Source organism: Clostridium sp. AM49-4BH (assembly GCF_003478335.1).
In the GTDB taxonomy this organism is placed as follows: Bacteria; Bacillota; Clostridia; order Lachnospirales; family Lachnospiraceae; genus Butyribacter.
On the sequence record NZ_QUFB01000001.1, the window covers coordinates 57,672 to 171,096 of the forward strand.

At 41.1% G+C, this 113,425-nt stretch carries 108 protein-coding genes, 1 other RNA gene and 5 pseudogenes (1 of these 114 running past the window's edge); 41 read left to right on the top strand and 73 right to left on the bottom strand.

From position 1 onward, the window contains the following. A protein-coding gene (locus tag DW981_RS00295; protein WP_118506362.1) for an InlB B-repeat-containing protein crosses the window boundary here: on the top strand, nt 1-1,495 show its final stretch. It extends 2,846 nt beyond the left edge of the window; the window shows 1,495 of its 4,341 coding nt (coding positions 2,847-4,341); the start codon falls outside the window, past its left edge; it ends in the stop codon at nt 1,493-1,495. Nucleotides 1,496-1,703: 208 nt separating this feature from the next. Here the strand turns inward: DW981_RS00295 and rpsT are convergent, their stop codons facing one another. After that, complete coding sequence (rpsT, locus tag DW981_RS00300; protein WP_022026205.1) at nt 1,704-1,967, bottom strand: 30S ribosomal protein S20; 264 nt, start codon at nt 1,965-1,967, stop codon at nt 1,704-1,706. A gap of 822 nt (nt 1,968-2,789) precedes the next feature. Between rpsT and DW981_RS14865 the strand changes: the two genes are divergently transcribed. The 23 genes from DW981_RS14865 (at nt 2,790) to DW981_RS00410 (ending at nt 27,640) form a co-directional block, all read left to right on the top strand. Further along, nucleotides 2,790-3,050, top strand: coding sequence for a hypothetical protein (locus tag DW981_RS14865; protein ID WP_147352573.1), 261 nt, complete (start codon nt 2,790-2,792; stop codon nt 3,048-3,050). Beyond that, nucleotides 3,005-3,667, top strand: a complete 663-nt coding sequence (gene gpr / locus DW981_RS00305; protein ID WP_243034620.1) for a GPR endopeptidase — start codon at nt 3,005-3,007, stop codon at nt 3,665-3,667. Before DW981_RS14865 ends, gpr begins: the two co-directional genes overlap by 46 nt. Nucleotides 3,668-3,731: 64 nt before the next feature. Continuing rightward, nucleotides 3,732-5,066: a stage II sporulation protein P gene (gene spoIIP / locus DW981_RS00310; protein WP_118506364.1), complete on the top strand. Its 1,335-nt coding sequence runs from the start codon at nt 3,732-3,734 to the stop codon at nt 5,064-5,066. A 180-nt stretch (nt 5,067-5,246) separates the two neighbouring features. Further along, on the top strand, nt 5,247-7,061 hold the full coding sequence (gene lepA / locus DW981_RS00315; protein ID WP_022025261.1) for a translation elongation factor 4: 1,815 nt from the start codon (nt 5,247-5,249) through the stop codon (nt 7,059-7,061). A 52-nt stretch (nt 7,062-7,113) separates the two neighbouring features. Then, a complete protein-coding gene (gene hemW / locus DW981_RS00320) occupies nt 7,114-8,271 on the top strand; it encodes a radical SAM family heme chaperone HemW (RefSeq protein ID WP_118506365.1) in 1,158 nt (385 codons plus the stop codon). A 35-nt stretch (nt 8,272-8,306) separates the two neighbouring features. Then, the gene (gene purE, locus DW981_RS00325) at nt 8,307-8,819 is read left to right on the top strand and encodes a 5-(carboxyamino)imidazole ribonucleotide mutase (protein ID WP_118506423.1); all 513 of its coding nucleotides are present in this window, start codon (nt 8,307-8,309) and stop codon (nt 8,817-8,819) included. Between the two features lie 3 nt (nt 8,820-8,822). After that, nucleotides 8,823-9,092: a DUF1294 domain-containing protein gene (locus DW981_RS00330; protein ID WP_022025264.1), complete on the top strand. Its 270-nt coding sequence runs from the start codon at nt 8,823-8,825 to the stop codon at nt 9,090-9,092. Nucleotides 9,093-9,204: 112 nt separating this feature from the next. Next, an RNA gene (gene rnpB, locus DW981_RS00335) (RNase P RNA component class A) lies at nt 9,205-9,548 on the top strand. A gap of 99 nt (nt 9,549-9,647) precedes the next feature. After that, a complete protein-coding gene (gene mutS / locus DW981_RS00340) occupies nt 9,648-12,335 on the top strand; it encodes a DNA mismatch repair protein MutS (RefSeq protein ID WP_347474467.1) in 2,688 nt (895 codons plus the stop codon). 7 nt (nt 12,336-12,342) lie between these two features. Further along, nucleotides 12,343-14,394: a DNA mismatch repair endonuclease MutL gene (gene mutL, locus DW981_RS00345; protein ID WP_118506366.1), complete on the top strand. Its 2,052-nt coding sequence runs from the start codon at nt 12,343-12,345 to the stop codon at nt 14,392-14,394. Between the two features lie 31 nt (nt 14,395-14,425). Then, entirely contained in the window at nt 14,426-15,403 is a 978-nt protein-coding gene (gene miaA / locus DW981_RS00350; RefSeq protein ID WP_118506367.1) for a tRNA (adenosine(37)-N6)-dimethylallyltransferase MiaA, read from the top strand. Nucleotides 15,404-15,460: 57 nt separating this feature from the next. Continuing rightward, nucleotides 15,461-16,762 carry a methionine gamma-lyase family protein gene (locus DW981_RS00355; protein ID WP_347474468.1) on the top strand — a complete coding sequence of 434 codons (1,302 nt, stop codon included), beginning with the start codon at nt 15,461-15,463 and terminating at the stop codon, nt 16,760-16,762. 153 nt (nt 16,763-16,915) lie between these two features. Beyond that, nucleotides 16,916-17,623 carry a DNA repair protein RadC gene (gene radC, locus DW981_RS00360; protein ID WP_022024182.1) on the top strand — a complete coding sequence of 236 codons (708 nt, stop codon included), beginning with the start codon at nt 16,916-16,918 and terminating at the stop codon, nt 17,621-17,623. Between the two features lie 22 nt (nt 17,624-17,645). Further along, nucleotides 17,646-18,653, top strand: coding sequence for a rod shape-determining protein (locus tag DW981_RS00365; protein WP_182434054.1), 1,008 nt, complete (start codon nt 17,646-17,648; stop codon nt 18,651-18,653). A gap of 27 nt (nt 18,654-18,680) precedes the next feature. Continuing rightward, entirely contained in the window at nt 18,681-19,547 is an 867-nt protein-coding gene (mreC, locus tag DW981_RS00370; RefSeq protein WP_118506369.1) for a rod shape-determining protein MreC, read from the top strand. Next, nucleotides 19,544-20,074 (top strand): rod shape-determining protein MreD, encoded by a 531-nt coding sequence (mreD, locus tag DW981_RS00375; protein WP_182434055.1) that lies wholly within the window; start codon nt 19,544-19,546, stop codon nt 20,072-20,074. The genes mreC and mreD overlap by 4 nt, the downstream gene beginning before the upstream one ends. Before the next feature lie 16 nt (nt 20,075-20,090). Continuing rightward, on the top strand, nt 20,091-22,946 hold the full coding sequence (locus DW981_RS00380; protein ID WP_118506371.1) for a penicillin-binding transpeptidase domain-containing protein: 2,856 nt from the start codon (nt 20,091-20,093) through the stop codon (nt 22,944-22,946). Nucleotides 22,947-22,974: 28 nt separating this feature from the next. Further along, nucleotides 22,975-23,640 carry a septum site-determining protein MinC gene (minC, locus tag DW981_RS00385; protein ID WP_022024680.1) on the top strand — a complete coding sequence of 222 codons (666 nt, stop codon included), beginning with the start codon at nt 22,975-22,977 and terminating at the stop codon, nt 23,638-23,640. Nucleotides 23,641-23,792: 152 nt separating this feature from the next. Next, nucleotides 23,793-24,581: a septum site-determining protein MinD gene (minD, locus tag DW981_RS00390; RefSeq protein WP_022024681.1), complete on the top strand. Its 789-nt coding sequence runs from the start codon at nt 23,793-23,795 to the stop codon at nt 24,579-24,581. Nucleotides 24,582-24,615: 34 nt separating this feature from the next. Next, nucleotides 24,616-24,891, top strand: coding sequence for a cell division topological specificity factor MinE (gene minE / locus DW981_RS00395; protein ID WP_022024682.1), 276 nt, complete (start codon nt 24,616-24,618; stop codon nt 24,889-24,891). Nucleotides 24,892-24,970: 79 nt separating this feature from the next. Next, on the top strand, nt 24,971-26,191 hold the full coding sequence (locus DW981_RS00400; protein ID WP_022024683.1) for an FtsW/RodA/SpoVE family cell cycle protein: 1,221 nt from the start codon (nt 24,971-24,973) through the stop codon (nt 26,189-26,191). A 52-nt stretch (nt 26,192-26,243) separates the two neighbouring features. Further along, nucleotides 26,244-26,657, top strand: coding sequence for a methylglyoxal synthase (mgsA, locus tag DW981_RS00405; RefSeq protein WP_022024684.1), 414 nt, complete (start codon nt 26,244-26,246; stop codon nt 26,655-26,657). After that, complete coding sequence (locus DW981_RS00410; RefSeq protein WP_022024685.1) at nt 26,654-27,640, top strand: D-alanyl-D-alanine carboxypeptidase; 987 nt, start codon at nt 26,654-26,656, stop codon at nt 27,638-27,640. The genes mgsA and DW981_RS00410 overlap by 4 nt, the downstream gene beginning before the upstream one ends. A gap of 137 nt (nt 27,641-27,777) precedes the next feature. On the opposite strand, the gene DW981_RS00415 is transcribed toward DW981_RS00410, so the two are convergent. Further along, nucleotides 27,778-27,978: a DUF378 domain-containing protein gene (locus tag DW981_RS00415; protein WP_022024686.1), complete on the bottom strand. Its 201-nt coding sequence runs from the start codon at nt 27,976-27,978 to the stop codon at nt 27,778-27,780. Nucleotides 27,979-28,185: 207 nt separating this feature from the next. Between DW981_RS00415 and DW981_RS00420 the strand changes: the two genes are divergently transcribed. From DW981_RS00420 to DW981_RS00470, 11 genes and pseudogenes are all read left to right on the top strand, one after another. Beyond that, entirely contained in the window at nt 28,186-29,574 is a 1,389-nt protein-coding gene (locus DW981_RS00420) for an HlyD family efflux transporter periplasmic adaptor subunit (protein WP_022024687.1), read from the top strand. Between the two features lie 16 nt (nt 29,575-29,590). Beyond that, entirely contained in the window at nt 29,591-30,328 is a 738-nt protein-coding gene (locus DW981_RS00425; RefSeq protein ID WP_118506372.1) for a YggS family pyridoxal phosphate-dependent enzyme, read from the top strand. Between the two features lie 48 nt (nt 30,329-30,376). Further along, a complete protein-coding gene (locus DW981_RS00430) occupies nt 30,377-30,916 on the top strand; it encodes a cell division protein SepF (protein WP_022024690.1) in 540 nt (179 codons plus the stop codon). Nucleotides 30,917-30,918: 2 nt separating this feature from the next. Then, nucleotides 30,919-31,728 (top strand): YlmH/Sll1252 family protein, encoded by an 810-nt coding sequence (locus DW981_RS00435; RefSeq protein WP_118506373.1) that lies wholly within the window; start codon nt 30,919-30,921, stop codon nt 31,726-31,728. 12 nt (nt 31,729-31,740) lie between these two features. Further along, nucleotides 31,741-32,646 carry a DivIVA domain-containing protein gene (locus DW981_RS00440; RefSeq protein WP_182434056.1) on the top strand — a complete coding sequence of 302 codons (906 nt, stop codon included), beginning with the start codon at nt 31,741-31,743 and terminating at the stop codon, nt 32,644-32,646. A 2-nt stretch (nt 32,647-32,648) separates the two neighbouring features. After that, a complete protein-coding gene (locus DW981_RS00445) occupies nt 32,649-33,464 on the top strand; it encodes a hypothetical protein (RefSeq protein ID WP_118506375.1) in 816 nt (271 codons plus the stop codon). A 92-nt stretch (nt 33,465-33,556) separates the two neighbouring features. Then, nucleotides 33,557-34,651, top strand: coding sequence for a 3-dehydroquinate synthase (gene aroB, locus DW981_RS00450; protein ID WP_118506376.1), 1,095 nt, complete (start codon nt 33,557-33,559; stop codon nt 34,649-34,651). A gap of 163 nt (nt 34,652-34,814) precedes the next feature. Beyond that, nucleotides 34,815-35,294, top strand: a complete 480-nt coding sequence (gene lspA / locus DW981_RS00455) for a signal peptidase II (protein ID WP_022026160.1) — start codon at nt 34,815-34,817, stop codon at nt 35,292-35,294. Between the two features lie 3 nt (nt 35,295-35,297). After that, complete coding sequence (locus DW981_RS00460; RefSeq protein ID WP_022026161.1) at nt 35,298-36,233, top strand: RluA family pseudouridine synthase; 936 nt, start codon at nt 35,298-35,300, stop codon at nt 36,231-36,233. A 249-nt stretch (nt 36,234-36,482) separates the two neighbouring features. After that, nucleotides 36,483-36,811, top strand: a pseudogene (locus tag DW981_RS00465) (BlaI/MecI/CopY family transcriptional regulator). Nucleotides 36,812-37,362: 551 nt separating this feature from the next. After that, nucleotides 37,363-38,364, top strand: coding sequence for a tyrosine-type recombinase/integrase (locus tag DW981_RS00470; RefSeq protein ID WP_118506377.1), 1,002 nt, complete (start codon nt 37,363-37,365; stop codon nt 38,362-38,364). Nucleotides 38,365-38,455: 91 nt separating this feature from the next. Here DW981_RS00470 and DW981_RS00475 read toward each other — a convergent pair whose 3' ends face one another. Together DW981_RS00475 and DW981_RS00480 are read right to left on the bottom strand one after the other, a co-directional pair. Further along, nucleotides 38,456-40,168 carry a M56 family metallopeptidase gene (locus tag DW981_RS00475; protein ID WP_022026164.1) on the bottom strand — a complete coding sequence of 571 codons (1,713 nt, stop codon included), beginning with the start codon at nt 40,166-40,168 and terminating at the stop codon, nt 38,456-38,458. Nucleotides 40,169-40,174: 6 nt separating this feature from the next. Further along, nucleotides 40,175-40,573 (bottom strand): BlaI/MecI/CopY family transcriptional regulator, encoded by a 399-nt coding sequence (locus DW981_RS00480; RefSeq protein ID WP_022026165.1) that lies wholly within the window; start codon nt 40,571-40,573, stop codon nt 40,175-40,177. Nucleotides 40,574-40,975: 402 nt separating this feature from the next. On the opposite strand from DW981_RS00480, the gene DW981_RS00485 reads away from it, so the two are divergent. Beyond that, on the top strand, nt 40,976-42,040 hold the full coding sequence (locus DW981_RS00485; protein WP_182434057.1) for an acyltransferase: 1,065 nt from the start codon (nt 40,976-40,978) through the stop codon (nt 42,038-42,040). A 28-nt stretch (nt 42,041-42,068) separates the two neighbouring features. Further along, complete coding sequence (locus DW981_RS00490; protein WP_022026167.1) at nt 42,069-42,824, top strand: hypothetical protein; 756 nt, start codon at nt 42,069-42,071, stop codon at nt 42,822-42,824. Here DW981_RS00490 and DW981_RS00495 read toward each other — a convergent pair. From DW981_RS00495 to argC, 21 genes and pseudogenes are all read right to left on the bottom strand, one after another. Next, nucleotides 42,821-43,132: a LysM peptidoglycan-binding domain-containing protein gene (locus tag DW981_RS00495; protein WP_022026168.1), complete on the bottom strand. Its 312-nt coding sequence runs from the start codon at nt 43,130-43,132 to the stop codon at nt 42,821-42,823. The two genes, DW981_RS00490 and DW981_RS00495, sit on opposite strands and share 4 nt — an antisense overlap. Before the next feature lie 228 nt (nt 43,133-43,360). Continuing rightward, on the bottom strand, nt 43,361-43,891 hold the full coding sequence (locus DW981_RS00500) for a DUF3877 family protein (RefSeq protein ID WP_118506379.1): 531 nt from the start codon (nt 43,889-43,891) through the stop codon (nt 43,361-43,363). Between the two features lie 133 nt (nt 43,892-44,024). After that, complete coding sequence (locus DW981_RS00505; RefSeq protein WP_118506380.1) at nt 44,025-45,053, bottom strand: GGGtGRT protein; 1,029 nt, start codon at nt 45,051-45,053, stop codon at nt 44,025-44,027. A gap of 21 nt (nt 45,054-45,074) precedes the next feature. Next, nucleotides 45,075-45,782, bottom strand: a complete 708-nt coding sequence (locus DW981_RS00510) for a hypothetical protein (protein WP_118506381.1) — start codon at nt 45,780-45,782, stop codon at nt 45,075-45,077. A 163-nt stretch (nt 45,783-45,945) separates the two neighbouring features. Next, nucleotides 45,946-46,617 (bottom strand): hypothetical protein, encoded by a 672-nt coding sequence (locus DW981_RS00515; protein ID WP_022026172.1) that lies wholly within the window; start codon nt 46,615-46,617, stop codon nt 45,946-45,948. Nucleotides 46,618-46,627: 10 nt separating this feature from the next. Further along, complete coding sequence (locus DW981_RS00520) at nt 46,628-48,652, bottom strand: DNA topoisomerase (protein ID WP_022026173.1); 2,025 nt, start codon at nt 48,650-48,652, stop codon at nt 46,628-46,630. A 26-nt stretch (nt 48,653-48,678) separates the two neighbouring features. Beyond that, nucleotides 48,679-48,810, bottom strand: coding sequence for a hypothetical protein (locus DW981_RS15845; protein WP_022026174.1), 132 nt, complete (start codon nt 48,808-48,810; stop codon nt 48,679-48,681). A 51-nt stretch (nt 48,811-48,861) separates the two neighbouring features. After that, nucleotides 48,862-50,292 (bottom strand): SHOCT domain-containing protein, encoded by a 1,431-nt coding sequence (locus DW981_RS00525; protein WP_118506382.1) that lies wholly within the window; start codon nt 50,290-50,292, stop codon nt 48,862-48,864. Between the two features lie 41 nt (nt 50,293-50,333). Further along, entirely contained in the window at nt 50,334-51,575 is a 1,242-nt protein-coding gene (gene glyA / locus DW981_RS00530) for a serine hydroxymethyltransferase (protein WP_022025385.1), read from the bottom strand. Between the two features lie 15 nt (nt 51,576-51,590). Then, a pseudogene (purD, locus tag DW981_RS00535) lies at nt 51,591-52,861 on the bottom strand (phosphoribosylamine--glycine ligase). A gap of 58 nt (nt 52,862-52,919) precedes the next feature. After that, the gene (purN, locus tag DW981_RS00540) at nt 52,920-53,546 is read right to left on the bottom strand and encodes a phosphoribosylglycinamide formyltransferase (RefSeq protein ID WP_022025383.1); all 627 of its coding nucleotides are present in this window, start codon (nt 53,544-53,546) and stop codon (nt 52,920-52,922) included. 26 nt (nt 53,547-53,572) lie between these two features. Then, nucleotides 53,573-54,604 (bottom strand): phosphoribosylformylglycinamidine cyclo-ligase, encoded by a 1,032-nt coding sequence (gene purM / locus DW981_RS00545; protein WP_118506383.1) that lies wholly within the window; start codon nt 54,602-54,604, stop codon nt 53,573-53,575. A gap of 183 nt (nt 54,605-54,787) precedes the next feature. Further along, entirely contained in the window at nt 54,788-57,166 is a 2,379-nt protein-coding gene (locus tag DW981_RS00550) for a DNA internalization-related competence protein ComEC/Rec2 (protein WP_118506384.1), read from the bottom strand. Beyond that, a complete protein-coding gene (locus DW981_RS00555) occupies nt 57,132-58,103 on the bottom strand; it encodes a GerMN domain-containing protein (RefSeq protein WP_022025379.1) in 972 nt (323 codons plus the stop codon). Before DW981_RS00555 ends, DW981_RS00550 begins: the two co-directional genes overlap by 35 nt. A 29-nt stretch (nt 58,104-58,132) precedes the next feature. Next, nucleotides 58,133-59,284, bottom strand: a complete 1,152-nt coding sequence (locus DW981_RS00560; RefSeq protein ID WP_118506385.1) for a HAMP domain-containing sensor histidine kinase — start codon at nt 59,282-59,284, stop codon at nt 58,133-58,135. Between the two features lie 340 nt (nt 59,285-59,624). Then, a complete protein-coding gene (locus DW981_RS00565) occupies nt 59,625-60,311 on the bottom strand; it encodes a response regulator transcription factor (protein WP_118506427.1) in 687 nt (228 codons plus the stop codon). 44 nt (nt 60,312-60,355) lie between these two features. Further along, on the bottom strand, nt 60,356-60,970 hold the full coding sequence (locus tag DW981_RS00570; protein ID WP_118506386.1) for a helix-hairpin-helix domain-containing protein: 615 nt from the start codon (nt 60,968-60,970) through the stop codon (nt 60,356-60,358). A gap of 238 nt (nt 60,971-61,208) precedes the next feature. Beyond that, nucleotides 61,209-61,658, bottom strand: coding sequence for a DMT family transporter (locus DW981_RS00575; RefSeq protein WP_022025375.1), 450 nt, complete (start codon nt 61,656-61,658; stop codon nt 61,209-61,211). A 102-nt stretch (nt 61,659-61,760) separates the two neighbouring features. Beyond that, nucleotides 61,761-62,936: an aspartate aminotransferase family protein gene (locus DW981_RS00580; protein ID WP_022025374.1), complete on the bottom strand. Its 1,176-nt coding sequence runs from the start codon at nt 62,934-62,936 to the stop codon at nt 61,761-61,763. Nucleotides 62,937-62,983: 47 nt separating this feature from the next. Continuing rightward, nucleotides 62,984-63,898 carry an acetylglutamate kinase gene (gene argB, locus DW981_RS00585; protein ID WP_022025373.1) on the bottom strand — a complete coding sequence of 305 codons (915 nt, stop codon included), beginning with the start codon at nt 63,896-63,898 and terminating at the stop codon, nt 62,984-62,986. Between the two features lie 96 nt (nt 63,899-63,994). Then, nucleotides 63,995-65,035 carry an N-acetyl-gamma-glutamyl-phosphate reductase gene (gene argC / locus DW981_RS00590; protein WP_022025372.1) on the bottom strand — a complete coding sequence of 347 codons (1,041 nt, stop codon included), beginning with the start codon at nt 65,033-65,035 and terminating at the stop codon, nt 63,995-63,997. Between the two features lie 407 nt (nt 65,036-65,442). On the opposite strand from argC, the gene DW981_RS00595 reads away from it, so the two are divergent. Further along, nucleotides 65,443-66,669, top strand: coding sequence for an argininosuccinate synthase (locus tag DW981_RS00595; protein WP_118506388.1), 1,227 nt, complete (start codon nt 65,443-65,445; stop codon nt 66,667-66,669). Nucleotides 66,670-66,870: 201 nt separating this feature from the next. On the opposite strand, the gene DW981_RS00600 is transcribed toward DW981_RS00595, so the two are convergent. The 19 genes and pseudogenes from DW981_RS00600 to DW981_RS00680 form a co-directional block, all read right to left on the bottom strand. Next, nucleotides 66,871-67,365: a Maf family protein gene (locus DW981_RS00600; RefSeq protein WP_347474469.1), complete on the bottom strand. Its 495-nt coding sequence runs from the start codon at nt 67,363-67,365 to the stop codon at nt 66,871-66,873. Then, nucleotides 67,364-67,453: pseudogene (locus tag DW981_RS15990) on the bottom strand (Maf family protein); the annotation flags it as partial. The pseudogene DW981_RS15990 and the gene DW981_RS00600, both read right to left, overlap by 2 nt. Nucleotides 67,454-67,512: 59 nt before the next feature. Continuing rightward, nucleotides 67,513-68,232 carry a histidine phosphatase family protein gene (locus DW981_RS00605; protein WP_118506389.1) on the bottom strand — a complete coding sequence of 240 codons (720 nt, stop codon included), beginning with the start codon at nt 68,230-68,232 and terminating at the stop codon, nt 67,513-67,515. Continuing rightward, nucleotides 68,229-69,092, bottom strand: coding sequence for a DUF1266 domain-containing protein (locus DW981_RS00610; RefSeq protein ID WP_022025367.1), 864 nt, complete (start codon nt 69,090-69,092; stop codon nt 68,229-68,231). The genes DW981_RS00605 and DW981_RS00610 overlap by 4 nt, the downstream gene beginning before the upstream one ends. A gap of 40 nt (nt 69,093-69,132) precedes the next feature. Next, nucleotides 69,133-69,825 (bottom strand): LrgB family protein, encoded by a 693-nt coding sequence (locus DW981_RS00615; protein ID WP_022025366.1) that lies wholly within the window; start codon nt 69,823-69,825, stop codon nt 69,133-69,135. A gap of 39 nt (nt 69,826-69,864) precedes the next feature. After that, nucleotides 69,865-70,233, bottom strand: coding sequence for a CidA/LrgA family protein (locus DW981_RS00620; protein WP_022025365.1), 369 nt, complete (start codon nt 70,231-70,233; stop codon nt 69,865-69,867). A gap of 48 nt (nt 70,234-70,281) precedes the next feature. Then, a complete protein-coding gene (locus DW981_RS00625) occupies nt 70,282-72,507 on the bottom strand; it encodes an LTA synthase family protein (protein ID WP_118506390.1) in 2,226 nt (741 codons plus the stop codon). After that, entirely contained in the window at nt 72,450-72,920 is a 471-nt protein-coding gene (locus DW981_RS00630) for a hypothetical protein (RefSeq protein ID WP_118506391.1), read from the bottom strand. The genes DW981_RS00625 and DW981_RS00630 overlap by 58 nt, the downstream gene beginning before the upstream one ends. Nucleotides 72,921-73,048: 128 nt before the next feature. After that, the gene (locus DW981_RS00635) at nt 73,049-73,933 is read right to left on the bottom strand and encodes a YhfC family glutamic-type intramembrane protease (protein ID WP_022025363.1); all 885 of its coding nucleotides are present in this window, start codon (nt 73,931-73,933) and stop codon (nt 73,049-73,051) included. A gap of 44 nt (nt 73,934-73,977) precedes the next feature. Next, nucleotides 73,978-75,033: an ABC transporter permease gene (locus DW981_RS00640; RefSeq protein ID WP_118506392.1), complete on the bottom strand. Its 1,056-nt coding sequence runs from the start codon at nt 75,031-75,033 to the stop codon at nt 73,978-73,980. Then, nucleotides 75,030-75,164, bottom strand: a complete 135-nt coding sequence (locus tag DW981_RS15850) for a hypothetical protein (RefSeq protein WP_279220167.1) — start codon at nt 75,162-75,164, stop codon at nt 75,030-75,032. Before DW981_RS15850 ends, DW981_RS00640 begins: the two co-directional genes overlap by 4 nt. After that, complete coding sequence (locus DW981_RS00645) at nt 75,164-75,970, bottom strand: ABC transporter ATP-binding protein (protein ID WP_118506393.1); 807 nt, start codon at nt 75,968-75,970, stop codon at nt 75,164-75,166. Before DW981_RS00645 ends, DW981_RS15850 begins: the two co-directional genes overlap by 1 nt. A 288-nt stretch (nt 75,971-76,258) precedes the next feature. Next, a complete protein-coding gene (locus tag DW981_RS00650; RefSeq protein ID WP_022025361.1) occupies nt 76,259-76,621 on the bottom strand; it encodes a zinc ribbon domain-containing protein in 363 nt (120 codons plus the stop codon). 152 nt (nt 76,622-76,773) lie between these two features. Further along, a complete protein-coding gene (locus DW981_RS00655; protein WP_118506394.1) occupies nt 76,774-79,551 on the bottom strand; it encodes an ABC transporter permease in 2,778 nt (925 codons plus the stop codon). Then, on the bottom strand, nt 79,548-80,231 hold the full coding sequence (locus DW981_RS00660; protein ID WP_118506395.1) for an ABC transporter ATP-binding protein: 684 nt from the start codon (nt 80,229-80,231) through the stop codon (nt 79,548-79,550). The genes DW981_RS00655 and DW981_RS00660 overlap by 4 nt, the downstream gene beginning before the upstream one ends. A 118-nt stretch (nt 80,232-80,349) precedes the next feature. Beyond that, complete coding sequence (locus DW981_RS00665; protein WP_118506396.1) at nt 80,350-81,363, bottom strand: HAMP domain-containing sensor histidine kinase; 1,014 nt, start codon at nt 81,361-81,363, stop codon at nt 80,350-80,352. Between the two features lie 14 nt (nt 81,364-81,377). Further along, on the bottom strand, nt 81,378-82,055 hold the full coding sequence (locus tag DW981_RS00670) for a response regulator transcription factor (RefSeq protein ID WP_243034621.1): 678 nt from the start codon (nt 82,053-82,055) through the stop codon (nt 81,378-81,380). A 55-nt stretch (nt 82,056-82,110) separates the two neighbouring features. After that, nucleotides 82,111-82,992, bottom strand: a complete 882-nt coding sequence (locus DW981_RS00675) for a deoxyribonuclease IV (protein WP_347474470.1) — start codon at nt 82,990-82,992, stop codon at nt 82,111-82,113. Between the two features lie 38 nt (nt 82,993-83,030). Next, on the bottom strand, nt 83,031-83,324 hold the full coding sequence (locus DW981_RS00680) for a thiamine-binding protein (RefSeq protein ID WP_118506398.1): 294 nt from the start codon (nt 83,322-83,324) through the stop codon (nt 83,031-83,033). A 266-nt stretch (nt 83,325-83,590) separates the two neighbouring features. On the opposite strand from DW981_RS00680, the gene DW981_RS00685 reads away from it, so the two are divergent. Beyond that, nucleotides 83,591-84,475, top strand: coding sequence for a LysR family transcriptional regulator (locus DW981_RS00685; protein WP_118506399.1), 885 nt, complete (start codon nt 83,591-83,593; stop codon nt 84,473-84,475). A gap of 28 nt (nt 84,476-84,503) precedes the next feature. Here the strand turns inward: DW981_RS00685 and atpC are convergent, their stop codons facing one another. The 14 genes from atpC to DW981_RS00755 all read right to left on the bottom strand — a co-directional run bounded on the left by atpC (nt 84,504) and on the right by DW981_RS00755 (nt 98,766). Then, nucleotides 84,504-84,920 (bottom strand): ATP synthase F1 subunit epsilon, encoded by a 417-nt coding sequence (atpC, locus tag DW981_RS00690; protein ID WP_118506400.1) that lies wholly within the window; start codon nt 84,918-84,920, stop codon nt 84,504-84,506. 30 nt (nt 84,921-84,950) lie between these two features. Beyond that, nucleotides 84,951-86,342, bottom strand: a complete 1,392-nt coding sequence (gene atpD / locus DW981_RS00695; RefSeq protein ID WP_118506401.1) for a F0F1 ATP synthase subunit beta — start codon at nt 86,340-86,342, stop codon at nt 84,951-84,953. A gap of 81 nt (nt 86,343-86,423) precedes the next feature. Continuing rightward, the gene (gene atpG / locus DW981_RS00700) at nt 86,424-87,314 is read right to left on the bottom strand and encodes an ATP synthase F1 subunit gamma (RefSeq protein ID WP_118506402.1); all 891 of its coding nucleotides are present in this window, start codon (nt 87,312-87,314) and stop codon (nt 86,424-86,426) included. A 40-nt stretch (nt 87,315-87,354) separates the two neighbouring features. Next, nucleotides 87,355-88,860 carry a F0F1 ATP synthase subunit alpha gene (gene atpA / locus DW981_RS00705; RefSeq protein WP_022024968.1) on the bottom strand — a complete coding sequence of 502 codons (1,506 nt, stop codon included), beginning with the start codon at nt 88,858-88,860 and terminating at the stop codon, nt 87,355-87,357. Between the two features lie 4 nt (nt 88,861-88,864). Further along, nucleotides 88,865-89,368, bottom strand: a complete 504-nt coding sequence (gene atpH, locus DW981_RS00710; RefSeq protein ID WP_118506403.1) for an ATP synthase F1 subunit delta — start codon at nt 89,366-89,368, stop codon at nt 88,865-88,867. Next, nucleotides 89,349-89,846: a F0F1 ATP synthase subunit B gene (gene atpF / locus DW981_RS00715; protein WP_118506404.1), complete on the bottom strand. Its 498-nt coding sequence runs from the start codon at nt 89,844-89,846 to the stop codon at nt 89,349-89,351. Before atpF ends, atpH begins: the two co-directional genes overlap by 20 nt. Before the next feature lie 27 nt (nt 89,847-89,873). Beyond that, on the bottom strand, nt 89,874-90,098 hold the full coding sequence (gene atpE / locus DW981_RS00720; RefSeq protein WP_022024965.1) for an ATP synthase F0 subunit C: 225 nt from the start codon (nt 90,096-90,098) through the stop codon (nt 89,874-89,876). Between the two features lie 104 nt (nt 90,099-90,202). Continuing rightward, complete coding sequence (locus DW981_RS00725) at nt 90,203-90,928, bottom strand: F0F1 ATP synthase subunit A (RefSeq protein WP_243034624.1); 726 nt, start codon at nt 90,926-90,928, stop codon at nt 90,203-90,205. Between the two features lie 173 nt (nt 90,929-91,101). Next, nucleotides 91,102-91,650: a histidine phosphatase family protein gene (locus tag DW981_RS00730; protein WP_118506405.1), complete on the bottom strand. Its 549-nt coding sequence runs from the start codon at nt 91,648-91,650 to the stop codon at nt 91,102-91,104. A 3-nt stretch (nt 91,651-91,653) separates the two neighbouring features. Continuing rightward, nucleotides 91,654-93,099, bottom strand: a complete 1,446-nt coding sequence (locus DW981_RS00735) for a hypothetical protein (protein WP_118506406.1) — start codon at nt 93,097-93,099, stop codon at nt 91,654-91,656. A 12-nt stretch (nt 93,100-93,111) separates the two neighbouring features. Further along, nucleotides 93,112-93,639, bottom strand: coding sequence for a nitroreductase (locus DW981_RS00740; RefSeq protein ID WP_118506407.1), 528 nt, complete (start codon nt 93,637-93,639; stop codon nt 93,112-93,114). Nucleotides 93,640-93,910: 271 nt separating this feature from the next. Beyond that, nucleotides 93,911-96,181 (bottom strand): 5-methyltetrahydropteroyltriglutamate--homocysteine S-methyltransferase, encoded by a 2,271-nt coding sequence (gene metE / locus DW981_RS00745; RefSeq protein WP_118506408.1) that lies wholly within the window; start codon nt 96,179-96,181, stop codon nt 93,911-93,913. Nucleotides 96,182-96,971: 790 nt separating this feature from the next. Then, a complete protein-coding gene (locus DW981_RS00750; RefSeq protein WP_118506409.1) occupies nt 96,972-97,871 on the bottom strand; it encodes a LysR family transcriptional regulator in 900 nt (299 codons plus the stop codon). Between the two features lies 1 nt (nt 97,872). After that, nucleotides 97,873-98,766, bottom strand: a complete 894-nt coding sequence (locus DW981_RS00755) for a LysR family transcriptional regulator (RefSeq protein WP_118506410.1) — start codon at nt 98,764-98,766, stop codon at nt 97,873-97,875. 155 nt (nt 98,767-98,921) lie between these two features. On the opposite strand from DW981_RS00755, the pseudogene DW981_RS00760 reads away from it, so the two are divergent. Together DW981_RS00760 and DW981_RS00765 are read left to right on the top strand one after the other, a co-directional pair. Then, a pseudogene (locus DW981_RS00760) lies at nt 98,922-99,718 on the top strand (DUF4866 domain-containing protein). A 69-nt stretch (nt 99,719-99,787) separates the two neighbouring features. Then, nucleotides 99,788-101,128, top strand: a complete 1,341-nt coding sequence (locus DW981_RS00765) for a threonine/serine exporter family protein (protein WP_182434059.1) — start codon at nt 99,788-99,790, stop codon at nt 101,126-101,128. Nucleotides 101,129-101,221: 93 nt separating this feature from the next. Here the strand turns inward: DW981_RS00765 and DW981_RS00770 are convergent, their stop codons facing one another. The 15 genes and pseudogenes from DW981_RS00770 to DW981_RS00835 all read right to left on the bottom strand — a co-directional run. Next, complete coding sequence (locus tag DW981_RS00770; RefSeq protein ID WP_022024954.1) at nt 101,222-101,512, bottom strand: antibiotic biosynthesis monooxygenase; 291 nt, start codon at nt 101,510-101,512, stop codon at nt 101,222-101,224. Between the two features lie 54 nt (nt 101,513-101,566). Then, a complete protein-coding gene (locus DW981_RS00775) occupies nt 101,567-103,252 on the bottom strand; it encodes an AAA family ATPase (protein ID WP_118506430.1) in 1,686 nt (561 codons plus the stop codon). Between the two features lie 275 nt (nt 103,253-103,527). Further along, nucleotides 103,528-105,252 (bottom strand): ABC transporter ATP-binding protein, encoded by a 1,725-nt coding sequence (locus tag DW981_RS00780; RefSeq protein ID WP_118506412.1) that lies wholly within the window; start codon nt 105,250-105,252, stop codon nt 103,528-103,530. Between the two features lie 45 nt (nt 105,253-105,297). Beyond that, nucleotides 105,298-105,804: a GNAT family N-acetyltransferase gene (locus DW981_RS00785; protein WP_118506413.1), complete on the bottom strand. Its 507-nt coding sequence runs from the start codon at nt 105,802-105,804 to the stop codon at nt 105,298-105,300. Next, the gene (locus DW981_RS00790; RefSeq protein WP_118506414.1) at nt 105,795-106,100 is read right to left on the bottom strand and encodes a hypothetical protein; all 306 of its coding nucleotides are present in this window, start codon (nt 106,098-106,100) and stop codon (nt 105,795-105,797) included. The genes DW981_RS00785 and DW981_RS00790 overlap by 10 nt, the downstream gene beginning before the upstream one ends. A gap of 50 nt (nt 106,101-106,150) precedes the next feature. Beyond that, complete coding sequence (locus tag DW981_RS00795) at nt 106,151-106,570, bottom strand: hypothetical protein (protein ID WP_118506415.1); 420 nt, start codon at nt 106,568-106,570, stop codon at nt 106,151-106,153. Nucleotides 106,571-106,627: 57 nt separating this feature from the next. Further along, on the bottom strand, nt 106,628-107,395 hold the full coding sequence (locus tag DW981_RS00800) for a GNAT family N-acetyltransferase (RefSeq protein WP_118506431.1): 768 nt from the start codon (nt 107,393-107,395) through the stop codon (nt 106,628-106,630). A gap of 190 nt (nt 107,396-107,585) precedes the next feature. Next, a complete protein-coding gene (locus DW981_RS00805) occupies nt 107,586-107,810 on the bottom strand; it encodes a Lar family restriction alleviation protein (RefSeq protein ID WP_022025045.1) in 225 nt (74 codons plus the stop codon). 96 nt (nt 107,811-107,906) lie between these two features. Further along, on the bottom strand, nt 107,907-108,554 hold the full coding sequence (locus DW981_RS00810) for an esterase (protein ID WP_118506416.1): 648 nt from the start codon (nt 108,552-108,554) through the stop codon (nt 107,907-107,909). A 34-nt stretch (nt 108,555-108,588) separates the two neighbouring features. Next, complete coding sequence (locus DW981_RS00815) at nt 108,589-108,822, bottom strand: hypothetical protein (RefSeq protein WP_118506417.1); 234 nt, start codon at nt 108,820-108,822, stop codon at nt 108,589-108,591. Between the two features lie 22 nt (nt 108,823-108,844). Continuing rightward, nucleotides 108,845-109,444: an HD domain-containing phosphohydrolase gene (locus tag DW981_RS15995; RefSeq protein WP_347474471.1), complete on the bottom strand. Its 600-nt coding sequence runs from the start codon at nt 109,442-109,444 to the stop codon at nt 108,845-108,847. Further along, nucleotides 109,422-110,057: an HD domain-containing phosphohydrolase gene (locus tag DW981_RS16000; RefSeq protein WP_347474472.1), complete on the bottom strand. Its 636-nt coding sequence runs from the start codon at nt 110,055-110,057 to the stop codon at nt 109,422-109,424. Before DW981_RS16000 ends, DW981_RS15995 begins: the two co-directional genes overlap by 23 nt. A gap of 509 nt (nt 110,058-110,566) precedes the next feature. After that, entirely contained in the window at nt 110,567-111,829 is a 1,263-nt protein-coding gene (locus DW981_RS00825) for a hypothetical protein (protein ID WP_118506418.1), read from the bottom strand. A 17-nt stretch (nt 111,830-111,846) separates the two neighbouring features. Beyond that, nucleotides 111,847-112,344, bottom strand: coding sequence for a sigma-70 family RNA polymerase sigma factor (locus tag DW981_RS00830; protein WP_118506419.1), 498 nt, complete (start codon nt 112,342-112,344; stop codon nt 111,847-111,849). 214 nt (nt 112,345-112,558) lie between these two features. Then, nucleotides 112,559-113,308 (bottom strand): annotated as a pseudogene (locus DW981_RS00835) (nucleotidyl transferase AbiEii/AbiGii toxin family protein); the annotation flags it as partial. Nucleotides 113,309-113,425 lie beyond the last annotated feature (117 nt).

Genomic DNA, 113,425 nt, shown 5'->3' on the forward strand with positions numbered 1-113,425 from the left:
GGATTCACTGGAGAAAGTATTTCATGGATTTAAGGTGGTTGATAGTAATGCTCTTAATACAACAATTCGACGGGATGGTTCCACAGAGGTGACCATTCATCTCCAAAGAAAAACATATCGTGTTATTGTTATGTCTGAAACTGAGAAACCATATTATGAGAAAGAGTGTATTTATGAAGAGGAGATCACTCTTCCTACGGAACTGGAAGGTGTAGGAAATGTTGCCAGATATTCCAGTGAAAACGGTATGAATTATTCTGGTGACCTCCCTTTTTCAGTGATGGATGATATGACACTAGTTCCTCAACATAGTGTATGTTATTGGTTAGATGGTCAGATTGAAGAACAATTTGTAACTCACGGCAAAGAAACAGAAGCGTTCACTCCGGAAGAAAAAGGATATTGCTTTGATGGCTGGTATACATCAAAAGAACTGGATGCGAGATTCTGTGATGCTGGAGAACGAATTTCTGTATCTGAAAATATGACGTTGTATGGAAAATGGACCACCAATAAAAAGAGTTATACGATCACATATGATTTTGGAGATTACGATGATGTTATTGCATTGGAAGAGTTGACGCCATGTTATACGTATGGCGGGACAGTTCTGCTGCCGACAGCAGTGCAATTAGATATACCGGATCGTTATGAGTTTGTCGGATGGTACGAAAAGGGAGATGAGACACATAAAATAATCCGCCGTATAATCGGTTCTATGTACGGAGACAAAACATTTTGTCTATATTTACGTGAACGGACAGTTTTGCCAACGCCAACACTTCCATCAGCTTCTGAGATTCCGTCACCAAGTGTAGAGCCGATGGATCCTTCGACAACAGACGATCCGTCATCAAGTGATACACCGTTAGACCCATCTGTATCTGCTGCACCAATGCCAAGTAATGTTCCAAACAATTCAGCATCGAATCTGCCTCAGACACCGAATAAAACAATTATTCAGAATCCTCTTCAAGGATCGGATAAGAAGTTAGGAAAGGCGCAAAATGATACCTTTACCGTACGTAAGATCACGTATCGGGTTTTATCGGTGAAGAAGAAGACAGTAACGGTTACCGGAGCAGATAAATCTATATCGGTGTTGCGTATTCCGGCTAGTGTCACAAAGAATCGTGTGAAGTACCGTGTTGTGAAAGTCTCTTCCAAAGCTTTTTATAAACACAATAATCTTCGAAAAGTGATCATTGGTAAACATGTTACAGCTATCGGAAATAAAGCATTTGCTTATAACCGAAAGCTAAAATTTGCCTCATTGGGCAGATCGGTGACGAAGATCGGTACAAAATCTTTTTATGGAAATAAAAAGTTAAAGAAACTGGTGATTTCCGGTAAAAAATTACGCACAGTTGGAACAAAAGCCTTTTCATCTGGTCAATCCGGAAAGATTATTGTTAAAGCGGTGAAAGGAAAACAGAAAAAATATTGTCGTTTATTGCGGAAAGCGGGCATGAAAAGTAAGATTCGAGTCTCGTGATCAAAGACAAAAAGTGAGATTCGGTTTTAAGGATTAAAAGTGTTGCAGATTAAAATTTAAGTTTGATAAGCCGGATTGGTCTTGATACATGGAGTAGTATAGTGAGAAAATAGGAACGAAAAAATAGTAGTAAGAAAACTGCAACGAAAAACGGAGAAAAACCATCCACACCATTGATGGTTTTTCTCCGTAATATTTCTAAAAAGAATTATGCAATTTTATTTACTGCAATTGTTAAGCGAGAGATTTTTCTGGAAGCATTCTTCTGATGATAAACACCTTTGCTTGCAGCTTTATTAATCTCAGAAATTGCAGCCGTTAAAGCTGTTGTTGCTGCAGCCTTATCGTTAGCAGCGATTGCAGCATCTACCTTTTTGATAGCAGTCTTAACTTTGGAGCGGATTGCTTTGTTACGCTCAGCATTTCTGCGCTCAACTAATATTCTCTTCTTTGCTGATTTAATGTTAGCCATTTCTTTTACACCTCCCAATCGTGAAATCTTTGTGTTTCATCAAACCGGACACGGTCGGCTTTGAGTAAACATACTCATATATAATAAAGAATATAGCAAGGAATGTCAATACATAAATTTCAAAAAAGTGGAAAAATTAAGAATAACTCAAACTTCCCATACCGGAAGTTATTGCTCAAACCACATATTGCTTATTATGTCAATGACTATATTGCATTTTGCAGCCACTAAAAAGTGGTTTCTGCCATCCGAGAACTATAGTAATTGCCTTGCCGCATTTTGTTTTTATCGTGATTTCTAAATTTTGTTGTCTCTGATGTATGATTTACATGCCTTACGGAGAACTCGAAGTCCCGGAAGCGAGGTATTCATCATTTTTGAAAGGGACTTTGCGCTCGTCGTTACTTATGTCTCGTATCTTAGAGACATTAAGTAACGTGACGTAGCGCATCGTAGCGAAAGCGTCCCGTCCAAAAATCGATGATACCTTGCTAAACCGGGACATCTCAAGCATTCCTTCAGGCATGTATTCATCAGAGACTTAACAAAATAAGAAATCACTATAAAAACATTGCGTTCTGCGGCAATTATCTTAGTTCTCGGCTGACAGAACAATTTAGTTTATCGGCTGCAAAATATTCTATTTATTGCCGACATAATGAGCCCACAGTGCTCATCTTTGGAGTTTCTTTGAAACTCCATTATGCGCAGAAATCATGCGCAAGTATTATGACATAATAAGCAATATGTGGTTGTGGGGAATTTGAGGTGTGGGAAGTTTGAGTAAGAATAATTATAGCATTGTTGTGAGGAGGAATGGGGATGGATAACAGGGCAATGGAGAAACATACGGATCTGGCGATTGAAGTTCGAGAAAGTTTTCCGGAAGATTCCGTGGAAATTGATGGGGTATGCTTGGAGAAGCATACTTTGGCAGGTGGAGAACTTTTGGTGACACGTGTCATTATTAAGGATCAGCATGGGGCAGAACAAATGGGAAACCGGTTGGAGATTATTTTACGCTGGAGTTTCAATCCTTGGAAGCACAGGAGACGATCCAAAAAGAAATATATAAAATTTTAGATTGTCTGCTGCCGGTGAAAGATCATTTATCAGTGTTAGTGACCGGTTTAGGAAATCGTTTCGCAACTCCGGATGCACTCGGCCCTTATGTTGTAGAACACATTCAAGTAAATCGTCATCTGGAAACAGACCCTGCTGTTATGTTCAGTGCAGTGATTCCAGGGGTTATGGCACAGACCGGAATTGAGAGTGGTGAAATATTAGGTGGTATTATTAACACGGTCAAACCCGATGTGCTGCTTGTCGTTGATGCTCTGGCCACCAGCAGTGTGCGTAGATTATGCCATACGATACAGATTACGGACACCGGAATTTCGCCGGGAGCAGGTATTGGAAATCATCGTTTTCCGGTAAATCAGGAGACAATGGGAATACCTGTAATCGCAATTGGTGTACCTACGGTGGTTGATGCTAATACTATTGTTATTAACACAATGGAAGAATTTCTCCAAAAAGAAGGTCTGGCTGAGCAGGATATAGATACGTTTCTAAGGGATGTTAGTAAACAGTCCATTCAAGATCTTTTTGTTACACCTAAAGATATTGAAATGCAGATCCGTGAGATCGGAAAGCTGATCGCCGGAGGGATCGATCAATTCCAGTCGGGGATGGAATAGTTTCTTATGTTGCATCATAAGCTAGGATAGAAACCCTTGGAAACTTGCATAGAAAAGAGGAAACATGGATCGGACGAGTTGGCAGACCATTAAATGCGGGATTAAACTTACCATACTTTTGTCGATTTTGCTTTGGAGCGGGATTTTGGTCGTTGGACTGCATAGACAGTATCAATTGCTTGCCAAAGCTAAGGATCAGGTGGAAAAGGATTTGGTTGGATTTGGCTTTTCCAGCAGTAAGATGGCCGAAAAACAGTCCGGTAGTTCGCTGCTTACAGGACAGACAGCGCTATTACACTATCTGCAGGATCAAAGGAATGGAGAGGATAATGCGGCAACAGTGGCAGCATGGAAACAGCAAAAAGCGGGGAAAAGCTCATTAGTTAAGATGAAAAATACGAAGACATCATCACAGAAAACATCTGCGTCCAAAGCCGGTGCCACAGGGAAAGTATTATATGTATTTAATAATAAAAGCAATGATATTACTAAGTATAACAGAGCAGTCTCACCGTCAAGGCAGACTGCCGTCAATAGTACATCAAAAGCACCAAAACGCAGGGAAGTACAAAAGAAAGAGTTGTTCACTGCTTATAAGGGAAACAAAACGTTAGAACAAAAAAAGATTTCTAAACTATACCAAAATATGGACACGAAGTATCTGTTGAAGAATTTTTATATTATTGATTCTTCGACTTCCGTAGATAAGAAGATATTTCAACCAAAAACACTATTAAAGATGTCGATGCAAATAAAGAAAAAAAAGACACCACAAATATTGATCTATCATACGCATGCGGCATCGGAACGATTTGCAAATAGCCGTGCAAATAAAGATGAAGACAGCATTGTGGGAGTGGGGGAAGAGCTGGCACAGATATTAACGCGTAAATACGGATATCATGTGATTCATGATGAAACAAAATATGATATGGTGAAAGGAAGTATTGATCGCAATAAGGCGTATAATCAGTCGGGCGATGGAGTGAAGAGATTGCTTCAAAAATACCCGGATATACAGGTGATCATTGATCTTCACCGGGATGGTGTGGGCAATAAAGTGCACAGATTAACGTCTATTAAAGGAAAACGTACCGCACAGGTCATGTTTTTTAATGGATTGTCCCGTAATCAAAAGGGAAACATCGCATATTTACATAATGATAATCTACAGGCAAATCTAGCCTTTAGTCTTCAAATGAAGATTGCCTGCATGAAAACATACCCGGGTTTTGCAAAGCCGATCTATCTGAAAAATTATCGCTACAATCTACATATGAAGCAGCGCTCTCTATTGATAGAGCTTGGTAATGAAAATAATACCGTGGAAGAAGCCAAAAATGCAATGACACCGTTAGCAGATGTGCTGCATCAGGTGCTTTCCGGAAAAAACAAATAACGGTTCCCATTTTTTGAAAGAGAAAACGGTATTTTCACTAATTTATGGGTACAAAAGGAAATGGCAGCCGCTTTTTGCAATTTTGTTTGCGGGAAACAGGGTAACTGTGCTATACTTTATGCGCAAAAGAAAATACAGAAAGCACATGTTACAAAGCTTTCCGGTAGAATGGAGATAATAATGGAGAGAACGAATCAATCACATATTAGAAATTTTTGTATCGTTGCGCATATCGATCATGGGAAAAGCACATTGGCAGACCGGATTATTGAGCGTACAGGACTTTTGACCAGCCGAGAGATGCAGGCTCAGGTGTTAGACAATATGGATCTGGAGCGGGAGCGTGGAATTACGATCAAGGCGCAGACGGTTCGCATTGTTTATAAGGCGAAAAATGGCGAGGAGTATATTTTTAACTTGATCGATACACCGGGACATGTAGATTTTAATTACGAAGTTTCACGTAGTCTTGCGGCATGCGAAGGTGCGATCTTAATCGTGGATGCAGCGCAGGGAATTGAGGCGCAGACGCTTGCTAACTGTTATTTGGCACTGGATCACGACCTGGAGATCATGCCGGTCATTAATAAAATTGATCTGCCGAGTGCAGAACCGGAGCGGGTAAAAGAAGAAATTGAAGATATTATTGGTTTGGATGCATCAGATGCACCATTGATCTCAGCAAAAATGGGAACGAATATCGATGAAGTGCTGGAGCAGATCATTTCAAAGATTCCTGCACCGAATGGTGATCCGGACGCCCCATTACAAGCTTTGATCTTTGACTCTATTTATGATGCATATAAAGGTGTTATTATTTTTTGCCGCATTTTTGATGGAACCGTTCGAAAAGGGCAGCAGATATTAATGATGGCAACAGGTGCCAAGGCAGAAGTGGTAGAAGTTGGTATTTTTGGTGCCGGTCAGTTTATACCAACAGACGAATTGTCGGCGGGAATGGTTGGATACATTACAGCCAGTCTGAAAAATGTACAGGATACAAGAGTGGGCGATACGGTTACGCTTGCCAGTGACCCTTGCAAAGAGGCGCTTCCGGGATATAAAAAGGTTCAGCCAATGGTTTATTGCGGACTTTACCCATCCGATGGAGCAAAATATCCGGATCTTCGGGATGCTCTAGAGAAACTTCAGCTTAACGATGCTGCATTGCAATTTGAAGCAGAGACTTCCGTGGCATTGGGATTTGGATTCCGCTGTGGATTTTTAGGACTGTTACATTTGGAAATTGTACAGGAACGTTTGGAACGTGAATATAATCTGGACCTTGTGACGACAGCACCGGGTGTTATCTATCACGTATATAAAACCAATGGCGAGATGATCGAAGTGACCAATCCGTCTAATCTCCCGGATCCTTCTGAGATTGAACATATGGAGGAACCGGTTGTGACAGCAGAGATCATGGTTACGACAGAATATGTTGGAGCGATCATGAATCTTTGTCAGGAACGTCGAGGTGTTTATCTTGGAATGGAATATTTGGAGGAGACTCGTGCGGTCTTAAAATATGAGCTGCCGTTAAACGAGATTATTTATGATTTCTTTGACGCACTGAAATCCCGTTCCAGAGGCTATGCATCGTTAGATTATGAAATGAAGGGATATGTTCCGTCGAACCTAGTGAAGTTAGATATTTTGATCAATCGCGAGGAAATTGATGCGCTATCCTTTATTTTGCATGCAGATACGGCATATGAACGCGGCCGTAAAATGTGCGAAAAACTCAAAAAAGAGATTCCGAGACAGTTGTTTGAAATCCCAATTCAGGCGGCGATCGGCAGCAAGATCATTGCCAGAGAGACGGTAAAGGCGATGCGTAAGGACGTATTGGCAAAATGTTATGGTGGTGATATTTCCCGTAAGAGAAAGCTGTTAGAGAAACAGAAAGAGGGAAAGAAGAGAATGCGTCAGTTTGGCAATGTAGAAATTCCGCAGCAGGCATTTATGAGTGTTTTGAAATTGGATGAAGAATAAATTCGAACCGGCATATTTTGTTGTGTGTACTGTGAGAGCATAGGAGAACATTATGACAAAGAAAAAAGTAGCGATATATCTACATATACCGTTTTGTGTACAGAAATGCTACTATTGTGATTTTTTGTCGGCACCGGCAGAGGAACGGATCAAAACGCTATATGTAGAGGCGTTGCTTCGTGAATGCGAATACTGGAAAGAGCGGATATCTGATTATGAAGTAACGAGTTTGTTTGTGGGTGGAGGAACACCGACAAGCCTTTCTGTCGGGCAATTACAGACGCTGCAAAAGGCGGTTATGAGCTTGTATCAGCCGGATAAGACTCGCCATGTTGAATTTACGGTGGAGATGAATCCGGGAACAGTGGATGCAGACAAACTTAGTGTACTAAAGGAGATGGGAGTAAACCGGGTAAGTGTGGGCTTACAGTCTGCGGATGACGCAGAATTGCAGCGGCTAGGCAGGATACATTCGTTTGCAGATTTTTTGCGGACCGTAGATCTGCTGCACAAGGCTTCCTTAACAAATTTTAATGTTGATATCATGGCTGCGCTTCCGGGGCAGAATATAGCAAGTTACCGCAGGACACTGCAGGCGGTCACGGCCGTTTCTCCGGCACATATATCAGCATATAGTTTGATCTTGGAAGAGGGGACAGCCTTTTTTGCACAGGCTAAAAAAGGTCTTTTGGACTTGCCGGATGAAGATACCGAGCGCAAAATGGACGAAATAACGGAGGAATATCTGGCTGATTGCGGTTATCACAGATATGAAATCTCGAATTATGCGAAGAACGGCCAAGAATGTGTACACAACACAACCTATTGGCGTATGGGGGATTATTTAGGTTTAGGGCTTGGAGCATCGTCTTATTTTGAAGGGGCAAGATTTCAAAATGAAACAGAGTTGTCCGTCTATCTGCAGGAATTGCCGCAAGATCATTCCGGTTTACGACATGTTGTGACGAAAAAAGAGCAAATGGAAGAGTTTGTATTTTTGGGACTTCGAATGACTTCCGGAATTTCGTTGACAGAATACAATAAGTGGTTTAGCACTGATTTTCGGAAACAATACCAAACGGTTTTGCCGATGCTTTTGGAAAATAACCTATTGGCAGAAAATGAGAATCGTGATAGAATCTATCTGACAAAGCGGGGACGGGATGTCAGCAATGCAGTGCTGGCGGAGTTTTTGCTAGAGGAAGAATAACAGTTATGACTGAACGAGAAAGGCATGGTGTAGAAATGGCAAAAGTAGGAATTTTAATGGGTAGTGATTCAGATCTTGAGATTATGAGCAAAGCTGCAAAAATGTTGGAAGATTTCGGGATTGATTATGAGATGAATGTTATCTCAGCACATCGAGAGCCGGATGTTTTTGTAGAATATGCAAAAACTGCAAAAGATAGAGGCATTGATGTTATTATTGCAGGTGCTGGTGGAGCAGCGCATCTTCCGGGAATGTGTGCAGCGATCTTCCCACTTCCGGTTATCGGCGTTCCGATTCATACAAAATCACTCGGTGGAGTAGATTCTCTGTACTCTATTGTACAGATGCCTTCTGGAATACCGGTTGCAACGGTTGCTATCAATGGAGCAGCAAATGCAGCGATTTTGGCAGCAAAGATGTTATCAATCTCAGATACTGCGTTGCAGGATAAACTGGCTGCTTATAAAGAAGGCTTAAAGGATCAGGTGGTTGCCAAAGATGAAAAATTAAATAAACTTGGTTATGCAGCTTATTTGGAGCAGATGTAAGCGATGGAACCAATTGTGGTTGGCGGCTATCTGCTGCTTATGAACATAGTCGGATTATATGTGATGTATTCTGACAAGAGGCGAGCGATCAAGCATCGTTTCCGTATACCGGAACGCATGTTATTCATTGTGAGTCTGCTTGGAGGGAGTATCGGAACATGGGCAGGAATGTATTTGTTTCGCCACAAGACAAAACATTGGTATTTTGTTGTAGGAATGCCTTTGATCTTGTTGTGTCAGTGCGCGGGGGCAGTATATTATCTGTTCCTCTAATAGGATCTTGAAGTCTCTTGTCAAAAGGATGGCAAATAAGAAATTTTGCTTGTTTATCCGGATGGCAGGAGACTTTACTTTTTAGGAGCTACGTGCTAAAATATGCTCTGAATGAGTAGCACAGACAATCGCGGCTGCAAGTGCCGAAAGGCCGCAGGTGAGGAAAGTCCGGGCTTCATAGGGCAGGATGCCGGATAACGTCCGGTGGAGGCGACTCCCAGGCAAGTGCAACAGAAAATAACCGCCTTTATAGGTAAGGGTGAAACGGCGAGGTAAGAGCTCACCGCATTTTTGGTAACAAAAATGGCAGATGTAAACCCCATCCGAAGCAAGACCGAACAGGGATGATACGGCGGCCCGTCGTGTTCCGGGTAGGTTGCTTGAACCTGTTGGCAACAGCAGGTCTAGATAGATGATTGTCAAATACAGAACTCGGCTTATCGTGCTGCTCATTATTTCAAATAAGGTCGAACGGGGAAGATGCCTGTAAGCTGCAGGATTCGTGCTGCGGACTTTGAAGCGCAGACCATAATAGACAGATAAACGGAGGATATCATGCCACTTACACCAATGATGCAGAAATATATGGAAACCAAAGAAGAATACAAAGATTGTATTCTCTTTTATCGTTTAGGGGATTTTTACGAGATGTTTTTTGAAGATGCCAAGACCTGTTCGCAAGAATTAGATCTGACATTAACCGGCAAAAGCTGTGGCTTAGAGGAACGCGCTCCTATGTGTGGTGTTCCTTTTCATTCTGCAGATATTTATATTGACAAATTGGTGGGCAAGGGCTATAAAGTGGCGATTTGTGAACAGGTGGAGGATCCGAAGTTAGCCAAAGGTTTGGTCAAACGTGAGGTGATCCGCGTGGCAACGCCAGGAACGAATTTGAATACTAATACACTGGATGAGTCGAGAAATAATTATCTGATGTGTATTGTATATACGACCAATGCGTATGGTGTTTCGTATGTAGATGTTACAACCGGAGATTATTACGTAACAGAGTTTGATACAGAAAATAAACTGTTGGATGAGATTGGTAAGACGATGCCGTCGGAGATCATCTGCAACGATAGTTTTGTGGTATCCGGTATTGATCTTGAAGATCTGCGGGGGCGACTCGGAATAACCGTGTCAGCGATCGATCACTGGTATTTTGATGAGGACGGCTGCCGCAGAGCGCTGCAGGAACATTTTGGTGTCAGTACTTTAAGTGGATTGGGATTAGATGATTATTCAATTGGAATCGTTGCCGCAGGCGCAGTTATGCAGTATCTGACGGAGACGCAGAAAATTTCTTTGGATCATATTCGAACGATCAAACCATATGCAGCCAACCAGTTTATGTTACTGGACCGTGCCACCAGAAGAAACCTCGAACTTTGTGAAACAATGCGCGAGAAAGCGAAGCGCGGATCTTTGTTTTGGGTATTGGATAAGACGAAAACGGCTATGGGTGCACGTTTGTTAAGAAATTCGATCGAACAGCCATTGGTCGATCCGGAGGAGATTGACCGTCGGTTAGACATGGTAGAAGAATTAAATGAAAATATTATCAACCGCGAAGAATTGCGGGAGTATCTGGCACCAATCTATGATCTGGAGCGTTTGATCAGTAAGATAAGTTACCGTAGTGCAAATCCAAGAGATCTTGTTGCATTTCGGCAGTCGCTTTCCATGCTTCCGTCGATTAAATATATTTTAATGACGTTTGAGCATTCACACCTAAAACAGTACGGTGAGGAGTTGGACGATCTTAAAGATATCTGTAATCTGATACAGGCGGCTATAGAGGATGAACCTCCGCTTGCTATGCGGGAGGGAGGTATCATTCGTGAGGGTTACAACGAGGAAATTGATAAGTTACGGGCAGCTAAACGAGATGGCAAGGAGTGGCTCAGTGAACTGCAAGAGACAGAAAAAGAGCGCACAGGTATCAAAAACTTGCGGATCAAATTCAATAAAGTGTTTGGATATTATTTAGAGGTAACTAATTCTTATAAGGAGCTGGTTCCGGAGGAATGGACCAGAAAGCAGACGCTTGCTAATGCCGAGCGTTACACGATGCCCAAGTTAAAAGAACTGGAAGATATGATCTTAGGCGCAGAAGATAAATTAAATAATCTGGAATATGATGTATTTAATGAGGTGAGAGAACGTATTTATGCGGAAATCGGAAGAGTGCAGTTCGCTGCTAAGATTGTTGCGGCTGTCGATATGTTTACTTCATTAGCTCTTGTTGCAGAGCAAAATCAATATGTCCGTCCGGTGATCAGCCGCTCAGGGGCAATATCTATTAAGAATGGAAGACATCCGGTGGTGGAAAAAATGATTCCAAATGACATGTTTGTGGCCAATGATACGGAACTGGACGAGAAAAAGCACCGCATTGCCATAATTACCGGCCCGAACATGGCGGGTAAATCAACTTATATGCGGCAGACAGCGCTTATTGTTTTAATGGCACAGATTGGATCTTTCGTACCGGCAAGTTCTGCAGAAATAGGTGTAGTAGACCGTATATTTACCCGTGTCGGGGCTTCGGACGATCTGGCGAGTGGTCAGAGTACCTTTATGGTAGAGATGACAGAGGTAGCCAATATACTGCGTAATGCGACGAAAGAGAGTTTGATCATTTTGGATGAAATTGGCCGCGGAACAAGCACGTTTGACGGCTTAAGCATAGCGTGGGCAGTGATCGAACATATTGCCAATACCAAACTTCTCGGTGCTAAAACATTATTTGCAACGCATTATCATGAATTGACAGAATTAGAGGGAAAACTGGCGAGTGTAGATAATTATTGCATTGCCGTTAAGGAACAGGGAGAGGATATTGTATTCTTACGTAAAATTGTAAAAGGGGGCGCAGATCGCAGTTATGGTATTCAGGTAGCAAAACTTGCGGGGGTGCCGGAGACGGTGCTTCGCCGTGCCAGGGAACTGGTGAAGCAGTTGTCGGATAATGATATTACAGCAAAGGCAAAAGAGATCGAGGTAGAGACGGAGGAGCTGCCGGAGTATCCATATGGCGTGGAACAGCAGACAGCCCATAAACATAAACGCAAAAAGAAAGAAAACATGGAACAGATTTCTTTGTTTGATGCCTCTAATACTAATATCAAAATGGATGATATTATTTTGGAGCTGCATGATCTGGATCTGTCCGAGATAACGCCGATCGATGCGATGAACATATTGTATCGTATGCAAATGAAGTTGAAGGAAAGAATGTGAGGTACTTATGCCGAAAATTCATGTATTAGATCAAAATACGATCAATCAGATCGCTGCCGGGGAAGTGATAGAACGGCCGATGGCAGTGGTAAAAGAATTGGTTGAAAATGCGATTGATGCGCAGGCAAATGCGATTACGGTCGAGGTGAAGGATGGCGGAAAAGAGTTGATCCGTATCACTGATAATGGAACCGGAATTGCCAAAGAGGATATTGTGCTTGCCTTTACGCCGCATGCGACCAGTAAGATCAAGGGAGTTGAAGATCTTTTGGGAGTTTCCAGTCTGGGATTTCGCGGTGAAGCGTTGGCCAGCGTGGCAGCAGTCTCGCAGTTAGAGATGGTGACTAAGACAAAAGAAGCATTAATGGGAAATCGATATGTGATACAGGGTGGTGAAGAGAAAACGCTAGAAGCAGTTGGCTGTCCGGAAGGGACAACGTTTTTGATCCACAATTTATTTTATAATACGCCGGCCAGACTGAAATTTTTGAAATCATCGCCGACAGAGACCAGTTATATCAGCACGGTATTAGAGCGCCTTGCTTTGTCTCATCCGGAAGTGGCGTTTCGTTTTATTGCACAGAATCAGACCAAACTCAGCACGCCGGGTAATGGCAAATTAAAAGATGTGATCTACCATATTTATGGGCGGGATATCGCATCAAATCTCTTGGAAGTGCATAGGGAAGAAGTGTTTTGTGAAGTTGAAGGATTCCTTGGCAAGCCTGTTATTTCCAGAGGAAACCGTAATTATATGAATTACTTTATCAATGGACGATTTATTCAGAGCAAAGTGATACATCGCGCGATTGAGGAGGCGTATGCACCGTATTCAATGCAGCATCGCTATCCATTTACAGCTCTGCATTTTACAATAGATCCGGCTTATATTGATGTGAATGTGCATCCGCAGAAGATGGAGATTCGTTTTACCAGAGAAAAAGAAATTTTTCAGAGCGTGTTTCATGCAGTTTCAGAGGGGCTTAAGCAAAGGGAATTTATTCCGGAGGTTTCCTTAGTTACTGAAAAAAGTAAAGTATCAAATAGCGAACGTGGCGCAGAATTTTTTGAAAAAAAACGCAGGCAGGAAGAAAAAGTGCAGGTTGGCGTAATTGCTTCCGACGAACGGGGATCCAAACAAAACGCAATAGGTGCGGATCTGGCAGAAAGAGAAAAGAAAGAAGCGGAACAGTTAGGAATCATGCATGCTCAAAAAATTGTGAGCGAACCGATATCGCAGCAATCTGTTGAAAAATCCGAGAGTGTGCCGAATCTTCAGGCGGTTCTTCGTGAGGAAGCACCGGTCTATTCTGCGGAGCAACGATCCAAAGACGCTCCACAGGTCTCTGTGACAGCAACGGAATCTGAAAAACAGACCGACGAAAAGCCACAGGCCCCTGCGGTGGAAGCGGCGGCAACGATCGAAAATGTCAAGCAGGCAAGCATGTTTGAAGAGCAGGGAGCATTAGAAGATCAAGCACTGCGGGAACTTCGCATTGTTGGACAGGTATTTCAGACCTACTGGATATTACAGTATGAAGATGCGATGTATTTAGTAGATCAGCATGCGGCGCATGAAAAAGTGTTGTACGAACGCTTTATGAAACAACTCCAAGAGAAACAGCCGATGATCCAAATGGTGCAGCCACCGATGATCTTAAGCTTGTCGATGCAGGAAGAGCAGGCATTAAAGGAGCATCAGGAATTGTTCCGTGAGCTTGGTTTTGAAATCGAATCTTTTGGTGGAAGAGAGTATGCAATCAGCGGTATACCGGCACATTTGCCATCAATAGAAGTTCAGGCATTGTTTGTAGAAGCTTTGGCGCTTTGTGGAAGGCAGCGTGGTGTCGATACCCCGGAAATCCTGCTTGACAAAATAGCATCCATGTCCTGCAAGGCGGCTGTAAAAGGAAATAACGAACTGGATTTTAGGCAGGCAGAAGAGCTGATGAGAGAGCTAATGTCTTTGGATAATCCATATCATTGTCCGCATGGCAGACCGACGATGATACGAATGACCAAAAGAGAACTCGAAAAGAAGTTTAAACGAATCGTCTGATCTTTTGATCTGACAAGTTGGAGGAAAAAGAATGACAGCGAAGGACAACACAGGCACAAAAAGACCGCTTATTATATTGACAGGACCGACCGCGGTTGGAAAAACAGCATTATCGATCGGTCTTGCCAAAGCAATACAGGGTGAGATCATATCTGCAGATTCGATGCAGGTTTATCGTGGAATGGATATTGGCACGGCGAAGATCACAAAGGAACAGATGGATGGAGTACCGCACCATTTGATCGACATTATGGATCCCTCAGACAGCTTTCATGTGATGGCATTTCAACAGAAATGCAAAGAGGCAATGGAAGATATTTATGCCAGACATAAGATTCCGATATTAGTGGGTGGTACCGGGTTTTATATTCAATCTGTATTGTATGATATATCTTTTACGGAAACAGATACGGACATAGAGTATCGTCAAAAACTGCAAAAGATTGCAGAAGAACAGGGGGGGTATGTGCTGCATGCCAGATTGGCCAAAATTGATCCGGAGGCCGCGGACGAGATTCATCCTAACAACGTGAAACGTGTGATACGTGCGCTGGAATTTAATCATCAGACGGGGGAAAAGATATCAATACATAATGAACAGGAGCGGCAAAAAAAATCGCCGTATCAGTTTCGATATTACGTACTCAGTCTGCCACGGGAAATCTTATATGACCGTATCAACCGCAGAGTTGATGTGATGCGGCGGGACGGTTTAGTGGACGAAGTGAAAGGATTATTGCAGCAAGGGATCACTCCGAATATGGTTTCGATGCAGGGACTTGGTTATAAAGAAATTATTGATGCACTGCAGGGGAGCTGTTCTTTTGAGGAAGCATTTGAACGGATCAAGCGTGAAACCAGACATTTTGCAAAGCGTCAGTTTACTTGGTTTCGGCGTGAACGGGATGTAACTTGGATTGATAAAGAAACGTATGAAAATGAAGATGCTATTTTGCAATATATGATAGAGGATCTGAAGAACGCTCATATTTTGCCGGCAGATCAGTAACAGCGTTTTAATATTCGAATTAAATATATAGGCTTAAGAAAGGAACATGCAATTACAATGGATACAATGAATTTACTGAAAAAAAGTTATATGGATGCGGGGATTTCTCCAGAGGTCTATGATTACTGTCACGGGATCAGCAGCAGAATGAAAGATCGTTTTGCGCAGATCGATCAAGTGGCAGAACTAAATCAGATCAAGGTGCTTCGAGCAATGCAGAAAAACAGAGTGAGTGCTGCCTGCTTTGAGTCATCAACAGGGTATGGTTATGATGATCTTGGCCGTGAGACCCTAGAAGCAGTTTATGCAGATGTTTTTCGGGCAGAATCTGCATTGGTACGTCCACAGCTTACTTGTGGAACACATGCGCTTACGGTGGCATTGTCGGCAATGCTTCGTCCGGGCGATGAACTTCTTTCACCGGTGGGCAGACCCTATGACACCTTGGAGGGCGTGATCGGGACCAGAGAAGTGAATCCACCGGGATCTCTCAAAGAATTTGGTATATCCTATCGACAGGTAGATCTGCTGCCGGATGGAAGCTTTGATTTTGAAAGGATCAAGGCAGCGTTACGGGATAATACAAAGTTAGTCACTATTCAGCGTTCCAAGGGATATGATCCGAGACCGACGCTTTCTGTGGAACGCATTGGCGAATTGATTGCATTTATTAAATCCATTAAACCGGATGTTATCTGTATGGTTGACAACTGCTATGGAGAATTCGTCGAAACGATAGAACCAACTGAGGTCGGTGCTGATCTCTGTGTAGGATCCCTGATCAAGAATCCTGGTGGCGGACTGGCTCCGATCGGCGGATATATTGTCGGTAAAGAAAAGTTAGTGGATCTTTGTGCGTATCGGTTGACTGCACCGGGACTTGGCAAAGAGGTCGGTGCGACGTTGGGGGTAAATCAAGCATTTTTTCAAGGATTTTTCTTGGCACCAACGGTAACGGCAGGCGCATTAAAAGGCGCGATTTTTGCAGCAAATGTATATGAAGGATTAGGTTTCCCGGTTGTCCCGGATGGCACAGAGAGCCGTCATGATATCATTCAAGCGGTTACACTTGGATCTCCGGAAGCAGTTATTGCTTTTTGCAAAGGGATACAAGCCGGCTCTCCGGTTGACAGCCATGTGGCACCGGAGCCGTATGCTATGCCCGGCTATCATAGTGATGTTATTATGGCGGCAGGTGCATTTGTGCAGGGTTCTTCGATCGAGCTTAGCGCAGATGGGCCGATCGAACCGCCGTATGCGGTCTATTTCCAGGGGGGGCTTACATGGTATCATGCTCGTTTTGGCATTACAATGTCTTTACAGTACCTTGTACAGGAAAACCTTGTGAAATTACCATAAAAGACAGATTTAGTTCTGATCCTGCATAGGATTTGGCGTCGAAAATTCACGAAAAAGTCATTTCTTTTTTGAGGTATGCTTCTATACAAAGAAAATAATTTATGCTAAGATGAAGAGTGTGCAAAGGAGAGCCTTCTGACAACAGGAGGTACTATGGGAAAAACAATACAAACCATGAAAGAATTGCCGGCTTCGGAACGACCATACGAAAAATGTGTTATGTATGGTCCACAAGTGTTGTCGGATGCGGAACTATTGGCAGTCATTATTCGAACCGGCTGTGGTGGATTGCGGTCTACGGAATTGGCACAGAAAGTGTTGCAGCATATTCCGGGTAAAAGGATTGGCGGACTATTTCAGATGTCGCAGGAACAACTGCAGGAATTGGAAGGAATCGGGAGAGTCAAAGCGGTACAGTTGCGTTGCCTGACTGAGATCACGAAACGCATGATGAGATCGTTAGACGGCGAAGAAATCCTGCTTTGTGATAATCCTGCCATAGTAGCAAGAGCATATTTATCGATGCGTTTTTTGGAGACGGAGCAGGTTCGGCTTTTGATCTTAGATGGGAAAAATGCGGTACAGGATGATTTGGAATTATCCAATGGGTCATTTAACGCATCATTAGCAGCTCCACGTGAGATCTTTTACAATGCGCTAAAGCACAAGGCGGTCAGTATTTTACTGTTACATAATCATCCGTCTGGAGATCCGACACCGAGCAAAGACGATATTATTTTGACAAAACGAATCATAGAAACGGGAAATCTGATTGGTATCCCGCTGGTTGACCATATTATCATAGGGGACAACCGCTATGTTAGTTTCCGCGAGAGCGGATATATGGACAAACCCGTTTAAGGATGGGAAGGAGAGAATTTCCATGGCACAAAAGACATATGGTATTGATTTTGGAACCGGTACCATCAAAATCTATAAAAAAGGAAATGGCATTGTAAAATTAGAACGCAATGTAGTCTCTACTGTTGGCAAAGAGAATAAGCCAATCGCCATTGGCGAAACAGCTTATGAAATGTATGAAAAAGAACCGCCAAGCATTCATGTTTCTTTTCCACTGCAGCATGGCGTGATCGCACATATGCAGGATATGATCGCCTTGTGGAATTACATGAACTATTCTTTGTCCGGTAAAAAGAAGATCAAAGGCTGTGAGTATTATCTGGCAGTTCCGGCTGATATCACGGAAGTTGAGAAACAAGCATATTCCCAGATCATTTCCCGCGGTGAAACGAAACCAAAGAAAGTTTTTTTAGTAGATAAACCGGTTGCTAATGCATTTGGACTTGGTTTGGATGTGGAGAAGCTGCGTGGGGCAATGATCATCGATGTAGGTGCTGACACAACAGAAATTTCGGTACTTTCTCTAGGTGGAATTGTAGTCAGTAAGCTTTTGCCGTCCGGTGGAAATGAATTGGATATGCTTATTCGCAGTTATGTGCGCAAGGAATACAACTTTTTGATCGGCCGTAGGACTGCAGAACAGGCCAAAAAAGAGCTGATCGCCGCGACAACACTGGATCGATCCATGAAGTTGGTAGGCAGAGATGTTGTGAAGGGACTTCCTGGTGAGATTACGCTTACGAGTGCAGCGGTTGCACCACTTGCAACTACGTTTTTTGAGACGATCATAACGCAGGCGCGTTCCATTATGGAACATACACCTCCGGAAATATCCATGGACATAAAGGAACGTGGCATTTATTTGACAGGAGGCTCCTCTGAGATTCATGGACTGGCGGCACTGCTTCAGACAAAAACCGGAGTGGCTGTCAATATCTCGGACAAGCCGCAGGAAACGGCAGTTTCCGGTTTGGGGTATTTTGCAGAGCATAGCAAACAGGCAGCAAAATATGTAACGCTTATGAAATAAGAATGCAGTTTGAGGAAGGATCAGAAAATGCGTAAAAAAACGAAAATTACCATTGACCCTAAATATATATTAGCAGTGATCGCAGTGGTCAGTATTTTGATGATTGTTGTTTCATTTCGTTTCAATGACAAAATGGCACCGGTACAGTCAGCAGTTGGCGGTGTGATCACACCGATGCAGAGGGGTATTAATACGATAGGACGTAAGATTGCTAAACAGACAAAGCATATTACCACAATGAATAAACTGTTGAAACAAAATGATGCTTTGCAAAAAAAATTAGATGAAATGTCAGCAGAAAACCGCTTGCTGCAACAGGATAAGTATGAGTTGGAAGATTTCCGTAAGCTGTACAAGTTAGACGAGCAGTATGCAAGTTATCCGAAAGTAGCTGCAAGAGTTATCAGTAGTGATCCTGATAATTGGTACAACACTTTTATTATTGATAAAGGATCGGAAGATGGACTGGCCGTTAATATGAATGTAATGGCAGGAGACGGACTGGTTGGGATCATTACAGATGTTAAAAAGTCGTATTCTACTGTTCGTTCGATCATTGATGATGACAGTAACGTATATGGTACCTTTTTAAAAACATCAGATAGCTGCATTGTAAGCGGAAATCTGCAGTTAATGAATGATGGTGTGATCGAGGTTAGTAGTATATCCGGCAATGCTAAGATCGAAGATGGTTATGAAGTTGTCACATCTCAGATCAGTGATAAATATCTTTCAGGAATCCTGATCGGATACGTGCATGATCTGAAAAAAGATGTATCCAATTTGACACAGACGGCATATCTGACGCCTGCAGCAGATTTTCGCAAATTGGATATGGTGCTGGTTATTACTAAAGTGAAAAATTCAGACGAATTAAAGGAGATGTTGAATTGAGGCGTTACATAACAATATTTGTGCTGCTTATCATAAATTTCTTGCTGCAAACAACTGTTTTTCGTTATATAGAGGTCGCACATATGGTGCCAAATCTGATCTTGGTAGTGACTGTTGCTGCAGGATTATTATATGGACGAAAGTGCGGTATATTCGCCGGAGTGATCAGCGGATTGCTTACTGATGCCTTATACGGCAGTGTGATCGGTATCGGAATATTGATCTATTCTGTTGTTGGATATTTGTGTGGTGCTGCCAGCAAATTGTACTTTGAGGAGGATCTGACTGTACCTATTGTTGCCATTGCCGGCAGCGATGTCATATACGGTGTATTATATTATGCCTGCAATTTTATGTTACGCGGCAGATTAAACATACTTTTCTATGTGAAAAGTGTGATATTGCCGGAGATGATCTATACGGTCATTTTAGGTGCGGTGCTATTCCGCATTATTCATAAGCTGGATGCCAAGATCAATCCGCCGGTAGAAGTATTGTTGAAACCAAAGAAGCCTTTTGAGGGATAGAAAGAGAGGTAGCATCATGTTAGATACCATAAAACGATATTTAAAGGTGTTTTTTTCAGTGCGCCTGCTGCCTGTTTTAGTGGTATACATATTATTGTTTGCCTTGTTGGTCAATCGAATGTTTCAGCTTCAGATTGTGAAAGGGGATGAATATGAGAAGGAATCCCAGCAACAGGCAACAAAAACACGCGAGATTAAAGCAACACGTGGAAATATCTACGATTGTAATGGAAAGTTATTGGCCTATAATGCACTATCGCATAACGTGATCTTTGAGGAAAATGATAAGACCAAAGGTCTGTCGTCTAAAGATAAAAATGCAATGATCTACCGTTTGATCCAATTAATTGAGAAAAATGATGGTACATTATCCGTAGAATTTTATATTCATAAAAACAAGAAAGGCAACTTAGAATACACATTATCCGGAAACGCTTTGCTTCGTTTCAAAAAAGAAATCTTTTCCGCCAAAAGGGTGGAAGAGCTTACACAGGAGCAGCGTGATATGTCTGCCAGGGAGTTATTTGAGTATCTTCGTTATGATGAGGGATCGAACAGCCCAAAGTTTTTGATCGATAAAAAATATGATGAAGATACTGCATTAAAAATTATGGCTGTACGATATGCAATGTTTATGAATCGCTATAAAATGTATGAAACGATCACATTGGCAAACGATGTCGATGATGTTACTGTTGCAGCGATCAAAGAAAACAGTGCTGATCTTCCCGGTGTAAATATTTCAGATGATACAACACGTGTATACAAAAATAGCAAATATTTTGCACATATATTAGGCTATACCGGAGCTGTGACAACGGAGCGACTGGAGGAATTAAAGCAGAAAGACCCAAATACAGATTATACGACATCTGATCAGATTGGTATCTCCGGTCTTGAGAGTAGTTGTGAAAATTATCTCAAGGGCAAAAAAGGCAGTGAAACTTTGTCGATCAATAGTGGAACAAGCCGTGTACTGGATGTGACGAAAAAATCAGATCCTGTTGCGGGAAATAATTTGTATCTTACGATTGATGCAAAACTTCAGAAGGAGTGTTACGATCTCTTGGAGGAGCATATTGCCGGAATTTTGTTATCAAAGATCAGCAATGGATCTGATGCAGGAAGCCGTGGTCGCAGTGCTTCTGAAATTCGGATTCCAATTTATGATGTATACAATGCATTGATCCAGAATAATGTGATCGATGTCACCAGATTCACAGAGAAAGATGCGTCTGATCTGGAAAAAGCAATATATATAAAATATAAGACAAAATCCAAACGTATTATGAGCAGATTAAAGACATATTTGGCAGCGGACAGCAAAAAAACTTACAAACAGCTTCCGGAAGACATGCAGGATTTCGTTTCATATTTTTATACTGCGTTGAAGAATGAGGGGACTGTTTTGACGGATGACATAGATACGTCAGATGATACCTATAAAAAGTACCAAAATGGGAAGATTAGTCTCAGTCAATATTTGCAGTATGCAATTTCTGCCAATTGGATTGATCTGAGTGTGCTAAAGATTGGTGATTCCTATTACAGTACGGAAGAAATATACAAAAAATTGGTCGATTATGGATTAAAACTGTTGGAAGATGATACAACATACAGTAAGATGGTATACAGTTATTTGATCTATCATTATGAAATATCAGGGCAGGACTGCTGCCTGCTGTTATTTGATCAAGGTGATATCAAATACAATGCTCAGGAATACAGTAAGGTTAAGCATGGTATTACATCGCCGTATTCTTTCTTGACCGGTAAGATCCGTAAATTGGAGATTACGCCGGGACAGCTTGGTCTGGATCCGTGTTCGGGTTCCATCGTTGTAACAGATACTAAGACTGGTGATGTAAAGGCTATGGTTTCTTATCCGAGTTACGATAATAATAAGATGGCAAATCAGGTTGATTCGGATTATTTTTATTCATATTTAACACAGAATACTTCATCTCCGCTGATGAACCGACCAACACAGCAAAAGATCGCACCGGGATCTACCTTTAAGGTCGTATCTTCTGTAGCGGGATTAGAAGAAGGAGTGATCAGTACCGGAACAATGATCCATGATAATGTTACGTTTGATAAGATCACACCGTCTCCAAAATGTTGGAGTACGGCAGGTCATGGAAGCATTAACGTATCTGGTGCGTTGGAAGTGTCTTGTAACTACTTTTTCTATACCGTAGGATATAAACTGAGTGGTCTTATACACGGGCAGGTAAATAATGCGCGCGGTTTATCGCGGCTAAAAAAATATGCGGATATGTTTGGATTGACAGATAAATCCGGTGTCGAACTTCCGGAAAGTGAGCCGAACTTCTCCAAGACAGATGCTGTGCGTTCTGCAATTGGACAGGCAACACATAGTTATGCGCCAATCCAGTTATCCCGTTATGTTACAACGGTTGCCAACAGTGGTACCTGCTATGATCTGACCTTGATCGATCAGGTAAAGGATGTCAATGGCAATGTGATACTGGATAATCATGCAAAGGTTCGTAATAAGGTGAATATTGCTAACTCGACATGGAAAGCAGTTCATAACGGAATGTATCGAGTGGTCAATGGAAGCAGAAGCTCCATTGGATCTATGTTCAGCGGAATGAAAGTAAAGATCGCCGGCAAGACAGGAACGGCTCAGCAGAGTAAATTGCATGCCAACCATGCATATTTTGTCTCTTATGCACCGTACAAGAATCCTGAAATATCTGTAACTTGCGTAATACCTAACGGTTTTACATCATCCAATGCTGCACAGACGGCAAGAGATGTTTATAAATATTACTTTAGTAAGAACAAAAAGAAAGTATCCGGTAAGATTAAAATGCCGGAATCCAATACAACGCATACGGATTAATCTATCGTATGAGGAATGGAGGAGATCTATGAGTGAATTAGTAGCAATGAAAGGCACCAAGTCAGGCATTGTTATTGTACTGAACGAGGAAGCTGCGTTTGAAGAACTTAAGCAGGCGGTCAGCGAGAAATTTAAGGAGTCAGCAGCCTTTTGGGGAGAAGCGACGAAAGCAGTATCTTTTCAAGGGAAAAAGCTGAGCGATGATGAAAAGATGCAGCTGGTAGACTGTATTCAGGAAAATTGCCATTTACTGATTCCGTGTATCATGGAAGAGGACGAGGCTTTGGAGACAGCATTTCAAAATAGCATAGAAAACAGACAGGAAGAGATTGACTACAGTACAGGACAGTTTTTCAAAGGAAATCTTCGCTCCGGACAGGTGTTGGATGTGGAAACCAGCATTATCATCATTGGAGATGTCAAAGCAGGGGCAAAAGTAGTTTCTAAGGGGAATGTGATCATTCTTGGATCCTTAAAGGGCAATGTATATGCAGGATCTTCCGGAAATACGAATGCGTTTGTTGTTGCACTGGATATGGATCCGGTGCAGATCCGTATCGCAGATACGATTGCACGTTCCCCGGATAAGCCAAGAAAGAAGAAAGAAAAAGAAACCAAGATTGCATTTTGGGAAGATGGAAATATTTATATTGAACCATTGGATAAAGATGTGATGGGGGATATTCGATTGTAATTTCGTGATTTTTCACGAAAAAAGTGGATTTCCTTATCGCTTTTTGGTACAATATAATTTGCGGGATTGTGTCAGCATACGGGCATGATCCGGAATTATAGAAGTAATAGAGTAATCAAGACAGAGTGGCGTATGCAGAAATGAGGTAAACAATGGGTGAAGTAATCGTAATTACATCCGGTAAAGGTGGTGTAGGTAAGACAACAACTACGGCAAATGTCGGAACCGGTCTTGCTATGTTGGGCAAAAAAGTAGTATTGATCGATACGGATATAGGACTTCGTAACTTAGATGTAGTTATGGGACTGGAAAACCGTATTGTGTATAATCTGGTTGATGTTGTTGAGAACAACTGCCGTATTAAGCAGGCGTTGATCAAAGACAAGCGCTATCCAAATCTTTACCTGCTGCCATCCGCACAGACTAAGGATAAAACAGCTGTTACACCAGAGCAGATGAAAAAACTTGCGGACGATCTGAAAGAAGAATTTGATTACATATTAATGGATTGCCCGGCGGGTATAGAGCAGGGATTTAAAAATGCGATTGCAGGAGCAGACCGTGCATTGGTTGTAACGACACCGGAGGTGTCTGCTGTCCGTGATGCAGATCGTATCATTGGTCTGTTAGAGGCAAATGAGATTGGATCTACTCACTTGGTAGTTAACCGTTTGCGTACCGATATGGTCAAAGAGGGAAACATGATGTCAAGCGAAGATGTTGTTGAAATCCTGGCCGTTGATCTGATCGGCGTTGTGCCGGATGATGAAAATATTGTTATTTCAACCAATCAAGGTGAGCCGCTCGTTGGTAAAGACTGTCAGGCAGGACAGGCATATATGAATATTTGTCATCGTATTTTGGGCGAGGAAGTGCCTTACTTGAATCTGGAAGCAACTAATGGATTGTTCCAAAAGTTAAAGGCAATTTTTAAGAAATAATATTACTGCGCATATAGCGTATGGAGGAGAAGATATGAGTATTTTTTCAAATTTTTTTAAGAGTTCCGGTTCGAGCAGTGATATTGCTAAGAATCGACTAAAAGTTGCCATTACTTCTGATCGCGCTGTTTGCTCTCCAGAGTTAATGGATCAGATGAAAAATGACATCATTCAGGTGATATCCAAATACTTGGATATTGATACGGATGAGTTAGATATCAAAATGGCAAAAACAGAAGTTGGGTCAGAGACAGTCAATGCATTGTTGGCTAATATTCCGATCAAAGGATCCAGAAATTTCCGCAAGTAAAGAATCTGAATAGGTTCGGCTGCGGATAAACTATTGACACAAAATTGAAACATGCTGGGTAAATGGGGATGAATTTAAGATGATAAATCGTATCAAACAATATGACTGGAAGCGTTACAATATTTCTCTTCTTGGTGTTGTACTGGTGTTATGTATGATCAGTGCATTTGCAGTTCGACTGGCAGGTGGAGAAGATGATGGAATGTCTTATATGAAGGGCCAGATCATGGGAATCTGCATGGGAATCGTGATCATTGCCATTTTGTCGGTATTGGACTATCATTTTATCTGTCAGTTTACAGCAATATTTTATGTAATAGGTGTTATACTTGTTTTGGCAACGTATACGCCGCTGGGAACTAACAATGGTACAGATGCCAAGCGCTGGATTCGTTTGGCGGGACTGACATTTCAGCCGACAGAGTTAATGAAGATTATATTTATTTTGACGCTGGCAGTTTTCTTAGTAAGGCGGTCCAGTAAAATGTCCCAGGTCAAAACATTAGTATTGACGTTAGTAATAACAGCAGTTCCAATGTTATTGATCTTAAAACAGCCTGACCTAAGTTCCAGTCTGGTCGTTGCATTTATCATGGTCGTAATGATATTTGCAGCGGGGTTGTCTTATCGCATTATAGTGCCGATCATATTGCTGTTTGTTCCAATCGGTATTGTAGGTGCTTGGTATATTCAGCAGCCACATAATGGACTGTTGATAGGGTATCAGTATAATCGAATCATGTCATGGCTGTATCCGGATACCTTTCCAAACTCGGAGAAATATAATTATCAGCAGCTGCATTCTATTCGAGCAATAGCCTCGGGCAAAATATATGGCAAGTTTTTGCAAGATGGCGGAGATGCTAAAGTCGGTAGAAACTATAGCAGCGTAGGTGTACGTGAGAGTGATTTTATTTGGTCCGTCATTGGAGAAGAGTTTGGTTTCCTGGGCTGCTGTTTGATCTTGATACTGCTTGCGATTGTGATCTTTAAGTGCTTTAGTGTGGCTGGAAAGGCACAGGATTTATTGGGGAAGATGATTGCAATGGGAGTAGCATCTATGTATATGTTTCAGGTATTTGCAAATATAAGTGTTGCAACATTTATGTTCCCAAATACCGGACTTCCATTACCGTTTCTGAGCAATGGACTGAGTTCGATGTTATCATCCATGATCGGAATAGGTTTGATCATGAATATCAGCATACAACCTGCCAAATCCAGCAAAGGTGGATTTTCTATGCGTAATATGTATGGAAGTGATGCAGAGCGGGACATTGATATGGATTTAGAGTTATAGCGGGATATATTTCCTAAAAATACTTTGATAGAATTAAAGGGGTGAACAACATATGAATATTGGGTTGGTAGCGCATGATGCAAAGAAAATATTAATGCAGAACTTTGCAATTGCTTATCGCGGAATATTGAGTAAGCATGATATATATGCAACGGGAACGACAGGTCGGTTGATCGAGGAGGTAACAAATCTGTCGGTGCATAAATATCTTGCCGGTCACTTGGGTGGTGAACAGCAATTGGCATCACAGATCGAACATAACGAGATAGATATGGTGATTTTTTTGCGGGATCCGTTATCTCCAAAGTCACATGAACCGGATGTAAATACAGTGATCCATTTGTGTGATACCTATAATATTCCGTTTGCAACGAATTTGGCAACAGCAGAACTACTTGTCAAAGCATTAGACCGTGGAGATTTGGAATGGCGCGAAGTGCTTAGAAAAGAAGGGTTGGCAGAATGAGAAATACAATACAAAAATACGGCAGATTGACCGCATTATTTTTAGCGGTTACATTGTGTGTTTCCGGATGCGGTTCATCCGGAGAGAGCAGCTTGAATTATCGCCCTCAAATGCAAACAGGTACTGTAGTGGCAAGTGGCGGTGCATACTCTTTGGATTATCTTTCACAAGATATCTGTGTGATTCCTAAAAATAAACAGTCCAAAGAGGGCAGTGATAGTGTTATGACAGCGGGAGCATCAATGATCGTAAATGATACGAAGCAAAAGATGCTATTTTCCAAAAATATTTATGATAGAATGTATCCGGCAAGCATTACTAAGATTGTTACAGCACTTGTTACTTTGAAATACGGTAATTTAGATGATACAGTCACATTTAGTCATGATGCAGCCAATATTACGGAATATGGTGCTAAGTTGTGCGGTTTTAAAGAAGGAGATAAGATCGTATTGCGCGATCTTTTGTATTCTTTTTTGGTCTTTTCGGGAAATGATGCAGGAGTAGCCATTGCAGAACATGTTGGTGGTAGTGTTGAAAAGTTTGTTGATATGATGAATGACGAAGTGAAAGATCTTGGCGCAATTGATTCGCATTTTGTCAACCCGCATGGACTGCATGACGATAAGCATTATACTACCGTATATGACCTGTATTTGGTTTTTCATGAATTATTGCAGTATGATACATTTATGGATATTATTAATCAACCAAATTATAAGGCAAAATATACTGACAAAGACGGCAAAAAACATACGAAATATTTTAAGACGACAGATCGCTATTTGATCGGAACAGCAACAGCTCCGAAAGGTGTAAAGGTTATTGGAGGTAAGACCGGAACAACGCAGAAGGCGGGTTCTTGTTTGATCTTGTATTCAAAGGACAAAGAGGGCAATGGCTATATATCTGTTGTCTTGAAAGCAGTCGGTGGCGAAAGCCTATATCTGCAAATGAATAAACTGTTAGAATATATAAAATAACACAACAGCAGCTTCGCACATCCGAAGCTGCTGTTGTGTTACATATTGCTTATTATTTCAAAGAATACTAAGCATTTTGCAGCCACAACATAGTGATTTCTGCCAGCAGAGAACTATAGTAATTGCCTTGCCCCAAATTATGACTGGGAACGGATCCTACCATAATAGCTGATCGCATATAGTCCGCCAATGCCCACTGCTGCATAGATGATACGTGACAACAAACTCATATCGCCAAATAATACACGGACCAGATCGAACTGTAAGAAGCCGATCAGTCCCCAGTTGATCGCACCGATGATCACTAACGTTAATAAAATATAATCCAATGTCTTCAATGTAGTAACCTCCTTTTTATTATGGTTATTCTAAGTATTACCAGAGAGATTCAAATTATACACTCAAACTTTGCACTCAATGTTGCTTTAATCTTTATTGGAAAAATATACATAAACGTCAAAATATGGACAAAATCTACAAAAAAGATTATAATAAAGAGTGGTTTGTAAAAATAGAGTGAGAATGTGAAGAGAGGTGACAACTCCATGGCAAATAGAAAAAAAACAGGTAATATCGTATCGATGAAACGACGCAGATCTAAAACCCTTGGAGTTATTCTCTGCTTATTTTCACTGTATCTTTTAGTTATGTTTATTATGTCCATGACAAAAGATCATCTATCTATCTATGAAGTGAATGAAACGCAGATTGCAGATGATGAAACGATCCGCGGATTGATCTTACGAGACGAAGTATTGGTGAATACGCAAAAGGCCGGATACATTAATTACTATGTGGGCGAAGGTGATCGTGTTGGTCTGCGTACAAATGTATATTCAGTAGATGGAACAGGAGACATTGCACAGAAATTGTCGGAGATGGATACTGGAAGTGTGGAGCTTAGTGCGCAGGATACTAGAGAGATACGCGACAGCATTTCTAATTTTCGTGAAGATTTTACGTTGTCTTCCTATAACAAAATATCAAATTTTCGCTATGATATTGATAATACCGTGTTGCAGCTTTCAACCGTTAATTTCGAATCTCGATTGCAGAAGCTGATCAAGGATAATACCGATCAGGCGGTTGGCTTTGAAGTGGTCAAGGCAAAGCAGACAGGTGTTGTGTCGTTTGTAACGGATGGTATGGAAAATGTTTCTTATCAGGATGTTAAGGAAGATTATTTTAAGGATACGACAGATCATTGGAAACAGCTTCGTCCTTCTTCTAAGGCGGCGAGTGGGACGAACGTATATAAGCTTGTAAAAAGTGAAAATTGGTCGATCATATTGCCACTTACAAGCAAACAGTTTCAAAAGCTTAGCGGACAGAAGCAGATTAAGATCACCATGCAAAAAGATGATCTGTCGATGAGTGTTCCGGTAACGACGTATACAAGCAACGGCGGGCAATATGCCAAATTAGATCTTAATCAATATATGATCCAATATTTGGAAAATCGTTATATTGATGTTCATATTGAATTCAATCATGCGCAAGGCTTGAAAATACCGAATTCTTCCATTATAAAAAAGGAATGCTATGTATTCCCGAAGGAGTATTTATCAAATGGACCAAACGATGATAACGGCACTTATTATTTGAAATCGGTTACCGATAATAAGCTTGTGGCAATTGATGTTTATTACATCGATGATAACGATATGGTGTATATTGACAAGGATTCCTTTGAGGCAGGCACGGTGATCCGTAAGGATAATGCTTCGTCGAAAGAAACGACGCTGTCACAGACAGAAACGTTAAACGGCGTATATAATTGTAATCAAGGGTATTGCCGCTTTCAATTGATTGACAAATTGTATGAAAATGAAGAATATACAATTGCAAAAAATAATACGGTATATGGACTGTCAACATATGACCATATTATTTTGAATCCAAAGCTGATGAAAGAAAATCAGATCATATATTAGAAAGGAATGAAAGACTATGGTACGTGAAAATTTGATCAAGGTACAGCAAAAGATTGATGAAGCTTGTGAACGCAGTGGTCGTGATCCGAAAGAGGTTACGCTGATCGCTGTGAGCAAGACAAAGCCGATCGAGATGATCGAGGAAGCGATAGATGCCGGTAAAACACAGTTTGGTGAAAATAAAGCACAGGAAATGAAAGAAAAATATGAGGCGCTTCCTAAAAATCTGGAATGGCATTTCATCGGACATTTACAGACGAATAAAGTAAAATATGTGGTTGGACGAGCCGGTTTGATCCATTCCGTGGATTCGCTCCATTTGGCTGAGGCAATCGAAAAAGAATGTGAGAAAAAGGATGTTCATGCAAATATTCTAGTAGAAGTTAATGTTGCTGGTGAGGATAGTAAATTTGGAATCAAGCCTGAAGAAACCGAGAGTTTGATCCGACAGATTGCCAAATTGCCACGTGTTCATGTGCGAGGCTTAATGACGATAGCGCCATTTGTCGAAAAACCAGAAGAAAATCGTCCGATTTTTCATAAATTACACAAATTGTTAGTTGACATTAGTGCGAAAAACATTGATAATATTGATATGAATGTTCTTTCTATGGGAATGACCAACGACTACGAGATTGCTGTTGAAGAAGGAGCAACTCATGTGCGCGTTGGTACCGGGATTTTCGGAGAAGGAATTATGCTGTTTAAGCAATCAGCGTATGATAGACATTTTATGATCACAGAGATTGTTTGAGCACAAAATATATGTATGAAGTTCTTCATACAGAAATGAGGTTATAACATGGGAATTGATTCAATTTTAAATTGGTTCAAACTTGCACCGGAAGATGAAGATTATGATGACGATTTTGCGGATGATTATGTTGAGGAAGAAGAAGTAAGACCGCGCTATCGAGAGGAGAAGCGAGCTGCTAAACAGGAAGCACCATCTTTTGATGATTATGATGAGCCGGCACCACAGCCGAAACGAACCAGTTTTCGGACATCGACCAATAAGGTCGTTCCTATTCGTACGGCACCAAACGGTTTGGAAGTATGTATTATCAAGCCAAGTAATTTCGGAGAGTCACAGCAGGTGTGCGAAGTTTTGATGGATGGACAGCCTGTCGTTGTTAATCTCGAGGGCATTGATATTATGGAAGCACAGCGTATTATGGACTTTATTTCCGGCTGTATTTTTTCAATCTCCGGAAATATGCGTCAGGTTTCCCGTTACATATTTGTGTTTTCACCTAAAAATATTGATATATCCGGCGATTATATTAAAAATATGGCTGAGGGAGATGGATTTAATATCCCGACGCTGAATAAGGAATTTTAAGAATGCCACGTTCAAAAGAAGACCAAATATTATACAAGCGTTTTCGGGATTTGGGCAATATGGCATATCAACGTGGAATTTGTGTTTATAGTGATTTCGTAACGATCACACAGCAGGAGTTAGCCTGTCAGGCATTGGCAGAATTATATCCGGATACACATGTGGAACAACTGCCATTATATGCTTATGGCGGATATGAAGAGGCTGATCGTCGGGTTCTTATGTTTATGCCACCGGAATATATGGATCGAATATCTGATACACAGTTTCCTATATCATGTATCAGGATCGCGCCGGTAAACCGGAAGTTTGGCGAAGCATTGACACATCGTGACTACTTGGGGACGGTCATGGGGATGGGATTGGAACGAGATCAGATAGGAGACATTCTTGTACGGATGGAGGGACCGGAAGGTGCTTCGGCGGCCGTTGGATATGTTTTTTGTAAATCCAATATGGAGAGCTTGATCTTGGAATTAGATCGAATCCGTCATACTACTGTGAAGACAGAATGTATCCCATTAAACCAACTCCACTGGGAACAAAAATATAAAGACATTTCGGGAAGCGTAACAACGCCGCGGTTAGATGCAGTGTTGTCAGTTGCAATTCGCACTTCGCGTACACAGGGGTTACAACTGATCCGGGATGGCAATATATATATTAACGGAAAGTGTTGTACTGAGAATGCAAAACTTCTGAGAGAAGGAGATATTATATCTGTCAGAGGATATGGAAAATACCGATTTCGTCAGACAGGTGTACGATCAAAAAAGGGAAGATATCACATCATGGTACAACAATACATTTAGGGAGGTATGAGTATGCTTACACCAATTGATATCCAGAATCGAGAAATTAAATCGAAGATGGGAGGATACGACAAAAAGGATGTAGATGACTTTTTGGAGGAAATTCGTGGCAGTTATGAGGAGTTGTACAAAGAAAATCAAAGCTTAAAAGAGAAAATCAGTTCTTTGAGTGAGGGAATCCAGTATTACAAGAAAATGGAATCCACACTCCAGAAGGCTCTGGTGCTTGCTGAGAAGACATCGACAGAAACACAGGAGGCTGCTAAGACACAGGCCGACTCTGTTATGTCTGAAGCAACTGCAAAGGCAGAAGCAATGACAAGAGAGGCTAAGGCAGAGATTGAATCACTGCGCAGAGAGGCACAGGCACAAACGGAGATTACAAAAGCAAAAGCTAATCGTGAGTTGGAAGAAACAAGAAATCATGTGCGTAAACTTGTACAGAGCTATGAAAATTATAGATTACAGTTTAAGAAACTTGCAGAGGCACAGATTGAGATGCTGGACAGCGAGAGCTTTTCTATTTTTGTTCCTGAATTAGAGGAATTGATGAATGAGGCGCCAAGTGCTGATATGGTAATGGATGATCCTGGAATCATTCCGATCAATATTGGTTCTCCGGCTCCATTTGTTGAATTGCCAGATGATAATGCTGATGCACCTAAGGTTGAGGAAGTGCCTGTTGAACCGGTATCCTTTACAGTTCCGGTTTCATCAGAGGGATCTTTTAGCGATCTTCCGTCAGACAATACAGAAAGCACAACAGGTTCGATCGCTGATGTTGCCGGAGTTAATGCAGAGCAGGAGGTAGCTAGTACCTTGAATGAGGGAATCACTCTGAATGTATCTTCAGATATTACATCGGATACAGCACCTGCAGCGGAGGATAATGGAGTTAGTTTGGATGTTTCATCGTAGATATGTCACCGGTAGGTGATATATCGTTAGACATTTCATCGGATTCACCTGCACAAACAGAGGCGGGAAGTTCAGTTTCCCTAGATTTGGGCTTAGATATTCCGACTGTAGATGCAACTGCACCATCAACGCCGGCGGCAGATCCGATGCTGATGGATATTCCTGGGATCACAACGCCTGCTGAAGAACCAGCAGTTCCAGTGGATAATGGATTGATTGGTGGCGGCGAGTCTGCATCGAATGATATTCTCGGTGGGGCAGATATGTTCGCTGATAACGATCTAATTGGCGGAACAGAGCCTGCAGCAAGTGAACCGGTAGCAAACGATTTGCTCGGTGGAGTAGATATGTTTGGTGGCAATGACTTGATCGGTGGAACAGAGCCTGCAATGAGTGAGCCGGTACCGAATGACATTCTTGGTGGTAACGATCTGATCGGTGGTAGTGAGCCGACAGCCGATAACTTGATTGGTGGTGGAACGGATATGTTTGCTACAAACGATCTGATCGGTGGCAGCGAAACGACAGCCAATGATCTGATTGGTGGAACAGAACCGGCAGCGAATGATCTTCTCGGTGGAGCAGATATGTTCAATACAAACGATCTGATCGGTGGAATGGAAACTGTTGCGGAAACACCTGCAGCGGCTGAACCGGCACCAGCAGCAGACGGAGCAAGTAATGGCATTATTGATGATCCGTTAATGGATCTTGGTGGAATGTTTGAGACACCGGGTGTTACACCGGCACCGACAGCGCAGCCTCAGGCTCCTGCAATGGATGCCAATCCATTCAGTTTTATTGATCCGGAATTATAATCACAATGATTCTTATATGAATGCGAGAGGGGGCCGAATAAGCCCTCTTTCCTTTTGTGGAATAGAGAATGCAAACATGGAGGTTCTTTACTATGACAAAACAAAAAATGACAGTACATTATGATGGCAAACCCTTGTATGATATTACTTTGGCAGACAATTATGATGGATTAGAAGATGTATTACAGAACTTTGCACTTCAGTCGCATAAAATATGTATTGTAACCGATGATACAGTGGGAGCTCATTATGCAGAAAAAGTGAAGACTATTGCCCAAAAGGCAGCTGCATATGTTTGCGTATTTTCGTTTCCGGCTGGGGAATCTTCGAAAACGTTGGATGTCATTGAAGATTTATATGAAGTATTGATCAAGGCACATTTTGATCGCAAAGACATTTTGCTTGCGCTTGGTGGTGGTGTTGTAGGTGATATGACCGGATATGCTGCGGCAACTTATTTGCGAGGGATTCGTGTTATCCAGTTGCCGACTTCTCTACTTGCTATGGTAGATAGCAGTATTGGCGGAAAAACCGGCGTTGATTTCCGTGGATATAAGAATATGGTAGGTGCATTTCATCAGCCATCGGCAGTTTATATGAATGTTTCTACATTGAAGACATTGACAAAAGAACAATATTTTTCGGGGTTTGGTGAAATTATTAAACATGGATTGATCAAGGATATGAATTATTTTGATACCATTCAAAAGAATATTATGGCATTGAATGATAGAGACTTATCCACATTAGCGGAGATTATTTACGGAAGTTGTGATATCAAGCGGCAAGTTGTCGAAAATGATCCGAAGGAACAGGGAGAGCGTGCTCTGCTGAATTTTGGTCATACCCTTGGTCATGCCATTGAAAAATTAAAGAATTTTGAACTTCTTCATGGAGAATGTGTTGCCATCGGTATGGTTGCAGCATCGTATTTATCTTATTTGAGAAATATGATTACAGAAGCACAGTATCGAACTATTTGTGAGATGATTCAGCAGATGCAGTTGCCAACAACAGTTGAAGGCTTAACAAAAGAAGATATTATTCGTGTGTCAAAGAATGATAAAAAAATGAATGCAGGGCAGATTCGTTTTATTTTGTTGGATGGCCTTGGAAATGCAGTAATGACAGATGATGTCACCGATGAAGAGCTATCTCAGGCACTTGATGCTGTGATTACGGCGTGACCAGCGAAGGAAATAACGTGAGCGTAATCAAATGAAGAAATAGTCATAAGTGTTGGCTGTGGTAATTTGCGGCATAATCATATATAAGAGTTTATGTAGGTGGTAGACGCAGTAATTACAACATAATCAACTGATTTTGTGTAGATGGAAATGAGGAACAAGAATGAAAAGACAACATGTTTTAGGAGTGATTGCCCTGTTTCTTTTGCTGGCAATTGATCAGGGAAGCAAATATCTTGCTGTGCATTTTTTGCAGGGACATCCGGATGTTATACTTATTCCCGGAGTGTTTCAATTGGAATATTTAGAAAATAGAGGCGCTGCGTTTGGAATTTTGCAAAATCAAAGAGTTTTATTATTGATCGTCACTCTTATCATATTTGGTGGGCTGTGTTATTTTTATTGCAAGATGGGCAGTGGCAGGAAATGGAGACCGCTGCAGAGTGCCATTGTTTTGATCGCAGCTGGGGCAATTGGTAATATGATCGATCGCTTTGCACGGGGATATGTTGTCGATTTTTTTTACTTTTCATTGATTCATTTTCCTGTATTTAATGTTGCAGATTGTTATGTTGTGGTCGGAGCCGTGATCGCATTACTATTATTGTTATTTTATTACAAAGAAGAAGATTTTGCGAGGTGAGCTATGTCAGGCAGGAATGAAAACATTTGCTTTCGAGTAACGGATCAAGATGTGATAGGACTTCGGCTAGATAAATATTTGTCAAAAATGCTATCGGATTATTCGCGAGCAGCACTTCAAAAAGCAATTCAAAATGGAAGAGTATTGATAAATGGTAAGGCAGTAAAAAGCAGTTATAAAGTGATGGAACATGATGAGATTTACTTTGAGCCTGAAGAACTTCGTGAACCGGACATTATAGCACAAAATATTCCGATTGATATTTTATATGAAGATCAGGATATTATTGTTGTAAATAAGCCAAAACAAATGGTGGTACATCCTGCACCGGGACATTATGAGGGGACGTTGGTTAATGCACTCTTGTACCATTGTAAAGATTCGCTCTCCGGGATCAATGGTGTGATGCGACCGGGAATTGTTCATCGTATCGATCAAGATACTACAGGAGTGCTTGTAGTCTGCAAAAATGACAAGGCACATCAATTTATTGCAGAACAATTGGCGGTCCATTCTATTACACGAACCTATCATGCCATCGTATGGAATAATCTATCAGAAGAACAAGGCACAATAACAGGTGCAATAGGACGGAATCCAATTGATCGCAAAAAAATGGCGATCAACGAAAAAAACGGAAAGCCGGCAGTTACACATTATCAGGTATTAGATCATCTAAATCGAAAATTTAATTATATAGCTTGCAATTTGGAAACAGGCCGTACTCATCAGATCCGTGTTCATATGTCCAGTATCGGACACCCGATTTTAGGAGATACCGTGTACGGACCACAGAAGAGTCCCTACGCATTAACAGGACAGACACTTCATGCAAAAACACTGGGTTTTATCCATCCAACCACTAAAAAATATGTGGAATTTGACGCTCCATTGCCGGATTATTTTCAAAAATTACTGAAAAAATTAAAAGAAGACTAAAAAATTGTAATTTATTAAATCAGGCAAGGCCTATAATTAGTGGTTTCTACATCGGTAGAATCAAAGATATTGTGGTCTACAATTGTAGTATTAAAAGTTACACAATTGTAGACTGTTTTAATTGTGCAGTTTTGCCATTGACGATTTTATTCTTAATATGTAGAATTAATTTGTTGTCGGATGAAATCGACAGGAAACGAGGTAGCGATTATGAAAGATTTACGTTTGCATGAGGGAGAATTAAATGTTATGGAGTTATTGTGGTCTAATAAGGCGCTGGCTGCAAAAGATATCTCCAAGATCATCAAAGAATATATTGGCTGGGAGAAAAATACAACTTATACAGTGATCAACGTTTGATCGAAAAAGGTGCGATCACCAGAGAAGATCCTGGCTTTATATGTCGAGCAAACGTATCTAAGAAAAAAGTGCAGGAAATCGAAACGAAAGCTTTGTTAAATAAATTGTACAATGGATCGGTCTCACAATTTATTACAGAATATTTGGTCAATCAGAAGTTAAGTTCTGATGATTTGGCTGCGTTAGAATTTGCGATCAGCAGGCGAATGACGAAATAATTTTATACATACATGATAAAAGATGTTGAAGGCTATAAAAGCTGTCAACATCTTTTTTTACTTTATAGGAAACGAGAAGTTTCCTATAAAGTAAAAAACGCTCCGCGAGGATGCGCATCTCGCGGAGAAGAAGTTAGCTGTAAACAGCACCGCTCGAGCGCGAAAGAATCGCAAGCGACTCTGTGTTCCTTAACAAGATTAGGTTGTCAAAAGACCTGAGTTTCAAATTTCTGTCATAATAAAATAGAGAAAGAAGAGCAGTATTTGCTAAAATCAATCTCTTGGATAAACCCCAGTTTACCAAAGAGATATTGTCAAAACGACATATTTCGGGTATAATATATGTATGTTTCCGAATATATTAAAGCTTTTTCACTTGATGAGACTTTTGGCAATGTTAAATGTCGTCTGTGAATGCTTTGCAAGTTATAGTTTGCTTTGTGGTTTTTAGCGAACTTAGAAAGGAATGTGTGAATTTTTATGGGTACGAAACGTACAAAAACATATCATCAACAATTAAAAGCAACGAATATCAGCAGGCTGCGTGATCTTTGCAGGAACTTCCTAGTTTTTGTAAAGATTATTTTCGGGGAATTGAACCGACAACAACAATTAAGACTCGGATTGGTTATGCTTATGATGTACGTACTTTTTTTCGCTTTTTACAGAGTGCGAATCCTTTGTTTGCGTCTAAGCCGATTTCTGATATTGAATTGTCATATTTAGACCAATTAGAGCCGGTAGATATCGAGGAATATATGGAATATTTGAAGCTGTATACATACGATGGGCAGGAATTTACAAACGATGAACGTGGTATTCATCGTAAAATGGCCTCTTTACGCAGTTTTTATCTATATTATCAAAAGCGTGGTAAGCTTCAAAATAATCCTACCGTTGTTGTAGATATGCCCAAATTACATGATCGAGAAATTATTCGATTGGATTCTTCCGAGGTAAATGAATTATTAGAATTGGTGGAACATGGTGGCGATAATTTAACCGGGATCAAGAAAACCTACTATGAAAAAAATCGATTAAGAAATATTGCCATATTTACGTTGTTTTTAGGAACAGGTATCCGTGTTTCTGAATGTGTTGGTCTGGATATTGAAGATCTGGATTTTCGAGATAATCGAATTCGTATTATTCGAAAAGGTGGTAAAGAGGAGTTTGTTTATTTTGGAGCAGAAGTTCGGGAAGCTTTGATGAATTATATTGAAGATTCCAGAAGTAAAATTATTCCGAAAGAAGGTCATGAACATGCACTCTTCTATTCCATCCAGCGACGCCGTATTAGTGTACAGGCCGTTGAGAATCTGGTGACGGAATATGCAAGTCAGGTAACAACGTTTAAGCATATTACACCGCATAAATTACGAAGTACCTATGGTACTTCGTTGTATCGCCAAACAGGCGACATTTATTTGGTTGCAGAGGTCTTGGGACATAATGATGTAAATACAACACGTAAGCATTATGCAGCGTTGGATGATGATAAGAAACGTCAAGCTGCTTCAGCGGTACAATTGCACCAAAAGAAGCAGCGGTAATCAATATCTGTTACAAAATAGCGATTATTTTACTGACATAATAAGCAATATGTGGTTTGAACAGCAAACCTTCCAGTATGGGAGGCTTAGGTTATTCAATATCAGACATTTCTGTGATAAACCATTGGCCGTCAATCTTTTCGCAGGTATAGCGGTAACGTTGTTTGATTAGTTTTTGTGTTTGATCTGCATAACGTACATATATTTTTTCGTTGGATAGTACGTACACTTTTTGATCTGTTGTCTGTTCAGAGGTTACTTCCAAAGACTTAGCATTTTCGCGAATACCGCGTTTGTAGTAGTTTTTGGCAAGTGAACTCTGTTGATGGTATGCATCTGCTGCAAGTACTGTTTTTAAAAATTTTGTATTACCGGTATTTATAGCATTTGTAAATGCGGAAACATAACGGCGGAACAAAGATTCGCACAGTTTATAATCTGTGGCATCTATAGTATCTTCTACGGTTATTGTATTTGAAACATTGTTGCTTGCCAGCAATACATTTGCGAAGGAGGCATTTGATTGATTGCAAGACGAGGTGTTAATAGTCAATGCCTGCTCTGCAAAGCTTTTTTCCGACAAAGAATTCATCACAAAATTATGCGAATAAAAATTTTGAGCATATACTTGTGCTAAAGTCTCGTTTATAGCTACAGAAGATGTTTCTGTTGCTTTGCTTTTTACTGCTAGGCCAGTACCGGTACTGCAGGTGATGACTATTCCAAATAGCAGCAACAGAAACATTGGAAGTATCAACCATTTGTAGCGTTTCTGTGGACAGCTTAGCTCTTTGATCCGTCGTTCCATCTCCCGCCCTTTGCGACTCATTGGTACAACGGAATAACAAAAAACGCCAATCATTGGTTTTGCAGCAAGTTTGATCAATAGATTACCATATTCAAAACGCTGTTTCGAGCCAATCTGCTGCAATACCGTTTCGTCACAATATAGTTCTGCATCTTTTTTAGAACAACTGCTTGCAATCCATGCCAGCGGATTGAACCAGTAGACTGTTAATAATGCCATGCGTAGAATCGACCAGATATAATCTTTATGCTGGTAATGTACGGATTCGTGAGCAATAATATGTCGAAGTTCGTTTGGTGAGACATGGCGTGGATCCTGCTCATCCAACAAAAATGACGGGATGTAAATGGCTGGATGTCTCAAGCCGTATAAGCACGGTGTTGGAATAGTATCAACAGCAAATATATCGAGATTGCCAACTCGCGAAATAAAAACACGATATTTATGCAGCTGTTTAGTCATATGTCGATTAGACAATACAAAACACAACAACAAGAGAACCGTTCCAATTCCCCATATGGTCATGGCTATTTGCTTTATTGGAAGTGCAAGTAATAGCAATGAAAGTGAGTTGTCACGACTTCTCTCCTGCTTCTGCGGCGTATTTAAGCTATGCGTTTCTTCAGAGTTTGTCAAAACATTATTATGTTCGACGGTTGTGTCTTTTGTATTGTTAGCAGTTATTTCTGTATCACCAATGCTTTTGTTGGCAGATTTTTGTAACGTGAAATTTGGTGCTTTTTGCGGTATCGCTGCAGGGTTATTCGCAGCGGTAGAAAGTTCTAGCTCAAGATGATCCAGCGATTTTTTCATGTTATCTGCAAAACCAAAAGGGGTTGGGATAATATTTACCGGGATCATAAAGCGAAATACAACAACAAGCCATAATGCATAAATAGCACGATAGCTGATTTTTCCACTGAATATTTTGCGTATTCCCAGTACAAATAATATTAACAAGGAAGATTCTAAAAACCATAACATAAAATCTACCATTTTCAGTTACTCCTTACTTTTTTTCGCTTTTGATTCTGCGTCTTTCAGAATCTGTTGTAATTCGTGAATGTCATCCAAAGACAGATCGTTTTGGCGTACAAGTGCACTCATCATTGTTCCTACACTTCCATCATAAATACGCTGTAAGAAATCTTTAGTTTCTTGAACAACAACATCTTCTTTGTTTACCTTTGGGAAAAAATATTTTGTTTTGCCCTGCTCGTTATATCCGATAAGTCCTTTTTCACTCATACGACGAACCATTGTTGCACTAGTACTTTTGCTCCAACCATTACTTTGCTTTAGCAAAGGAACTATCTGCATTAAAGGCAATGATTGTTCGGCTGTCCAAAGACAGTTCATGACATACCATTCGCTATTTGTTACTTTAATTTTATCGTTCACGCTATAACCAAACCTTTCTTTCCTATAATGAACATTACAGTTAATGGCTATTATTTTAGACTATTTAGTTTATGTTGTCAACCAAAATTATTATGTATAACAATGTATAAAGGATTCCGAAAGCGTCCCGTCCCAAAATGGATGATACTTTGCTAAAATCAGGACATCTCAGACAATCTTTCAGATATGTATTCATCAGAGAGTTAACAAAATAAGAAATCACGTGGATAGTTTGAGCGCAGTGAAAAAAAGTGGTTGACATTGTAAAACATAGCGTGTATAGTATGGTTTACAAAGTAAAATTCATGCTTGACCACAGCAAGATCATAGTTGAGAATGTAAGTAAATACTTGCACTATGACAAATTGGTTGTTGGTTTATGAGCAGAAAAGGGGGTTCGTTATGGTATTACAAAACCAAATGGTATTACAAAATCGAAAGACATTGCAAAATCAAATGGCTTTACAACAAAATAACCTATCTTTATTTCAGCAGGATAAGACACGGGAGTGGGATAAGACACGTATTCCATTGGATGCATTAAAGGGGATTGCGATTCTGGGGATTGTTTTATATCATGCCTTTCCAAATTATGTTCCGGGTGGTTTTTTGGGAGTACCGTTGTTTTTCGTACTATCAGGGTATTTGATGTTTACTTCTACCCTGCAAAAGTGGCGAAATGGTTCCTTTCATATATGCGCTTATTACCAAAATAGGATACAAAAAATTATGTTCCCATGTTTTGTAATGGTAATGTGTGTATGTGCGTATATGACAATACGTAACAGTCCACAGATGATCGGCATCCGTCAACAAGTAGCGAGTATATTTTTAGGATATAACAATTGGTGGCAGATTGCACAAAATGCATCTTATTTTGAAAAACACACAGTAAGTTCACCATTTACACATTTATGGTATTTGTCGGTCGAAATGCAGTTTTATTTGATATGGCCATTGCTTTTTTGGGGATATTGTAAGTTGAGCATTCGCAATACAAAACGAAACAAACAGAGGAGAGGGATTGCTTGTTGGCTTTTTGGGGTACTTGCATTGTTATCAGTTTATAAAATGCTTCATAAGTATATTCCGGGAGAGGATCCATCGCGTGTGTATTACGGTACGGATACTATGGCATTTAATATCTTTCTTGGAATACTGCTTGGTGTTATGCGACAGAAATATTCATTCTGTCGTGTAACATTTTCGACTTTTTGGCGACGTATTTGCGTTGTACTTTCGACGTGTACAATTTTAATTCTCTTCCACTTTGTATATGGAACAGATTCCCTTCTATATCAAGGTGGAATGTTTGTGATCAGTGTGTGGTATATGTTATTGATCAATTTTATTGAGAATCATAAAAAAGCAGTCACGAATAGTTTTTGCGCAAATTGTCTGGCGGTGGTTGGAAAATACAGCTTTTACTTGTACTTATGGCATTATCCAATTTTAGTTTTATTATAGAAATATCATTAAGTAGATTGGAGGAAACATGAAATACACAGGAAGAACATCACGAAATATAAACATAAAGGCTTTGGGGTTGCTTTTATGTATACTGGTTGCATCTTATGGAATTATAAAAGCTCCGGCTTCTGATACCAGAAAATTAGAAGCGGATCTTCGTGAAAAACAGCAACTTATAAATGAGGAGAAGGGGAAAAAAGTTGAGGGTACATCTACTCTTCCATCGCAGCCAACATCTGCGTTACATACTGCAGTTCCGGCAGATAATATGCCGGCAGATACAAGCAAAGAAGCGGTTACCAAGAGACACCTTGTTACCGTGATTGGAGATTCTGTCTTTTTAGGAGCATCTGTAGCGTTTCAACAACAGTGTGAAAATGCAGTTGTGGATGCGAAAATTTCCAGACAAGTGGTACAGGCTTTGGATGTTGCAAAGCAATTAGACAAGAAACACAAATTAGGGGATATTGTCATTATTGCATTGGGAACCAATAGCAACTTCAATTCAAAGAGCGGTCAAAAATTGATTGATTATTTAGGCAAGGATCGAACCATTTATTGGATCGATACGTATGGAAAACATTTAGACATTCAAAAAGATGTCAATAATACGATCCAACGGGTTGTTGCAGCCAATAAAAATGTACAGCGCATTTATTGGTCAAAAGAAGGAGTAAAACATCCGGATTGGTTTTATCAGGACGGTGTACATCTTAATCCGCATGGCGAGAAAAAATATGCTCGTTTCATTATGCAGATGATACAATCTTCTTTGGATTAATTGGCTTGATATACAGGAACCATAAGATGGTTTCCGGCGTAAATCAGATCGCTGTCTAAACTGTTATATTCTTGGATGGCTTCGGCATAATCCTGAACAGAGCCGAACGCATCGCAATAATATTCATTGGCAATGCTTGACAATGTATCAGAAGAATGAATCAATACAGAAACATAACTGATTTTTGATTGATCCACTGAGGCTTGTGCGCTACTCTCAGAAGAATTACATACTCGCACCAGTCCAAATACAAGCAGACAAGCCAAAGTTAATGTGATAAGGATTCTTTTTCCATTGTATGTTCTCATAGTACACCTCGTTTCTGCATCGCTACGATGCAATCTGGTAAATGTCAGCAATAAAGGTTTTGTATATACAGAACGCTTGTTCTGTATATAATATACTATACGAACAAATGTTTGTCAATAAAAAACGAACATATTTTCGGTTTTTTATTAATAGTCGAAATATGTTCGTTTTATGTTAAAAAGATAGCGGTGTCAAAAATTCTGAATTTCCATGCTTAGAACCGGATCTTAAAAGTTGAAATCCTCATAATCCTCCGGTAGAAAACGATGATATATAATATGGATCTCCTCGTCCTTAAAACAATAATAATAAGGGTCGTCGCCCTCTAGAAAGCGGATGCGATAGTCAAATTCTCCGTTTTTAATTTCCTGTATTTCAACAGGTTGATCCTGTGCATGAAATAATGCAAAGATATCTTCCATTGTACAGCCATGACGACCGACAAGATCCACGAGAGATACGATAAATTCTGCCGGCTGCATATGATCGTGTACCCATTCAGATCCAACGGCAGGAATACCAATGCAGAACCGGTCATTTTGACAGGATATATCCAAAGTGCCAAGAGAATCTTTTGCAAAATCAGCTTCTTTTTGTAATTTTTCTGTTAATTGTTCTGCAGAATCCGTTGTGCCTAATATATGCTGTAAGCTACTTAATGGATAATATAAACGGATTGCTTCTTTTCGATAGCCGAGTTTTGCCTGCTCTTCTTTCACTAAGTCAATTAAGTTGTTCGTTAATTTCGTATAATTCATTCGAAACACCATACCTTTCTGTCCATTATGTCATAAAATGCCACCGCTATTATATAGGATTCCCATTATAATGGCAATAAAAAAGCAGACCAAACAACGATTGTCTGATCTGCTCTTCTATTATTGTACATTATTATTGAACAATTACAAGATTAGAACTTGCCAGCGTCAGCAGCTCCTGTACAGAAACAGCTACAGCAACTGTCATACCAACCATAGGGTTGTTACCAGCACCGATCAGTCCCATCATCTCAACGTGAGCAGGAACGGATGAAGAACCGGCAAACTGAGCATCGCTATGCATACGTCCTAATGTATCTGTCATACCATAGGAAGCAGGACCTGCTGCCATATTATCTGGATGAAGTGTACGACCTGTACCACCACCGGAAGCAACGGAGAAATATTTCTTACCCTGCTCTAAGCATTCTTTCTTGTAAGTACCAGCTACCGGATGCTGGAAACGAGTTGGGTTGGTTGAGTTACCTGTGATAGATACGTCAACACCCTCTTTGTGCATGATAGCAACACCCTCTGGTACAGAGTTTGCACCGTAGCAGTTTACTTTAGCACGAAGACCCTCAGAATAAGATTTGCGGAATACTTCTTTTACTTCATTTGTGTATGGATCAAACTCAGTTTCAACGAATGTAAAACCATTGATACGAGAGATGATCTGAGCAGCATCTTTACCAAGACCATTTAAGATAACGCGAAGAGGCTCTTTACGTACTTTGTTTGCCTTTTCTGCGATACCGATAGCACCTTCGGCAGCTGCAAAAGACTCATGTCCGGCTAAGAATGCGAAACATTTTGTCTCTTCCTCAAGGAGCATTTTACCAAGGTTACCATGTCCTAAACCTACCTTACGAGTATCAGCAACAGAACCAGGGATACAGAAAGACTGGAGTCCCTCACCGATTGCTGCTGCAGCGTCTGCTGCGCGACGGCAGTTTTTCTTAATTGCAATTGCTGCACCTACAATGTATGCCCAGCATGCATTCTCAAAACAAATTGGCTGGATGCCCTTGATCTGGTTATATACATCAAGTCCAGCATCTTTTGTGATTTTTTCTGCTTCTTCAAGAGAAGAAATTCCATAACTGTTTAATACAGCGTTGATCTGGTCAATTCTTCTTTCATATGATTCAAATAATGCCATGTTATGTTTGCCTCCTTTATATTATTTTGCGATTTCTTCATCTGTTCTTGGATCGATGAGTTTCACTGCGTCGTCAACACGACCGTACTGTCCGGCAGCTTTCTCCCAAGCTGTATTAGGATCATCACCCTTCTTGATGAAGTCAGTCATTTTACCAAGGTTTACAAACTTATAACCAATGATCAAATCCTCTTCATCCAAAGCGATAGCGGTTACATAACCCTCAGCCATCTCTAAGTAACGAGGACCTTTCTTTAAGGTTCCGTACATTGTACCAACCTGAGAACGAAGTCCTTTACCAAGGTCTTCCAAACCAGCACCAATAGCAAGTCCATCCTCAGAGAATGCACTCTGTGAACGACCATAAACGATCTGTAAGAAGAGCTCTCTCATTGCTGTATTAATTGCATCGCATACAAGGTCAGTATTCAGTGCCTCCATAACAGTCAGACCCGGAAGGATCTCTGATGCCATAGCAGCAGAATGTGTCATACCTGAGCAGCCGATTGTCTCTACTAATGCTTCCTGAATGATACCCTCTTTAACGTTAAGAGACATCTTACAAGCACCCTGCTGTGGTGCACACCAGCCTACACCATGTGTAAAACCAGAGATATCTTTTACTTCCTTTGCCTGAACCCATTTTGCTTCCTCTGGGATTGGCGCTGCACCGTGATGCACACCCTGAGCAACTGGGCACATGTTTTCTACTTCCTGTGAATAAATCATGTTTATGCTCCTTTCGATTTGCTTTTTCTCTGCAGAAATATTTCCACAGTTCTATGACCATTTTCGCACAAATTTATCAATTAGTCTACACTTTTCGCCAATATTTCTTAAAAAATCTGACGAAAAAGATGGTTAGAAATAAATGACAACGACTATATTCGCATTATATGTCTTTCTGTACGATATTTGATTGTTTCTTAAAAATACAGCCCCTTGGAATAAAACCACGAACACTGGACAATGGGTAAACATTAGTATTGCTTCCGATCACTGTTCCCGGATTAAGAACACTGTTACATCCTACTTCTACATAATTTCCAAGAATTGCACCCATTTTTTTCAGTCCGGTATTAAGTTTTTCGCCCTGATAATTGATCGTAACTTTGGTTTTGTCTGATTTTACATTAGAAGTGATGGAGCCGGCACCCATATGCGATTTAAATCCCAAAATTGAATCACCGACATAATTATAGTGTGGAACCTGGACATTATTAAACAAAATGACATTTTTTAATTCGGTAGAATTACCAACAACGCAGTTTTCGCCGACAATTGCTTTGCCGCGGATAAATGCACATTGTCTTACTTCCGTATTTTTACCAATGATGCATGGTCCTGTGATCGATGCAGTTGGTGCGATTGTTGCGGACTTAGCGATCCAGATATTGCCATCAATGCAGTCATACTCATCTTCCGAAAGAGTTTTACCCAGTTCCAAAATAAAAGCTTCGATCTTTGGAAGCACTTCCCACGGATAATCGCAGTCTTCAAAGATATCTTTTGCTATCGTCTCCTCCATATTAAATAAATTTTTGTTTTTCATTGAATCATACATATGAAACACCTCATTTCTTATAATATACAGCTGCTTTGTCAAATTGTTGACGAAGAGCCGTTTGATTAGCAGTTTGTTTGACATATTGAACACGACGGGTAATAAAGCCGTTTAATTTGGCCATGTATTGTTCCTCTGTGATCTGTCCTTCAGCAACTTGTGTCAAGCCTAATTCCCAACTTGCAGTCAGTTCGGGATTTAGCAAAGAACGTATGGAACCATCAACAACGTCATATACCATTTCACCGAGTAATTCCGGTGTGATGATCTGTGTTTTTTTATTTAATTTCAGATATTTAATCTTGACTAGTTTACTCAAGATCTCGGCACGTGTGGCACTGGTGCCGATTCCGCTTCCCTTTATCTGTGCTCGCAGTTCCTCTTCTTCAATCAGTTGTCCTGCATTTTCCATAGCCAAAATGATCGAACCTGAGTTATAGCGCTTTGGTGGAGATGTTTCTCCTTCTTTAATAAAGAATTCTTCCACCGGAAGTGCCATTCCTTTTTTTAGATTTTGGATTGACGTGATCAGATTCTCGTCAAAAGTGACAGTTTCCATAGAATTCTCACTGTTTTTGGAAACAGATGCGTTAGTGGACATATTTTTCTTAGCAAAAGATGCAGTCGCAAGTTCCAAATAACCTTGTTTGACTAAAATCTTAAAATTTGCAAAAAATGTTTCTGTATCACGTTTTGCAGTCACCCCGATCTTTAGATATTCTGCAGGCGGATAAAAGATACAGAGAAATCGACGGACGATCACTTCGTATACTCGTTGACTTGTCACACTTAAGTTGCCGAGTGCATTTAACCCCTGTCCGGTTGGAATGATCGCATAATGGTCCGTAATCTGCTTATCGTTTACATAACGGCTTTTGGCAATCCCGGCATAGGCTTTTTGCTCCATAATCTTTGCAGCATAGGGAGCAATCAGGGAATAATTTTGTAAACCACCGATATTTTTGTATATCTCTTTGGCTACAGCAGTAGAAAGTACACGTGCATCCGTACGGGGATATGTAACAAGCTTACGTTCATATAACTCTTGTACAATTTTTAGTGTTTCATCCGGACTGATCTTAAATAATTTGGAACATGTGTTTTGTAATTCCGCTAAATTAAAGAGCAAGGGTGGATTTTTACGTTCTTTTTTGCGTTCTACTTTTTGAATGATCACCTGCAAAGGATCATAGGTTAAGGTTTTGCAAAGCTGTTCGGCATCTTCGCGGTTTTTGAACCCATTTTCCTTATAAAGTTTCGGTGATTGGTAAAACTGGCTGCCTTCAACCGCACGCCATTCACCTTCAAATTGTTTCCCTTCCAGATTACATTTCATCAAAATACGATAAAATGGTGTCTTCACAAACTCTCTAATCTCACGTTCTCTTCGAACTACCATTCCAAGAACACAAGTCATGACACGACCGACTGAAATGGCAGACCACTTACCGGTGTTAAGGTAATCCATTACGGGACGTCCATATTTCAGTGATAATACGCGCGAAAAGTTTATGCCCATCAAATAATCTTCTTTGGCTCTTAGATAGGCGGAAGCGGAAAGATTATCATATTCAGAAAGTGGTTTTGCTTCGGTAATGCCGCGCTTGATCTCCTCTTCCGTTTGGGAATCAATCCATACTCTGCGTTTGTCCTTGGTATCCGGAACATGTGCCATCTGATCTACTAAGCGGTAGATATATTCCCCTTCGCGCCCGGAATCAGTGCATACATAAATGGTAGATACATCTTCGCGATTTAAAAGACCAGCCACAATATTGAATTGTTTTTTTACATCTGGAATAAGTTCGTATAGAAATTTTTCCGGCAAAAAAGGCAGGGTTTGTAGAGTCCACTTTTTTAATGCTTTATCATAAGCATCCGGATAACTCATTGTAACCAGGTGCCCAACACACCAAGTAACAATGTAATCCTGTGACTCCATATAACCCTGTCCTGCATTGCCCGAGACGCCAAGTGTCTTAGCAAATTCCTTTGCGACACTTGGTTTCTCAGCGATAAATAATTTTTTACTCATATGCTGTTGTTACAGAAACAAAACGTTTACTGTTCCTCCCTATTTTTCGCATGAATATACTCTGCATATGTTTTTTGTCCAAATATGATCGCAACAATAACTGCTCCGGTTACGCAAACATATTTAACAATTTTTGTAACATTAATCTCAATGTTCATGGTTGATTCTCTCCAATCTTAAGCAATAAATATGTAATATATTATATTATATTATTCATTGCTTTCTGCGTTTTCCGCATCAGAAGCAGCTTCCTCTTCCGGTTCTTCTTCTGTTGGTAATAATTCATGCATTTTCGTATTAAACTCATCTTGTGTCATAATGCCCTTTTTCACAAGTTCTTTATATTTGCGGTTAGCACGCACAATAGCAACATCGGAGTAGTTGTTTTTCTTTAGATCTTCTAAAATCTGATCTTCGATGTTTGACTTAAGAGTTGCTGCATTCTGCGCTGAGTTATCAACAGCTGGTTGAGCCGGTTGTGTTTGCACCGGATTTTGCTGCTGAACAGGTTGAGCCGGTGTCGGCTGAACAGGTTGTGCCTGCACTTGTGGCTGTGCCGGTTGAACCGGAGCCTGCTGTTGAACAGGTTGAGCCTGAACCTGAGATTGAACCGGAGTCTGTGCTGTAGCCGCAACTGGTTCTTCATCATCATAATCAATAAATGGCGACTCTGGTTTTGCTATTGGCTGAGCCTGAATTTTAGGTTGAACCGGTGTAGCTGCCTGCTGTACTTTGGCAGGCTGAACCGGTGTTGCAGAAGTAGCTTGAACCTGAGGCTGAGCCTGCTGTACTGATGCTCGCTGTTGAACAGGTTGTGCCTGCACTTGTGGCTGAACCGAAGCCTGCCGTTGAACAGGTTGAGCCTGAACTTGAGGTTGAACCGAAGCCTGTGGCTGAACAGGTTGAGCCTGAACTTGAGGTTGAACCGAAGCCTGCGGCTGGACTGCCTGAGCTTGTGGCTGTACCGGTCTAGCCTGCGGTTGTGCACCAGACTGAACTGGTGTAGCTGTATGTGCGGCCTGAGAAACTGTAGCCTGTGGAGGCACTGCCTGTGGAGTTACCGGCTGTGAAGCTGGAGTTTCTGTTGCTGCAACTTCATCCTCTTCCTCATAGTACTCGTCATCCTCATAATATTCGTCCTCCGGATCCACATATTTACCAAGATGCTTGAGATCACTATCGTCTTTGTTGTGACCACAGGCACATGAGGTAATATAATATGCGTTGATACGGCGGCAAAATCCACACTGCCATCCTCCATCGTCAATTAAATCCTGCTCGTATTCTCCAAGCTCTGTATCTTCATAAATATATTTATTTTTGACAGGCTTTGGAGCTTCCGGCTCAGGCTGAGCCGGCTGTGAAACAGTAGTCTCTACTGACGCAGCATCCTCTTTAGCCTCTTCTGCAGAAGCCATCTGTGCTGCCGGAGTCTCTAATTTCTGACCGGTTTTTTCTACATATTCTTCATATAAACCAAGACGATTTAAATCGCTGTCTTTTTTGTTGTGTCCACATGCGCAAGAACCAACATAATTGGCGTTGACACGTTCACAAAATGAACACTGCCATCCTCCATCTAAAAGCAATTCTTTTTCATAATCGCTAAACTGTGGCACATTTCCTTGTTTGTCACTCATACGTACACCTCATTTCTTTCATACCTTTGTTTCCTTCTCGTTTATTCGTACAACGGATAACGGTCTGTCAAACCTTTTACGATTTCCGTTGCTTTTGCCTTATTGCCTTCCGGATCTGCAATGATCATTGCAATCGCATCAGCAACCATATCAAGATCAGCTTCGTTAAAACCTCTTGTTGTCACTGCGGCTGTTCCCAAACGGATACCACTCGTTACAAAAGGTGACTGTGGATCATTAGGAATTGTATTTTTATTACATGTGATATGTGCTGCATCCAACCATTTTTCTACGTCTTTACCTGTTAGATTTTTATCTGCAAGATCAACAAGCATCAAATGGTTATCTGTTCCACCGGAAACAATCTTAATGCCGCGGTTTTGTAACCCCTTACAAAGTGCCTGTGCATTTTTAATAATATTTTTACCGTACTCTTTGAATTCCGGCTGTAACGCTTCTTTGAAGCAGACAGCCTTTGCTGCGATCACATGCATCAAAGGACCACCCTGAATACCCGGGAATAACGCTTTGTTAAAATTGATCTCTTTCGCAAATTCTTCGCTGGAAAGAATCATTCCACCACGAGGTCCACGTAATGTTTTGTGGGTTGTCGTCGTGGTAACATGAGCATATGGAATTGGGCTCTCGTGAACACCTGCTGCTACTAAGCCGGCGATATGAGCCATATCAACCATCAAATAAGCTCCCACAGAATCTGCGATTTCGCGAAAACGCTTGAAATCAATTTTACGAGCGTATGCACTTGCACCGGCAATGATCATTTTTGGTTTGCATTTCTTAGCAATACTTTCTACTTCATCATAATCAATGAAACCATCGTCATTTACACCATAAGGTACACAATGGAAATATTTACCGGACATATTGACCGGACTTCCATGTGTCAAGTGTCCGCCGTGATCAAGATTCATGCCCATATAGGTATCTCCCGGCTGCAGCAAAGCAAAAAATACTGTCATATTTGCCTGTGCACCGGAATGCGGCTGTACATTGGCGTATGTACAATCAAATAACTTCATAGCACGATCTCTTGCAAGATCTTCAACAATATCAACGTATTCGCATCCACCATAATAGCGTTTGCCAGGGTAACCTTCCGCATATTTGTTAGTCAATGTGCTGCCCATGGCTGCCATAACCGCTTTACTTACTAAATTTTCAGAAGCGATCAATTCAATGTTATCACGCTGACGATTTGTCTCCTTGTCCATTGCTGCTGCAACTTCCGGATCAAAACGTTCTACTTCTTCAAATGAGTACATATATTATCCTCCTTTTTATATTTCATCAATTGCTTTTCCAATATCGTTACGCATATATTTATTATCAAAAGTAACCCATTCGGTTGCCTTATATGCATTTTTACGCGCTTCCTTCAATGTAGCACCTTTGGCAGTAATGCCCAATACTCTTCCACCATTGGTTACTAAACCGTCTTCCGTCAATTTTGTTCCGGCATGGAATGCATAATAACCGTCTTCCGAAGCAAAATCTTTCAGAAATGTAATCTTTTTCCCTTTTTCATAATGTTCCGGATAGCCATCAGAAGCTAATACAACACAGACAGCCGCATTATCTTCAAATTGAAGATCTACTTGGTCTAACTTTCCGTCAATACAAGCCTCCATAACATCGATAATATCGTTTTTCATGCGAGGCAGAACAACCTGTGCCTCCGGATCGCCAAATCTTGCATTGTATTCCAATACTTTTGGACCGTCCTGCGTCATCATAAGGCCAACAAAAAGTATTCCTACGAAATCTCTTCCTTCTGCTTTCATAGCATCCATTGTTGGCTGATATATTTGTTCTTCACAGAACTTCTGAATCTCCGGCGTATAAAACGGACTCGGTGAAAATGTTCCCATTCCTCCGGTGTTTAATCCTGATCTCCGTCTTTGGCACGTTTGTGATCTTGTGCACTGGTCATCGGTTTGATATGTGTACCATCACAGAAGCAAAGTACAGAAGCTTCTCTACCAACCATAAAGTCTTCTATGACGATAGTGTTGCCGGCATCTCCAAATTGTTTATCTAACATTAATGAGGTAACACCTGCCTCTGCTTCCTGCAGATTTTGACAGATCAATACACCTTTTCCAAGTGCCAGACCATCTGCTTTCAACACAACCGGAAAACTTACATTTTCTAAATAGATCAACGCTTCCTCCGGAGAATGAAATGTTTCATAATGGCAGGTTGGAATGTTGTATTTTTTCATGAGATCCTTTGAAAAACTTTTAGAGCCTTCGATGATCGCAGCATTTTTACGTGGACCAAATACGCGAAGTCCCTGCGCTTCAAATACATCGACAATGCCACCAACCAAAGGATCATCCATGCCGATGATCGTCAGATCGATCTCATTTTCTTTGGCGAATGCAGCAAGTTTATCAAATTCCATAGCAGTAATATTTACGCATTCTGCAATTTCTGCGATCCCACCATTACCAGGTGCACAGTAAATTTTATCGACACGTTTGCTCTGGGAGACACTCCAGGCAATTGCATGCTCTCTTCCGCCGCTTCCTACAATTAATACTTTCATCTTGTTTCCTCATTTCTGCATATCCTGCGATGCGTTTATTTATTCCGTGGAAATGATACTAACGGCTTACAACAGCTATACCATTCTGTACGGAAACTTTTCCTGCGCCAATCAGATCAATTGCTTCCGGAAGAATGTTCCATTCAGCTTGTTCCATCACACGTCGCTGTAGAATTTCCGGAGTATCTCCATTTTTTACTTCAACAGCTTTTTGTAAAATAATAGGACCATGATCTGCCTTTTCGTCTACAAAATGCACTGTGGCACCAGTTATCTTATTGCCACATGCCAAAACACTTTCGTGCACTTTCAATCCATAATACCCCATCCCGCAATGAGCCGGAATCAAGGATGGATGAATGTTAATGATCTTATTTGGGTAGGCTGCGATCATTTCAGATGGAACGATCACCAGATAACCTGCCAGCACAACAAGATCAATATTATATTTGTGTAGAGCATCAACCATTGCTTCGCCAAAAGCACTCCGGTTTTCGTATTCCTTTGGGGAAATACATAACGCCGGGATCCCTGCATTATTTGCACGCTCCAGTGCATAAGCATCCGCTTTATTACTGATCACAACAGCAATTTGTGTGTTGTGAATTTTACCGGAATGGACGGCATCTATGATTGCCTGCAGGTTCGTTCCACCACCGGATACACATACTGCAATTTTCTGCATACTAATCCTCGTTTCAATATGTATTATTAGGACAAAAGAGAAATTCCCTTTTCACCCTCTGCGATCTCTCCTATAATATATGCTTTTTCTCCAGCCTGCTCTGCTAAAGCTACTGTCTTGTCTGCATCAGCAGCATCTACTGCAAGAAGCATACCGATACCCATATTATAAGTGTTATACATCATCTCTTTGGAAATGTTGCCTTCTTTTGCCAACATGTCAAAGATCGGTGGGATCTCGTAACTTCCCACTTTGATATTTGCATGTGCATTTTCAGGAAGCATACGCGGAATATTCTCATAAAAACCACCGCCTGTAATATGGCTGCAGCCTTTGATCGTTACGCCACCCTCTTTGATCGTGCGCAGTGCCTTCACATAAATCACAGTAGGTGTTAATAATGTTTCACCAAGTGATTTGCCGCCAAGAGACTCGTATGTTTTATCCAAGCTTTCTTTTTTCATTTCGAACACTTTGCGAACCAAAGAATATCCATTGCTGTGAATACCGGAAGAAGCAATTCCAACCAGCACATCACCTTTTGCAATTGTTTTACCTGTGATCATATTTTTGCGGTCAACAACACCAACCGCAAAACCGGCAAGATCATACTCATCTACCGGATAAAATCCAGGCATTTCTGCAGTCTCACCACCGATCAAAGCTGCACCGGACTGTTTGCAGCCGTTTGCCACACCGGATACGATGGAAGCAATCTTTTCCGGTTCATTCTTGCCACAGGCAATATAATCAAGGAAGAATAACGGTTCACCACCTGCACAGGCGATGTCATTAACACACATTGCGACACAATCAATACCAACGGTATCATGGCGATCCATTTCAAATGCCACTTTCAATTTGGTGCCAACGCCATCTGTTCCGGATACTAAAGTAGGCTGTTCCATTGTCTTGAACGCCTCCATAGAAAACGCTCCTGAAAATCCACCGATATCAGTAAGCACTTCACTGCGCATCGTTCCGGCAATATGCTCTTTCATCAGTTCTACCGCTTTATATCCGGCTTCAATGTCTACTCCCGCATTCTTGTAATCCATGTTTTCCTCATTTCTGCGTTGCAATCGTAATAGTATTATATAAATCGGGAAATATCCCATAATGCAATTCATCGCAGGCAACGCACTACAACAAATGTATTGCATAAACATAGCAAATCTACTTTATTGTAGCACAATTCCTACTGTTTGTCATTGGAATTTTCCAAAAAATTCTCAAAAATATCACTTGTTTTTGTCAAAATAGCCCAATACGCTAACGGAATCCCTGCCGGCATAAACTGTAACTGCACCTTGTTCGGTAGTGGATAATATATGTGCAGATATGCTGTTTAGACGAGATAATAATTCCCGATGCGGATGGCCGTAACGATTATTTTTACCACAGGAAATGATCGCATATTGCGGTTGCACTTGCGCTAGAAATTCAGCACTGGTTGAATTTTTAGAACCATGATGTGCTACTTTTAGAATGTTAAATCTGGTGCCGGAACGCTTTAACTGTTCTAAGACATACTGCTCTCCGTCACCTTCCAGATCACCACATAATAGCATCTTTGTTGAATAATACGTAACTTCTAAAGTCGTAGAATATGCATTTGCAGAAGAAGCATCAAAAAAAGGTTTTGGATGCAGACAAGCAACAGATAATGCGCCTTTTTGCAGATGATCGCCGGCACATATTGTTTGAATCGGAATATCTGCCTGCTTGGCAGCAGTGATCATCTGGCGATATCCTTCTTCACTCTGCATTTCTTGCGATGGCAATGGTAAAAGAAGTTTGCGGATTTGGATATCCTGGCGGTCTGCAACATGCTTCATTAATTCCAGCTGACCGGATATATGGTCTTTGTCAGCATGAGTCATGATCATATAATCTATGCAGTGAATTCCTTGTGATTTGAGATATGGAATCAAACAATACTCTCCTATATTGTTTTTGCTGGTGCTTCCACCATCAATTAAAAATGTAGTGCCATCGGTGTGCTGCAGTAAAATTCCATCCCCCTGCCCTACATCCAGAAAAACAGCCTTAAAGTATTTTCGTGGAATGGGAAAAAGCAGAAGGATAACGGCAGCAGTCCAGATCAGCAAAGGATAAGGCTTGATAATCGTGCGTTTATTGATCCATAGTAGAGATAAGGCAAGAATAATGTAATATATCACGATGCGAGATATATGTGGTTGCCCGAGAATCAGTGAATGAATTGGCAATCGTTGGAACAGCCTGCACAAATATTCATAAAACGACAGAATGCAGTAGGTGGTGCCGAACAAAAAATGCGACACAAACGGCAGCCACAGACCTAGTATACATGCAATGCCGCCGATCAGCACCAGATAAGAAACCAGTGGCAGCACTAAGAGGTTCAGAAATATCCCGTAGACCGGAATCTCATAAAAAAAGAACAGTACGATTGGCAGTGTAGTTAGTTGAATGGCGGCACTGGCCAATAACGATTGTGCTGTTTTTTCCAGGAGAAGAGAGAGTTTACATTGGCATTTATCCAATAGCGTACTTTGCTGTTTTTCCCGTATCCAACGCCTTTTTTTGCGGAGTTTGGCGCGACGCTTTTCGGAATCACCTACTATGATCATCTGCAGAGCGGGTAAAATAGCAGCAATACCGAGCACAGCGAAATAAGATAATAAGAAACTGCAGGAATAGACAGCATAAGGATTTTGCAGTGTAATGATGCAGGCACTGATTGCCAGTGATGAAAGTAAATCGTAACTTCGATGCAGCAGATCTGCTGCGAATAGCAAGAGCATCATGATAACGGCACGACTGGTTGAAATGCTAAAACCCGTCATTAGTCCATACGATATTAAAAATGATATGGTTGCAAGAATACTGATGCGCCTCGGCAGCCGGCAGATAAGCAGCAGGCGAAAAATACCGAAACAAAAGATCGTGACATGAAGTCCGCTGATCGCTAACAGATGACCAATGCCGTTTTGCTGATATAGCTGTTTGATGTCTGAGGGAAGTTCTGTTTTTTGACCCAATAAAACAGCTTGCATTATACCGGCTTGTTTATCAGGCAGGCCGGATTCTATCGAAGTTGATAATCGATGTCTGATTTCATCCAATTTTGTAAACAATATGTTAGAATGGCCGGATACCACTTCGATCTGGTCAGCGTATAATTGATAATAGAAGTTTAGTTCCCGATAATATTGTTTTTGGTCAAATTCGCCCGGATTGGATGCCGTGGCAAAATTTTTCAGGGTGCCGAAACACTGTATCGTATTACCGGGAATAAGTGATGAAGTTTGATCTGAATAAACGATCATATTGGAAAAATCATATACTTTCTGTCCAGAAATATGGACAGATACTTTTTTGAGATATAAACGATTGGATGAATCAGTAGACTCTGCACGATAATAAATTCCCTTTATGCAAGCATTTATCTTATCATTATTTTTAGCGAGCAATGCCTCATACGGATAATTCTTCTGCCATTGTTCCTGCATGTGCGTGGCATGAAACCAGACCAACAGAAACATACAGATCGTACAGATCCAAACACAGGGTCTGCGAATATAAATCACCTCTTTAGAATCACTGGACAAGATCAAGATTTCTAGTAAATACATCTCCAAATGGCATAGAATCGTTATAGAATAATTCCTGTTTGCCGTTGATACTAAATTGCACTTTTGTAATATCCGGCAGTTCGATCAATGTATTAACGACAGAATAAATAGCCACTTCTGCTGTAATCCCGTCCGGTTTATTTAAAAACTGTTCTGAAAAATCAACATAACAGGTATGTTCTTTCAGGGTAACTTTGTTAAGGATCGTATCCTTAGGAATTGTTGCTTGTATATCCTTGGATGAAACGCCGTCAATCGTTGATGGTCCCTTTAGAAGCTGTTCAATGACTAGTTGCTCTAACGGAATTGTCGCATCATATGTGATCTCAACAGGTACTTCAACAAGCTTATCTCCTTTTCGAGATGCAAAATACATATTTACGGTTGCAGTCTGACGATATTTGGAACCGCTGTCTGTATTATCAATAAAGCTTTCGGCAGTCATATATCCGATGGAATTCATATTCGAATCGGTCAAAGGTTGCCCTGCCACGTAAAATTGCACAGCACGAACACCTTTAGACTGGCAGAGTGTTTTAACGATCGCAGCACGGCGCAAAATCTCATTAACACCGGAATAATTGCCATAGGAAGCATCTAAGTAAAGTGTCAAGTCTCCGTTGTTATCAAGAATAAAGTCATCAACAGATACATTGGCCGGAATAGCCTTTTTCATAGATACATCAGAAGGCTCTTTTTGAAGGTTGTGTAGTAATTCCTTGATAAGAGCTTCTCCTTTCTTATTTTTGGGAGAATATTTCTCATAAGTCATTTTCGTTTCAGCGGCGTTTATGCAATAAATATAGTATCCGGTATACTCCTTATGAGGGCGTGCGTGTACGAAAAGAAATGCCCAGACCAATATAGCGATCACAAGCAGAACGACCCATGGGACAAAATGATATTTATGTGTTGTAACAATGGTCTTTTCTTCCACGACCTCACCTCCAATTTTTTGTCATATGATCAGACAACATAAGTCAATGGGATACGCACCGTAAAGGTAGAACCCTCTTTTTCTTTACTGTGCAGTTTGATCGAGCCGCGGTGCAGCAACACAGTACTTCGTGTTAAGGATAAACCAAGTCCGGTTCCACCGGTATCACGGGATCTGGCCTTATCAACACGATAAAAACGATCAAAAATTTTATCTTGCACATCTTCCGGAATACCGACACCGGAATCTTCTATTTTGACATAGAAAAATTTATGATCGGCATTGAGGGTGACGCGCACCCAGCCATCGTCATAATTATACTTGATCGCATTTTCAATCAAATTATTCAATGCGATCGACAGTTTTACCTCGTCAACATCTGCCATTATCGGTCGAAAACTCTCATAGATCAATTCGATGTTACGTTCTGCAGCAATCGGTCGTAAGCGCTTTAGCAACTGTTCGATCAAATCGTTGATACTGATATTGACAATATTCATTTCTGCAGTATTTTTATCAAGTTTTACCATTGTGAGGAGATCGTTGATGATATTTGTCATACGTTCGATCTCATGCGTGATATCCACCAAAAATTCACGATATAATTCTTCCGGCATACCTTCTTGAGAAAGCAGGGAATCTGACAATACCTTCATAGATGCTAATGGTGTCTTTAATTCGTGAGACACATTAGAAGCAAAGTTTTGTTTTGCTTCATCCTGCTGCCTGATAACATCGATCATGCGGTTAAAAGATTCTGAAATTCGTTCAACCTCGGAGTAAGTATGCACATCTAACTTAGTGTCCATATCTCCTGCGGCAATGTCATCAATAGATTCTGTAACACGCTGTAATGGTCTGGTGATCAAAACTGAGTAACCAAACGCAAGAAACATGATAACGATTGCGATTGTTAATATCAAAATAATGCTGCGTCGGTTGATCACATTTGCAGTTGTACGAAAATTCTTGGTGGAAAAAGTCAAAATGATCGCACCGGTCGTCTGTTCAGTAGACGCGTTTACGATCGGCATCGTAAGCTGTACGTAGTCACCGAGATCATTTACGTAACGTTTTTCATGATCAACAAAGCAACGAACTACTTCTGAGGAGATCATCGTTTTGCCAACTTCCAGATTAAACGTATCTGTTACGACAGACAGATCCTGATTGATGATCAAAACACGCCCCTGATAGATGGTTGCAATAGATTCCGCTTCCTGTTCAACTTCAGGTGCCTCCTGTCCGGTAAGATATTCAGAACTGTTAACAAGGTTACTGAGGACGGTTCCATAAGATTGAATCTCATCCGTTCGTTGAGAGATCAGTCTTTTCTCGTAAGAATTAATTAGAATATTCGAAAAAAGATGACCGGTATCAAACCAATCACCACCAGTACGGCAAACAATTGCACCCGCATACTGCGGATCTGCACTAGTAATTCTTTTCCTCGCTCAAGCAAAATGATTCCTCCAAACGGCTGTCAGGCCACAAAATAGTAATACATACGGCTGGATATGCCTATCGTTGGAAATAATAGCCAACACCCCATTTGGTATGGATATATTTTGGTGCACTTGGGGTTGTTTCAATTTTTTCTCGAAGTCTTCGAATATGTACATCGACGGTTCTGACATCACCCGGATAATCATATCCCCAAACGGTATTGAGAAGTTCTTCACGACTATATACTTTATTAGGGTGAAGCATTAAAAGTTCCAACAGGTCGAATTCCTTTGCCGTCAGATTCACTTCTTTGTCATCAATGTAACCTCTACGGCTGTCCAGATCAATGCGAAGTGATTCAAATGAAAGTACCTTTTCAGGCTCTTTGGCTGTTTTGGAACTGCTTCGGCGAATAATAGCACGGATCCTTGCCTTTACTTCCAAAATGTTAAAAGGCTTCGTAATATAGTCATCCGCACCATACTCCAGCCCCAGGATCTTATCCATATCTTCACCTTTAGCAGTCAGCATAATGATAGGAACATCCGAAGATTCACGAATCTGCTGGCACACTTCAAAACCTGTAAGTTTTGGCAGCATCACATCTAATAATATGACATCATATTGATTGGAGGATGCAAGTGAAAGAGCTTCCTCACCATCATAAGCACAATCAACTTCCATGCCGTCCTGTTCCAAGCTAAAACGAATTCCCTTAACAATTAACTTTTCATCATCTACAACCAATACTTTCTTTGCCATATTTCCCTCACTTTCGACGTTAAACATAAACGTCTCTCTTTATTTCAAATAGTTATTTTGTTTTTGATCTTATCGAAGACACCATTTTTGATCCCGGATATATTCATAATATCCTCGATCTTTTGGAAACTGCCATGCTCCGTGCGATAGGCAACGATAGCGTTTGCCTTGGATTCCCCAATTCCAGGCAACGATAACAATTGCTCTTTCGTAGCTTTGTTGAGACTGATCTTGTCCGACGAAGTGGCAGATGCAGTCTGTGCATCGGATTCTGCGCGTGGTTGATCCTTTGCTGTCTTTGATCGGCGCGGAATCTCTATCTGCTCTCCATCCTGAACGAAACGAGCCTGATTGACGGCATTGGTGTCTGCTTTTTTGGTTAATCCTCCTGCAGATGCAATAACATCGCAGATGCGGACAGACTCACTAAAACGATATACGCCTGGGTGCTTCACGGCACCACAAATGAAAACGGCAATCTCAGACGAATCCGTATTCACAGGCTTAGATGTATCACCAGCCGGAGCGCTGCTTTCTGATACGGATGCCTGAAAATTTGATTCTTTCGTAACCGGATCTTGCCCTTTTGTATACCAAAAACCTGCGCCCAATAGTATGGCACCACAAATAATCCAAATGATCCATTTTTGTTGTTTCATAACATTACCTCCTGCGAATTAGCGGGCAGGAATGTCTGATAAATATCGAAAATACGTAAAGTATACATATTTACGGATAGAATGTATGTCTTTCGAACCTTCCTCTATTCTAACGAATCTTTTTCATAATTACAAGTATAAGAATCTACAAAAATTCTTACATATTTCTTACTATTTTTGACAGACAACGAGCGGATGCGTCTGTCAAAGGTATGGTTGTTTATTGTAGGCCATCTGCTCATTTTCCAAACAGTTCATCCCACTTAAAAAGCATGATACCGCCGATCATTACAGCAATGCCAAACAGTCTTGTCCATGCAAATCCTGCTTTTGTGGTGCCAAATAGGCCAAACAATGAGATGATATATGATACGATCAATTGTGCAGAGACAATAAACATCGTAGCCTTCGCAGGTCCCAGCTGATTGATCGCAACAATGACGGTATATGTGATAAATGCACCAATAACACCGCCAAGAAGCATATACCATGGTTTTACCTGTACAATGCCTGAGATAGAACCTTCTTTACCAGTCACAAACCAGGCTGCCACACATATGACAAAAGCAGTGAGCTGAACAAAACCTGCAGCTACCCATACACCGGCCTGTTTGGTCACTTCTGCATTAAAAACCCCTTGTATACTCATTAACATACCGGATAATAGACCTATCAACATTCCTAACATAGAAATTCTCCTTTCTTCTACCAAAGCAACGAGAGCCGGACGAAATTCTGCCCGACTCTTCGTGAGAGTTCTATATTAAGTTGTTTCCCAATTTGCGGTGCTCTATTCGGATAAAACGTCATCTAATACGTTGATCATTTTATCAATATGCTCTTTTTCGACAATAAGTGGCGGCACAAAACGTATAATATTTGTACCTGCACTGATCAGAACAACGCCTGCTTGCAAGGCTTTTGCAACTACGTCTCCAGCCGGGATCGTAAGTTCCATCCCCTGCATCAGACCAAGGCCACGCACCTCTTTGACTTTATCCGGATGTGCTTCTGCCAAGGCTTCTAACTTTTCTGTCAGATATGGTGCGATCTCATTAACATGATCCAAAATGTGCAATTTATCATATTGATGAAATACTTCGCAAATGGCAGCAGTTGCGAGCGGATTACCGCCATAAGTAGTACCGTGATCCCCCGGTACCATCGCAACGGCATATTTTTCTGTGGCAGCGAAGGCTCCAACCGGAACACCACAACCTAATGCTTTGGCTGTAGTCAAAATATCCGGTGTCACACCATAATGCTGATAGGTGTACATTTTGCCGGTACGCCCCATACCACACTGGATCTCATCAAAGATCAATGCGATATCTTTTTCATCGCAGAGTGTACGCAGGCCTTTGATAAACTCTGGTGTTGCAGGATGGATTCCTCCCTCACCCTGCAAGGTCTCTAACAGGATTGCACAGGTCTCATCGGTTACCAGTGCCTTAACGCTTTCCAGATCATTGTAAGTTGCAAAAGAAACGCCACCGATCAACGGCTCAAACGCTTCTCTGTAATGTTTGGTTCCGGTTACAGACAAAGCACCCATCGTGCGGCCATGAAAAGAATGATCCATCGCGATCACTTCACCTTTGCTCTGTGGATTTTTATTAAAAGCATACTTTCTCGCCAGCTTAATTGCACCCTCGATCGCCTCTGCTCCACTGTTTGTAAAAAATACCCTGTCCATACCAGAAACATTGCATATTAGTTCTGCTGCTTTGATCGCAGGTTTTGTGTAATAAAGATTGGAAATATGGATCAGATCATCGATCTGGTCTTTTAATGCCTGCTTAAATTCTTCGTTACTGTATCCTAGTGCTGATACAGCAATACCGGCACCCATATCCAGGTATTTCTTCCCTTGGTCGTCATACAAATACATACCTTCACCTTTGGTGAATACAACACTTCTATTGTAAGTATGAATAAAATGTTTGTCTGCTTCCTGTATTGTCATCGTTCTCATCCTCATTTCTATCAAATTAATATTATGTGCCGGCTTTCTTAAATCTCATTACTGTATCGTCCACTGTCATCACCAATGATCGCCGTACCGATACCTCGTTTTGTAAAGAACTCCAAGAGTAAGCAGTGATCTCGTCTTCCATCCAAAATATGCACTCTGCCAACGCCGGAATTTACAGCGTGAATACAGTTGTTGACCTTTGGCAGCATACCGCCGCTGATAATGCCGGCTTCTATTAATTTGTTGGCTTCGATCAGATTCAGAACAGACACCAAAGTTGTTGGATCATTGGGATTCATGCAGACACCTTCAACATCCGTCAAAAATGCCAGTTTTTCTGCTCGAATACCACCTGCGATCGCACATGCTGCATCATCAGCATTGATATTATACGTATTGCCCTCGTCATCCATTCCGATAGGTGCAATGATCGGAATATAATCATTTTCCAAAAGTGTATCGATCACTTCGGTGTTAACATGATCAATATCCCCGACAAAACCGATATCTTTTCCGTTTGGCATTTTCTTTTGAACATGAAGCATACCGCCATCTTTTCCACAAAGCCCGATCGCTTTGACACCCAAATGTTCAACCATGGATACCAGATTTTTGTTAACGCGGTTAAGAACCATCTCAGCAATTTCCATTGTGTCTTTATCCGTCACGCGAAAACCCTCTTCAAAGCGTGTTTCTTTACCGACTTTACTGATCCATTTGCTAATCTCCTTGCCCCCGCCGTGTACAATGATCGGCTGCATACCGACCAATTTTAACAAGGCGACATCTTTGATCACACTCTCTTCCAGATTGTGATCTAACATAGCACTTCCGCCGTATTTAACAACGACTTTTTTTGAGTTGAAGTCTCGAATATACGGTAGTGCTTCGATCAATGTTTCTGCCTTGACGGTAATGTTATCTAAATATCTTTGCTGCTCTTCGTTACTCATAGTTTTTTCTATCCTCGCTTTTATGTACTTTCTTTTTTACTTAATAAGATTAAAGAGTCAAAAGGTCTGAATTTCCCAGATGGGCTATTTTTCTTATTATGGGAACATTGGGACAATCTTCAGCCCGGTATTCTCCGGCAGACCAAACATTAAGTTCATATTTTGAATTGCCTGACCAGCTGCCCCCTTGACAACGTTATCAATAGCACCCATCATAATGATCCTTCCGGTTCTCTCATCAATCTTGAAGTTGACATCTACAAAATTGCTGCCTTCTACCCAACGGGTCTCTGGATAGACATCTTTGTTTAAGACGCGAACAAAATATTCATCCTCGTAATACTTATCATATACAGCTTTTACATCCTCATAGGAAAGTTTTTTACGCAAAGTCGCATAAGAGGTTGCTAAGATTCCTCGATTCATCGGCACCAGATGTGGGGTAAAGTTAATAAGAACTTCTTCTCCGGAGGCATAGGACAACTGGTCCTCGATCTCCGGTGTGTGACGGTGAGAAGCAACACCATATGGTTTAATACTCTCATTTACCTCACAGTAAAGATTCGCAACCTTAGCGCCTCTGCCGGCTCCTGAGGTACCGGATTTAGCATCAATGATCACAGTATTCATATCGATCAGGCCCTCTTTTGCCATTGGATAGATGGATAATGTGGAACAGGTTGGGAAACAACCCGGATTAGCGATCAGGCGCGCATTTTTTATATCCTCACGGTTGACTTCACATAAGCCATAAACAGCCTCTTTAATAAACTGTGGACTCTGATGTTTGATGCCATACCATTTTTCATATTTAGCAACATCTTTAATACGGAAGTCTGCACTCAGATCAATGATCTTTGTCTTTGATAATATCTCTTCATTTACCAGAGAACCGCATAATCCTTGTGGTGTTGCGGTAAAGATCACATCTGCCTGTTTCGCTAATTCATCCATATTTTCGCCCATGCATTTGGCGTCAACAAGATTCACCATATTACCAAACACACTGCTGTATTTTTCATCTACATAGGAGCGTGAACCATACCATACAATCTCTGCATCCGGATGCTGCAACAAAATTCTGACCAATTCCTGTCCGGCGTATCCGGTGGAACCAATAATGCCTACTCGAATCATAAAATCCCTCGTTTCTGCTAAAATGTATATTTATTCATAACAATGGACGTGATGTATCTACAACTTTTAGGCAAAAACGTCCATCAGCTCAATATTATACGTCATTTGCTTTTTGATTGCAATAGATATTTATACATTACGTGAATTTTAAAAAAAGATTGATCAGAATACGATTTCTACTTAATAAATCATTCAAAATAAGATCATTTCACCAGAAAATAGTATTGAATAAATATGCAGAATGATGTATATTTATAAACAGTCATAACAGTGATACAAAATTACAGTAAAAAAGGAAAAAGGATTTGCAATCAACTGTAATTGTGTTTATACTGTTATCTGTATGGCAGATCATGCCATCGCAAAAGAATAATATGCCGTAGTCACGGCGGAATGGAGGAAAAAACATGAAGGAAAAAGTGATTCTTGCCTATTCAGGCGGACTTGACACCACAGCAATCATCCCTTGGTTGAAGGAAAACTATGATTACGAAGTAATCTGTGTCTGCATTGATGTCGGACAGGAAAGCGAGTTGGATGGTTTGGAGGAGCGTGCAAAATCTTGTGGTGCATCCAAATTATATATTGAGGATGTTATCGATGAGTTTTGTGATGACTATGTCGTTCCTTGTGTTCAGGCAAATGCTATTTATGAGAACAAATATTTATTAGGTACTTCAATGGCTCGTCCATTGATCGCTAAGAGATTGGTAGAGATTGCTCGTAAAGAGGGCGCATCTGCGATCTGCCATGGTGCTACCGGTAAAGGTAACGATCAGGTTCGTTTTGAGCTTGGTATTAAGGCACTCGCCCCTGATCTTCGTATTATCGCTGCTTGGAGAGATCCAAACTGGACAATGGATTCCAGAGAGTCTGAGATCCAGTATTGCCGCGATCATGGAATTGATCTTCCATTCTCAGCAGACAACAGCTACAGCCGTGACCGTAACTTATGGCACATCAGCCACGAAGGCTTAGAATTAGAGGATCCTGCAAATGCACCTAATTATGATCATTTGCTTGTACTTGGCACTACTCCGGAGAAGGCTCCTGATGAAAGCGAAATCGTTACTATGACATTCGAGAAGGGTGTTCCAAAGTCTGTCAATGGCAAGGAAATGAAAGTATCTGACATCATCCGCACCTTAAATAAATTGGGCGGCAAGCATGGTATCGGTATCGTTGATATTGTAGAAAATCGTGTTGTCGGAATGAAGTCTCGTGGTGTATATGAGACACCGGGTGGAACAATTCTTATGGAAGCACATCAGCAGCTTGAAGAATTGATCTTAGATCGTGATACATATACAGCTAAGAAAGATATGGGCAACAAGTTTGCAGATATTGTTTACGAAGGCAAATGGTTTACGCCACTTCGTGAGGCTGAGCAGGCATTCATTGAGTCCACACAGAAATATGTAACAGGTGAAGTAAAGTTCAAACTGTACAAAGGTAATATTATCAAACAGGGAACCACTTCTCCATACTCCATTTATGATGAAGATATTGCATCTTTCACAACCGGTGAGCTTTACAACCATAAAGATGCAGAGGGATTCATCAATCTGTTCGGACTGTCTTCTAAGGTTCGTGCTATGAAGCTTGGTTCTTTCGTAGAATTAAACGACAAATAATTTGTCCTTGTTTTTAACAGTCAACAAAATATAAAACAGCTATTATCCGAATTTATGGTAATAGCTGTTTTCTTTTATTTAATAGGCAATTGCTGTTATGTAGTGTGATGCTACCAAGAATTGCTTTAGCAATTCTTGCAAAGCAAAGCGCTGGCTTTGCTTTTTTTATCATAATATTGTATTGTACAATAGACTATTTTTTTAGTTAGAAGGAAAATGCATTTTCCATTCGTGAACCAATGCACCTAATGGAAGTCCAACTACATTTGAATAATCACCATGAATTTCTTTGATATATGCTGCAAAAGCACCTTGAATTCCGTATGCACCGGCTTTATCCATTGGTTCGCCGGTTGCAATATAGTCCGTAATCTCCTGCTTTGTCATTGGATAGACAGTAACATCCGTCCGTACATGAAAGGTATGTGCTCTCTGACTGTTTGTATCAGTGCTTATGATCGTAACGCCGGTATATACGCTGTGGGTATTTCCCTGAAGTGCATTTAGCATCGCATAGGCCTCTTCTTCGGACGAAGGTTTTCCCAGAATCGTGCCATCCTGTAATGCAACGACAGTATCTGCACCAAGTATATAACAATCTGAATATTCTGGTTTTGACGCTACATCGCTTGCTTTCGAAAGATAACTCTTCCACCGCTTCTGAAGGGCTTTGATCCTGCAACGATTCATCGGCATCGCTGGTACGTACTTCAAAGGAAATGCCAATCTGTGATAAAAGTTCCTGACGTCGTGGAGAACCGGAGGCTAAAATGATTTTTTTCATTGTGTCAATCCTTTCCTTGTCTGAGTGTGAGTGCAATCTGAGCTTAACATAATGATCGGTCAATGACCGCGGAATAATTCCGGATGTCCCTCTAAATGCGCGCTGTCGTTAAAACGGTCCAAAAAGAATCCATGTAATGTTTCATCATAATGGATTGCTGTGATACTGCAGTTTTCCAATGAAGTACCAAATTGGAGCCGTCGAGCAAAACTGCCGCCAAACAATGCGCAGAGCAACACACGAATAACACCGCCATGACAGACCACAGCGACCTGTTTAGCATCTGTATGTAAAATTTCATCAAATACCGGAAGGACGCGATCAAGTAACATTGCACCATCTTCCCCACCAGGATAGATCATCTCTTCTACCGGGACAAAGAAATCACCGACATATTTGGCAGGGGAATCGATTGTTACCGGTTGTTTACTTTGTCTATTGGAGCGTTTTTGCTCAAATAAATGCTGTTGTTGTTTATAATAGTTTGCGTAAAAACTCTTTACCTGCGCATCCGGAATTCCGGTAAGATCGCCGAAATCAATTTCTGCAAGTCCGGATCGAACCTGCAGATGATCCAATAAAAATTCATTATGCGAAAAGGCAATTTCGGCAGTCTGTTTGGCACGGATCAGATCACTGCAATAGACCGCATCAATGGAATAATTCCGTAGTCTTTTGCCAAGAAGCTCAGCCTGTTTTATGCCGGCATCTGCCAAAGGTACATTTACATTACAGTCACTGCTATTTTGTCTGCCATGTCGGATCAAATAAAAGATCATTTCGCACTCTTCCTTTCTTTCCAAAGACTTGCAGCATTGCTTCCGGTAACCGGAATAATATCTTTCGTAAAAAGTGTATCGTCATAAAGTTTTGTATCTGTGTTCTTTTGGTCGTCAGCTTTTAGCTGTTCGTATTTGGCTTTACGGACTTCATAATCGGTACCGGTGGCAGCAGACACATCGATAGATGCATATAGCGCATAGCCATCAAGCCAGTTTTGTTGTACTTCGTCCCAGCTTGTAAAATTGGCTTTTAATTTTTTGGCAGCAGGTTCGATCACTGCCTGTGCCTCAGAAATCGTCAGATAACCTGCTACATAACCCCATTGTGCTAAATGGGAAATGCGGCACATATCCCAAGCGAGAAGCCCCTTCTTTCTCCAAGTTTTCCAATTGTAACGGATCATTTCATAATGAACTTTCATATCCCCGGACAATTGCTTCATGGCAGTTTTTAACTCTTTGGCTGACATCGAGCGCATTTGTGCCGCTTCCTTACGGTATGTCGAACGGGAACCTGTATGCAGTAAATCATACATTTGGTCGATCAACTGTTTGCGGTTTGAAATATTCCAGCTCTTTTGCAAGATCGCAGCGGCCGCTTTCTGATTGCCATCCGTCGGTTCGTATCCACCGAAATAATATACGTTGCCTTCGTTGATCGCGATCAAAACAGAACCCATGGCACGTCCCCACTGTCCAAGATTTGAATTTTTGTCCTCGTCGCTTACGAGAACTTTTGGTGTGGGTGATGCCTGTTTGTCTACGGTGGTCTGTTTATTACTGCTGCAGCCGATCAAAGTACTGCAAAGTATTGCCGTAATGCATACATAGGTTATCCATTTTTTCTGTTTGCTCATGCTTCTCCTCCATACCTGTAATATACAACTTCCCTATCTTTTAATAAAAGATAGAAAATATATTAGCACCGATTACGGTGATCATACCTGCAACTGCAATGGAAAGGCCGCTCATTGCACCCTCTACTTCGCCCATTTCAATTGCTTTAGCTGTTCCCATCGCATGGGATGAAGTGCCGATGGCAATTCCCTTTGCAACGGAATCCGTAATATGAAACCACTTTAAGATATATTCTGCCATAATATTTCCAAAAATACCAGTCAAAACGATCACTGCAACGGAAATTGTCACAATGCCGCCTAGTTCTTCGGAAATCCCCATGCCGATAGCGGTTGTAATGGACTTTGGAAGTAGTGTGACATATTGTTCGTGAGTCAGTCCAAACAATACACTTAGTCCTAATACAGAGGCTAGACCTGCTACGGTACCGGCTATGATTCCGGTAAATATCGCTATCGCGTTTTTCTTTAAGATCTGCAACTGTTCATACAAAGGTATGGCCAAGGCAACTGTTGCCGGAGTCAGCAAATAGTTAATATACACTGCCCCCTTTTCGTAGACAGAATACTGAATATTACACACCTTTAATAAAACAATGATCAAGGTTACTGCAATAAGCAGGGGATTGAATATTGCAAGCTTAAATTTGTGCCTGATCAATAAACCGATCTCATAGGCAAGCAGTGTAACAATGCCGCCAAAAAATAATGAATTTTGTAATAGTTGTATCATGATGACTTAATAACCTCTTTTCTATAAGAATATATATGATCAGTCTTTAGGCTGCTTTTTCTTTGTTTTGTGATGCATAATAAATTGCGTTGCATATCCGGATACGACCATGACGATCACAGTTGTGACTAGCATGATCAGGAGAACCGGCAGTAAAATCTTACGCAGATCCCCCCAAGAATCCATGAGTCCAACGCCTGCAGAAACAAACAAGATCGGCATGATCTCTACGAGAAAGAGTCCTGTTTCGCGGACATGTTCTAAACGGATAACTCCGGTGCATAGTGCAATAAACAATAACAACATTCCATAGATACTTCCCGGCACAGGAAAAGGAAGCGCTAATTTAAGCACTTCCCCCGCAAATGACACCAGAAGAATCATACAAAATTGTTTAAAATACTTCATAATTAAACATCTGCCTTTCTGATAAACTCTTCTTGCGTTCCAACGTATTTACTTCCATTGGAATAATTTTTTCATTGTTGTTTTATCACTGTCACTGTAGTAACCATACTGCAAAATTTCATAGTTATGCAGAAGTGATGAAACGGTTTTTGATTCGGAATCCCCATAATTATGCCACTTTCCATTCATATCCATATATCCATTGACATTCATTGCAGGAATATCCTGAGATACTTTTTCGATATACTGGTTATAAAGCGGCAATGTAATACCTGCTTGCTTTAACAACATATTCTCCAAATAGTTGTTGCTGATCGAGACTTCTTTGGCTTCTTCAATATCATAGTTTGCCCAAATGATAAACGGCGTTGCGTATCGTTTCTGGATCTCTTCTAAGCCCCAGTCACTCTGCTTTTTGCCGAGAAGCGTTTCATAAAATTCGGTTTCAATCGATGGATGATGATCGCCAAACATACAGATGATGGTTGGCTCATCCTGTTTTTCAAAGTATTTTACCAAATACTGAAATGCATCGTCGGATACTTTGGTTGCTGACAAAAATTCTTTTGCTTCCGGCAAATGACTGCCTTCCGGATAAACCGGATCTTTCCAATTCGTATTGGTCAGATAACCGCCGTGATTTTGAATTGTCATATCAAATACAAAGAGCGGCTGGCCTTCCTTTTTATTTTTGTAGCGCTCGATAACTTTCTTGTAACTTTCCTTGTCACTGATATAACGAACATATTCCGGATTTTTGAAGTCATCGATCGTCAAAAACTGATCAAAGCCCATACTCTTATAAGAAGCCGTACGGTTCCAGTTAGCACCGCTGCTTGGATGAATTGCTTCACAGCGATAACCAAGTTTTTTGAGATAACCAGGCAACGCAAAGGTGGACTCATGCATAAACTGTTGATACACATTACTTCCACTTGGGAAAAACTTAATTGTATTTCCTGTCATTGCCTCAAACTCAGAATTACTGGTTCCTGCACCAAAGATAGACACATAATCTCGTCCATAAATGGTGTTCTCATCCAGGCTATGAATAAAAGCAAGCGGATCACGGTTATAATTAACCTTTCCGACCAGAGAATAGTCTGCAAGGCTTTCGTTCATGATCAAAATAATATTTGGCTGCTTGTCGCCAAGACTTTGATTAGTACTAAAGTCTTTGTTATACGTGCGCTTTTTGTTGGACTGCGTTGTGTTCGTCTCTTCGCTGCTGTTTCCATCAGTTTTAGTATTCTCTTTTTCAAAATCTGATAGAATATCCTTTACCTTTGCCTGTGAATAACCGGATGGCGTCGACACACGCAGGTAATGTAAATTGATGAAAAAGTTGAGGTAGAAACCGTTGTTCTGACAAGAAACCACCTTGTTCCACACGCTATCTTTGATCCCGCAGGTCTCCAGGATCGGTGTGGAATACAACAGAACGATGCAGGCTGCAGAAGTGACAACCGGAAGAACATGTCGCAACAGTTTCTGTTTGAAAGCGCGTTTTTTCTTATCACCGCGTAGTCTTAACAACAGAAGACACCAAATGAAAAATGCTGGAATCGCAACAAATTGTGATGGTGTCATCGTCAAATGATACTTGTCAGCGACCTCGGTTGCAGTTGTTACACCCAAAATATCAGCCGGAAGGAATGGAGTTCCTCGAACATTCATTAGGAAAAAATTGACCAGACCAACCGGGAACAATATGATATCAAGTATAAGCGCAGCTCTCTCCGCATTGCCGATCACACCAAAGATCAACAATTGTATTGCTCCCAAAAAGACCCAGGTAAAGATCCAGACATTCGGATACGTTTTTTGAAAAGTTCCATTTAGCAGTTCCAACATTAGGAACAACAAAAATGGATTTAATATCAATACCGTCCTACGGGCATAACGATATACCTTACGCTCTGCCAGACACCATTTGACAAAATCTTTCAAATTACGGATTTTTAATCTCTTTTTGATCGCTTCGCCGGATTTGTCGGATCTACGGAGCAGTTTGTCGTGTCTTTTGCGCAGACGAGGTGCGTATTCTGTGACACGCTCAAAGCAGAGTACAAACAATACGACAAATTCCAAGATCATTACGATAAATGGAAGCAGCAAACGATAATAATACGTATAAGAGATTGTCAGCGACTTCTTTTGTGTACGCATATTCAGCGTAGACAATGTCAGATTCGGATCTGTTCGATTGGTCGTATTTAGTGTCGGCAACGTTGCATAAGGCGGCTGCCATTGCTGCAATTCAGTGCCAGACAACAGGTAACACCTTTCGGGATCGTTACCGTATGATCCATTTTTACGGTATACGTTGCATCCGGTTTTATGTCTTTGACCGGAATTGTTGTCTCATATACGGTTATATTTTCTCCATCTAACATTTGAATATGCAGATCAGTTCCTACTTTATCATATTCAAAAGAGCCAAAACTTAACGTAAAACCGGATAACACGACTTTACGATCAAATTGAAACTTCTGACGGATAATCTCTGTATCATCTAAAATACCGATCACACTGCTCTGTGAGTTGCCCGCTTCCGTTGTTACCTGCTGTTTTGCAAGCATAGAACCGGTAAGTACAAACTGTAATACAAAGATTGCGATGCTGATAAAGATAAAACACGCAACTCTTTTTTTGGAAAAGTGCAAGTACTTTTGCAACATACTCATGAAATTCTCACCATGCCTTTCTATAATCTGTCTGCTTACGTACAGATTACATATTTTTCATTTGCCAGAAAATTGTGTTAACAATTCTTACATAGCAAAATGTTAGTCTTGCTATGTAATCTAAACATTTATTCTTCCTGTTTATTTTCTCTATTTGTATCTTTTTTATAACTTTGTTTTGCATAAGCCCATTCTGTAGTATTTTTCTTTTGGACTGCACTGGCCGGAAGAGATTGATATAGCTGATATGCTAATTTACAAGCACCGGCAGTCAGGATCACAATGCATAATTCTACGACCAATAATGGCACAATGCCTGCGCGGTAAAACGCTGCAATAAAATCCACTAATGCATGAATTCCCATAGCGATCCACAGGTATTTGATCTTATCCGCTTTACGAACGGCATAAAAAACTAATACAGACAATGCAATCTGCAAAAACAACGCTGCGACACGCTCTAATCCTCCTAACATCAATGTATAGACGTTCATTTTGGATAAAGAGTCTACTATCGATTGATAGGAAGCAATCGCGGTATCATTTCCTGCCATTTTATCAATTAATTTATCCATTTGACCATTATTGATCAACTGACAGTAGGTATAATTTTGTAAGTGACCTAATCCTAACACGATAATGCATTCAATGCCACCGTGTCCCAAGCCATAGGATACTGCCGTCTCACGTTCAGCATGATTTTTAAGAAATATTCGGAAAGCAATGTATCGTCCCGTTTCTTCAAAAAGGGCCGCCATAATACCGCCATATAAAGCATACGCCCATGGATTTCCTGTAAGGAACGTCGATACCGGACTATTGATTCGCAGGAAAAAGGTATGTGGTATTGCCTCGAGTACATAGGCAAACACAAAAAATATACCAGCACCTATAAAGACCGGAATCAGACTTTTGCGGGTACGCAGTTTCCATACAATAATCAGCACTAATGGAACAATAAAGCTAAACGTTGCTAACTCCATCATCAAATTCATAATCGAACTATCTATCATTCTATACGTTCCTTCCTTTCTAAATCTGCAAAAAAATGTTCTGCCTATTTATGAAACATAATATATTCGCTGTCAAACATTTTAGCAAGACAAGCTGCACCAATAGCGGTGACTGCCAAGTTAGAGGCGATAGTGGTAAGTATTAATGATCCATGCACATGGAACGAGAAAATACCGACCATAGACTGGACACTGTTATAGATCGGGATCAGATAATAATAGATCTGCGATCTGGCACCCGAACCAAACATGGATGTAATACCGATCAACATCACAACGATCATTAATGGTGTTACATAGGTTTGTGCCTCTTTGATCGTTTTGGCAAATGCTGAGATCAGAGCGATCAGTGTGACAAGCACCAATGCAGTGGATAAGATAATGATCCCCAGCATGATATAGTCATTGACACCATAACTTGCACCAGATATTTTATTGGTCGATGCGGACATCAATTTTGGTACGGAAGCAATGGTTCCGATCGCACTGGATGCACCGCTTAGGAGTGCAATGATCGATAATGCAGCAATTTTACCAAGTGCAATGTGGCTTCGTTTGACCGGAGTGATCAGCAACGATGCAATCGTACCGCGTTCTTTCTCTCCTGCTATGGATTCCGGTGCAACGGAAATACATCCGCTGTACAAAAAGATCAACAATAAAAATGGCAGCATCGAAGAAAAAAGCTGTGCGGTAGAATCTTTGTCATCTGCCATATCAAAGGTATCTGCTTTGGAATCCGCACGATTCACATCAAATTTATTGGCCATGGCAGATTCCTTCTGATCGAGGTAAGTACACAACGTATCATAAGCGTTCGCGGAATCCGTCGATGCAGAATTATAATAAATAGCAATATTAGGGGCCGGTTTGCCGCTGCTTACCTCATACTCTTCTACTTGCTTTGCAAAATCTTTCGGAAAAACTATGCATAGCTCTGCCTTTTGGTCTTTGACCTTTTGACGGGCAGAATCCATGGTATCCGCATTTCCTTTATGGATCCGAAAACCGTTTTTTTTCAATTCTGCAGACCAATCGTTCGGTATATTGACTGCGGTACATTTCGGCGCAAATTTGTCCGTTGTGAACTGACTTATCATGGCATCGCCATAAACTGATACAGTACAAAGATCAAAATTCCCGGTAAAAGAATGGTCGTCATTACCATACGGTAGTCACCAAAGAAACGTGCCAATTCTTTGCGCATAACAGTTAAGATCGTAGAATTCATTATGCACGCTCCTTTCCTGAAATATTTGTCTCTTCCCGGCCGACATGATCCTGATACAGATCAAAAAAGCGATCCTCCAAACTCTTACCGGCGCATATTTCTGCTAACGTACCACATTCGATCATCGTTCCATTGATAATAATACCGACACGATCGCAGATACGCTCGATCAGGCTGAATATATGCGTGGATACGATCACCGTCTTCCCCTCTGCCTTTAGTTGCAACAGAAAATCCGTTACAACTCTCGCAGTCAAAACATCCAAACCGTTGGTTGGTTCATCAAAGATGACAATATCCGGATCATGCACCAAAGAGATGGCAAGTGATGCTTTCTGCTTCATTCCGGTAGACAGATTGGCGATCTTTACTTCCGCAAATTCATCAATGCCAAAGATCTCGAATAAGTGCTTCTTTCGCTCTTTACGAAGATTAGCCGGCACCTGATGGAGATCCGAGAAAAAATCAAACAAATAATTTGGAGTAAAAAATTCTTCCAATCGAAGTTCACTGGTCAAAAATCCAATCTTACGCCGAACCTGCTCTGCTTCTTTTTGCACGGAATAACCACCAATGACAGCATCCCCCTCATCCGGTTTGATCAACGTTGCTAACATGCGGAGCGTCGTCGTCTTACCGGCTCCGTTTGGACCGAGAAGTCCGAAGATCTCACCCTCCATTGCATCGAAAGATAAATGATTGACGGCAACTCTTTTCTTGGCACCGGTATGTTCTATTTTTTGTTGTTTCTTGGAGAGAGCAAATGTCTTACATAATCCCTCTGCGTGCAATAACACGTTATCCATATATACCTCCCGTCCCTGCAGTCGAGCGCTATTTCGCTATGCAGGTACTCAGTGTTTGCAGATGTTATCTGGCTTATTAACGCACATTATCACATTGTAACAGAAATACGCTCAAAAATCCAGTAAATCATCAAAAAAGTAACGTCGACACTGTACTTTTGTCACTCCGCACATCAGTAGTTTCCTAATGAACAAAAAAGGACAAAGCTTAATGCTTTGCCCCTGCCCGTCCCAAATGGACGGTTGTTGTTATTTAGTTACTCAAACTTCCGGTATGGAAAGTTTAAATCAATTGTTATTTGGTGGTACAATGCTGGCTCCGCATTGACTGCAAAAAGCAGTTCCTTCCGGAAGTGTCATGCCACACTGTGGACATACGCAAGCACCTTGTATCTTTAAGATCTCTGCCTGTAATGCAGCAATCTCATTTGTCAGAGTGCTGACATTGGCAATGCCGGCATTATCCACTTCTCCTTCTTTATTCATTTCATAATAATGCTTTCCAAGCTCAATGTACTGTTTATCAAGTGCATCTTGTTTAGATTTTATATCCATTTTCAGCTTTGCTATGTTTGAAACTTCTTTTGCTTTTTGTGATACGTCTCTTCCTGCGGAAGTTAATGTTTCTTTCATGTTGTCAAAAAATGCCATACGCTCCTCCATTCCACACCGAACGTCTCGTGTATACTCTCCTGCTATATTTTTATGGAGAAAAGCGGTTTCCGGCTCTTCTCCACATTTCAAAACACATCATAGCATATTTTGGAAGCTATTTCAATGAGTGTGCGCAGCTGTCCGAAGTATCAGATATTGTCGTTTTTTAGAGCTTCGATCGGATTGTCTTTTTTGATCTTATGCATAGAGTACATCATGCTGGCAAATACAACCACAAAGACACCAAGGACAACGATGGCAACACTGCCCCATGGGATCTGGAAACCGACGTCCATTGCATCTAACAGGGAATGATAGATTGCGAAGTTTAACAAAAAGGCAAGCGGTAGTCCAAAGAGAAGTCCTTTGACGCCATATAACAGGCATTCGTAATTCATCATTCGGTCAAATCCACCTAACGTCATTCCAACAGACTTTAACATGGCAAATTCTTTGCGTCGAAGCATCACATTGGTCGAGATCGTATTGAAAATATTGGCGATCACGATCAATGAGATCAAAATGATAAATCCATACGTAAAGATCTTAAGGATCAGCAGCAATGCTCTTATAGAATCGCTATTCATACGCGGACTGTACAGATTATTATTAGCTACGGATTTTGCAAAGCCGGAATCATTTATCAAATAATTACTGATTGAGGTGTAGGCTGTGTTATAATCCTTGGCTGTAAAATTAAACTCGTACTGATCCAAAAAACTTACAGAATGAAACATGGTTTCTTTGGCACTTAACGGCAATGTCATCGTAATCTGATCAGCATATTCGAACGCATTTATTCCTAAAGGTGTTTTATAATCTTGGTTGTCCACTACTTTTCCATCAGTTAACGATATACTTTTTAACGCCTGTTTTTCCGGCATCATTTTTATTGCATCATAGTCATATTCCTCGGAGCCTTTTGCGTATGGAAATTCCATGCGTTTCAGATCAATAGCCGTAAAATTTTCGGTATAATAATAACCCGAAATGTTGCGGATACAATATATTTTATCCGGTGTAAAGCCATTTTGCAGGATGTTAAACTTCTTTGCTTTCTGGGTTTGTTTTGAGCAAAGAATACTCTTATCCCAGATCAGCGGACACAGTTTTTTAGTATCCATATATTTGGACACGTTCAGATGGTGTTCTTCCAAATATTTTTGGTAAGAACTGTCATCAATAAAGGATAACTGTACCGGTAAGATCACTTTATCACCAGCATTTTTAGCATGGAACCCGGTGTTTTCATTTTGGTTATTACCGGATTTATTAAAGCGGTAATAGCTTGTATCGATCTGCTCTTTATCTAAGATCACATACGTATTCATCGCGGATTTCGAATAGGAAGCATCGTCTACAGCGCGTAGTGATTTCATTTTTTGGTAGGACTTCTCTACGCTTTGGTGATTCATATCATCGTTAGAAACAGACAAGGTAATGTCAGCGGTCATTTCCTGCAGAGACATATCTACTGATCTGGTCATATAACCATTGAACGATGCACTGCCAATAAAAAGGATGACGCTGATTGCTAAAGAAAAGACGGTCAAGCGGTATTTCCTGCGATTTCGCTTAAAGTTCTTATTTGCAAGCATTCCTTCAAAGCCAAATACTTGATAGATCCATTTTGGGCTGCGGATCTTTCGGCTTCGAATACGAATGTCGTGATTTTCGCGGAGTGCGTCTATGGCAGTAAGTTGCACTGCTTTTCTGGCAGGGATCGATGCCGAGATAAGGACCGTGATCACTGCAATGATTGCGGAAAGAAGCAGCGCAGTGGGGCTTATCGCAAGTGTCAGATTTACACCTTTGGTATTGTTCAAATATGGACCAATGATCTTGCCTACAAAATGCAGTGTGACTCCAATTCCAACAAGACCGGACAAAATGCCGATTGGAATGCCGATCACACACAGACACAATGCCTCAAAACATACGGAATGACGGATCTGTTTTTTGGTGGCTCCGATTGATTTTAGCAGTCCGAACTGCTTTGTACGTTCACTGACAGAAATCGAAAAGGCATTATAGATCAATGTGACACTGGCTAAAACAATGATAAAGATCAATGCACCTGCCATCGTGTTCAGCATAGTACGGTAATTGCCGCTTTCTGCGCTCCCCATATAACGAAGCAGATTTAAATGGATCGCATAGTCGTCATCGATCAACAATTCCCTGCTATTTTTGTCGGTGTATTTTTTTAGCAGATTTTTAATCTGTTGATCAATCTTACGAGAGTCTTTCATCGTAAAAAAGACATCATGCTGTATTGCAGACGTATCTCCCGTGGTAAATACCGAATATCCGGGAGCACCGAAGTTCTCCAGCGAAGGTCGTTCACAGATCCCTACGATCTTATATTGTTTTTTGACCGTGTTTTCAATCTTTTCAGCCCCTTTGGTATATTCAACACGCTGTGAGGCAGTCGTGCCGTTGACGGTTCTCGTTCCGACGTTTAATGTTATGGTATCACCGACGTTGTACGTAACGTTGCCATTGGTTTGAATATGCGAAGAAATGACCAGTTCTCCATTATTGGCCGGCATACGCCCTTCCGTCAGCTTTATTGAAATCAGTTTTTGCGTGTTTGCCGGAATGGATTCTACGCATACATAAGGTTTAGATTCGTTGGCACCGCCATTTAATTTGCTGTATCCGATATTGTCTAAAGAAATTCCCGATTGAATGTTTTTATCCTTAAGAATTGCTTTTGCTTCGTCCGTGGATACGGTATTAATGCGGCCTTCCCAACGTCCGTTATCGTTAATCTCTAAATTAATGAGATATTGCTGTAAACTGGTAACGATAGATGTGACACCGGTAAACATTGCCGTTGATAAAATGATACCGATGATCGTCACAAACGTGCGCAGTTTGTTTTTATATAATGTCTGAAGTGTGAAGCGATTCATTATATTCATGCCCGGTTCACCTCATCTCTTACAATTTTGCCGTCCTCGATCGCAATGATGCGGTCTGCTTGTAGTGCAATATTTTCATCATGTGTGATCATGATCAAAGTCTGGTGAAATTTTTCGTTGGATTCCCGCAGCAGGTTCATGATCTCCTGACTGTTTTTGCTGTCCAGATTACCCGTCGGCTCATCCGCCAATACAACAGCCGGTGTGTTCATCAATGCTCGACCGATGGACACGCGCTGCTGCTGGCCGCCGGATAATTGGTTTGGCAAATGTTTTTCGCGTCCGTCAAGACCAAGCAGACTGATCATTTCCTGCAGACGTTGTTCGTTGACTTTGCGTCCGTCTAATAATACCGGCAGCGTAATATTTTCGGTTACATTCAATACCGGGATCAGATTATAAAACTGATAGATCAGGCCAACCTGGCGTCTGCGGAATATTGCCAGTGCTTCTTCGTTTTGTGCAAAAACATCTTTGCCGCCCATGATCACTTTACCGGAAGTCGGAACATCAACCGCACCGAGAATGTGAAGTAACGTAGACTTTCCGGAACCGGACGGTCCGATGATCGCTACAAATTCTCCCTGTTCTACCGAAAAACTGACACCATCCAGTGCATGTACAGCATTTTCACCCTTTCCATATACTTTTTTCAGATTATCAACTCTTAAGATTTCCAAGGTAATCCCTCCATTCTCCCAAATGTATTGCTCACATATTGGGCTTTCCGTTTCTTTTTACAATACAAAGTATAGAAAATACAGGTGACTCCTTAATGACTCTATTGTGACAATTTTGTCACACAGCACCTTTATACATTCGAATTTCAAATACGGCACCGCCATCTTTCTTATGATTGTAGGCTCGGATCGTGCCATTTTGTGCAATAATGATACGTTTTGCCAAAGCAAGTCCGATGCCAACACTGTCTGTATCGGCATTTTGTCCGCGGTAAAATCGTTCAAAAATGTGCGGAAGATCCTGTTTGGTAAAGCCACTTCCGCTGTCGGTGATCTTTATCAAAAGATAGAGCGGATTGTCTTTCGTTACAATATGGATATGTCCACCTGACGGTGTATGTTCCATGCAGTTTTTCAAAATATTGCTGACAGCCTCTGTCATCCAGCTTATATCACCACGATGCTGTAAATCCGGCTGTATCTGCACTTCCAGTGTGATGTCACGAATATCCAAAGCAATCTCTAACGGCGTTACCGCTGCCTTGATCAAATCCTCGATCTGGTATGGGATTTGCTGTAACTGTACGGTTCCGGCATCTAGTTTTGCTAACCGAAGCAGTGCGTACACCATCCAGTCAATACGTCCGGTAAGTTTCATCAGATCTTGCACATACTGCAGACGTTTCTTTTCGGAAAGATGTTCTTCCTGCAATAAATTCAATAGTAAAGAGATGGAGGTCAAAGGAGTTTTCATCTGATGGGAAATATCTGCCATAGAATCTGCCAAAAATACTTTCTCTTTTTGAAGAATAGACTGTTGTTCTAACATACGCTGCACCATTTTATCAATACTCGTTGCCAATACGGCAAATTCGCCTTCACAGCAATGCTCCATGATCTGCAGTTCTTCGCCGTGTAAGATCCGATCGATCTGTTCTGCCAGAGAAGCCATTTTACGGTATTTAACAACGCTGTAGCTGATATACAGACAAAAAATGACGCCGCAAAATATCAGTAAATAGACAGCAGCGATCGTACCGCACTGCATATACATTCCGATAATTGCAGCGACAAATAGAATGGTCAACAGGATCAATTCTACTCGAAATTCCGTATTTCTTAAAAAACGCAAATCTCCTGTCCTCCTTACTCAGCACGATATCCCAGTCCTCGTACTGTTTTTATAATGATTGGATTGGCGGCATCGGTTTCGATCTTTTCCCGCAGACGTTTGATATAAACGGTCAACGTATTGTCGTTTACAAACTCTCCTGCCACATCCCAAATCTCTTCCAAAAGCTGATTCCTGGATAATACGTTGCCCTTGTGATTGGCAAAAACGAGTAACAGGCGGTATTCTAACGCCGACAAAAACAATTCCTGTCCCTCTTTGCGGACAGTACCACCGGCAGTATCTATTGTAACGTCTCCCAATTCAATAATGTTGTGTGCTTTCCCGCATCTGCGCAATACACTGCGTATGCGGGATACCAGTTCTCTCGGACGGAAAGGTTTTCCAATATAATCATCCGCACCGAGATCTAACCCGGTGACAACACTGTATTCATCTCCGGAAGCGGTTAAAAAGATAACAGGAAGATCGTATTTTGCTTTGATCTCAGCACAGGCCGAAAATCCGTTGCCCTCTGCCAGTGATACGTCCAAGAGAACCAAGGCGGTCTCTCGTTCATGCTCTTCTAAAAAAGCAATGGCATCGGTCTGACCGGCAGTATTTGAGACAAAAAAGCCTTCCAGTTTAAGAAATTCAGTCAATGTTTTTACAATAGTGGGATCATCTTCCACCAATAAAATCCGGGAATTCACACGCATCCTCATTTCTGCACAGTCCGCCTGTGCCCTGTTGTTATATGTCCAACGTTTACGAGATTGGTTCCCGCAGCCAGGCAATCTCCTCTTTATAAGGGGCTGCGCTCTTCTTTTTAGTGCCTTCACCGTCGATCACGCGCCAAGGTGTTTCAAGGATTTTCGGAATTTGAGCAAAACGTTCATCATGTACCAAGCGATGCAGCGTATCGTAACCAATCTCGCCTTCGCCAATGTTGGCGTGGCGATCCTTATGAGCACCCAGTGGATTTTTGCTGTCGTTAATATGGAATACAGCGATCTGGTCTAACCCGATAACTTCATCAAATTTTGCAAAAACACCGTCATAATCACCGACCAGGTCATATCCGGCATCATTGACATGACACGTATCAAAACATACCCGCAGACGGTCTTTTTTGTGTACACCGTCATAAATCTGCTTAATCTCTTCAAAGGTTTTGCCAAGTTCACTTCCCTTGCCGGCCATTGTTTCCAGTGCGATATAGACATCATCGTCATTATCATCTAACACCATATTTAAGCCGCAGATGATCTGTTTGATCCCGACCTCTTCACCGGCTTTTACATGGGAACCCGGATGTAAAACCAGAATATGACTTCCCATTGCAGCTGTTCTCGTGATCTCTTTGGCTAAAAATTCCGTTGCAAGCTCAAATATCTCCGGTTTCACCGTGTTGGCAAGATTAATGATATACGGTGCATGTACAATGATCTGTTCGATCCCATGCTCTTTCGCATAGGCCCATCCAGCTTCGATATTTAGTTCAGAAACATCTTTTCGTCTTGTGTTTTGCGGTGCACCGGTATATAGCATTAATACATTCGCACCATAACTTGCTGCTTCCTTTACGGAGGCTAAAAACATCTCTTTTCCAGCCATTCCCACATGGGAACCAATTTTAATTTCCTTCAATGTTCTCTCCATTTCTTACAATTGCCTACATAATGATATTAGTGATGTTTTGAAACCTTTTTTTCAATTGTTAATACATCGCCCTCTGGCTTATAAACAATCTTGACATAGGTGGACACCTGATCACATCCGGCTTTTATGGCAATTTTCTGACAGCCTGCTACGATTTCCATCAACTGATCGTAATCACCTTCGATCGTTGTCTCAAAGGGACCTACGGATGTAGAAAGTCCAAAACTTTTAATATATGCGATCACCTCATCAACAATACGGATCACTTCTTCATCTTCCGTTACATTCGGTAATACCTGAATTGCTACACTTGCATTCATGAAAAATCCTCCATTTCTGATTAAAATTCCGACCCCCATTATACCTATTTCCCCGAAAACCGTCAACAATAAGCAGGAAACCATCCCTCCGTTATTCTGTATAGTTCAAGCTTCGGATACGCGAAGTTTGAGTGCATAAATTGACATAAATTTGCCATACTTTCCATCTTATGGTATATTGGCAACATTGTATTTATTGTAAAGTGCCTGGCAGTATGTGACTGTTACAGCACACCTTTAATTGATGCAAAGGAATGAGGAAGATTATGGAATTATTTCAATTGAAGTACTTTTTGGCCGTTGCCAAATACGAACATGTAACGAAAGCTGCAGAGAGTTTACACATTGCACAACCTGCTGTTTCACAGGCGATACGGCACTTGGAAGAGGAATTTGATACACCTTTATTCGATCGTGAGAACCGTCATATTACATTAAACGCAACCGGTAAAATGCTACAGAAACGTTTGACACCGATCATGGCCGCATTAGATGCTATTCCCGATGAGATCAAAGAGGCAGCGCAGCAAAATCAGCCGGTCATCCACCTGAATCTGCGCTCTGCCTCTTCGGTTATCACTAATTGCATTATTGCTTACCGGGAAATCCACCCGGAAGTCAAATTCCGCTTATCCCAAAAACCAGATGATCCCGTTGCTGATTACTTTATTTCAGCGACCGGCTTAGATACGGAATTAAAACCTTCCCAGCGGGTGTTGTTTACGGAAGAATTTTATCTGGCAGTACCAACTTCATCGGAACTGTCCCACAAACATTCCATACGATTGCAGGACACTGCCACAGAATCATATGTCAGCTTGGAAAAAACGCGCCCGGTTCGTCAGATCTGTGACGAATTTTGTGCGGCTGCTGAGTTTAAGCCGAACATCGTCTATGAAAGCGACAGCCCGGAGACAGTGCGCAATCTGATTGCAGCCGGTCTGGGGATCGGCTTTTGGCCACAGTACTCTTGGGAATCTTCATTCTCGAAGCATGTAAAACTACTTCCGATCGAAAGCCCGGTCTGCAGACGCCAGATCATCGTTACTGTTCCGGAATCCAAACAACATAATCGCACGATCATGGAATTTCATGATTTTTTGTGTGGCTGGATCAAGGAAAACATTTTATTTCCTAAAATCACCTCGTAGTTGTTTTCGCTGTCTAATTGATATTTGATCAAATCCGCATATCATCTTTACTGCTATAGCGAAGTCTTGACATAGCGCGTGCTAAGGAAGCTTTGGACATATGATATTCCCGAATACTTTGTTCCTGTCTCAACTGCTCTTTTGCACGCTCTTTTGCTTCTTTGGCACGACGTACATCGATCTCGTCCGGATGCTCTGCGGTATCCACTAATACACTGACACGATTGTTGATCACCTGTGCAAAGCCACTGCCGACCACGCCGGTGATCCACGCTCCGTCGTCTGTCTGAATACGTAATTCTCCAACATTAACGGCAAACACCATATTTTCGTGATGCGCCTGAATACCTTTTTCGCCATCCTCCAACGGCAATATAACCTGTCTGCAATACCCCTCAAAGAAGACACGGTCACATGCTGTCACATTTAATAAAAAGGTGTTCATTGTCCACCTTCCTTTCCTACAGGCATTTTATTATGCCTGCTTTTCTTTGCTCTTTTCGATCACTTCATCAATCGTACCCACATTGAAAAATGCCTGCTCCGGATAGTCATCCATTTCACCATCAATGATCATTTTGAAACCACGGATCGTTTCTTTCAATGGTACATATTTGCCTGGAACACCGGTAAACGTCTCAGCTACATGGAACGGCTGTGACAAAAACCGCTGTATTTTTCTGGCACGATATACGGTGATCTTATCTTCTTCAGATAACTCTTCCATACCAAGAATTGCGATAATATCCTGTAATTCCGTATATTTTTGCAAAATTTCCTGAACACGTCTTGCTGTATCGTAATGCTCTTTGCCGACAATATCTTCTTCCAAAATTCGTGAATTAGACTCCAGCGGATCAACTGCCGGATAAATACCCTGCTCTACAATTTTTCTGGATAAAACAGTCGTTGCGTCCAAATGGGCAAATGTTGTCGCCGGAGCCGGATCGGTAAGGTCATCGGCCGGTACATATACTGCCTGTACAGACGTAACGGAACCGTTTTTCGTCGATGCAATACGCTCTTGCAATTCACCGACTTCATTAGCCAATGTTGGCTGATAACCAACTGCGGATGGCATACGGCCAAGCAACGCAGATACTTCTGATCCGGCCTGTACGTAACGGAAGATGTTATCGATAAATAACAACACATCCTGATGCTCTTCATCACGGAAATATTCCGCCATGGTAAGCCCTGTCTCAGCAACTCGCATACGAGCTCCTGGTGGCTCGTTCATCTGCCCGAACACTAATGCAGTTTTATTGAGAACACCGGATTCTTTCATTTCTGACCAAAGATCATTACCCTCACGGGAGCGTTCACCAACACCGGTAAAAATAGAATATCCACCATGTTCCGTGGCAACATTTTGAATCAATTCCTGAATCAATACGGTCTTACCGACACCGGCACCACCGAATAGACCGATCTTACCGCCCTTGGCATAAGGTGCCAGCAGATCAATGACTTTAATTCCGGTTTCCAACACTTCTACAGCCGGACTCTGTTCCTCAAATCCCGGTGCATCTCTGTGAATGCACCAATGCTCCTCCTCATCCAAAGCTTCGCCATTATCGATCGTTTCACCTAGTACATTAAACAGACGGCCTAACGTTTTCTCTCCAACCGGTACTTTAATTCCACTTCCGGTTGCGATAACTTCCATATCTTTATGCAGACCCTCACTGGATGCCAACATGATGCAGCGCACGGTATTATTGCCAATATGCTGAGCAACTTCCATGACACAGCGTTTTCCGTCGTTATTTACCTCCAGTGCATCCTTGATAAATGGAAGGTCACTGTCTTCAAATTCAACATCAATAACAGGACCGGATACCTGAACAATTTTTCCCTTCTTCATGCTATTCCTCATTTCTGCACACGTAATTCGTTCGCAGTGAACTTTATGTCATGTGTGCTTAAGACATAAAGTCATAGACACCTATTTGTGTTTGCGTTTTTGTGCTTTTGCGCCGCTGATGACTTCTGTGATCTCTTGTGTGATCGCCGCCTGCCGCACGCGATTATACTCGATGGAAAGCTGCGCTAATATCTGTTTCGCACTATCCGTTGCCGACTGCATTGCCATCATGCGGGAATTGTGTTCGCTCGCATAAGATTCTACCAATGCACCATAAATAAATCCATTGATGTAATTCGGAACCAAACGCTCTAAGATCGTATCCCAAGAGGGGTCTGCCTTAAGCTCTTCCTGATATACATCAATTGGCATATGAACTTCAAATTCCTCTTTCGATAACGGTAAAAGCTTACGCATTTCCGCCACTGTCGTCATCGAATTTTCCATGCAGGTGTATATGATATACACTTCGTCAAGTTCACCATGTCGATATCGTTCTAAAATATCATCAGTGATCATTCTTGCACGATGCAGGCTTGGGCTTTGTACAGTATACTTAAAGTGCTTATGCACATGAAGCCCCTCTCTTGCAAAATATTGACGACCAAGCTCTCCAAGTACGAACAAACTGTTTTGTCCACCATCTTCGAACAGGGAATGTGCCATCTTGATCACATTGTGATTATATGCACCGGCAAGTCCTTTGTCGGCGGTAACTACAATGTAACCGGTCTTTTTTTCTTCTGTCGGGATCTGACTGGTATCCTTAAAATAAATACTGTCCAGATCCGGGATATGACGCAGGATACGACGAAACGCCTGCTGCAATGAATAAAAATATGGTTCAGTGTCAGCTAGTTTCTTCTTGGCTTTCTGTAACTTGGTTGACGAAATCATATACATCGCATTGGTGATCTTCATCGTATCTTTTATGCTTTTCATGCGTTTTTGTATTTCCTTCGTATTCGCCATAATACTCCTCGTTTCTGCACACGCATTTGCGCATCAATTATTAATTCTGTTCCAAATATTTCTTGGCACCGGCTACGATGGATTCTTTCAATTCATCCGTCAGATCCTTATCGTTATCGATGCGTTTCATGATCTCCGGATAATTACTATGGAAATAATCTAACAAGCCAAGCTGTGTTTCCTTGATCTGCTCCTTTGGAATCGGAATAAACAATCTGGAAGTTGCTGCTACCAAAGTGACTACCTGTTCAGCCAAAGACATTGGATGTCCTAAAGGCTGCTTTAATAATTCCATCAGTCCATTACCATAAGCAAGTTGTTCCTTCGTTTCTTCATCCAGATCCGAACTAAACTGCGTAAACACTTCCATCTCACGGAACTGTGCCAGATCAATACGAACGGTACCGGATGCTTTTTTCATTGCTTTCGTCTGTGCCGCACCACCAACACGGGATACGCTAAGACCTACATTGACAGCAGGTCGCATTCCGGCAAAGAATAAATCGCTCTCTAAGAATATCTGACCGTCTGTGATGGAAATTACATTTGTCGGTATGTAGGCAGACACATCTCCTGCCTGCGTTTCAATGATCGGAAGTGCCGTAATGGAACCACCGCCTAACTCATCGCTTAACCGGCTGGAACGCTCCAGCAAACGGGAATGCAAATAAAATACATCACCAGGATATGCCTCACGACCCGGAGAACGCTCTAATAACAGAGATAAGGCACGATAGGCAACTGCATGTTTAGAAAGATCGTCATAAACGATCAAAACATCTTTTCCTTCATACATGAAATATTCTGCCAAAGCAGTTCCGGAATATGGTGCAATATATTCCAATGATGCTGATTCACTTGCGGTAGCCGTTACGACAATGGAATAATCCAACGCATCATTTTTTTCTAAAGTATTCACTAACTTTGCTACGGTAGATGCTTTCTGACCGATTGCAACATAGATACAAATAACATCTTTGCCTTTCTGGTTCAAAATAGCGTCCATCGCAATTGAGGTCTTACCGGTCTGTCTGTCACCAATGATCAACTCACGTTGACCGCGGCCGATCGGAAACATAGAATCAATAGACAAGATTCCGGTTTCCAGCGGAACGGAAACGGATTTACGATCCACGATTCCCGGTGCATCACATTCGATCGGGCGATAGTCATCGGCTTCAATGTCGCCCTTGCCATCAATTGGAGCACCCAGTGCATTGACAACGCGTCCTAAATAATGTTCTCCAACCGGAATACCGGCACGTTTCTTGGTACGAGTTACTTTCATTCCTTCGCGAATGCCGGTGTCTTTACCTAAGATAATGCAGCCGATCTCCGTCTGTTTAATATCCTGTACCATTCCCTTTACACCGTTTTCAAAAATCACGATCTCGCCATACATCGCATGTTCCATACCATAGATGGTTGCAATTCCGTCACCAACCCAGATTACGGTACCTACTTCATGCTCTCTGCTTTCTATTTCGTAATTTTCAATCTCGCTTCTTAAAATAGATATAATATTTTCTGAGCTGATTGTACTCACATCATCATCTCCTAGTCAATTTTTGTTTTAAGCCGTTTACACTGCCTAAAATGCTTTGATCGATCTCCAAATCACCGATCCGGATCACGAATCCACCGATCAAACTGTGATCTTCTTCCAGCGTTAGCTGTAATTGTTGACAGCCAAGCTTTTTACAAAGTCCCTGTTCGATATTTCTAAGCTGTGCTTTCGTCGGTTCTGTCATATAATAAAGTGTTCCGACCAAAATACCCTGACTTTCTCTGCGCCACATCTCATATGCCGAGAATATGTCAGGAAGAATCTCTGCTTCGTTGTAATCACAAACCTTCTTAAGAAAAGAATGCATTTCCTGAGGAAACAGTTTATCAATGATCCGATGCTTTTGAGCACGGGTCACGATCGGACTGTTCAACACTTTACGCAATTCTTCCGACTGTAAGTAAAGCTGCTTAGCGGTTTCAACAGCATCTTCTGAAATTCCAAGTTCAAACAGAACTTTTCCATAATTAATTGCCGTCTGCTTCATGAGATTCCCCTATTCCAGCAATATACTGATCGTAGATAGAGCGATCCACACTGGAGTCCGCCTGCTCTTTCAGAATCTTACCAGCCGCAGCCATGGCGACACCGGCAATCTGTTTTTGCATGGCTTCCATCGCCTGCTCGCGCTCGTTTTCTACATCCTGTTTTGCTTTTTCCAATATACGATTTGCCTGCCGCTCTGCTTTCTGAACACGTTCCTCATACTCCTTACCGGCACGTGTTCGGGATTCTTCTACTATCTGTTTGGATTCCTCTTTGGCATTTTCGAGCAGACCATCATATCGCTGTTTTAACTGCATAGCTTCGTCTTCCTTGCTCTGTGCAGTAGCAAACTGCTTGTCGATCATCTCTTTGCGTGCTGCCAATACATTTTGGATCGGTCCGATCAAAAAATGTCTCATGGCAACATACAAAACGACCAAATTTAACAAGGTAAAGATAAATCCATCAAAACGTAACATGTTGTATCGCCAGCCTTTCTGTCTGTATTAATGAAGCATCAATATGATCAGTAAGGCAATAACGAAACCATAGATAGCAGTTGCCTCGGCTAATGCACAACCAAGCACTAAGTTGACTTTGATCTTTGGTTCTGCTTCCGGCTGTCTTGCGATTGCATCCACTGCTTTGGATGTAGCTAAACCAATACCAATACCTGCTCCGATACCTGTTAAAACTGCAATACCTGCTCCAATAGCGATTAACTGTGTCATAATTTACCTCTTTTCTGCGCTGCCTGTATGTAATCAATAGCTTGCTGCGCACAGCGCCCGCCTTGCAAGCTTTCTTAATACTTAAACTCTTAATACTTAAACTCTTAATCCATCTCCACTGCTTCACCAATATATAAAGCAGTCAAAAATACAAATACAAATGCTTGGATCAGTCCGTCAAAAATATCAAAATAAACACTAAAGACGGCTGGTAAAACTGCCGGAACGACAATTTTTAACAACTCCATAACAACATAGGAACCAAGTACATTACCAAACAATCGCATACACAGCGACAACGGTCTGGTAAACACTTCCAAAAGATTGATCGGTGCTACGATCCATATTGGTTCCAAGAAACCTTTCAACCAGCCTTTGGTCCCTTTTTGGCGGATTCCTGCTACTTCTACCAGAACAATGCTCATAACGGCCATTGCAGCGGTAACACCCATATCTTTTGTAGGTGGCTTGAATCCGATCAGCCCAATCAGGTTGGCTACTGCGATATACAGCAACACGCTCAGCAAATACGGTAGATATTTTAATCCGTTTGCTCCGAGCAGTTCACCAAAAAAGCTCTCTGCCATCTGGTATCCCGATTCCAAAGCAAGCTGTACCCTGCCAGGATTATCAATGGATAAGTTTCTTGTCAGTAAAATGGAGAGGAGAATCAATAACGCCATAATGATCCATGTTACGACGACTGATTCCGGAACTTTGATGCCGCCAAAAGCGGGAATTGTGAATACTGTATTGCAGTTTAATTCTTCCATCAGCTCCTTTGTTAATGCCTCCGTAATACTCACTTCCTTTCCATGGCTTTTTGCCATGTCTCCCATTATATGCATTCCATTTCTGATGTCTAATAACTTCTGATTATTTTATCATTCGCATTTTTTATAAATACCATAAAGCCTTATTTTATAAGTCTTTAGAACCAAAAAGAACCAATCCCGGTAAAACCCGGATTGGTTCTTTTTGTCATTAACAGTGAATCAAAAGTTTAGCATAACTTCATTAATTTGCAGTTAGGGATGCCGGCTTTCCAAAAATCCTGAAGTGGAATATGTTTCACCTGACAAAGAATGCTGGAATTCATAGCACCATGTCCAACGATTAATATGTTTTTTCCCTCTTTGAGCTGCGGATATACAATTTCGCTTAAAAATTGACCGGTTCTCTCCCAAAGTTCCTGCATACTCTCTGCACCGTCTCGGGCAATATACTGCTCAGGATGCCGAAACAACATGCCGACCGGACAGTCTGGAATATCTTCACAATTCGCAGTTCCCTCATATATTCCAAAGCCCATCTCGATCAATCGGTCGTCATATAATATCGGAATATTTCGCCCCTGTAAAACAAGCTCTGCTGTCTCTCGTGCACGAATCAATGGGGAACAGTAACAAATGTCAATAGGAATATTGAGGTAATCTTCCCTTGCCTGCTTTGCCATCTGTCGTCCCTCTTCATTCAAAGGAATGTCCGTACGCCCCTGCAGTTTGTGCTGTATATTCCAATCTGTTTTGCCATGTCGCATAATATATAACATAACTTACAGTACCTCCTGCACTTCTTCGTAACGAATACGAAGCTCCGGCATTTTAGTTATCGTTGTGTAATAATTAACTGCCCAATCCTCTCCCTGTGCCGGATCGTTTTCTCCGGAAGCCGGTGGGGCAAATATTTTTAAGGAAAGCTCTGCTCCCGGCTCGATCGGAGTTTCAAAAAACGCAGACATCATATCTACCGTTTTCGTCCCTGGTGCTTTATAGAACCAACGGCCATTTAATTCCATCATTAAATTTAATTCTTCTTCAAAGGTTACTTCGCAAAATTCCGGCGTTTTCTCAAACTTGATCGGAATTGCAATACCCTCTGCATCTTCAGCGCTTCCCCAGCGTAACGTTGCAGGAAGAGTTACTTCCTCTGCTTCGTTCAAACCCGGCAGGAAAAATGGATCCTTCAAAATATCCTTATAGTCCTTTAAGATTGGCTGTGGAATACCTACAGAAGCGTTATTGGGATCCTCGATCTCCAGACCTAAACGTCCTCTGTCCCTAAATTGGTACATAGAGAATCCATCAAACCAGTCCGCATTTTCGGACTTTAACTTCTCAACAAAACGCTTGATCGATTCGCCCTGATGTAATGGTCCGGTCACATCGCCGTCAGTATTAAATTCAGATATTACCATTGGCTTGCAGATTCCGCCGTTTACTTTTGTAATTCGTTTCGAGGTCTTACGCAAACGCTCAAAAAACTCATCCACTGGTGTCATAGCATAGCTGTTGCCGCCCTTTTCACATACGTCAAACGGCCATCCGTAATGCAGTGCCAAATAGCAGTCATTCGACCAGATATCTGCAGTTGCAAAAGCTTCTTTGAACTCTTTTTCAAATTGAACAGGGGCATCTTCTACACTAATGTCGCCAACGGCACTTCCACAAAATACAACAGAAATCTGCGGTGCTTCCTCTTTGACGATCTTTGCGAAACGAACAAAGAAATCACCAACCTCCTGATAAGAAAAACGCTGGTTATGGGTAAACCAATCGCCACCACATTCGTGATTGATACGAAGACGCATTCTGCCAAAAGGTTTTAAATCCTTAGCAATCTGTCTAAGATATTGATCTTCCAAAGAACAATCAATGGTCAAAGTAAGCGCAACATCCTGTCCATGACGTCTGATGTCTCGCATCTGCTCAAATGGCTGGCCGGTTGTATCACCGTCAATACCGCCGCGATATGGGAAATAGTCATCATAAGGATAATCCCACTGAAAATGAATTTCCATGTCTTTACAAGCAACACTGATTCGCTCCGGCCATTCTTTATCTTTTGGATAATAGGTATACATGATACCAATATTACGATGTGGTCGTCCGAGCGTGTTCAGAATATAATCCTGATTGACATATTCTGCTCTCTCGCTGCCATCGCCTAGATCTAACCCACAAGTTGCTGCTGTTAAAGTAACCTTGTTTAGTTTATTCATAAATTCCTCCTTTTACTCTACCCAAAATACTCTTCCATCATTTCTAGGTGCTGCAGCAGGATTTTCGCCATCTATATAACCTACCGCACAATGACCGATGCCTTCCCACTCGCCTTCGATTCCAAGATCTTTTAAGAGCTTCTGATATTCCGGCATTTCAAACTCTTCTTTCGCTCTGTGGATCCAAATGCTGCCAAGACCCAGAGAATGTGCTGCAAGCATCAGATTGCCCATAACAAGACTACCATCATACGGAGCTGTAGGCACTTCCTTATTAGCGAGTACGATCAAAATCGCAGGTGCGCCATAAAAAGGATCGTTGCCTTCCGGTCCACCCATGATCTCATTGTTGACTGCCGACAATTTATCCCGCAGTTCTTTATCCGTCACTGCAATAGTGATCACTGCCTGTCTGCCCCTGCCATTGGCTGCATACAAACCAGCCTCTACGATCTGTTCCAGATCTGCCTTAGATGGCATTTCTGCCTTAAATTTACGAATACTGCGTCTTTCCTTCATTGCTTTGATTACTTCGTTCATGGTAATACCTCCATTTCTTCTGATTTCATGCTACGAACATTCCTCTCCTGTAATAAGTAAAATCGGCATTTTGTGCTGCCTGTAGTGTAAAACGAACCATTTCCTATACTATCAAAAATAGCAACGACAAAATTGCCGTTGCTATTTTACACCTTTTTACACGAAAAAGAAATATTTATTTTATACGTAGAATTTCACCTTTTAATTTATCGCAAAAATATGAGAGCTCAAACTTTTTTCCAAAGTTATTTTGCCACAAAAATACCCGCGATCAAACCTCTTCCCGAATCTGTTTTGCCGCAGCCACCATATTACGAAGACTGGCATCTGTCTCCGGTACACCTCTGGTTTTTAAGCCACAATCCGGATTCACCCATAATTTATCTTTGTCGATCCTGGTAAGCATCGCATGCAGCGCCTTTACGATCTCTTCAACCGATGGAACTCTTGGTGAATGGATGTCATACACACCGGGGCCAACCTCTGTCTCAAAACGATTTTCTTTGAGAGAATCCAAAATCTGCAAATCGGAACGAGACGCCTCGAAGGTGATCACATCCGCATCCATATCATCGATTGCCGAAATGATGTCTGTAAATTCACTGTAGCACATATGCGTATGAATCTGCGTTTCCGGTTTGACACCGCTATGGGTCAGACGAAATGCAGGAATTGCAAAATCAAGATATTCTGTATACCAATCCGAATGACGAAGTGGTAATTTCTCGCGTAATGCTGCCTCATCGATCTGGATCATCTGAATGCCATTTGCTTCGAGATCTAGCACTTCATCACGAATTGCCAATGCGATCTGAGAAATAGATTCTTTGATGGAAATATCCTCCCTAGGGAACGACCAATTCAAGATCGTTACCGGTCCGGTAAGCATTCCCTTCATGATCTTTTTCGTAAGAGACTGAGCATAGACAGACCACTCTACCGTGATCGGATTTTTGCGATATACATCGCCCCAAATGACCGGTGGTTTTACGCAGCGCGTTCCATAAGACTGTACCCATGCTTTTTCGGTAAACAAAAATCCACCTAACGCCTCTCCGAAATACTCTACCATGTCATTTCGTTCATATTCGCCATGCACGAGAACATCCAGTCCGATCTCTTCCTGCCATTTAACACATTCTGCGATCTTTTGCTGATTGAAAGCAATATACTGTTGCTTTGTGATCTCACCACGGCGGTACGCAGAACGATTTGCCTTGACATCCTTTGTCTGTGGAAAAGACCCGATCGTTGTTGTCGGAAATTCCAGAAGACCAAGTACCGTCTTCTGTAATTTTTGCCGTTCAACTCGCTCCGGAAGTCTTGTATAATCAGTCTCCTTTACTCCGGCAAGACGCTTTGTAACTTCCTCATTCTCGCAGTCTCTATGCTGTAAAAATAATGTTTTATTCTTCACAAAGGTACTTTCTGCTGTATGATCTGCGGACTCTGCCAAAGTGCTTAGTTCCTGCAGTTCCACTAATTTTTCCTCAGCATATGCAAAGTATGCTTTGTATTCTTCCGATAACTTCTGCTCATGCTGTAATGTATATGGCACATGGAGCAAAGAACAAGATGTGGACAGTACAATATGATCCTTTGCAACCGGTAAATCTTCCATCGTCTGCAGCGTTTTCTCATAATGGTTTTTCCAAATATTTTTACCATTAACGAGTCCTGCAAATAACAATTTATCCTGTGGGAAACCAAACTGCTTGATCAATGAAACTGTCTGCTTACCCTCGATAAAATCAAGTCCGATCCCGGCAAATGGCATTTGGATCAAATCCTCATAGATATCACGCACATCGCCAAAATAAGTCTGCAATAACACATGACACTTGTTATCTGCAGCAAGGATTTCATCATATAATTTGTGGAATAAATGAATTTCATCCTGTCCCATATCTTGTACAAGTGCAGGCTCATCAAACTGTAGCCAGTCAATGCCTTCTGTCTCGCATTTCACAATCAGATTCCGATATGCTTTACTCACGGCATCCACATAATCTGCCATTTTTTTCGTTCCGGTATATCGGCAAAGTTTTAACAGTGTATAAGCACCGATCACTGTCGGCTTTGTTGTGATCCCAAGCTCTTTTGCTTCATGATACTCTGCAAAAAGTTTGTTCCCTTTTAGCTCGATCACCATCTCATCTTCCACCTCTGGAACGATATAATGATAATTCGTGTTAAACCATTTCTTCATTGCCAATGCTTTTACATCACCGAAATCGCCCTGATAACCACGCGCCATCGCAAAGTAGGTATCTAACTCTGATAACTGAAGTTCTTTATATCGTTTCGGAACAATGCCAAATAATACGGCGGTATCTAACATATTGTCATAGAACGAAAAATCATTGCTGGAAATAAAAGAAATCCCCGCCTCTTTCTGTGTAAGCCAATGCGTTTTTCTCAATTCTTTTGCGGTTTGCAAAAGTTCTCCCGCCTCGATCTCCTTTCGGAAATACTGTTCGGAGGCAAATTTTAATTCTCGTAATGTTCCTATTCTTGGGTAACCAATGACTGCTGTCTGCATATTCTTCCTCATTTCTGCACACTTTCTCTTCCTACGGTATTCATGCCAAATGTACAAAACACAAATCCCCCTTGCAACGCTATGTGCCTATTATACGAGGAATGGTCCCTATTGAAAAATACATAAAAATGCAGGTCGACCATAGTTTGAAACTATAGGTAGCCCATTATCCTGTCAAACCAATACAAGTCGTCATTCCCGTTAAACAAAGGAATTCAAACTTCCCATACCAGAAGTTATTGCAAAACCACATATTGCTTATTATGTCAATAACTATATAACATTTTGCAGCCGTCAAAGAGCAGTTTCTGCCATAAGAGAACTATAGTAATTGCCTTGCCGCATTTTGTTTTTACAGTGATTTCTAAATTTTGTTGTCTCTGATGATTGATTTACATGCCCTTCGGAAACTCGAAGTCCCGGAAGCAAGGTATTCATCATTTTTGAAAGGGACTTTGCGCTCGTCGTTACTTATGTCTCGTATTTCAGAGACATTAAGTAACGTGACGTAGCGCATCGTAGCGAAAGCGTCCCGTCCAAAAATGGATGATACCTTGCTAAACCGGGACAGCTCAAACAAACCTTCGGGCATATATTCATCAGAGACTTAACAAAACAAGAAATCACGCAAAAACTCTGCGTTCTACGGCAATTATCTTAGTTCTCTGATGACAGAACAATTTAATATATTGGCTGCAAAATAGTTTATTTATTGCTGACATAATAAGCAATATGTGGTTGTGGAGGATTTGAGGTATGGGAAGTTTGAGTAAAGGAATTTGTGCTATGATCAGCCAATATATTTACTTAATGCATCCAGATAGGTGGTTCCCAATCGGCTTAACATTCCTTTTCTGTGCGTGATATAGCCGATCCGCATATCACTTTCATCCGCTAATGGCACGGCGATAATATCTTTGCCATTTAATTTCTTATCGATCACACCACTGCATACCGTGTAACCGTTTAATCCGATCAAAAGATTAAACAGCGTTGCCCGGTCACGCACACGAATATTTTTCTTGCGCTCCGATACGGAAAAAATTTCCTCCGAAAAATAAAACGAATTGTGCTCGCCCTGCTCAAAAGACAGATACGGATAACTTTCCAACTCTTCATTCGTAATGATCCGACGATCTGCTAAAGGATGTCTGCGACTGATAAATACGTGCGGCTTTGCCACAAAAAGTTCATGAAATTCCAACTCATTGGACTTTAATATTTTCGTGATGACTTTCTCATTAAAATCATTCAAAAAGAGAATGCCGATCTCACTTCTCATTTTTGCTACATCTTCAATAATCTCATAAGTCTGCGTTTCACGAAGGCTGAAGTCATACTCTTCCTGACCATATTTCTTGATCAGGTCGACAAATGCATTTACCGCAAATGAATAATGCTGGGTCGAAACACAAAACTGCTTTTTGCCGCTGCCTTCTCCCTTGTATTTATCCTCTAGAATTTCAGCCTGCTCAAGCACCTGTCTGGCGTAACCCAAAAAGATATCCCCCTCTTTGGAAAGGCTTATTCCCTTATTGGTCCGGTTAAAGATCACAATCTGCATCTCCCGTTCCAATTCATGGATCGCATTCGTAAGACTCGGCTGTGAAATGTATAATTTACCTGCCGCTTCCGTGATCGTCCCGGTTTCGGCAACGGTCACTACATATTTTAGTTGTTGTAAGGTCATGCTATTCCCCCTCTTCCAGCAATATTTTTTGAAATGTCTGCGCAGCTACACTTCTCGGTCCTCTGGCATCATAGATCATCGAAACGCTGCGCTTTGGGATTTTATCTTTTAGCGGAATACAAAGGATCTCCCTATGTGCGATCGCCTCTTTCGCCATTGCCTTTGGAAGAAAAGCAAGTCCAAGCTCATGCTTTACCAACGGAAGGATCTGATCCGCTGTAGCAGTTTCGATCGACGGCTCCAAAGAAAGACCGTGTTCCAAAAATAATTTCTGATAAAATTGTCTGGTTATCGTGTTTTTTTCCATACAGATCAACGGAAACTGTAATAAATCCTGCAGCGATAGCTTTTGCTCTGCAAGCACCTGAAAGGTATTTCCGGCGATCAGGATCTCCTGAAATTCACAGAGACGGGTTGCTTTTAGTGTCTTATCCGTTACTGTCGGTGTTGTGATCACTGCAAAATCAGCTTCTCCGCTTTGTACTGAATGAATTGCCTGCGGTGTAGAATGATTATATAGTTTTAATTGCACCTTAGGATACGCCATATGAAATTTTTTTAACTTTTCCAGTAGAAAAATATTTAGGGCGATCTCACTCACACTGATAGAAACGCAACCCTTTTCCAACTCGGCACTCTCAGTCAATTCCTCTTCTGCCGCTAATATCTGCATCATAGCTGCAGAAACATGCCGAAAAAGCTTTTCTCCCTCTTCGGTCAACCGTACTCCACGATTTGTCCGTATGAACAAGGTGCAGTGTATTTCCCGCTCCAGGCAATTCATCGCTCGTGTAATATTGGGCTGACTATTATGTAAAGCATGTGCCGCTTTCGTAAAATTTCGATATTTCGCTACATAATAAAATATTCTGTAGTATTCAAAATTTACATCCATAATGACCGTTCATTCCTTTCCTGTCCCCTTTATGGTATAGGCGTCAGTATATCAATGTGTTATTGCAACTATATCAATAATACTTTTTACTTATTGAAATGATTCAATTATAATCGTTTCAAAGCAAAAAAACAACATATAATGGAGATGATCTTATGGCATTAGTATTACCGAGAGAAGAGGAAGTCGAAAAGATTTTTTCAAGGATTCTTTCTTCAGATGACTGCTGTGAAAGACTTCTTGATACTTTTTACGACCATTTAGATGATGAAAACAGATATGTCGATCCGGATTCTCATCATTTTGCAGAGGTGCTTTTGAATGCATACAAAAATGGTGATGTTAGTGCGCTTTTGTTGGAGTTATGCCACCGCTCCATGTTTGATCTGCTCAAAGAAGCATATCTGATCCCAAAACGCTTTCATGGCAAAGCCGGTGAAAACCCGATTTTACTAACAGATGCAGATGGCAAACTGTTAGCGGACAAAAAGAATCTCGTATCAAAACATGAATATAAAAAATTCCAAGAAATTTACCATGCTCACGATGCAGCCCCACGCTCAAAATTATATTTGGCTGACGGCTATGATCTCGTTCGATATTACACATCCGACATGAACATCAAAGAAAAACACGAAAATAAAGAACGCGGTATTCTCCTACTGTATGCGTTACCGGATACGAAAAAGTTACATCTGTCCGAAGCGCAGGCATACGATGTCATTTGGACAACTTTTCATAAAATTCAGCAGGAGCTTACTCTGCCATTGTTTTTTACGGTCAGGAAACCGGAAGCAGATCCGGCAAAACTTTTGATGAACTCGGCGTGCTTCTCCCAATCAAGCAATTTGAATCCAAAATGCTTCGACATATTGGCGTGATCGACGGACTCGTGCTGTCCTGTCGCGAAGAAATGATCCGAACCGCCGGAGCAGACAGTTTGGATTTATAATACCGCGATGCACAAAAACTTGCCCGTGTGAGTACGGTCAACGGTTGCAGAAAGGGATGTAAGATGATTATGAAAACAGCGATTACAGGCGCAAACATCAAGAAAAATCATATGGATATTTTATGGCATGAATATGCTGACAAGACAGATCCAACACCGATCACAGAAGCTTCTCTTCCAGCCAAGGCTTCTGTTGTCGGACGCGTCGGGATTATGATGCTTTCCTGTGGAACCGGGGCATGGCGTGTTCGTAGTTCCATGAATGAACTTTCCGAGTTAATGAATATGACTTGTACGGTTGATATTGGATTAATGTCGATCAATTATACTTGTTTTGACGGGGAGCAAAGTTTTAGCCAATCGCTGTGTCTGACGAACACCAGCGTAAATACTTCACAGCTAAATCGCTTGGAAAAACTGGTGTCCGGCTTTGCCGACCAAGAGATTACGAAAAGCTGTGAAATGATCCACTCGACATTAGATGAAATTGAAAAAATACACGGATTATATTCTCCAGGTGCTTTAGCGCTTGCCGCTGCACTCGCCTGTGGATCCTTTACCTTTTTATTAGGCGGCGGAGTCATTGAAATGTTATGCGCTTTTATCGGTGCAGGTATCGGCAATTATATCCGATGCAAAATGACGAAACATCATTTGACGCTGTTTTTAGGAATCATCTCTTCTGTATCAGCAGCTTGTTTAAGCTATACCGTTCTGCTTAGATTACTGCAGTTGTTTTTTACAGTTAATGTTCAGCACGAAGCCGGATATATCTGTTCTATGTTATTTATTATCCCGGGATTCCCGTTTATCACAAGCGGTATCGACTTAGCAAAATTAGATATGCGTTCCGGAATGGAACGCCTGATGTATTCGCTGATCATTATCACTGTTGCGACCATGACAGCATGGATCTTAGCAATGGTTCTTGGATTAAAACCGATGCCATTTCTGCCACTTAAATTTGCACTGTGGCAATGGATCATATTGCGTCTGCTCGCCAGCTTTGGCGGCGTATTCGGATTCTCCATTCTCTTTAACAGCCCAATTAGGCTGGCAGCCGCGGCAGGAGTTATCGGTGCTGTATCCAACACATTTCGATTGGAACTGATCGATCTTGCATCCTTTCCACCTGCCGTTGCTGCCTTTGCCGGTGCTTTTGTTGCAGGCATCTTCGCCACTACGGTAAAAGGAGTTGCCGGATATCCAAGAATATCGATCACGGTCCCTTCTATCGTGATCATGGTACCGGGACTCTATTTATACAAAGGATTCTATAATCTCGGTACGATGAATTTATATTCTGCCGCTTCTTGGCTTGCCGCTGCACTTTTGATCATTCTTGCGTTACCGCTGGGGTTGATCTTCGCACGAATTATGACCGACAAAACATTTCGGTACTGCACCTGATCCATACGGTCATATTTTCCCATGGCAACACGATCCGTCTGACTGCGCAGAGAATTTCAAATAGTCAGAAATGCCTTGTAAGCATACCTTGCATTATAGAGAGATCTTGCGAACCGAGGTCTGTAAGACATATTTTTCTTTCACTGCTTGTAGTTCTTCCATGTGGGCTGTCTGCAAATGTGCCTGCTGTTTTGCTTCGGACTCCCATTCTTCTACCAAAAGCAAGGTGTTGGCATCCGTTGCATCATAATAATATTGATATGCTACAAAGCCATCTTCCTTTTGTATTTTCTGTAATATTCCTAAATCCGTTACCTCCTCCACAAAAGCCTCTCTTGTATTCGGTTTTGTTTGGTAGGTTACAAGTAATAAAATGTGCTGCATCGTGAACTACGCCTCCTCAGATAATCAATTTTTATTATGGGCTCAAATCTTATACTAGCCAATTAAAACTTTCTTGCCTTCAAACGCAAATCCGTAATGTCGGATCCGATCTGATCCAATACCAAGTGCGATTAGATCTGCATCGTAATTCTTATCTTCTATCTGCCGCAAAGCCATTTGTACAGTGTCCTGTAAGGTCTTTTCTGTTTCGTGATCCTGCACCTTAAACTCGATCACTATCGCAGTATCGCTCTCATTTAATGGCACAAGCATTACATCATAACGACCATACCCACTCTCACGATTGGACTTTATTTCATAGCGTTCTCTAAGTTCCACTAAAAGTCCTAACACAAATCCATGGTAAAAACGCTCCGGCTCGCTTTTTTTAGAAGGCTGCTTTCCCGTATCAAATGTACTGAATGTTGCCAATGCCACATCATTCATATAAATATTCATTTCTTTCAGACTCCCCTGCAGCAACGCTTTTACAAATCCGTTATAATTTGCATGCGATGCCTTAAACCATCCTCGAAACATCCCCGAAAACATGCTTTTTGTTTCCAAATTCGTAATACACAATCGATACCATGGCTCCAAAAGCGTTCCTCTATATTCCACATCATTTACATTCAAATAACCACTGGCGAGCATAAGACTCCAAATCGCATTTTCATCCTGATCCAACTGATCAAACACAATTTGCTCATCAAAAGTCACCAAAATCTCTTTTCCGTTGAGGAGATCTTCCATCTTTTCTTTGATATCTGCAGATGCCGCTTGAATCAAATTGCTCACCAAGCCATTAGAGCTTGTAGATGCCCAATATGGATATAGCTTTTTTTCTTTCAAATAATTCGTAATAGACCATGGATTATAGATATCATGATATTGACCAAAAGTAAAGCCATCATACCATTGTTTGACAATCTCTTTCTTATCGCCCATACCATAGTTATCTAAAGCATCAAACACTTCTTTTTCCGTAAATCCAAAGCAATCTGCATACAGATCAGATGTAGTTGTGATGACACGAAGATTATTCAGGTCTGAAAAAATGCTTTCTTTGGAAACCCTTGTCACCCCGGTCATCAGTGCACGCTCCAAATAAGGATTCGTTTTGAAAGAGGCATTAAACAGACTGCGGATGAACGCAGTGAATTGCTCCCAATAGCCATGCACATAAGCTTCCTGCATAGGAGTATCATATTCATCTAATAAAATGATAGCTTTCTTACCATAATAGTGTTCCAGCCATGCAGAAAGATTTTTCAATGCATCCTGTGCTGTCACATCGTCCATTTCCGAAGTTACCGCCATAATCTGGCGGCGTTCCCCTTCGCTAAAACCATCCCATGTTATAAGCTGTGGAAAATTTCGATAAGCCTCTACAATACAGTTCTTAATCTTTTGAATTGCATCCTTGTAATTCGTCTGTTTTACATCGGCAAAACTCAAAAAAATAACCGGATATTTTCCCTGCAGACTACGGTACTTCTCTTCTTTCCAAATAGATAATCCCTCAAAAAGGTCTCCCCGATCTGCATATTTATTAGAGAAAAAACAATTTAGCATACTCATGTTCAAGGTTTTTCCAAAGCGTCGCGGGCGGGTGAGCAGCGTAATTTCATCGACATTATCCCACCATTCTTTAATAAAATTTGTTTTATCAACAAAAAAGCAGTTATTTTCCCTTAAAAAAGCAAAATCCTGCTTTCCTATACTGATGCTCTGTGCCATATGCTCACCCACTTTCCAAATAATATAGCTAGTATAACAAATACAATGAAATTTGTCATTCCTGCAAAGCAAAGCGCCGGCTTTGCTTTTATTTCTGATATATATCACTGCTCACTGTGTAGCGATGCACCACCAAGAATTGCTTTGTAATTCTTGCAAATCAAAGCGCTGGCTTTGCTTTTATTTCTGATATATATCACTGCTCACTGTGTAGCGATGCACCACCAAGAATTGCTTTAGCAATTCTTGCAAAGCAAAGCGCCGGCTTTGCTTTTTTATGCCATCTCATTATAGTGTGCATAAATCCCATTTGCCGCCAAAAGTTCCTCGTGGGTACCCCGTTCCGCAATCCCGGTATCTGCAACCACCAAAATCTCATCCGCATTTCGAATTGTCGATAGGCGATGTGCAATGGTAATGGTTGTCCTGTTTTTGGCCAGTTCTTCCAAACTATGTTGAATCCAGCGCTCACTTTCGTTATCTAAGGCACTGGTTGCCTCATCAAGAATTAAGATCGGCGGATTCTTGAGAAATACCCGTGCAATCGAGATACGCTGCTTCTGCCCTCCCGACAAACGGGTTCCACGCTCTCCCACATAACTATCGTATCCGTCCGGCAAGGACATGATAAAATCATGAATATTCGCTTTCTTGGCTGCATCGATGATCTCTTCGATAGAGGCACCCGGCTTGCCATAGGAAATATTATCCTTTATCGACCCACAAAACAGATACACATCCTGCTGCACAAGACCAATATTGTTGCGAAGGCTTTCTAACGACAGACTGCGAATATCCTTGCCGTCGATCCGAATGCTTCCTCCAGTCACATCGTAAAATCTTGGAAGCAATGAACAGATCGTTGTCTTTCCGCTTCCGGACGGTCCTACCAACGCTATAGATTTTCCAGCGTCAATCCGAAAGGAAACATCGGACAAGACAAGTGTATCATCATCGCTGTAATGAAAAGATACATCTTTATACTCAACTGTTCCTTTCACATTTTCTAACGGCTTAGCATCCTCTGCATCGACAATGTCCGGTTCTGTTTCTACAACTGCTAAAAATCGACGAAATCCCGACAAGCCTTTCTGCATCATTTCCGTCAGCTCTACCAGTATTTGGATCGGACTGATAAAGATTCCAATGTACAGCGCATACATTGCCAGATCCGCTGTCTCCATCTGTCCCTTGGCAATCAACCATCCGCCAAACACAAGCGTAACCAGATACATAAGTCCCTGAAAAAACAAATTACCACTCATAAAGCTTCCCATGCAACGATAATTGGCGTCTTTGGAATGCAAAAAGTTCTCGTTACTGTGTCGGAACTTGTCTCGCTCTATCTCCTCATTTGCAAAAGACTGCACGACCCGAATCCCTGCTAAGGTATCTTGAAGACTGGAATTGATATCTCCAATCTTTTGTCGGTTGTCCATAAAGGTTGCCTGCATTCTGCGATTTTGGCTATAGGAAAATAGAATCATAAAAAACACAAGTACCAACAGCGGAATAGCAAGCCAGCGATTGATCACAAACAAAAACACAAACGAACCGATAATTTTTATCAATGATATAAATAAATTTTCCGGTCCATGATGTGCCATCTCTGAAATATCAAACAGATCCGATACTAATTTGCTCATCATCTGTCCGGAATTGTTCTGATCGTAATACGAAAAAGATAATTTTTCATAATGGTCAAAAAGTTGTTGGCGCATATCCCGTTCCATATTGGCACCCATCATATGCCCCTGATAACTGACATAATATTTGCACAACGCCTGAACGATATACATGATAAGCATTGCGACACCGATTGGCAGCAAAACTTGCAAAATTGCTGATGACTTTCCGGCAAAGACTGTTTTCGTCATAGTCCGCAAGATCTGTGGATATGCCAGATCGATCAGACTGATCATCGCTGCGCAGATCAGATCCAGAACGAACACTGCTTTGTATGGTGAATAATACGGTATAAATTTTTTTAATGTATGCATAACAAATTCTTACCTCCTAACAATACCGTTAGTATAACAAATGTGTTAAAATTTGTCATTCCCTGTTATAAATGTCAATCTCATTTGATACCATACTGCATTGCCGTGAGTAGAATCTGTTGATATCCCCTCATTTACAAATCCAAACCCGGAATAGTAATGAATTAACTTTTCTTTACAAGTAAGTACAACGCCCTTTCTCCCCTGCTTTCTCGCAGTATCAATGGCACAGCGAAGCAATCGTCCCGCATACCCGTTTCTTCGATATTCCGGAAGTGTATTTACGCCAAAAATCATCTGCCACGCACCATTCTCGTTGTGTAAAGATGCATTTTCATACATTTCGTCCGTTAAATTCTGCTCGTCTGTAACAAAACCATCCACAAACGCAATCAGCTTTTGCTTATCATACAACAGGAAAAAATAATCTCCGTAATGTTGGATCCGTTCTGCAAATTCTGCCTTCGTCGCTGCTTCCGCCACCGGAAAACATGCTGCTTCTACGGCTGCAATATCTTCTAAATCCTGCAAAGAGGCTGTTCTTATTTCCATAGTAAGAGTCCCTTTCCCGAAACAATCGTCACAATAAGTCCTATCAGGAATCCGATAAAAGCCCCCAACGCCAATGTACCAACAAAAAGCAATGCAATCTCCAGCATATAATTTGTATAAAAATTAGATAGCACCTCGCAAATTGCATATACTACAAAACTTCCGATCAATCCCAGCAAATTTCTTTTTGTATCACAAAATTTCACGCTAATAACTAATGCAACTATAACTCCTGCTACCATAAATAAAATACTATCTGACGAACAAAGTTCCTCTAAAATCGGTAAATATCGCATAATGATCCTCGCTATTCTTTTACTAAAATATTTTCCAAGAGTATCTTCGCTTAAGCATACTGCCCTATGATCTCCTCACGGATTCTTTCGCAGTCTTCCGGTGTCACCGGATATCCCAGATATGCGATTCCTCGGTAAATGTTATCTGTGACATGCCCATTATTTGCTAGGACGGTACAAAGCGTCTCCAGCAGTTCCTTTTTGGCTGCAAGTACACTCTCATCCGCACTATAAAACTGTGTCATGTCATAGTCGGATGTGTTTCCACAGGGCATTTTGCAAGTCGCACAATCCGGTGCGATAACATTCTTTAACTCGTGGATTTTCTGTACCAGTGACTCTTCCATTGTCGGATCATTTCGGTGTAAAAGAGCCTCCCGAACCACTACATCTGCCTGTTCGGTTTTTCCATTGTTCGACACTGCCCCCACCAATCCAATCAGAGCACTTATGATTCTGTCTCCTGTCATTTCTTTTCCTCCATATCAATTAACTGAACGATATTTCATATTTAATTTGCATGGACTTTACTGATTCATCTCAGCCACCATACTGGCAGGTTTGACCGTCATTTCCACCCAAGCAGGCATGAAACCGCTTCGTATTGCATTTTTTGCAGATCTGATATTAGACCATGCACAACAGTAAAATGGCACTTTTCCACGCTCTATAATCTCAACTGCTAAATTACTGGTTAGCGCAGATGCTATCCCCTTTCTGCGATATTCCGGTAATACATCAACTCCAATCTGCCACATATCGTCACAATCTGCCGAACAACCGGCAAGTCCGATCAATTTTCCATTATCATATGCGCCAACACCGAGAACATCCAGCTCTTTTCTCGCATCACACAAAGCATTACTCCATATAGGTAAATATAAACTGTCAAAGTCTTTCTGCGTAAGCACTTTAAGTTCATATTGGCATGATAATCTTTTCAGGGAATTGACATCCGGCAAAAAATATTCTGCCATGAAGCAGACTCTTTGTCCCTGTTCTCTCATTCTTTCATCCAACCAATGCATATTGGGTGTTTCAAAGCAATGATAAAATTCAAACTTACCCAAATATTCTTTTACCATTTCTTTGTATTCATCTTTTACAGATGCCACGATATTACTTCCGTAGGAAACCAAATTGCATGCTATTGGTTCGCTATAATATTTTCTTGCCAAAGCCCCTAACCCTGACTTTACAAATACATTTTCCTCTTTGGTAAAGTCAGAAATATCAGCATTAAGATCTATTGCCGATTGCCGCATAGCAATGGACATAATTTGTTGATTTGTCATCATATCTCCTTTTTCATTATTTCCTCCTCCAGCGCTCTCAGCAGATGTCAGCCAGCGCTAACAGCATTTTAGTCCTGCTTGCCTGCAGGCAGAATATAAAGCAAACAATCCTGTCTCTTCAAAATCCAAGTGCGCTTCGTATTCCTGCCTTGCTATTAAAGATTAAAAACGAATATCAACCATGTTGGGATCATTCTCCCGGACTACTTGATATCACCTTGCCGGTATTCCAAAGCATAACCGTTCTTTTCGCTGCTTCCAGCCGCTCTTCTTCCGAGTGAAAATCAATCGTAACAGAGTGACAGCCACATTCAAGGCACATCACATAATAGCCGCAGCCACATTCCTCTTCCAAAAGTGCTCCACCGTCGCATAACGGGCAGTCATTAATCTCTAACATATCTTCAATGTTCATAATAAACCTCATTTCTTGTTATAATTTAGGGATGCTCCCTCCACCGATTTTACCATAGTTTTGTACTATCGTACAGATTCTACTATATTTTAGTTATTATTTTTCCAACAACCAGGCAAACGCCTTAGCTGTCCTAATTTCCGATTCACGGAAATGATTCCCCGGATTCCACTCCAGAATACATGGGATGTCACATTCCTGCAACCACGCATATAGCTTTCTGATGCAATCTCCGACCGTAGACATCATTAAATTTCTAGTCTTTTCCTCTTTGTTGCCAAGGCTCAAATAGATCAAACGACTTTGTATCCTATTTTCTTGCATATATTCCAAAAAGTCTGGAAACCATACTGACGGTGAGGCTGCTGCAATTCCCACAAAACGGTCCGTCTGGCAAGATGCCCACAGAGCAAATAATCCGGCAAGCGAATACCCGCCCAAATAGTATGTCTTGCTCTTATCAGAACAATACTCCAATATTTTTTCTAAAAGATCTGATGCACCATCGCCAAATCCTTCTTCTCCAAATGCCGGTGGTGCTTTCCAAGGAGATAACTCATCGTTCCAGTTATTCACCCTCCAGGCAATCATATAAAATTCTTCTGAAGTTCTGTCTTGAATTGCATGAAACTCCTGCTCAATTCCAGATATTTCATGCTCTCCAACAAGCTGTATCAAGACCTTCTCAGCCTCCGGATTCCCATAACTCCAAATCGCCTTCCCATCTATCTCTTTTTCCTGCATTGCAAATCCATCTCCCTATAGGCAAAATCAAATCTTACCGACCAAACCCCTCATTTAATAAGTTCAGCAATTTCATGGCATCATAGCGTTCCCCACAACCAGTGCATTTCCAATCACTGTTATTCTTCTTGGCTTTTTTATGAAGAAAGTCTAATTTACCATTACATAACGGGCAAGGCTGTGGTGCCTCGTTCCATAGACTTTTCAAAAATGCAACAGCTTCCGCCCTGCTATTCATCTTGTATTTTTCCAATACATCTTTCTCCATAATTTTTGTTCCTCCCTATAAATTAAATGGCGGCAAAGCAAGAATCAACCTCTCTGACAATATCTCCATCGATCCATCCTTTTTTCACCATATCCCACAAGATACCGCTTGCCTTTTCATGTGTCATGCCCTGTTTGTACGGACGACTTTCCGTCAAGGCTTGATAAATATCCACACAAGCCATGATGCGCTCCTGCGTGTTCAACTCAGCCGCCGACCTTCCAAAAGGATATCCCGTGCCATCCACCCGTTCATGATGGAAAGCCGCCCAATCACGAATCTCTTCAAAGTCATCAATATCGGACAGGATGTAGTAAGTATACGCCGCATGATGCTTCATAGTCTTAAATTCTTCATCTGTCAATTTTCCCGGCTTTTCCAAAATTTCATTTCCAATGGCTACTTTTCCAATATCATGCAATGCCCCCGCAAGATACATTTTCTGCACAGTTTCCTCATCAAATCCCATGTGGCGTGACAGTTTTTCCGCATCTTCAGCGACACCTATAGAGTGCGTACTGGTAAATGGCGATTTGTAGTCTACGATCCGAGCAAAAAACACAGCAAGTGCTTTGATCTGCGAAAAATCAAGATCCTGTTTATCCGAGGAACCATCTTCCACAACTGGTCCTCGAAAGTTTCCCTATCAAGTGATAAAAACTGCTCCTCTGAAAATGCACGCAAAAATGCATCTCTACATTCCCGATCAAACATTGTTCCTGTTGAGTTTTGAACAAACTGCTCTGCCACCTTCCATGTACCTTCCGCAAATTTTTTAGTGCGACAGGCGATATCCAGCAAATCGCACAAATGAATAATACGCGAGAAAAGAGGAATTTCATCCCATTTTTTCCAAACGGACCACTGCCATCAGCATTTTCGTGATGGTATAAGATCACATCGGAAACATCTGTGTGAAACGGAAGTTCTGCGACATTCTTTTCACCCCAAATGCAATGTGCTCCCAACTTTGGTACCTCTTGCGTTACGGCAATTTGCGAAATATCATTATGAAGTTCTTCCTGGATATACTGCGTCAATGCGTTATCGTGCAATAATGCGCACACTGCCAAATCTTGTAGGCTTTCCTCTTGTATTCCCATCTGTTTTGCAATGCAAACACTCATATAAGCCACTCGTTTTGAGTGATTGTTCGTCACATGAACCAGTTCTGCTTCCACGCAGTCCAGTGCATAGGAACAAGCTGCCAATAATCCCAAAACATCTAAAGTCATAATCATTTTTCCTCTCTATGTACATCTTTCTGCAAATTTTTCATCATATCAGAGTTTGCAATTTGCATAAAGTTCGTCCACCCTTCGCTTATCATATTACACCAAACGCGACTATCTCTGCAATCAGAACTTCTAAATCCATGCCATCCCCTTCACATGCTGTACCCACGAAACAAGATTTGCCTCTTATTGATAAAGATTATCACGCTCTTTGCTGATGCCTTCTAGCTGCACTGCTATAATTGTTATAATAAGTAAAACTCACACGCTCTTATACAAAAGCTGTCAATAGATCGTGTCTTTTTGCTAGGTGCGAGTGACGGTGGCGTCTATGCACAGATCTTTGCTAAGAGATATCCGGACATGGTAACCGGAATGTCTATTATGACTACTCTGACCATAGATTCCGACTATATCCGCGATATCCAAAAAGATTGCAATGCCTATGATGACAGACATTGCAATCTTTGCTTCTTTTTTAGCCTGAAGAATCGTGTTGTTGCCGCTCTTTACAGCGAAGACACATCTACCAAATATGCTTTTTTAGAATTTGTGACCAAAATCTTTTTCTGCGTATTCACAATATGCATTTCCATATTCTTTCTAAACTCTTTTGGAATATCAATTTTTTTCCAGCTTTTCTTGGAAAGATTTACGAGATAGAAGGTATCATCCTCCATATCAATATCTCCAAATATGACATAATCCCCCTTAGCAGCTACAATCTGTCCTGTAGTGGAAACATCTGGTATCGTCGCCGAAGTGCCATTTACCAAATCCAAAAATTTCAGGGTTTTCGTCTTTTTATCATAACGATAATCCCACTTCATATCGATCTCACCTGTACCATTATATTTCTTCTCGATCTTCAAGGTATCAAGATTAATACAATAAGTTTCGTAATTTTCATCTTCCCCCATAAAAACCGATTCTCCGTAAGTTAAAATATGATCTTCATCCAAAAATTCGATATCGGATGTTCTTGCGTATCCATTAACCAATGCCGTGTCAATCTTTTTCTCCGTATGTGTTTTGACATCAAAAACAGACCAGTACGCATCGCCTCTATGGTTGCACAACAACTTTGTCCCGGAAGGTGACATCACAAAGTTACACAACATATGATCGTTCGATATTTTCTCTACCGTATTTTCAGATAAATTAATCTTCAGCAAATATTCTTTTTTATCTCCATCCGTTCTTGCCCCATATACTGTATCCTTATCATAGTAAAAAAACACTTCTGACATGCCGCCGGTATAATTAAAAGCGTATATTTCATTTCCGCTGATGACATACTGAAAGCCAAATTTTGTGCCATTATACTCTCCTTCAAATGTGGAAGGTGTCATCTTCTTTAATCCATCCGAAACAACCGTATATACCTGATCGATCTGTTCCTCATCGCCCACAAAATGATACTCACAGACAAAGCTTTCTTTCTCCCCTGCAACCATCGTATTTTCTTGGAAAGGAACCGTATTATCCCTAGCCTTCACATCTGCGGTTGGCAAGGCTGTTGGCGTAGTCAATACGACCTCTTTCACATTGCCGCTTCCAAAAATATTCTCAAGCCATGTCTGAAAAGCTGTAGATTTCATTGCTGCAACTGTTACTGAAGTGGAGCAAAGCAGAAAAAATCCAATCATCGCTGCAATCGAACCATATTTTCTCCAAAATGCTTTACTTGGTGATGTTTTTGAGGATTTTTCCAAAATATCCTCTATCCATTCCTCTGGTGCTGTAATATAATCTAATTTTTTCAAATCCATAATAATCCTCCAATCCTCTAGTCCTCTTTTAATATATCAGCTAGTTTCTCTTTTCCTCTCCGTAGTCTTGATTTGACTGTATTCACACTGACATTTAAAAGCTTTGCAATTTCGCTAGTGTTATATTCCTCATAATAGTACAACACCAACACTTCACGATATTTAAATGATAAGCTCCGCAATGCCTTTACAAGCTGCTCTGTGTCTGGATCATCCACTTGCAATACACTCTGTTTCTCATATTGCTTTGGGTCATATCCTATATCAACATTGCGATTCCAAAACTGCTTATGGTAATCTCTACATTCATTTCTAGCAACCTTGAAAAGCCATGCCTTGATATGTTCTTCCTCTTGAAAACTTTTCTTTGTCATATACAATTTGAGAAAAGTATTTTGAAAGCAATCCTTCGCAGCCTCTTCATTTTGCGTCCAAACAACGCACAACCGGGTTATATCATCTGCATATCGTCTTACAATCTCTTCATACGGTATTCCTGCATAAGTTTTTATCATATGACAAATACCCCCTCCTGTTCTATTTCTTCGTTTGATGGAAAATGATCATTTTCTATATAATACACGATTCTAATTGTTAAATGGGTGCAAAGATCTCTGGTAGAGGAAAGAAAAATTATTTACTCAATAAATTGTTGATTTTTAATTGATGCCAATAAAAACAAAAAGGAACAAAGAACCAAATGTTCTCTATCCCTTTATATCGTGTTATTTAATTCCACACTCCACTATTTATCAGTTTTTGAATACTCTGAATTACCATGTCATATGTTTCTGTAATAAATAACAGACCCATTGTAATTTCCTCATAATCCTTCTTATATGCCTGTTCCTCCACGATAGCCTCTAATATTTCTGTAATACATACCCCCTCTTTAGCTGCGGGACAAACATCTAATTTTGAACGCACACCCCTAACCTCTGGAATAAGCCTTTCCATTTCATCAGTGATACCTATTGTTTCTACAATCTTATAAATATCATATAAATGCCTTGAATGACCAGATATTTTCCCTTGCAAATAATAATCGCACAAAGCAAATACCTTATCCACCAGCGTTCTCTCTATTGTCTGCGTAGTAATCTCAAATGGTAATAATCCATATATCTCTGCAAGATCTAAACGATCAATTTTCTTCAAAAAACGATAAATATAATTATCTACCATTCTTCGTGTTGTTGGGAACGGCAACAATGCCACATATATTTCCACAACAAGTTCTGGTTTTAAATAATTTGTCTTCTCATATATAGAGGGATATGATGCTCTATAACAATTATAGTTTCTCCGACTCCTGGTCTTATCAATATTTGTAATTGGAAATCCCAATTCATCCATAACGGCAACAACTGCTTTTTTCAACTGTTTTTTTCTTGCTTCCCCGGGGATTCCGGATTCAGCCGTATATGATATGTCAATGTCCTCTGAAAATCTATTCAACAACTGGTAACATTTCGTTAGGGATGTTCCTCCTCATATAATCAAGTGTTTTTTATTGAAAATTCAGGGTTTCTCAACCTTTTTATCTCAGCGAATAAACCATAGCTATGAGCATTTCGATGTATCGGGTACTGAAAT

Coding starts and splice junctions, on each gene's coding strand:
- rpsT (WP_022026205.1), bottom strand. CDS start 1,967: ATGGCTAACATTAAATCAGCAAAGAAGAGAATATTAGTTGAGCGCAGA.
- DW981_RS14865 (WP_147352573.1), top strand. CDS start 2,790: ATGGATAACAGGGCAATGGAGAAACATACGGATCTGGCGATTGAAGTT.
- spoIIP (WP_118506364.1), top strand. CDS start 3,732: ATGGATCGGACGAGTTGGCAGACCATTAAATGCGGGATTAAACTTACC.
- lepA (WP_022025261.1), top strand. CDS start 5,247: ATGGAGAGAACGAATCAATCACATATTAGAAATTTTTGTATCGTTGCG.
- hemW (WP_118506365.1), top strand. CDS start 7,114: ATGACAAAGAAAAAAGTAGCGATATATCTACATATACCGTTTTGTGTA.
- purE (WP_118506423.1), top strand. CDS start 8,307: ATGGCAAAAGTAGGAATTTTAATGGGTAGTGATTCAGATCTTGAGATT.
- DW981_RS00330 (WP_022025264.1), top strand. CDS start 8,823: ATGGAACCAATTGTGGTTGGCGGCTATCTGCTGCTTATGAACATAGTC.
- mutS (WP_347474467.1), top strand. CDS start 9,648: ATGCCACTTACACCAATGATGCAGAAATATATGGAAACCAAAGAAGAA.
- mutL (WP_118506366.1), top strand. CDS start 12,343: ATGCCGAAAATTCATGTATTAGATCAAAATACGATCAATCAGATCGCT.
- miaA (WP_118506367.1), top strand. CDS start 14,426: ATGACAGCGAAGGACAACACAGGCACAAAAAGACCGCTTATTATATTG.
- DW981_RS00355 (WP_347474468.1), top strand. CDS start 15,461: ATGGATACAATGAATTTACTGAAAAAAAGTTATATGGATGCGGGGATT.
- radC (WP_022024182.1), top strand. CDS start 16,916: ATGGGAAAAACAATACAAACCATGAAAGAATTGCCGGCTTCGGAACGA.
- DW981_RS00365 (WP_182434054.1), top strand. CDS start 17,646: ATGGCACAAAAGACATATGGTATTGATTTTGGAACCGGTACCATCAAA.
- mreC (WP_118506369.1), top strand. CDS start 18,681: ATGCGTAAAAAAACGAAAATTACCATTGACCCTAAATATATATTAGCA.
- DW981_RS00380 (WP_118506371.1), top strand. CDS start 20,091: ATGTTAGATACCATAAAACGATATTTAAAGGTGTTTTTTTCAGTGCGC.
- minC (WP_022024680.1), top strand. CDS start 22,975: ATGAGTGAATTAGTAGCAATGAAAGGCACCAAGTCAGGCATTGTTATT.
- minD (WP_022024681.1), top strand. CDS start 23,793: ATGGGTGAAGTAATCGTAATTACATCCGGTAAAGGTGGTGTAGGTAAG.
- minE (WP_022024682.1), top strand. CDS start 24,616: ATGAGTATTTTTTCAAATTTTTTTAAGAGTTCCGGTTCGAGCAGTGAT.
- DW981_RS00400 (WP_022024683.1), top strand. CDS start 24,971: ATGATAAATCGTATCAAACAATATGACTGGAAGCGTTACAATATTTCT.
- mgsA (WP_022024684.1), top strand. CDS start 26,244: ATGAATATTGGGTTGGTAGCGCATGATGCAAAGAAAATATTAATGCAG.
- DW981_RS00410 (WP_022024685.1), top strand. CDS start 26,654: ATGAGAAATACAATACAAAAATACGGCAGATTGACCGCATTATTTTTA.
- DW981_RS00420 (WP_022024687.1), top strand. CDS start 28,186: ATGGCAAATAGAAAAAAAACAGGTAATATCGTATCGATGAAACGACGC.
- DW981_RS00425 (WP_118506372.1), top strand. CDS start 29,591: ATGGTACGTGAAAATTTGATCAAGGTACAGCAAAAGATTGATGAAGCT.
- DW981_RS00430 (WP_022024690.1), top strand. CDS start 30,377: ATGGGAATTGATTCAATTTTAAATTGGTTCAAACTTGCACCGGAAGAT.
- DW981_RS00435 (WP_118506373.1), top strand. CDS start 30,919: ATGCCACGTTCAAAAGAAGACCAAATATTATACAAGCGTTTTCGGGAT.
- DW981_RS00440 (WP_182434056.1), top strand. CDS start 31,741: ATGCTTACACCAATTGATATCCAGAATCGAGAAATTAAATCGAAGATG.
- DW981_RS00445 (WP_118506375.1), top strand. CDS start 32,649: ATGTCACCGGTAGGTGATATATCGTTAGACATTTCATCGGATTCACCT.
- aroB (WP_118506376.1), top strand. CDS start 33,557: ATGACAAAACAAAAAATGACAGTACATTATGATGGCAAACCCTTGTAT.
- lspA (WP_022026160.1), top strand. CDS start 34,815: ATGAAAAGACAACATGTTTTAGGAGTGATTGCCCTGTTTCTTTTGCTG.
- DW981_RS00460 (WP_022026161.1), top strand. CDS start 35,298: ATGTCAGGCAGGAATGAAAACATTTGCTTTCGAGTAACGGATCAAGAT.
- DW981_RS00475 (WP_022026164.1), bottom strand. CDS start 40,168: ATGGTAGATTTTATGTTATGGTTTTTAGAATCTTCCTTGTTAATATTA.
- DW981_RS00485 (WP_182434057.1), top strand. CDS start 40,976: ATGGTATTACAAAACCAAATGGTATTACAAAATCGAAAGACATTGCAA.
- DW981_RS00490 (WP_022026167.1), top strand. CDS start 42,069: ATGAAATACACAGGAAGAACATCACGAAATATAAACATAAAGGCTTTG.
- DW981_RS00495 (WP_022026168.1), bottom strand. CDS start 43,132: ATGAGAACATACAATGGAAAAAGAATCCTTATCACATTAACTTTGGCT.
- DW981_RS00500 (WP_118506379.1), bottom strand. CDS start 43,891: ATGAATTATACGAAATTAACGAACAACTTAATTGACTTAGTGAAAGAA.
- DW981_RS00505 (WP_118506380.1), bottom strand. CDS start 45,053: ATGGCATTATTTGAATCATATGAAAGAAGAATTGACCAGATCAACGCT.
- DW981_RS00510 (WP_118506381.1), bottom strand. CDS start 45,782: ATGATTTATTCACAGGAAGTAGAAAACATGTGCCCAGTTGCTCAGGGT.
- DW981_RS00515 (WP_022026172.1), bottom strand. CDS start 46,617: ATGTATGATTCAATGAAAAACAAAAATTTATTTAATATGGAGGAGACG.
- DW981_RS00520 (WP_022026173.1), bottom strand. CDS start 48,652: ATGAGTAAAAAATTATTTATCGCTGAGAAACCAAGTGTCGCAAAGGAA.
- DW981_RS15845 (WP_022026174.1), bottom strand. CDS start 48,810: ATGAACATTGAGATTAATGTTACAAAAATTGTTAAATATGTTTGCGTA.
- DW981_RS00525 (WP_118506382.1), bottom strand. CDS start 50,292: ATGAGTGACAAACAAGGAAATGTGCCACAGTTTAGCGATTATGAAAAA.
- glyA (WP_022025385.1), bottom strand. CDS start 51,575: ATGTACTCATTTGAAGAAGTAGAACGTTTTGATCCGGAAGTTGCAGCA.
- purN (WP_022025383.1), bottom strand. CDS start 53,546: ATGCAGAAAATTGCAGTATGTGTATCCGGTGGTGGAACGAACCTGCAG.
- purM (WP_118506383.1), bottom strand. CDS start 54,604: ATGGATTACAAGAATGCGGGAGTAGACATTGAAGCCGGATATAAAGCG.
- DW981_RS00550 (WP_118506384.1), bottom strand. CDS start 57,166: ATGTATTTACTAGAAATCTTGATCTTGTCCAGTGATTCTAAAGAGGTG.
- DW981_RS00565 (WP_118506427.1), bottom strand. CDS start 60,311: ATGGCAAAGAAAGTATTGGTTGTAGATGATGAAAAGTTAATTGTTAAG.
- DW981_RS00570 (WP_118506386.1), bottom strand. CDS start 60,970: ATGAAACAACAAAAATGGATCATTTGGATTATTTGTGGTGCCATACTA.
- DW981_RS00575 (WP_022025375.1), bottom strand. CDS start 61,658: ATGTTAGGAATGTTGATAGGTCTATTATCCGGTATGTTAATGAGTATA.
- DW981_RS00580 (WP_022025374.1), bottom strand. CDS start 62,936: ATGACAATACAGGAAGCAGACAAACATTTTATTCATACTTACAATAGA.
- argB (WP_022025373.1), bottom strand. CDS start 63,898: ATGAGTAACGAAGAGCAGCAAAGATATTTAGATAACATTACCGTCAAG.
- argC (WP_022025372.1), bottom strand. CDS start 65,035: ATGATTCGAGTAGGCATTATTGGTTCCACCGGATACGCCGGACAGGAA.
- DW981_RS00595 (WP_118506388.1), top strand. CDS start 65,443: ATGAAGGAAAAAGTGATTCTTGCCTATTCAGGCGGACTTGACACCACA.
- DW981_RS00600 (WP_347474469.1), bottom strand. CDS start 67,365: ATGCCGATGAATCGTTGCAGGATCAAAGCCCTTCAGAAGCGGTGGAAG.
- DW981_RS00605 (WP_118506389.1), bottom strand. CDS start 68,232: ATGATCTTTTATTTGATCCGACATGGCAGACAAAATAGCAGTGACTGT.
- DW981_RS00610 (WP_022025367.1), bottom strand. CDS start 69,092: ATGAGCAAACAGAAAAAATGGATAACCTATGTATGCATTACGGCAATA.
- DW981_RS00615 (WP_022025366.1), bottom strand. CDS start 69,825: ATGATACAACTATTACAAAATTCATTATTTTTTGGCGGCATTGTTACA.
- DW981_RS00620 (WP_022025365.1), bottom strand. CDS start 70,233: ATGAAGTATTTTAAACAATTTTGTATGATTCTTCTGGTGTCATTTGCG.
- DW981_RS00630 (WP_118506391.1), bottom strand. CDS start 72,920: ATGAGTATGTTGCAAAAGTACTTGCACTTTTCCAAAAAAAGAGTTGCG.
- DW981_RS00635 (WP_022025363.1), bottom strand. CDS start 73,933: ATGATAGATAGTTCGATTATGAATTTGATGATGGAGTTAGCAACGTTT.
- DW981_RS00640 (WP_118506392.1), bottom strand. CDS start 75,033: ATGATAAGTCAGTTCACAACGGACAAATTTGCGCCGAAATGTACCGCA.
- DW981_RS15850 (WP_279220167.1), bottom strand. CDS start 75,164: ATGAATTCTACGATCTTAACTGTTATGCGCAAAGAATTGGCACGTTTC.
- DW981_RS00645 (WP_118506393.1), bottom strand. CDS start 75,970: ATGGATAACGTGTTATTGCACGCAGAGGGATTATGTAAGACATTTGCT.
- DW981_RS00650 (WP_022025361.1), bottom strand. CDS start 76,621: ATGGCATTTTTTGACAACATGAAAGAAACATTAACTTCCGCAGGAAGA.
- DW981_RS00655 (WP_118506394.1), bottom strand. CDS start 79,551: ATGAATATAATGAATCGCTTCACACTTCAGACATTATATAAAAACAAA.
- DW981_RS00680 (WP_118506398.1), bottom strand. CDS start 83,324: ATGAATGCAAGTGTAGCAATTCAGGTATTACCGAATGTAACGGAAGAT.
- DW981_RS00685 (WP_118506399.1), top strand. CDS start 83,591: ATGGAATTATTTCAATTGAAGTACTTTTTGGCCGTTGCCAAATACGAA.
- atpC (WP_118506400.1), bottom strand. CDS start 84,920: ATGAACACCTTTTTATTAAATGTGACAGCATGTGACCGTGTCTTCTTT.
- atpD (WP_118506401.1), bottom strand. CDS start 86,342: ATGAAGAAGGGAAAAATTGTTCAGGTATCCGGTCCTGTTATTGATGTT.
- atpG (WP_118506402.1), bottom strand. CDS start 87,314: ATGGCGAATACGAAGGAAATACAAAAACGCATGAAAAGCATAAAAGAT.
- atpH (WP_118506403.1), bottom strand. CDS start 89,368: ATGAAGCAGACGGCAATTAATTATGGAAAAGTTCTGTTTGAACTTGGA.
- atpF (WP_118506404.1), bottom strand. CDS start 89,846: ATGTTACGTTTTGATGGATTTATCTTTACCTTGTTAAATTTGGTCGTT.
- atpE (WP_022024965.1), bottom strand. CDS start 90,098: ATGACACAGTTAATCGCTATTGGAGCAGGTATTGCAGTTTTAACAGGT.
- DW981_RS00725 (WP_243034624.1), bottom strand. CDS start 90,928: ATGGCAAAAAGCCATGGAAAGGAAGTGAGTATTACGGAGGCATTAACA.
- DW981_RS00730 (WP_118506405.1), bottom strand. CDS start 91,650: ATGTTATATATTATGCGACATGGCAAAACAGATTGGAATATACAGCAC.
- DW981_RS00735 (WP_118506406.1), bottom strand. CDS start 93,099: ATGAATAAACTAAACAAGGTTACTTTAACAGCAGCAACTTGTGGGTTA.
- DW981_RS00740 (WP_118506407.1), bottom strand. CDS start 93,639: ATGAACGAAGTAATCAAAGCAATGAAGGAAAGACGCAGTATTCGTAAA.
- metE (WP_118506408.1), bottom strand. CDS start 96,181: ATGCAGACAGCAGTCATTGGTTACCCAAGAATAGGAACATTACGAGAA.
- DW981_RS00750 (WP_118506409.1), bottom strand. CDS start 97,871: ATGACCTTACAACAACTAAAATATGTAGTGACCGTTGCCGAAACCGGG.
- DW981_RS00755 (WP_118506410.1), bottom strand. CDS start 98,766: ATGGATGTAAATTTTGAATACTACAGAATATTTTATTATGTAGCGAAA.
- DW981_RS00765 (WP_182434059.1), top strand. CDS start 99,788: ATGAAAACAGCGATTACAGGCGCAAACATCAAGAAAAATCATATGGAT.
- DW981_RS00770 (WP_022024954.1), bottom strand. CDS start 101,512: ATGCAGCACATTTTATTACTTGTAACCTACCAAACAAAACCGAATACA.
- DW981_RS00775 (WP_118506430.1), bottom strand. CDS start 103,252: ATGGCACAGAGCATCAGTATAGGAAAGCAGGATTTTGCTTTTTTAAGG.
- DW981_RS00780 (WP_118506412.1), bottom strand. CDS start 105,252: ATGCATACATTAAAAAAATTTATACCGTATTATTCACCATACAAAGCA.
- DW981_RS00785 (WP_118506413.1), bottom strand. CDS start 105,804: ATGGAAATAAGAACAGCCTCTTTGCAGGATTTAGAAGATATTGCAGCC.
- DW981_RS00790 (WP_118506414.1), bottom strand. CDS start 106,100: ATGCGATATTTACCGATTTTAGAGGAACTTTGTTCGTCAGATAGTATT.
- DW981_RS00795 (WP_118506415.1), bottom strand. CDS start 106,570: ATGACAGGAGACAGAATCATAAGTGCTCTGATTGGATTGGTGGGGGCA.
- DW981_RS00800 (WP_118506431.1), bottom strand. CDS start 107,395: ATGACAAATCAACAAATTATGTCCATTGCTATGCGGCAATCGGCAATA.
- DW981_RS00805 (WP_022025045.1), bottom strand. CDS start 107,810: ATGAACATTGAAGATATGTTAGAGATTAATGACTGCCCGTTATGCGAC.
- DW981_RS00810 (WP_118506416.1), bottom strand. CDS start 108,554: ATGCAGGAAAAAGAGATAGATGGGAAGGCGATTTGGAGTTATGGGAAT.
- DW981_RS00815 (WP_118506417.1), bottom strand. CDS start 108,822: ATGGAGAAAGATGTATTGGAAAAATACAAGATGAATAGCAGGGCGGAA.
- DW981_RS16000 (WP_347474472.1), bottom strand. CDS start 110,057: ATGACTTTAGATGTTTTGGGATTATTGGCAGCTTGTTCCTATGCACTG.
- DW981_RS00825 (WP_118506418.1), bottom strand. CDS start 111,829: ATGGATTTGAAAAAATTAGATTATATTACAGCACCAGAGGAATGGATA.
- DW981_RS00830 (WP_118506419.1), bottom strand. CDS start 112,344: ATGATAAAAACTTATGCAGGAATACCGTATGAAGAGATTGTAAGACGA.